Origin of the sequence: Bacillus sp. B19-2, assembly GCF_022832475.1 — a bacterium.
In the GTDB taxonomy this organism is placed as follows: domain Bacteria; phylum Bacillota; class Bacilli; order Bacillales; family Bacillaceae; genus Bacillus; species Bacillus paralicheniformis.
In genome coordinates, this window is sequence record NZ_JALHKQ010000003.1 from 1 (window position 1) to 115,343 (window position 115,343).

The 115,343-nt window shown below is 46.4% G+C and carries 107 protein-coding genes, 2 pseudogenes and 1 other annotated feature; of the genes and pseudogenes, 85 read left to right on the forward strand and 24 right to left on the reverse strand.

Going from position 1 to position 115,343, the window contains the following annotated elements:
• Positions 1-151 precede the first annotated feature (151 nt).
• Together opuD and MST20_RS12400 are read right to left on the reverse strand one after the other, a co-directional pair.
• The gene (gene opuD, locus MST20_RS12395; protein ID WP_165428709.1) at positions 152-1,687 is read right to left on the reverse strand and encodes a glycine betaine transporter OpuD; all 1,536 of its coding nucleotides are present in this window, start codon (positions 1,685-1,687) and stop codon (positions 152-154) included.
• A 230-nt stretch (positions 1,688-1,917) separates the two neighbouring features.
• A complete protein-coding gene (locus MST20_RS12400; RefSeq protein ID WP_165427828.1) occupies positions 1,918-3,192 on the reverse strand; it encodes a BaiN/RdsA family NAD(P)/FAD-dependent oxidoreductase in 1,275 nt (424 codons plus the stop codon).
• Positions 3,193-3,425: 233 nt separating this feature from the next.
• Between MST20_RS12400 and MST20_RS12405 the strand changes: the two genes are divergently transcribed.
• Complete coding sequence (locus MST20_RS12405; protein ID WP_243942588.1) at positions 3,426-5,054, forward strand: putative polysaccharide biosynthesis protein; 1,629 nt, start codon at positions 3,426-3,428, stop codon at positions 5,052-5,054.
• A gap of 40 nt (positions 5,055-5,094) precedes the next feature.
• Entirely contained in the window at positions 5,095-5,817 is a 723-nt protein-coding gene (locus MST20_RS12410) for a pseudouridine synthase (RefSeq protein ID WP_243942591.1), read from the forward strand.
• A 123-nt stretch (positions 5,818-5,940) separates the two neighbouring features.
• Here the strand turns inward: MST20_RS12410 and MST20_RS12415 are convergent, their stop codons facing one another.
• Positions 5,941-6,162: a DeoR family transcriptional regulator gene (locus tag MST20_RS12415; protein WP_003184500.1), complete on the reverse strand. Its 222-nt coding sequence runs from the start codon at positions 6,160-6,162 to the stop codon at positions 5,941-5,943.
• 271 nt (positions 6,163-6,433) lie between these two features.
• Between MST20_RS12415 and MST20_RS12420 the strand changes: the two genes are divergently transcribed.
• Together MST20_RS12420 and MST20_RS12425 are read left to right on the forward strand one after the other, a co-directional pair.
• Positions 6,434-7,141 (forward strand): ABC transporter ATP-binding protein, encoded by a 708-nt coding sequence (locus MST20_RS12420; protein ID WP_377905252.1) that lies wholly within the window; start codon positions 6,434-6,436, stop codon positions 7,139-7,141.
• Complete coding sequence (locus MST20_RS12425) at positions 7,138-8,298, forward strand: ABC transporter permease (RefSeq protein ID WP_243942592.1); 1,161 nt, start codon at positions 7,138-7,140, stop codon at positions 8,296-8,298. Before MST20_RS12420 ends, MST20_RS12425 begins: the two co-directional genes overlap by 4 nt.
• Positions 8,299-8,318: 20 nt before the next feature.
• Here MST20_RS12425 and MST20_RS12430 read toward each other — a convergent pair whose 3' ends face one another.
• Positions 8,319-9,626 carry an NCS2 family permease gene (locus tag MST20_RS12430; RefSeq protein WP_243942595.1) on the reverse strand — a complete coding sequence of 436 codons (1,308 nt, stop codon included), beginning with the start codon at positions 9,624-9,626 and terminating at the stop codon, positions 8,319-8,321.
• Between the two features lie 107 nt (positions 9,627-9,733).
• On the opposite strand from MST20_RS12430, the gene pepV reads away from it, so the two are divergent.
• The 3 genes from pepV (at position 9,734) to MST20_RS12445 (ending at position 12,920) form a co-directional block, all read left to right on the forward strand.
• Complete coding sequence (gene pepV / locus MST20_RS12435; protein WP_243942597.1) at positions 9,734-11,125, forward strand: dipeptidase PepV; 1,392 nt, start codon at positions 9,734-9,736, stop codon at positions 11,123-11,125.
• 16 nt (positions 11,126-11,141) lie between these two features.
• Complete coding sequence (locus MST20_RS12440; RefSeq protein WP_243942599.1) at positions 11,142-11,615, forward strand: DUF2691 family protein; 474 nt, start codon at positions 11,142-11,144, stop codon at positions 11,613-11,615.
• Positions 11,616-11,729: 114 nt separating this feature from the next.
• Positions 11,730-12,920 (forward strand): MFS transporter, encoded by a 1,191-nt coding sequence (locus tag MST20_RS12445; RefSeq protein WP_243942601.1) that lies wholly within the window; start codon positions 11,730-11,732, stop codon positions 12,918-12,920.
• 40 nt (positions 12,921-12,960) lie between these two features.
• Here the strand turns inward: MST20_RS12445 and cysK are convergent, their stop codons facing one another.
• A complete protein-coding gene (gene cysK / locus MST20_RS12450) occupies positions 12,961-13,893 on the reverse strand; it encodes a cysteine synthase A (RefSeq protein ID WP_243942603.1) in 933 nt (310 codons plus the stop codon).
• A 139-nt stretch (positions 13,894-14,032) separates the two neighbouring features.
• Between cysK and thpR the strand changes: the two genes are divergently transcribed.
• The 5 genes from thpR to MST20_RS12475 all read left to right on the forward strand — a co-directional run bounded on the left by thpR (position 14,033) and on the right by MST20_RS12475 (position 19,687).
• A complete protein-coding gene (gene thpR / locus MST20_RS12455; protein ID WP_243942605.1) occupies positions 14,033-14,638 on the forward strand; it encodes an RNA 2',3'-cyclic phosphodiesterase in 606 nt (201 codons plus the stop codon).
• The gene (locus tag MST20_RS12460) at positions 14,622-15,563 is read left to right on the forward strand and encodes a hypothetical protein (RefSeq protein WP_243942607.1); all 942 of its coding nucleotides are present in this window, start codon (positions 14,622-14,624) and stop codon (positions 15,561-15,563) included. The genes thpR and MST20_RS12460 overlap by 17 nt, the downstream gene beginning before the upstream one ends.
• A gap of 52 nt (positions 15,564-15,615) precedes the next feature.
• Entirely contained in the window at positions 15,616-16,536 is a 921-nt protein-coding gene (locus MST20_RS12465; RefSeq protein ID WP_243942609.1) for a YegS/Rv2252/BmrU family lipid kinase, read from the forward strand.
• A gap of 26 nt (positions 16,537-16,562) precedes the next feature.
• Positions 16,563-18,695, forward strand: coding sequence for a type I pullulanase (pulA, locus tag MST20_RS12470; RefSeq protein ID WP_243942611.1), 2,133 nt, complete (start codon positions 16,563-16,565; stop codon positions 18,693-18,695).
• 188 nt (positions 18,696-18,883) lie between these two features.
• A complete protein-coding gene (locus MST20_RS12475) occupies positions 18,884-19,687 on the forward strand; it encodes a phosphotransferase family protein (RefSeq protein ID WP_165427814.1) in 804 nt (267 codons plus the stop codon).
• On the opposite strand, the gene MST20_RS12480 is transcribed toward MST20_RS12475, so the two are convergent.
• Complete coding sequence (locus MST20_RS12480; protein WP_075751912.1) at positions 19,682-19,960, reverse strand: YtzH-like family protein; 279 nt, start codon at positions 19,958-19,960, stop codon at positions 19,682-19,684. The two genes, MST20_RS12475 and MST20_RS12480, sit on opposite strands and share 6 nt — an antisense overlap.
• 180 nt (positions 19,961-20,140) lie before the next feature.
• On the opposite strand from MST20_RS12480, the gene trmB reads away from it, so the two are divergent.
• The 3 genes from trmB (at position 20,141) to MST20_RS12495 (ending at position 23,490) form a co-directional block, all read left to right on the forward strand.
• Positions 20,141-20,782 (forward strand): tRNA (guanosine(46)-N7)-methyltransferase TrmB, encoded by a 642-nt coding sequence (gene trmB, locus MST20_RS12485; RefSeq protein ID WP_243942613.1) that lies wholly within the window; start codon positions 20,141-20,143, stop codon positions 20,780-20,782.
• Positions 20,783-20,873: 91 nt separating this feature from the next.
• Complete coding sequence (locus MST20_RS12490) at positions 20,874-21,719, forward strand: YtnP family quorum-quenching lactonase (protein ID WP_243942615.1); 846 nt, start codon at positions 20,874-20,876, stop codon at positions 21,717-21,719.
• A 73-nt stretch (positions 21,720-21,792) separates the two neighbouring features.
• The gene (locus MST20_RS12495) at positions 21,793-23,490 is read left to right on the forward strand and encodes an NAD-dependent malic enzyme (protein ID WP_243942617.1); all 1,698 of its coding nucleotides are present in this window, start codon (positions 21,793-21,795) and stop codon (positions 23,488-23,490) included.
• A 37-nt stretch (positions 23,491-23,527) separates the two neighbouring features.
• Here the strand turns inward: MST20_RS12495 and MST20_RS12500 are convergent, their stop codons facing one another.
• The gene (locus MST20_RS12500; protein ID WP_020452616.1) at positions 23,528-23,842 is read right to left on the reverse strand and encodes a PepSY domain-containing protein; all 315 of its coding nucleotides are present in this window, start codon (positions 23,840-23,842) and stop codon (positions 23,528-23,530) included.
• A gap of 136 nt (positions 23,843-23,978) precedes the next feature.
• On the opposite strand from MST20_RS12500, the gene MST20_RS12505 reads away from it, so the two are divergent.
• Positions 23,979-25,052 carry a M42 family metallopeptidase gene (locus MST20_RS12505; RefSeq protein ID WP_243942619.1) on the forward strand — a complete coding sequence of 358 codons (1,074 nt, stop codon included), beginning with the start codon at positions 23,979-23,981 and terminating at the stop codon, positions 25,050-25,052.
• 52 nt (positions 25,053-25,104) lie between these two features.
• Here the strand turns inward: MST20_RS12505 and MST20_RS12510 are convergent, their stop codons facing one another.
• On the reverse strand, positions 25,105-25,551 hold the full coding sequence (locus MST20_RS12510; protein WP_165427810.1) for a YtoQ family protein: 447 nt from the start codon (positions 25,549-25,551) through the stop codon (positions 25,105-25,107).
• A 290-nt stretch (positions 25,552-25,841) separates the two neighbouring features.
• Between MST20_RS12510 and MST20_RS12515 the strand changes: the two genes are divergently transcribed.
• The 13 genes from MST20_RS12515 to motS all read left to right on the forward strand — a co-directional run bounded on the left by MST20_RS12515 (position 25,842) and on the right by motS (position 38,616).
• Positions 25,842-26,162: a thioredoxin family protein gene (locus tag MST20_RS12515; RefSeq protein ID WP_003184462.1), complete on the forward strand. Its 321-nt coding sequence runs from the start codon at positions 25,842-25,844 to the stop codon at positions 26,160-26,162.
• Positions 26,163-26,181: 19 nt separating this feature from the next.
• Positions 26,182-26,991 (forward strand): DUF1444 domain-containing protein, encoded by an 810-nt coding sequence (locus MST20_RS12520; protein ID WP_243942621.1) that lies wholly within the window; start codon positions 26,182-26,184, stop codon positions 26,989-26,991.
• Between the two features lie 18 nt (positions 26,992-27,009).
• Positions 27,010-27,615 carry a YtpR family tRNA-binding protein gene (ytpR, locus tag MST20_RS12525; protein ID WP_243942623.1) on the forward strand — a complete coding sequence of 202 codons (606 nt, stop codon included), beginning with the start codon at positions 27,010-27,012 and terminating at the stop codon, positions 27,613-27,615.
• A gap of 184 nt (positions 27,616-27,799) precedes the next feature.
• Positions 27,800-30,709 (forward strand): DNA translocase FtsK, encoded by a 2,910-nt coding sequence (locus MST20_RS12530; RefSeq protein WP_243942625.1) that lies wholly within the window; start codon positions 27,800-27,802, stop codon positions 30,707-30,709.
• Between the two features lie 263 nt (positions 30,710-30,972).
• Positions 30,973-32,271, forward strand: coding sequence for a UDP-N-acetylmuramate--L-alanine ligase (gene murC, locus MST20_RS12535; RefSeq protein WP_075751919.1), 1,299 nt, complete (start codon positions 30,973-30,975; stop codon positions 32,269-32,271).
• Between the two features lie 167 nt (positions 32,272-32,438).
• Positions 32,439-32,861, forward strand: a complete 423-nt coding sequence (locus MST20_RS12540; protein WP_243942627.1) for a DUF948 domain-containing protein — start codon at positions 32,439-32,441, stop codon at positions 32,859-32,861.
• 3 nt (positions 32,862-32,864) lie between these two features.
• Positions 32,865-33,281: a YtxH domain-containing protein gene (locus MST20_RS12545; RefSeq protein WP_059231758.1), complete on the forward strand. Its 417-nt coding sequence runs from the start codon at positions 32,865-32,867 to the stop codon at positions 33,279-33,281.
• A gap of 20 nt (positions 33,282-33,301) precedes the next feature.
• Complete coding sequence (gene ytxJ / locus MST20_RS12550; protein ID WP_020452607.1) at positions 33,302-33,628, forward strand: bacillithiol system redox-active protein YtxJ; 327 nt, start codon at positions 33,302-33,304, stop codon at positions 33,626-33,628.
• Between the two features lie 149 nt (positions 33,629-33,777).
• Entirely contained in the window at positions 33,778-34,416 is a 639-nt protein-coding gene (locus MST20_RS12555; RefSeq protein ID WP_243942629.1) for a hypothetical protein, read from the forward strand.
• A gap of 210 nt (positions 34,417-34,626) precedes the next feature.
• Positions 34,627-35,703, forward strand: coding sequence for a bifunctional 3-deoxy-7-phosphoheptulonate synthase/chorismate mutase (locus MST20_RS12560; protein ID WP_003184447.1), 1,077 nt, complete (start codon positions 34,627-34,629; stop codon positions 35,701-35,703).
• 315 nt (positions 35,704-36,018) lie between these two features.
• Positions 36,019-37,020 (forward strand): catabolite control protein A, encoded by a 1,002-nt coding sequence (gene ccpA / locus MST20_RS12565; protein ID WP_243942630.1) that lies wholly within the window; start codon positions 36,019-36,021, stop codon positions 37,018-37,020.
• 95 nt (positions 37,021-37,115) lie between these two features.
• Positions 37,116-37,934: a flagellar motor protein MotP gene (motP, locus tag MST20_RS12570; protein WP_243942631.1), complete on the forward strand. Its 819-nt coding sequence runs from the start codon at positions 37,116-37,118 to the stop codon at positions 37,932-37,934.
• Positions 37,924-38,616, forward strand: a complete 693-nt coding sequence (motS, locus tag MST20_RS12575) for a flagellar motor protein MotS (RefSeq protein WP_243942632.1) — start codon at positions 37,924-37,926, stop codon at positions 38,614-38,616. Before motP ends, motS begins: the two co-directional genes overlap by 11 nt.
• A 64-nt stretch (positions 38,617-38,680) precedes the next feature.
• Here motS and MST20_RS12580 read toward each other — a convergent pair whose 3' ends face one another.
• From MST20_RS12580 to MST20_RS12590, 3 genes are read right to left on the reverse strand one after another with little or no spacing between them, the layout of a single operon-like run.
• Positions 38,681-39,841 (reverse strand): acetoin utilization protein AcuC, encoded by a 1,161-nt coding sequence (locus MST20_RS12580; protein WP_243942633.1) that lies wholly within the window; start codon positions 39,839-39,841, stop codon positions 38,681-38,683.
• The gene (locus MST20_RS12585; protein ID WP_075751926.1) at positions 39,838-40,482 is read right to left on the reverse strand and encodes an acetoin utilization AcuB family protein; all 645 of its coding nucleotides are present in this window, start codon (positions 40,480-40,482) and stop codon (positions 39,838-39,840) included. Before MST20_RS12585 ends, MST20_RS12580 begins: the two co-directional genes overlap by 4 nt.
• A 21-nt stretch (positions 40,483-40,503) precedes the next feature.
• The gene (locus tag MST20_RS12590; protein ID WP_243942634.1) at positions 40,504-41,136 is read right to left on the reverse strand and encodes a GNAT family N-acetyltransferase; all 633 of its coding nucleotides are present in this window, start codon (positions 41,134-41,136) and stop codon (positions 40,504-40,506) included.
• Positions 41,137-41,291: 155 nt separating this feature from the next.
• Here MST20_RS12590 and acsA point away from each other — a divergent pair, with 155 nt between their 5' ends.
• From acsA to MST20_RS12610, 5 genes and pseudogenes are all read left to right on the forward strand, one after another.
• Positions 41,292-43,010, forward strand: coding sequence for an acetate--CoA ligase (gene acsA / locus MST20_RS12595; RefSeq protein ID WP_243942637.1), 1,719 nt, complete (start codon positions 41,292-41,294; stop codon positions 43,008-43,010).
• Between the two features lie 53 nt (positions 43,011-43,063).
• Positions 43,064-43,304: a binding site (T-box leader), on the forward strand.
• Between the two features lie 48 nt (positions 43,305-43,352).
• Positions 43,353-44,618 carry a tyrosine--tRNA ligase gene (tyrS, locus tag MST20_RS12600; RefSeq protein ID WP_243943407.1) on the forward strand — a complete coding sequence of 422 codons (1,266 nt, stop codon included), beginning with the start codon at positions 43,353-43,355 and terminating at the stop codon, positions 44,616-44,618.
• Between the two features lie 131 nt (positions 44,619-44,749).
• Positions 44,750-44,896 (forward strand): hypothetical protein, encoded by a 147-nt coding sequence (locus MST20_RS12605; protein ID WP_003184427.1) that lies wholly within the window; start codon positions 44,750-44,752, stop codon positions 44,894-44,896.
• Between the two features lie 20 nt (positions 44,897-44,916).
• Positions 44,917-45,176, forward strand: a pseudogene (locus MST20_RS21275) (MBL fold metallo-hydrolase); the annotation flags it as partial.
• Positions 45,177-45,659: 483 nt separating this feature from the next.
• On the forward strand, positions 45,660-46,097 hold the full coding sequence (locus MST20_RS12610) for a DUF805 domain-containing protein (RefSeq protein WP_243942638.1): 438 nt from the start codon (positions 45,660-45,662) through the stop codon (positions 46,095-46,097).
• A 774-nt stretch (positions 46,098-46,871) separates the two neighbouring features.
• Here MST20_RS12610 and rpsD read toward each other — a convergent pair.
• The gene (gene rpsD, locus MST20_RS12615; protein WP_165427795.1) at positions 46,872-47,474 is read right to left on the reverse strand and encodes a 30S ribosomal protein S4; all 603 of its coding nucleotides are present in this window, start codon (positions 47,472-47,474) and stop codon (positions 46,872-46,874) included.
• A gap of 329 nt (positions 47,475-47,803) precedes the next feature.
• Between rpsD and MST20_RS12620 the strand changes: the two genes are divergently transcribed.
• Complete coding sequence (locus MST20_RS12620) at positions 47,804-49,504, forward strand: sensor domain-containing diguanylate cyclase (protein WP_243942640.1); 1,701 nt, start codon at positions 47,804-47,806, stop codon at positions 49,502-49,504.
• A gap of 215 nt (positions 49,505-49,719) precedes the next feature.
• On the opposite strand, the gene MST20_RS12625 is transcribed toward MST20_RS12620, so the two are convergent.
• Positions 49,720-50,214, reverse strand: a complete 495-nt coding sequence (locus MST20_RS12625) for a GAF domain-containing protein (protein ID WP_145651903.1) — start codon at positions 50,212-50,214, stop codon at positions 49,720-49,722.
• 129 nt (positions 50,215-50,343) lie between these two features.
• On the opposite strand from MST20_RS12625, the gene refZ reads away from it, so the two are divergent.
• Positions 50,344-50,982, forward strand: a complete 639-nt coding sequence (gene refZ, locus MST20_RS12630; RefSeq protein WP_243942642.1) for a forespore capture DNA-binding protein RefZ — start codon at positions 50,344-50,346, stop codon at positions 50,980-50,982.
• Here the strand turns inward: refZ and hisJ are convergent.
• Entirely contained in the window at positions 50,975-51,787 is an 813-nt protein-coding gene (gene hisJ, locus MST20_RS12635) for a histidinol-phosphatase HisJ (protein ID WP_243942644.1), read from the reverse strand. The two genes, refZ and hisJ, sit on opposite strands and share 8 nt — an antisense overlap.
• A 187-nt stretch (positions 51,788-51,974) precedes the next feature.
• Between hisJ and ezrA the strand changes: the two genes are divergently transcribed.
• Positions 51,975-53,669: a septation ring formation regulator EzrA gene (gene ezrA, locus MST20_RS12640; RefSeq protein ID WP_243942646.1), complete on the forward strand. Its 1,695-nt coding sequence runs from the start codon at positions 51,975-51,977 to the stop codon at positions 53,667-53,669.
• A gap of 109 nt (positions 53,670-53,778) precedes the next feature.
• On the opposite strand, the gene brnQ is transcribed toward ezrA, so the two are convergent.
• Positions 53,779-55,116 (reverse strand): branched-chain amino acid transport system II carrier protein, encoded by a 1,338-nt coding sequence (gene brnQ / locus MST20_RS12645; RefSeq protein ID WP_243942648.1) that lies wholly within the window; start codon positions 55,114-55,116, stop codon positions 53,779-53,781.
• A gap of 193 nt (positions 55,117-55,309) precedes the next feature.
• Here brnQ and MST20_RS12650 point away from each other — a divergent pair, with 193 nt between their 5' ends.
• The 5 genes from MST20_RS12650 to MST20_RS12670 all read left to right on the forward strand — a co-directional run bounded on the left by MST20_RS12650 (position 55,310) and on the right by MST20_RS12670 (position 60,178).
• Positions 55,310-56,455 carry a cysteine desulfurase family protein gene (locus MST20_RS12650; RefSeq protein WP_243942650.1) on the forward strand — a complete coding sequence of 382 codons (1,146 nt, stop codon included), beginning with the start codon at positions 55,310-55,312 and terminating at the stop codon, positions 56,453-56,455.
• Positions 56,456-56,462: 7 nt separating this feature from the next.
• The gene (gene thiI, locus MST20_RS12655; RefSeq protein ID WP_243942652.1) at positions 56,463-57,668 is read left to right on the forward strand and encodes a tRNA uracil 4-sulfurtransferase ThiI; all 1,206 of its coding nucleotides are present in this window, start codon (positions 56,463-56,465) and stop codon (positions 57,666-57,668) included.
• Between the two features lie 111 nt (positions 57,669-57,779).
• On the forward strand, positions 57,780-57,992 hold the full coding sequence (locus MST20_RS12660) for an alpha/beta-type small acid-soluble spore protein (protein WP_065643628.1): 213 nt from the start codon (positions 57,780-57,782) through the stop codon (positions 57,990-57,992).
• A gap of 133 nt (positions 57,993-58,125) precedes the next feature.
• Positions 58,126-59,721, forward strand: coding sequence for an acyl-CoA synthetase MbcS (mbcS, locus tag MST20_RS12665; protein WP_243943408.1), 1,596 nt, complete (start codon positions 58,126-58,128; stop codon positions 59,719-59,721).
• A 28-nt stretch (positions 59,722-59,749) separates the two neighbouring features.
• Positions 59,750-60,178: a MarR family winged helix-turn-helix transcriptional regulator gene (locus tag MST20_RS12670; protein ID WP_243942655.1), complete on the forward strand. Its 429-nt coding sequence runs from the start codon at positions 59,750-59,752 to the stop codon at positions 60,176-60,178.
• Positions 60,179-60,448: 270 nt separating this feature from the next.
• Here the strand turns inward: MST20_RS12670 and MST20_RS12675 are convergent, their stop codons facing one another.
• Positions 60,449-61,246: an NAD kinase gene (locus MST20_RS12675; protein WP_243942657.1), complete on the reverse strand. Its 798-nt coding sequence runs from the start codon at positions 61,244-61,246 to the stop codon at positions 60,449-60,451.
• 193 nt (positions 61,247-61,439) lie between these two features.
• On the opposite strand from MST20_RS12675, the gene sppA reads away from it, so the two are divergent.
• The 15 genes from sppA to MST20_RS12750 all read left to right on the forward strand — a co-directional run bounded on the left by sppA (position 61,440) and on the right by MST20_RS12750 (position 74,742).
• Positions 61,440-62,447, forward strand: a complete 1,008-nt coding sequence (gene sppA / locus MST20_RS12680) for a signal peptide peptidase SppA (RefSeq protein WP_243942659.1) — start codon at positions 61,440-61,442, stop codon at positions 62,445-62,447.
• 15 nt (positions 62,448-62,462) lie between these two features.
• Complete coding sequence (locus MST20_RS12685; RefSeq protein WP_243942661.1) at positions 62,463-62,981, forward strand: RDD family protein; 519 nt, start codon at positions 62,463-62,465, stop codon at positions 62,979-62,981.
• Between the two features lie 124 nt (positions 62,982-63,105).
• On the forward strand, positions 63,106-63,789 hold the full coding sequence (locus MST20_RS12690) for a DUF2953 domain-containing protein (RefSeq protein ID WP_243942663.1): 684 nt from the start codon (positions 63,106-63,108) through the stop codon (positions 63,787-63,789).
• A 12-nt stretch (positions 63,790-63,801) separates the two neighbouring features.
• Entirely contained in the window at positions 63,802-64,260 is a 459-nt protein-coding gene (gene ytfJ / locus MST20_RS12695; protein WP_243942665.1) for a GerW family sporulation protein, read from the forward strand.
• 137 nt (positions 64,261-64,397) lie between these two features.
• Complete coding sequence (tpx, locus tag MST20_RS12700; RefSeq protein WP_243942668.1) at positions 64,398-64,901, forward strand: thiol peroxidase; 504 nt, start codon at positions 64,398-64,400, stop codon at positions 64,899-64,901.
• A gap of 85 nt (positions 64,902-64,986) precedes the next feature.
• Positions 64,987-65,973: a class I SAM-dependent methyltransferase gene (locus MST20_RS12705; RefSeq protein WP_243942670.1), complete on the forward strand. Its 987-nt coding sequence runs from the start codon at positions 64,987-64,989 to the stop codon at positions 65,971-65,973.
• Between the two features lie 229 nt (positions 65,974-66,202).
• The gene (locus MST20_RS12710) at positions 66,203-67,390 is read left to right on the forward strand and encodes an acetate kinase (protein ID WP_243942672.1); all 1,188 of its coding nucleotides are present in this window, start codon (positions 66,203-66,205) and stop codon (positions 67,388-67,390) included.
• A 98-nt stretch (positions 67,391-67,488) separates the two neighbouring features.
• Positions 67,489-68,007, forward strand: a complete 519-nt coding sequence (locus MST20_RS12715; protein WP_243942674.1) for a MogA/MoaB family molybdenum cofactor biosynthesis protein — start codon at positions 67,489-67,491, stop codon at positions 68,005-68,007.
• 193 nt (positions 68,008-68,200) lie between these two features.
• The gene (locus MST20_RS12720; protein ID WP_243942676.1) at positions 68,201-69,412 is read left to right on the forward strand and encodes an argininosuccinate synthase; all 1,212 of its coding nucleotides are present in this window, start codon (positions 68,201-68,203) and stop codon (positions 69,410-69,412) included.
• Positions 69,409-70,788: an argininosuccinate lyase gene (gene argH, locus MST20_RS12725; protein ID WP_243942678.1), complete on the forward strand. Its 1,380-nt coding sequence runs from the start codon at positions 69,409-69,411 to the stop codon at positions 70,786-70,788. Before MST20_RS12720 ends, argH begins: the two co-directional genes overlap by 4 nt.
• Before the next feature lie 74 nt (positions 70,789-70,862).
• Positions 70,863-71,006 (forward strand): hypothetical protein, encoded by a 144-nt coding sequence (locus MST20_RS12730; RefSeq protein WP_020452574.1) that lies wholly within the window; start codon positions 70,863-70,865, stop codon positions 71,004-71,006.
• 165 nt (positions 71,007-71,171) lie between these two features.
• Positions 71,172-71,933: an SDR family oxidoreductase gene (locus MST20_RS12735; protein ID WP_075751953.1), complete on the forward strand. Its 762-nt coding sequence runs from the start codon at positions 71,172-71,174 to the stop codon at positions 71,931-71,933.
• Positions 71,934-71,965: 32 nt separating this feature from the next.
• On the forward strand, positions 71,966-72,652 hold the full coding sequence (locus MST20_RS12740) for a metal-dependent hydrolase (RefSeq protein ID WP_243942680.1): 687 nt from the start codon (positions 71,966-71,968) through the stop codon (positions 72,650-72,652).
• A 117-nt stretch (positions 72,653-72,769) separates the two neighbouring features.
• A complete protein-coding gene (locus MST20_RS12745) occupies positions 72,770-73,327 on the forward strand; it encodes a PadR family transcriptional regulator (RefSeq protein ID WP_243942682.1) in 558 nt (185 codons plus the stop codon).
• A 92-nt stretch (positions 73,328-73,419) separates the two neighbouring features.
• Positions 73,420-74,742, forward strand: coding sequence for a CBS domain-containing protein (locus MST20_RS12750; RefSeq protein WP_025807568.1), 1,323 nt, complete (start codon positions 73,420-73,422; stop codon positions 74,740-74,742).
• A gap of 28 nt (positions 74,743-74,770) precedes the next feature.
• On the opposite strand, the gene MST20_RS12755 is transcribed toward MST20_RS12750, so the two are convergent.
• Complete coding sequence (locus MST20_RS12755) at positions 74,771-75,073, reverse strand: YtpI family protein (RefSeq protein ID WP_075751956.1); 303 nt, start codon at positions 75,071-75,073, stop codon at positions 74,771-74,773.
• Between the two features lie 146 nt (positions 75,074-75,219).
• Between MST20_RS12755 and MST20_RS12760 the strand changes: the two genes are divergently transcribed.
• Positions 75,220-76,164, forward strand: coding sequence for a DHH family phosphoesterase (locus MST20_RS12760; RefSeq protein WP_243942684.1), 945 nt, complete (start codon positions 75,220-75,222; stop codon positions 76,162-76,164).
• A gap of 113 nt (positions 76,165-76,277) precedes the next feature.
• Here the strand turns inward: MST20_RS12760 and MST20_RS12765 are convergent, their stop codons facing one another.
• The 3 genes from MST20_RS12765 to ytrH all read right to left on the reverse strand — a co-directional run bounded on the left by MST20_RS12765 (position 76,278) and on the right by ytrH (position 77,411).
• Positions 76,278-76,457: a YtzJ family protein gene (locus tag MST20_RS12765; RefSeq protein ID WP_043928670.1), complete on the reverse strand. Its 180-nt coding sequence runs from the start codon at positions 76,455-76,457 to the stop codon at positions 76,278-76,280.
• Positions 76,458-76,569: 112 nt separating this feature from the next.
• Positions 76,570-77,073: a sporulation membrane protein YtrI gene (gene ytrI / locus MST20_RS12770; protein WP_026579084.1), complete on the reverse strand. Its 504-nt coding sequence runs from the start codon at positions 77,071-77,073 to the stop codon at positions 76,570-76,572.
• Positions 77,070-77,411, reverse strand: coding sequence for a sporulation membrane protein YtrH (gene ytrH, locus MST20_RS12775; RefSeq protein ID WP_065643635.1), 342 nt, complete (start codon positions 77,409-77,411; stop codon positions 77,070-77,072). Before ytrH ends, ytrI begins: the two co-directional genes overlap by 4 nt.
• Before the next feature lie 139 nt (positions 77,412-77,550).
• Here ytrH and dnaE point away from each other — a divergent pair, with 139 nt between their 5' ends.
• The 7 genes from dnaE to MST20_RS12810 all read left to right on the forward strand — a co-directional run bounded on the left by dnaE (position 77,551) and on the right by MST20_RS12810 (position 88,157).
• The gene (gene dnaE / locus MST20_RS12780) at positions 77,551-80,895 is read left to right on the forward strand and encodes a DNA polymerase III subunit alpha (RefSeq protein WP_243942686.1); all 3,345 of its coding nucleotides are present in this window, start codon (positions 77,551-77,553) and stop codon (positions 80,893-80,895) included.
• Positions 80,896-81,037: 142 nt separating this feature from the next.
• Positions 81,038-82,273, forward strand: a complete 1,236-nt coding sequence (gene ystJ, locus MST20_RS12785) for an NADP-dependent malic enzyme (RefSeq protein WP_065643636.1) — start codon at positions 81,038-81,040, stop codon at positions 82,271-82,273.
• Positions 82,274-82,635: 362 nt separating this feature from the next.
• Positions 82,636-83,511, forward strand: coding sequence for an acetyl-CoA carboxylase, carboxyltransferase subunit beta (gene accD / locus MST20_RS12790; RefSeq protein ID WP_243942688.1), 876 nt, complete (start codon positions 82,636-82,638; stop codon positions 83,509-83,511).
• A complete protein-coding gene (gene accA / locus MST20_RS12795; protein WP_145651931.1) occupies positions 83,496-84,473 on the forward strand; it encodes an acetyl-CoA carboxylase carboxyl transferase subunit alpha in 978 nt (325 codons plus the stop codon). The genes accD and accA overlap by 16 nt, the downstream gene beginning before the upstream one ends.
• A gap of 242 nt (positions 84,474-84,715) precedes the next feature.
• Entirely contained in the window at positions 84,716-85,675 is a 960-nt protein-coding gene (pfkA, locus tag MST20_RS12800; protein WP_020452561.1) for a 6-phosphofructokinase, read from the forward strand.
• Positions 85,676-85,699: 24 nt separating this feature from the next.
• Entirely contained in the window at positions 85,700-87,457 is a 1,758-nt protein-coding gene (pyk, locus tag MST20_RS12805; RefSeq protein WP_243942690.1) for a pyruvate kinase, read from the forward strand.
• A gap of 313 nt (positions 87,458-87,770) precedes the next feature.
• On the forward strand, positions 87,771-88,157 hold the full coding sequence (locus MST20_RS12810) for an FxsA family protein (protein ID WP_243942692.1): 387 nt from the start codon (positions 87,771-87,773) through the stop codon (positions 88,155-88,157).
• Between the two features lie 41 nt (positions 88,158-88,198).
• On the opposite strand, the gene ytvI is transcribed toward MST20_RS12810, so the two are convergent.
• Positions 88,199-89,314: a sporulation integral membrane protein YtvI gene (gene ytvI / locus MST20_RS12815; protein WP_243942694.1), complete on the reverse strand. Its 1,116-nt coding sequence runs from the start codon at positions 89,312-89,314 to the stop codon at positions 88,199-88,201.
• A 101-nt stretch (positions 89,315-89,415) separates the two neighbouring features.
• Between ytvI and MST20_RS12820 the strand changes: the two genes are divergently transcribed.
• Both MST20_RS12820 and MST20_RS12825 read left to right on the forward strand, forming a co-directional pair.
• Positions 89,416-89,880: a DUF441 domain-containing protein gene (locus tag MST20_RS12820; RefSeq protein ID WP_020452557.1), complete on the forward strand. Its 465-nt coding sequence runs from the start codon at positions 89,416-89,418 to the stop codon at positions 89,878-89,880.
• A gap of 261 nt (positions 89,881-90,141) precedes the next feature.
• A pseudogene (locus tag MST20_RS12825) lies at positions 90,142-90,268 on the forward strand (transporter); the annotation flags it as partial.
• Positions 90,269-90,528: 260 nt separating this feature from the next.
• On the opposite strand, the gene bglS reads toward MST20_RS12825, so the two are convergent.
• On the reverse strand, positions 90,529-91,260 hold the full coding sequence (gene bglS / locus MST20_RS12830) for a beta-glucanase (RefSeq protein WP_243942696.1): 732 nt from the start codon (positions 91,258-91,260) through the stop codon (positions 90,529-90,531).
• Positions 91,261-91,886: 626 nt separating this feature from the next.
• Here bglS and citZ point away from each other — a divergent pair.
• The 9 genes from citZ (at position 91,887) to coaE (ending at position 103,445) form a co-directional block, all read left to right on the forward strand.
• The gene (gene citZ, locus MST20_RS12835) at positions 91,887-93,005 is read left to right on the forward strand and encodes a citrate synthase (protein WP_243942698.1); all 1,119 of its coding nucleotides are present in this window, start codon (positions 91,887-91,889) and stop codon (positions 93,003-93,005) included.
• Between the two features lie 168 nt (positions 93,006-93,173).
• A complete protein-coding gene (gene icd, locus MST20_RS12840; RefSeq protein ID WP_075752493.1) occupies positions 93,174-94,445 on the forward strand; it encodes an NADP-dependent isocitrate dehydrogenase in 1,272 nt (423 codons plus the stop codon).
• Positions 94,446-94,496: 51 nt separating this feature from the next.
• Positions 94,497-95,435, forward strand: coding sequence for a malate dehydrogenase (gene mdh / locus MST20_RS12845; protein ID WP_020452553.1), 939 nt, complete (start codon positions 94,497-94,499; stop codon positions 95,433-95,435).
• A 329-nt stretch (positions 95,436-95,764) separates the two neighbouring features.
• On the forward strand, positions 95,765-96,487 hold the full coding sequence (locus tag MST20_RS12850) for a response regulator transcription factor (RefSeq protein ID WP_020452552.1): 723 nt from the start codon (positions 95,765-95,767) through the stop codon (positions 96,485-96,487).
• A complete protein-coding gene (gene pnpS / locus MST20_RS12855; protein WP_243942700.1) occupies positions 96,480-98,225 on the forward strand; it encodes a two-component system histidine kinase PnpS in 1,746 nt (581 codons plus the stop codon). The genes MST20_RS12850 and pnpS overlap by 8 nt, the downstream gene beginning before the upstream one ends.
• Before the next feature lie 255 nt (positions 98,226-98,480).
• A complete protein-coding gene (gene polA / locus MST20_RS12860) occupies positions 98,481-101,120 on the forward strand; it encodes a DNA polymerase I (protein ID WP_243942702.1) in 2,640 nt (879 codons plus the stop codon).
• Positions 101,121-101,138: 18 nt separating this feature from the next.
• A complete protein-coding gene (gene mutM / locus MST20_RS12865; protein WP_243942704.1) occupies positions 101,139-101,966 on the forward strand; it encodes a DNA-formamidopyrimidine glycosylase in 828 nt (275 codons plus the stop codon).
• A 181-nt stretch (positions 101,967-102,147) separates the two neighbouring features.
• A complete protein-coding gene (ytaF, locus tag MST20_RS12870; protein WP_256700615.1) occupies positions 102,148-102,822 on the forward strand; it encodes a sporulation membrane protein YtaF in 675 nt (224 codons plus the stop codon).
• 17 nt (positions 102,823-102,839) lie between these two features.
• Positions 102,840-103,445 (forward strand): dephospho-CoA kinase, encoded by a 606-nt coding sequence (gene coaE / locus MST20_RS12875; protein WP_243942706.1) that lies wholly within the window; start codon positions 102,840-102,842, stop codon positions 103,443-103,445.
• A gap of 25 nt (positions 103,446-103,470) precedes the next feature.
• Here the strand turns inward: coaE and MST20_RS12880 are convergent, their stop codons facing one another.
• Positions 103,471-104,955, reverse strand: coding sequence for a pectate lyase family protein (locus MST20_RS12880; protein WP_326134709.1), 1,485 nt, complete (start codon positions 104,953-104,955; stop codon positions 103,471-103,473).
• A 253-nt stretch (positions 104,956-105,208) separates the two neighbouring features.
• Between MST20_RS12880 and MST20_RS12885 the strand changes: the two genes are divergently transcribed.
• From MST20_RS12885 to thrS, 9 genes are all read left to right on the forward strand, one after another.
• Positions 105,209-106,231, forward strand: coding sequence for a glyceraldehyde-3-phosphate dehydrogenase (locus tag MST20_RS12885; RefSeq protein WP_243942707.1), 1,023 nt, complete (start codon positions 105,209-105,211; stop codon positions 106,229-106,231).
• Positions 106,232-106,466: 235 nt separating this feature from the next.
• On the forward strand, positions 106,467-106,853 hold the full coding sequence (gene speD, locus MST20_RS12890) for an adenosylmethionine decarboxylase (protein ID WP_003184296.1): 387 nt from the start codon (positions 106,467-106,469) through the stop codon (positions 106,851-106,853).
• A 184-nt stretch (positions 106,854-107,037) separates the two neighbouring features.
• Positions 107,038-107,430, forward strand: coding sequence for a cytosolic protein (locus MST20_RS12895; RefSeq protein WP_243942708.1), 393 nt, complete (start codon positions 107,038-107,040; stop codon positions 107,428-107,430).
• 16 nt (positions 107,431-107,446) lie between these two features.
• The gene (gene nrdR, locus MST20_RS12900) at positions 107,447-107,905 is read left to right on the forward strand and encodes a transcriptional regulator NrdR (RefSeq protein ID WP_020452543.1); all 459 of its coding nucleotides are present in this window, start codon (positions 107,447-107,449) and stop codon (positions 107,903-107,905) included.
• Between the two features lie 116 nt (positions 107,906-108,021).
• Positions 108,022-109,446, forward strand: coding sequence for a replicative helicase loading/DNA remodeling protein DnaB (dnaB, locus tag MST20_RS12905; RefSeq protein WP_243942709.1), 1,425 nt, complete (start codon positions 108,022-108,024; stop codon positions 109,444-109,446).
• Between the two features lie 15 nt (positions 109,447-109,461).
• Positions 109,462-110,394, forward strand: coding sequence for a primosomal protein DnaI (dnaI, locus tag MST20_RS12910; RefSeq protein ID WP_243942710.1), 933 nt, complete (start codon positions 109,462-109,464; stop codon positions 110,392-110,394).
• A 38-nt stretch (positions 110,395-110,432) separates the two neighbouring features.
• Positions 110,433-111,065 (forward strand): TVP38/TMEM64 family protein, encoded by a 633-nt coding sequence (locus MST20_RS12915; RefSeq protein ID WP_243942711.1) that lies wholly within the window; start codon positions 110,433-110,435, stop codon positions 111,063-111,065.
• Between the two features lie 77 nt (positions 111,066-111,142).
• Positions 111,143-111,985 (forward strand): putative sporulation protein YtxC, encoded by an 843-nt coding sequence (gene ytxC / locus MST20_RS12920; protein ID WP_243942712.1) that lies wholly within the window; start codon positions 111,143-111,145, stop codon positions 111,983-111,985.
• Between the two features lie 343 nt (positions 111,986-112,328).
• Positions 112,329-114,260 (forward strand): threonine--tRNA ligase, encoded by a 1,932-nt coding sequence (gene thrS / locus MST20_RS12925; protein WP_020452538.1) that lies wholly within the window; start codon positions 112,329-112,331, stop codon positions 114,258-114,260.
• A gap of 31 nt (positions 114,261-114,291) precedes the next feature.
• Here thrS and MST20_RS12930 read toward each other — a convergent pair whose 3' ends face one another.
• On the reverse strand, positions 114,292-115,104 hold the full coding sequence (locus tag MST20_RS12930; protein WP_243942713.1) for an HAD family hydrolase: 813 nt from the start codon (positions 115,102-115,104) through the stop codon (positions 114,292-114,294).
• Positions 115,105-115,343 lie beyond the last annotated feature (239 nt).

The following is a 115,343-nucleotide window of genomic DNA, read 5'->3' on the forward strand; positions in this document are numbered from 1 at the left end:
AAAAGCTGGCGAATTGGACCTGGAAAGGTCCTCATCGCCAGCTTTTTCGTCGAAAAAATAGAACAAAATGGACAAAAATAGGTCGGATCATAGAAATCCGACCTATTTTGTCAACGGTCTGACAGCTCTTCAAAGGAAGAGCTGTTTTCGTCTATGCTTTTTTCACCCTCGGGCTTCTTGGCTTCTGGAATTTCTCGGCCTGTTTAATTTCTTTTCGTTCTTGTGACAGAGATTTATATAACGATACAATCATGAGAATCACAACGACTGAGAACGGCAGTGCGGCCAGGATGGCAGTGTTTTGCAACGCCGATAGTCCGCCTGAATACAGAAGCGCAGCAGCCATTGCTGACTGGATGATGCCCCATGATATCTTGACCGAATTCGCAGGATTCAGTGAACCGTAAGTCGTTTGCATTCCGAGAACAAATGTTGCCGAGTCTGCAGAAGTGATAAAGAATACAGCAATGAGCAACAAGGCAACGATAGATGTAATCATCGCCAGCGGGTAGTGGTCAAACACGCCAAACAGCATCGTGTCTGTAGACAGTTTTGCAACGTTGAAGGTCCCTTTTTGCTGAAGATCCATCGCTGAAACCCCGAAAATTGAAAACCATAGAAACGCCAGCACAGTAGGCGCAAACAAGACGGCAATCAAAAATTCCCTGATTGTGCGCCCCCTTGATACGCGGGCGATGAAAATACCGACAAACGGCGACCAAGAGATCCACCAAGCCCAGTAGAAAATCGTCCATGAATTGATCCATTCACGGCTGTCCGGATCATTAGGCGCAAGGCGGAAGCTCATTTGCACCACGTTGGAAATATACGTTCCGATCGTGTCCGTAAACGAGTTCATAATTAATACTGTCGGTCCGACGAACAGCATAAAGATCATCAGGACGCCGGCCAGCACCATGTTCGTATTGCTCAAATACTTGATGCCTTTTCCGATTCCGCTCCATGAGGAAATTAAGAACAGAACGGTGATGATTGCAATGATCGCCAGCTGCACCTGGAAGCTGTTCGGCACTCCGAATAGATAATGGAGTCCGCCGTTGATCTGCGTGGCGCCGATTCCGAGACTGGTCGCTACACCGACGACGGTTGCAAATACAGCGATGCAGTCAATCCCTTTTCCAAGCGGTCCGTTGACTCTGTCGCCGAAGACCGGAAACAGCGTCGCGCTGATCAAGCCAGGCGCGTCTTTTCTGAATTGAAAGTACGCGATGCAAAGGGCAACGATCGCATAGATCGCCCAAGCATGCAATCCCCAGTGGAAAAATGTATACCTCAGAGAATCTCTAAAGGCCTGGGCTGTTTCTGTTTCACCTGATGGAGAGCTAATGGCATAATGGCTGATCGGTTCAGCCGCGCCATAAAATACGAGACCAATGCCCATACCTGCGCTAAAAAGCATGGCAAACCAAGATAATCGAGAGAATTCAGGTTTTTCTTCAGGTTTCCCTAATCTGATCTTTCCGATCGGACTGAAGATCAAAAAGATGCTGAATGCGACAAACAGAGAAACCACCAATAAGTAATACCATCCGAGTGTGTTCGTAACATAACCTTGAATCGAAGTCGTTAACGCCTGAAGGTTATCCGGAGCAACGATTCCCCATAATACAGCTGCTGCTGTGATAACAATCACAATCCAAAAAACGCTTGAAATATTTTTCAAAATCATCCTCACCCTCTAATCATTTTTCGTCCTTACTCCCATCATTATGTTTAGTATGAGTTGCACATATAAAATTCATTCTCTCTCAGGAAGTTTGACCTAGCTTCCCCTATTACCCCACAATCAGGTGAAACAAAACTCTTTAACCGTAACATACTTTTCAAAAAAGGCACAAGTCTCAGCACTGCGCTGAAACTCTGCCATTCCACGTTTGTCAAGGGTTCGGAGCGATTTTATTTTTTTCTTCGGCAAAGCGAAAATTCGCCTGCATTCATGCCTGCAAGTCTGCCTGTGACAAGCGCGGATGTGATATTATACCCACCCGTATAGCCGTGAATATCGAGGATTTCTCCGCAGAAATAAAGTCCTTCCATTTTTTTAGACGCCATTTTTTTAGGATCGATTTCTTTTACGGAAACCCCTCCTCCGGTCACAAAGGCTTTGTCAAGCGAAAGGGTGCCGTTCACGTTGACGGTAAACTCTTTACAGTCTTTGACGAAAGCTCTGAAACGGTCTTTGGAAAGGGATGAAAAGGTTTCAGAAGGGTCAATCTTGTTGCGCTCGAGAAGAAACAGCAGATACCTTTCCTGCATCCAAGGCTTCAGCATGTTTTTGAGTGATTTTTTCGGAGCGTCCTTTAATTCTTTATGCATGTTTTGAAAAAGCTGTTCTTCGTGAATGTCAGGGAACAAGTCGATTTTCAGTCTGACTTTTTCCTGCTTTTTCAACTCTTTGACGACAAATTGGCTGCATCTGAGGACAGCGGGCCCAGAAAGTCCAAAATGGGTAAAAATCATATCCATTTGGTGGGTGATGACCGGTTTTCCTTTTTTGTTCAATACGCTGAGGGCGACGTTTCTCAATGATAGGCCCTGCAATGTTTTCTGCTTGATAAAAGGCTCGTCAGACGTAACCGGAACTTCTGTCGGGAACAGTTCCGTAATCGTATGGCCGGCTTTTTCCGCCCATTCATAGCCGTCTCCGGTCGATCCCGTATGGGGGACGCTTTTCCCGCCGACAGCGATAACGACAGATCCCGCTCCAATTTCTTCGCCGCTGCCTGTCACGATCCCGCACGCTTTTTCTTCATTGTATAGGACAGTTTTCACTTTTTCGTTTGTCCGCACGCTTACATGAAGCTGTTCAAGCCTTGTTAAAAGTGCATCCACTACGCTCTGCGCCTTGTCGGAGACAGGAAACATTCTTCCGTGATCTTCCTCTTTCAGCTTGACGCCCAGGCGCTCAAAAAATTTGATGATGTCCTCGTTGTTAAATTCAGAAAAAGCGCTGTACAAAAAGCGTCCGTTTCCGGGAATATGCCGGATGATCTCATCAATCGGCAAGCGGTTCGTTACATTGCATCGTCCGCCTCCCGAAATGGCAAGCTTGCGGCCGAGTTTGTTTCCTTTGTCAATCAAAAGAACGTCCGCCCCCTGTTCACCTGCCGCGATGGCGGCCATCAGCCCGGAGGGGCCTCCGCCGATGACGATGACATCAAAATACTTCATACCAATATCCTCAACTTTCCTGTCTTGTAGAGCCTGCATGCTGTGCAGGCGGGGCGGATTGATCAGATAACATCCGCGCTCCATCTTCTTATTATAACGAAAGAACGGCAGAATGAAAAAACGTTAAAACATGGGGATGTTAAAATTTAGCCATGTTATTATTACCTGAGTAATGCGCCTGTATGTTAAAATAGAAAAGTTGAATCTATTGAAGAAAAATGGTGATTGGGAACATGTCAAGCAAACTGTTAAGAGGCACCTTTGTATTAACGCTTGGTACCTATATTTCAAGGATCCTCGGAATGATTTATTTGATTCCGTTCGGAGCCATGGTCGGTGCCACCGGCGGTGCCCTGTTCCAGTACGGTTATAATCAATATACGATTTTTTTAAGCATTGCGACCATGGGGTTTCCGGCGGCCGTGTCCAAGTTTGTTTCAAAGTATAACTCGATGGGCGATTATGAAACAACGAGAAGGATGCTGCGCGCCGGAATGTCGATGATGCTCGTCACAGGCATCATTGCTTTCTCCATTCTATATTTGTCCGCCCCGTTTTTTGCGGAGATGGCCCTCGGCGGAACAGAAAACAACGGGCTAACGATTGAACATGTCGTGTATGTCATTCGCATGGTCAGTCTCGCTTTACTTGTTGTGCCGATCTTGGCGCTGATCAGAGGCTTTTTCCAAGGTCACCAGATGATGGGGCCGACAGCCGTTTCACAGGTCGTTGAACAAATTGCCAGAATCGTCTTTCTATTAACGGCTACTTATTTGGTGATCAAAGTATTAGACGGCGGGCTTGTCGTCGCTGTCGGCTATGCGACTTTTGCGGCTTTGATCGGCGCGTTCGCGGGGCTGTTCACGCTTTATTTTTCCTGGCAGAAAAGAAAAGGAGCGCTTTTGGCGCTGAAGCCGAACCTTGTTCCTTCCGCCAATATTACGTACCGGCAGATGTTTAAAGAGCTGTTCAGCTATGCCGCTCCTTACGTCTTTGTCGGGCTGGCGATACCGCTTTACCAGTACATTGATACGAATACGTTTAATAAAGCGATGATTGCAGCCGGCTATCAAAACATCAGCCAGGATTTGATGGCGATCGTGACGCTGTACGTGCCAAAGCTTGTGATGATTCCGGTATCTCTCGCGACGGCATTCGGCCTGACATTGATCCCGGCGGTGACTGAAAACTATACCAACAAAGATTTCCCTGCTTTAAACAAACAGATTGATCAGGCGATGCAGATCATTCTCTTCATCGTTCTTCCTGCATCAGTCGGTATGGCTCTTTTATCGGGTCCGGTTTACACGTTCTTTTACGGCTCGGAAAGCCTGCTCCCTGAAATGGGACGAGATATTTTGTTCTGGTACGCGCCCGTGGCGCTGTTATTCTCGCTCTTCACTGTCAACGCTGCGATTTTGCAGGGGGTAAACAAGCAGAAATTTGCGGTTGTCAGCCTGATGATCGGGATTGTGATCAAAATCGCGCTTAACGTTCCGCTCATCAAGCTGTTTCAAGGAAGCGGATCGATTTTGGCAACGGCGCTCGGCTATTCAGCGTCACTCCTATACGGATTTATTATGATTAAACGCCATGCCGGCTATTCGTATCGCAAACTGTTTAAACGGTTTTTGCTGATGCTGATCCTGACGGCGGTCATGGGCATCATGTTGCTGCTTGTCCAGGCGCTTCTCAGTCTGTTTATTTCATATGAAGGCGGGCAGATCAAATCTGCTGTCGTCATTTTCATCACAACTGCGGTCGGCGGATCAGTTTACCTGTACTTGGCTTACCGTGTGAAACTGCTCGAAAAAATCTTCGGTCAGCGGTTGAATCGCTTTTTCAAAAGAAAGGCCTCCTAAAAAGGGCTTTTCTTTTTATGCAAAAAAAGGGAGTGTCTTCATGAGATTGGATAAACTGTTGTCAAACAGCGGCTACGGGTCGAGAAAAGAAGTCAAAAAAATGCTGAAAAACGGCGCGGTGCGCGTCAATGATCAACTGATCAAAGACGCAAAAGAGCATGTAGACCCGGAATCAGACGACATCACGGTTTACGGCGAACCCGTCGTTTATCAGGAATTTATTTACTTGATGATGAACAAGCCGCAAGGAGTGCTGTCAGCGACAGAAGACAGCCGCCAGGAAACGGTTGTCGATTTGCTCAATCCGGAGCTGCTGAGGTTTGAGCCGTTTCCGGTCGGAAGGCTTGACAAGGATACCGAGGGGCTGCTGCTTTTGACGAATGACGGACAGTTGACACACCAGCTTTTATCGCCGAAAAAACACGTGCCTAAAACGTATGAAGTACATGTCGTTAAGCCGATTGATCAGGCGTCTCTCGATCAGCTTGAAAAAGGGGTCGATATCGGTGAAGGATATGTCACAAAACCGGCTGAAGCGTCGCTTTTGGAAAGCGAAAACGGCGTGGAACGTCTGCTTTTGACAATAACGGAAGGGAAATTTCATCAGGTTAAAAGAATGCTGAAGGCGGTCGGCCATGACGTCATCTATTTAAAGCGGCTGAAAATGGGGGATGTCGATCTTGATGAAGAGCTTTTGCCGGGGGAATACAGAGAGCTCTCTGAACACGAGCTTGCCGCATTGCAAAACAAAAAGACACTCTGATTCGTCGAGTGCCTGTAGAGTTGGTTTATGGAGCATCGAACTTCATCTGGTTTGATGCTTTTTTATGTTTGATGGCTGTCCTATATGATATTCAGCGCTAAAGTTCAATTTTTCAGAATATTACTATGAGGAGATTTTCACTTTTTTTCTTGTAGTCTCCCATTTGCCTCTGCTCGGGCTGTGTACTAGATCGTTGTATGCCAACACATTCAGATCACGCTGGATTGTTCTCGGTGTAGTGCCAAATTCATCAACCAGTTCCTGGGTTGTAACGAGTCCTTTTTCTTGTATGAACATGTAGACTGATTTGATCCTGGTTAGCATTCGGTTTGTTGAAGGTTTCAAACAACCACTCCCTATCGTATGATCGAATGGACTTGACTACCACAACTTACGACTCCAAAATGCAGCATGGACGGTTAGCGACCATTTCTTGAAAATGATCAATAAATATTATACACGATCTCTTTGCCAAATATCCAGAAAAAAGCCGGAGCCAAATTTATGTAAAAATGAAAATCGTGAGCAGAACATGCAGTACGATCACGTTTTTTGCTAGAAAAAATATTAAACTTTTTCTAGCTTCATACGTAATAAAAGAGAGGTGGTAAAGATGATGAAATTAAAAGTGCATATCGAAAAATCCGGTTATGAAGAAAAGGAGTCGGCGATCGAAAATATATCGTTTGCTGTGGGGGAAGGCGAGCTCGTCGGATTAATCGGACCGAATGGAGCGGGGAAAAGCACGACAATTAAAACGATACTCGGTTTAACAAGGCATATGGCCGGGCAGATTGAATGGCCTGAAACGTCGAACTATGCATACATACCTGAACAGCCCAGTTTTTACGACGAATTGACTTTATGGGAGCATATCACGGCTTTAGGGACGTTTTTGCAGGAGGACGAGTCCTCGTTTTTGCCGAGGGCGAATCGGCTCATCGAGCGATTCTCGCTCGAGCATGCGCTTCACGATTATCCGGGAAGCTTTTCGAAAGGGATGCAGCAAAAGCTGATGTTGATCCATGCTTTTCTCATGCAGCCTGATCTATATATTATCGATGAACCGTTTATCGGGCTCGATCCGATCGCAAGCCGCCTCTTTTTGGATATGCTGAAAGAAGAGCAGAAGCGGGGAGCGGGTATTTTGCTTTGTACGCATGTGCTGGATACCGCCGAGAAGATCTGTGACCGTTTTTTGCTGATTTCAAATGGCCGTCTGATGCTGGAGGGTACGCTCGAAGAGCTGCGGGAGAAAACCGGCCTTTCGGATGGCTCGCTGCTTGACTGCTTTTACTTTGCTGTAAAAGGTGCGCCCGCATGAGCGGCCGGGCGCTGTTTATCAGCAGGCTGAAAGCGGACTGTCTTTATCAGCTCCGGATCATCAAACTGGTCATCGACTGGACGGTTGCGCTGTATATTGTGCTGCCTGCGGCTGGAATCGGCGTTTATCAATATATTAAATGGCTGAATGAAGGGGCGTTTGCTTACGGATGGCAGGCCGGATTGATTGTGCTGGCTCCTGCCGTTTTTACGCTGTTTGGGTCTGTGAGGACATTTTTAATGGAAGCCGATCAGCTTTATTTGTTGCAAAAAAAGACACTCGTGTTGGACATGAAAAGGTGCGGCTATTTATATTGTCTGATTGTCCAGTTTTGCAAATGGCTGTTTACGGCGGCCGTGTTTACTCCTCTGTTCGTCAGACAATTTGGGGTTGAACTGCCTGCTTGTCTCGCCGTATTCTTTTTTTATTTCTGTCTCAATTTCTTGATCACCGTCTTGAAGAGACGGAACATCGGATGGCAGTACAAGCTGAAACACCGGGTGCTGAACGCCGGACTGATCTTTTTCGTGTGGCTGTCGGCTTGTGCAGTTGTTTTGTTGTTTTCCTGGCCGGTTGTGCTCTTGATCGGCCTGGTGCTGCCTGCGGCGGCGGTGAAGACCGCAGGCGGCATTCTCGGAAACATGTATCTATTTTATGAAGAGGTTGAATTTGATAACAGAAGAAAGCTGAGACTAGCAAAATTTTTCCTGTCGCTGAACCTGGATGGAAGCGTGCCGAAGCCGGGGAAACGAGGAGCGAAAAAGCCGCGGCTGTTCTTTAAAAAATCTCGGAACATCTTTAAAGCCCGTACAGTGCAAAATGGCCTAATGGAAATCTTTTTTAAAGTGATGCTGCGCCATCCGGACTATAAAAGACAGCTTATGCAAATGATCGGCATTTTTACGGCGCTGATAATGGTTGGACCGGTCTGGATGAAAGCAGGCGCTCTCCTGGTTTTTGTCTTCGCTTATCGAAGTCTGTTGTCCGTCCATTTTGATAAGGTGATGGAACGCGTTTTTTTGCTGGGGGCAGACAAAGAAAGCGATGCTTTTTATGAGGCCAGGCGGAATGCCATTGACTGGCTTTTCTATCCGGGATTGATCTGGTGCTGCCTCGTCATCGCGCTCAGCCTGATGCTGAAAACCCCGTCTTTTTAAAAAAGACGGGGTTCAGTCGTTTAATGCCCTTCCAAAAAGAAGAGGTGTATGAAAAAGAGAACGGCAAACACGAGGACAAGCGGATGAATCTCGCGCCATTTGCCTTTCGCGGCTTTGACAATCGGATAAGAAATAAACCCGAGGGAAATGCCTGTCGCAATAGATGATGTCAGCGGCATTGTCAAAATGACGAGAAAGGCCGGGAATGCTTCGTCAAGCTCTTTCCAGCGAATGTTGGTGACAGCGCCGATCATCATGCTTCCTACAATGATCAATGCCGGCGACGTAATCGCTGAGATGCCGGAGACCGCGCTCACAAGCGGGCTGAAAAACAGCGCCGCTCCGAAAAGCACAGCGACTGTTAAAGACGTAAGCCCTGTTCTTCCGCCTGCGGCCACCCCTGCGGATGATTCGATATAAGCGGTCGTCGGGCTTGTCCCGAACATTGCGCCGATCGTCGTCGCTGTCGAATCGGCAAGAAGGGCTTTTCTTGCATTCGGCAGTTTGTTGTTTTTCATGAGCCCGGCTTGCTCGGCGACACCGATCATCGTTCCTGTCGTATCAAAAATCGTGACGAGCAGAAACGAGAAGACAACCGAATAAAGGCCGTAGTGGATGACATCGCCAAAAGCGGCGAAAGGGTTTGTGACGATCAGTTTTTCCGGCAGATGAGGCATTGACAGAATCCCTTTGGTAAACTCAAGCTGGCCGGTAAAAAAGGCGATCAGACCGGTTAAGATCATACCGAAAAATAGAGCGCCGTTCACATTCATGACCATCAAAACGACGGAGAAAGCCAAGCCGATTAGCGCCAGGATCACTCCGGGCGAGTGCAGATTGCCGAGCCCGACCAAATTGGATTCATTGGCGGTAATGATTCCGGCTCCTCTCAGACCGACAAAAGCGATAAACAATCCGATTCCGGCGGTAATCCCGTATTTTAGATTGGCCGGAATGGCTTCGATCAGTTGTTTTCTAAGAGGTGTTAGCGATAAGATAATAAAGAGGATACCGGCCGCGAAAACAGCGCTGAACGCTGTCTGATAAGAAATTTCGCCGTTGGACGAGCCGACGACTGACACTGCAAAATACGCGTTCAGTCCCATCCCGGGTGCGATCGCGATCGGAAAGTTGGCGGCAAGCGCCATCCATAGCGTTCCGACGACTGCGGCGATGATTGTGGCAGTGAACACTTGATCAAACGGGACGCCTGTGCCGGAAAGGATACTCGGGTTGACCACGACGATATAAACCATTGTAAAGAAGGTTGTAATACCGGCCAGGATTTCTTTTTTGACTGTGGTTTGGTTTTCTTTTATGTTAAACATCATTTCCTCCAATAACGAACATTATAGCAAAACAATATCTATATTATTCGTTATCGGGTGTTTTTGCAAGGGTTTTTGGCTAAACTGAAAAAAGAAGGGGCGAAATTATGAACTGGGAACAGGAAGTGTTAAAAAGACGGAATGAGATCGTAGAGGATATTCAAGGTTTTTTAAAAATCAACAGCGTCCTTGATGAAGAGACGGCGGGTCCGGGCCGGCCGTTTGGAAAAGGAATTCAAGAATGCCTGACAGCGCTTCTCAATAAAGGGGAAGAAAGCGGGTTTACGGTCAAAAATCTTGACGGGTATGCAGGCCATATCGAATGGGGGAAAGGCGAGGAGATCATCGGCGTGCTTTGCCATATTGATGTCGTTCCGCCCGGAGACGGCTGGACGAGCGATCCGTTTGCTGCAGAAATCAGAGACGGCCGCATCTATGCAAGGGGAGCGCTTGATGATAAAGGGCCGACAATGGCTGCGTATCATGCATTAAAAATTGTCAAAGACTCCGGCCTCCCATTATCAAAGCGAATCAGAATGATTATCGGCACCGATGAAGAAAGCGACTGGCGTTGTGTGGAGCATTATTTTAAACACGAAGAGATGCCTTCAGCGGGTTTTGCACCTGATGCTGATTTTCCGATTATCTATGCGGAAAAAGGCTTGATTGACGCGGCTTTAAAAATTGAAACTGATCAAGCGGAAACAGGTGCGGACTTAACATTGGAGACATTCCGGTCCGGCCGGCGTCTGAACATGGTGCCTGATGACGCCGAAGCCGTCCTGGCGGGGTCTGCCCCATCAGGTTTTGAAGAGTCATTTGTCCGGTTTGTAAAAGAAAAGCGCGCAGAAGGGCGTATTCTTCAAGAAGGCGGCAGACTGACATTAACCGTGTACGGCAAATCAGCTCACGCCATGGAGCCTAATAACGGTGTCAATGCCGGTCTCATTTTGGCCGAGTTTTTACATGCCCAATCCCTTGACAGAGCCGGCCTCCAGTTTGTTCAAACGGTTAGCGGGGCTTTTGCAGGAGATACGAGAGGGAAAAAGATCGGCATCGGCTGCCGCGATGACATCAGCGGAGAGCTGACGTTGAATGTCGGCCGGCTGCAGTATGAACAGGAAAAAGGCGGAGAAGCCCATATTAACATCCGCTATCCTGTGACTGAAGAGAGCGATCGGGTGAAATCCGGGCTTTCGCAAATAAAGGGCGCTCGGCTGGTGAGCTTTAAAGACAGCAAGCCCCATCATGTAGCAAAAGACCATGAGCTGATCAAAACGCTGCAGCGGGTCTATGAGGAGCAGACAGGGGAAACGGCACAATTAATTTCTATCGGCGGGGCGACATATGCACGGTCACTGGAAGCCGGCGTCGCATTTGGCCCGCTGTTTCCAGGCCGGCCCGACGTTGCCCATCAGAAAGACGAGTATATGGAAATTGATGATCTGCTGAAGGCTGTATCGATTTATGCACAGGCTATTTATGAATTGGCGAAGTAGTAAAGAGAGTGATGACATGAGTCATAAGCGAGGCGTAATATTTGAAATCCCGAACGGGTACGGGCGCTTTCTTCTCGATATGCTGAAGCCGGTTGATCCGGCCTGTTTCAATTGGCTGCTTGCCGATGGCGAATGCTATCTCGTGCAAAACGGTGAATTGTCAGATGAAAATCTTTTTCCTCAAGATCCGCAGGTGATGACAGGAGAAGCATTTAAAAAAAGGCTGGAAGACGCAAGATACTATCTCATCTTCGCCGATCTGAAGGCTTTTCCGAAGGATGGCCATCCCGAAGATGTCAGCACATATGAATCATATATGAAAAGCAGCTGCGAGCTGATTGTGCTTACAGCCGATTCGAGTTTTGTCACGATATACTGCAAAGATCAAAAAAAGCAGGAGCTTCTGTATCAAAACGCAAAGGACTGCGGTTTCACGCATATTGAATATATAACGGATCACAACGATGCCAGGACAGGGATGCATGTATAGCACAACAAAGACGGCCGCTCTATAGAGCGGCTTTTTTGCTGAAAAACATTGCTGTTTTCAAGGATAACGAATATAGTAAAGGTGCGTATAGGCGTCCGAGAGGAGAGAGGCTTTTTGAAGCAGGAAAAGGAATTGCTACATGTGAAGAAACGGTTTTATTCATTTTACTTTTTGTTCTTTTTCGGTTACGGGGCATTTTATCCGCTTCTTTCCGTGTATTTAAAAGATGCCGTTCATTTGTCAGGCGGGCAAATCGGCCTGATCTTGTCGATCAGCCCCGTTGTCATGATTTTCATCCAGCCTGTCTGGGGAATCATGAGCGATTTAACGAGAAAGCCTACCGTGCTTTTGACGATGGCTTTACTGTCGACGGCTTTATTTGCCTTCCTGTTCTCACTATTCAAATCATATGAATGGCTGCTTCTTGCGATGATTTTTCTTGCTGTATTTCAAAGCGCCATCGTCCCGCTGTCCGACAGCATCGCGGTCAGTTTTTCGGAAAAATCAAAAATCCCCTACGGATCGATTCGGCTGTGGGGCGCCCTCGGCTTTGCCGCCGCCGTTTTTGTGATGGGAAGGCTTGCTGAAATTTTTCATCTTTCCGTTATTTTTTATACGTTTACTTTGTTCCTGATCGCTTCAGCTTTATTCGCTCACAGGCTTCCGAAAGAAAATAAAGCGATGAAGGTCGATTTGAAGAGCGGGATCAGAGAGTTATTCAAAATCAAAAAGTATTTGATCTTTTTGCTTGCCGCCTTTTTGATGATGGGACCTACACTTGCCCATAACATTTATTTTGGCATCTATATCAATGAAATCGGGGGCACGCTTGCGGGAGTGGGGATCGCGTTTTTGGTCGCTGCCGGCAGTGAAGCGCCTTTTATGAAAGCCGCGAACCGCTTGATTCAGCGGTTTGGAATTGAAAGGGTGCTGCTGTTTGCGGTTTTCATTTCCTCGCTTCGCTGGGTTTTTTACTACATCATGCCGTCGCTGCCGTTCGTTTATGCGACATGTATCGTACAAGGCTTTTCGATCGGACTGTTTATTCCGGCCGCGCTGCAATACGTAAGAAAGCTGGCACCCGGTCATTTGGGCGCTACAGCGATCAGTATGTACACAGCTGTCGGTAATGGTTTTGGCAACTGGTTTTGTACATTTGCCGGCGGGTTGATTTATGAACGCTATTCAGCGCTGTCCGTCTATTTGTTCTTCGGCGTTTTATCCTCTCTATCTTTCCTGTTGTTCGTGATGATCAATGTCTTTTCAAAAAAGACGGCAGCCGTGCAGACATCGGTTTCTTCATAAAAAAAGCCTGATTTCAGAACAGAAATCAGGCTTTCCTCTCTTAATCAAATTGAAATAAATCGCTTGATAAATAGCGTTCCCCTGTATCGGCTGTCATGCAGACGACCACTTTGCCGGGATGGAGCCTCTTGGCCGTTTCAACTGCGGCGAAGCAAGCGGCTCCAGAAGAAGGGCCGACAAGGATTCCTTCTTCCCGCGCCAACCTGCGCGTCATCTCATAGGCTTCTTCGTCCTTGATCTTTAAGATTTCGTCATAGACGTTTTCGTTTAAAATATTTGGAATAAATCCCGGACTTGTCCCGACAAGCTTGTGCTTTCCCGGTTTGCCCCCGGATAAAACAGGCGACCCTGCTGGTTCTGCCACATGAACGGTTATGCCCGGAAATAACGCTTTCAGCTTTTCGCCTGTCCCGGTAATCGTTCCCCCTGTCCCTGCTGTTGCAACAAATGCGGCGAGCGGTTTGCCGATTTTTTCTATTGCCCGGGCAATTTCCAGAGCGGTTGATCTCCGATGAGCCTCCGGATTGGCTTCATTATCAAACTGCATCGGAATAAAGCTGCCCGGGATTTCCCGAGCGAGCTCCTGCGCTTTTTTGATGCTGCCCGGCATTCTTTCATCCCCCGGCGTCAGGACGACCTCAGCCCCGTACGCTTTCAGAAGATTGATCCGCTCCTTTGTCATCGTATCAGGCATGACAAGGATGGCTTTGTAGCCCCTTGCCGCCGCGTTCATCGCAAGGCCGATGCCGGTGTTTCCGCTCGTCGGTTCGATGATGGTTGAACCCGGTTTCAGCAGGCCTTTTTCTTCGGCATCCACAATCATTTGGTAGGCCGCGCGGTCTTTCACGCTTCCGCTCGGATTAAAAGATTCAAGCTTGACATAAACTTGGGCCGCGTTATCGGGCTGAACGCGGTTTAACTTGACAAGGGGCGTTTCCCCGATTAATTCTGCAATATTGTGAACGGCTTTCACGGCTGTGCACCCTTTCTAAAAAACATGATTCTGTCAATATCCTATCATAAGGCCTCGGAAAGTGGAAAATAGAGAGGTTATAAGTCCTTATATTTTTTGTTAAAATATAGAGAAGACGAATGAGGAGGAAGCCATACATATGTCAGTCAAACCGCATTATTTTATAGGAATTCCAATTCCGGCGGAGCTTAGTGAGCCGCTTTATCGAACAGTCAGCAGCCGTCCGGAATTTTCTTTTCATAGATGGGTGCATCCTTTGGACTACCACATCACCCTCGTGTTCCTCGGCTCTGCTGAAGAAGAGCAGCTGGCTATGCTTGCTGACAGCCTCAAGCTGATATCTGATGAGACGGCTCCGTTTCAGATTGCCTTGAAACGTTTCGGAACGTTCGGCAAGCCGTCGGAGCCGAGAATTCTTCATGCAGAACCGGAATACTCAGCCGCTCTCTTTCACGTGAGGGAACGGGTGAAGCATGCTGCAGATGCGGCGGGATTTGAAATTGAAAAACGGCCTTTTCATCCACATGTGACGGTCGCCAGAAAGTGGAATGGATCGGCCTCTTTTAACGGCCGCCTGGAGCCTCTTGTAGACGCGGTGTCTTTTACGGCCGGGCATTTCACCATCTTTCAAACTCATTTAGACAGGCTTCCCAAATATGAGCATCAAGCCGTTTTCCATTTCGGTGAACGGCCGGCTGCAGAAAAGCAAGATTCGGAGATGAACGCAGATGGCACAGATTATTAAAATACAGGATTGTATTTCAAGGTATGAACAGGATCCTTATCATTATATCAACCAGTTTATCCGCTTGAAAAAGCAGCGCTGGCAGTCAATTAAAGAGATGGCTGAGAAAAAGAAAGACAGCCTTCATTACGATAAAGGAGCCGCCGATGATGAAACGGTCGGAAAAAGAAAGAAGACATTTACATTAAAGAGAAAAAAAGAAGCATCCGATATTAATAAAGGAAAAGAAGCCGATGAATGGTTTAACGGACTGGACGGAGAAACGGATGAAAGCTTGATCGCAAGAATTCCTGCGGCAGGGGAGGAACTCGTGTCGTTTTTCAAAGAATACGTATACGAGTTTCAGCTGAAATGGGCAAGCTCGACAATCTCTGACATATCCAGGCTTTCCCGGGAAATAAAAAGCGATAAAATCCTGCACATTTTGGCAAAGCAGCTGCCGGATTCATATTTCATCATGTATCGGCCGGTGCTGCAGGTGAATCAGGCTGCGGTAGAGCTCAGCGTCTTGATTCTCACGCCTCTTGAGATCTGCTGTATATCATTTCTCGAAGGCGAGAAGGACAGCGCATTTATCGGTTCCAAAGATCGTTTTTGGAAAGAAAAAACGGTAAGGGGCAAGGAACGGTCACTATTAAATCCGGCTGTCGAACTTCTCAGGACAGGCACGGTTCTTTCCGGCTTGTTAAAGGGATCGGGGATTGAACTGCCTGTGCGCAAAGTCATTGTCAGCCGGACATCGTATATCGATTATCCGGAACCTCCTTACGGAATCGACATTTGCGACAAAAGACACTGGAAAGAGTGGCTGGAGAGGCAGCAAAAGAACTTCGCCCCGATTAAAAGCCAGCAGCTGAAAACGGCGAAAATTCTGTTGTCGCACGGCGTCTCCGACTCGATGCGGAGACAGGAATGGCTGAGCTGACCGCCAGAACGTTATCCCGGCTTTTTCATACTATAAAATGGAGAATGGAATCATGAGCGATTGGTATATCATCATAAATCCAAAGGCGGGAAATGCGACGGCCTTCAGAGTATGGAAATCATTGCAGAAAGACCTTCAAAAGGCAAATATATCGTACCGCTCATTTATGACCCAGCATCCCGGGCATGCTGAAGTGTTGGCAAGGCAAATATCAACGATACAGGATGACAGGCTGAAGCGTCTGCTGGTGATCGGCGGGGACGGAACTGTCCATGAAGTGCTCAACGGCTTAGTCAGCTTGCGGGACATTCAGCTGAGCGTCATCCCGTCGGGCTTAAATAATGATTTTAAACGCGGCTTTGCCGTGAAAAAATCGAATGTCATCAAGGAAATGAAGCGAAAAGGGCAATCGCTGACCCGGACCTATGCCCTCGGAAGCTTTCATACGAAAGACAGTGAAAACGAACTTTATTTTGCCAATCATCTCAGCCTAGGATTTGATGCCTGCGCCGTCAAAAAGATGACTGCTTTGCCGAAATGGACGGCTGCTCTCAGGCTGAATCATGTGATTCAGCCGCTGATTTTCTTTGTTACGGCGTTTACGTTTAAACCGTTTGTTCTTTCGTATGAGAACGGGGATGACAAGCGTACGTTTAAAAAAATCTGGTTTGCGTCGGTTTCAAATCACCCCTACTATGGCGGAGACATGAAGGTAGCACCGAACGCGAATCCGCGGGATGAGTTTTTAGACGTGATCATTATTGAAGACCGCTCCGTCCTGAAAAAAGCCGGCCTCTTGTTTGCGATGATATTCGGCAAACACATCGGCAAAAACGGTGTTACGGCGTTTAAGACGAAAGAAATTTATTTTCATACGAATGAGCGGGTGCTCTTTCAAGCGGATGGAGAGGTGATCGGCTGGGCGCCCGTTTTCATCAAAACAGGGACCGAATCTCTTCGGTTAAGAGCATAAATCTTTCGAATGAAGGAGAGACTGAGATGCCGGGTATCAGCCGCCCTTTTGAAGCTTATCTCGATGAAATGAGAACGATCACTGTTTTAGTTCCGAAGAGCCGCGCGTCAAGCTGCAGCCCCCCTTTTCTGCTTGAAGATGATCAAGGAGAGAGGATAGAGCTTTCGGTAAAAGCGACGGAGGAGCTTGGGGAGAAATTCAAGTATGTTCTCGAAAGCAGCCGCCTCGTTCCATTCGGAAGAGTTCATAAAGTATGGTGTGAAGAAAGCGTCTGGACAGACCTGCAAATCGGTTCTGTTACGCGAAGTGCGGCGTTTGACAAGGCTTTTTTTTATGACGGCCGTCTCGGCGCTTTTTATTCACACGAGCGTACTTTATTTAAGGTATGGGCGCCGACCGCGAGTACGGCAGCGATCGAGCTGGAGAGCCCTGATTCGCTTCAAACAAATACTTTTCAAATGATGCGCAGAGAAAAGGGTGTTTTTGAGGTAACGGTCGAAGGCGATCTGAACGGCTGGTCCTATTTATATAAGCTTTATGTAAACGGGATGCCGTTATTGACCGTCGATCCTTATGCGAAAGCTGTTACGGTAAACGGGGAAAAGGGCGTTGTAATAGATCCTGAGGAAGTCAAAGTGGAAAAATACCGTGCGCCAAGCCTTCACAGTCCGTGTGATGCGGTTATATATGAGGTTCACATCCGCGACTTTTCGATTCATGAAGACAGCGGTATGCGCCATAAAGGCAAATATCTTGCTTTTACAGAGGACGGAACTGAAACGTCCGGCGGCTTCTCAACGGGAATTGCCTATTTGAAAGAGCTCGGCGTCACCCACATCGAGGTTCTGCCCTTTCACGATTTTACCGGAGTTGATGAGCTGTCAACTGACCAATCTTATAATTGGGGCTATAACCCTATTCACTTTAATGCCCCGGAAGGAAGCTATTCGCTCGATCCGCAGAACCCCAAAAGCAGAATCACCGAGCTGAAAACGATGATTCAGACGCTGCACAAACACGGCTTCTCCGTGATCATGGATGCGGTATATAATCATGTGTACAAGAGGGAAACATCCCCCTTTGAAAAAACGGTTCCCGGGTATTTTTTCAGACATAATGAATACGGTTTTCCAGCCGACGGAACAGGCGTCGGAAATGACATTGCTTCTGAGCGGCTGATGGTGCGAAAATATATTCTCGATTCTGTCCGCTATTGGCTTGAAGAATATGATGTCGACGGAATTCGTTTTGATTTAATGGGCATTCTTGATATTGAAACCGTCCGCCAAATCAGTAAGCTTGCCGAGAATGTGAAGCCGGGCGCGCTCCTGTTCGGAGAAGGCTGGGATTTAAATACCCCGCTTGAAAGCGGGCAAAAAGCAACATTGCAAAATGCCGGAAAAGTTCCAGCGGTCGGCTTTTTTAATGATCGGTTCAGAAACGCAGTCAAAGGGAGTACATTTGAGCTTAGTGACCGCGGGTATGCTTTAGGGGACACGGGGAAAAAAGCTGAGCTTCAACATGGAATTGCCGGCTCACCGGGATTCTTGCCGCCGCCACAGTCAATCAATTATGTGGAGTGCCATGACAATCATACGTTTTGGGATAAGATGGCCTTCTGTTCGGAAGAAGATGCCTGCACAAAACGGCTCAGGCAAAGGCTCGCGCTGTCGATCGTCCTGCTTTCGCAAGGCGTTCCGTTTCTTCATGCCGGGCAGGAATTTTGCCGAACAAAGAATGGGGACAGCAACAGCTACAGGTCGGGAGATGGCATCAACAGGCTCGATTGGGAAAAGCGGGCGGGGCTTTGCGAGGATGTCGAATATGTGCGCCGGCTGATCCGGCTGCGGAGAAGCCATCCCGCCTTTCGTCTGCAAAAAGAGGAGGAAGTCAAGGAACATCTTTCTTTTATGAGCGGTACAGGAGAGGTGACGGCATACAAGCTCAAGAACATTGCAGCATTTGATTCCTGGAACGAAATCATAGTGGTGCATTGTCCGTCTGCAAAAAAGGAAACGCTCGAGCTGCCCGCTCAGAAACAGTACTTGCTGCACTGCGATCCTTTTACGTTTTTCAATGGGAAGGTTCAAGCGGAAAAAAGGCTTCGGCTGAACGGCATCGGAACCTACGTTCTATATGAACCAAAAGGGATTTTTTAGTTTTGCTTGACGAAGTTTGGCGTCTAGCGCTAAAATTTAAAAGACGGCTATTGTTTAGCACAAATGACTCTCAATAGCCGTCTTTTTATTTGAATATAAATAGACGACAATACAAGCGGTTTGCTGCCCGCTCTAGGGAGCAGATGCTTTTTAAAATCTTTTAATGAAATGATGGGTTGAAAATCGATATGAACTGGTTGGGACAATTACTAGGTAGCGAATGGGAGATTTCCCCCGCAGGAGGAGCTACAGGAGACGCATATTATGCAGAACATAATGGACAGCAGCTTTTTTTAAAGCGCAACAGCTCTCCTTTTTTGGCTGTCCTGTCCGCGGAAGGAATTGTTCCTAAGCTCGTTTGGACAAAACGAATGGAAAACGGGGATGTGATTACAGCACAGCACTGGCTCAAGGGAAGAGAACTGAAGCCGAAGGATATGAACAGCCAGGCGGTGGCTGAGATGCTTCGGAAAATTCACAGCTCCAAAGAGCTTTTAGACATGCTGAAGAGACTCGGCAAACAGCCTTTTCAGCCAAGCTCTGTAATCACTCAATTGAAGCAGTTTATCCAGGCCCGGCAATATCCGATACCGCAGCTTGACCAAGCCCTTTTGTATCTGGAGCACCATCTCGAAGATGTACAGTCCGGAGAAAAGGTCGTCTGTCACTGCGATGTGAATCATAACAATTGGCTTCTTACAGATCAGAACCAGCTTTATTTAATCGATTGGGATGGAGCGATGATTGCAGACCCCGCGATCGATCTGGGGCCGCTTCTTTATCATTACGTTGAAGAGCGGGAATGGGGAAGCTGGCTCGAACGCTACGGCTCTTCGTTAACGGACAATCTCAGGCTGAGAATGGCCTGGTACGTATTGGCGGAAAAAGCAATGACAACGCTCTGGCAAAAAGCGAAAGGCAATCAGGAAGGCTTTCACCAAGGGCTGGAACAGCTTCACGTATTAATGAAGCGTCTCGCCGGGACTTCATGAAAATGAGTCGATATCTTCCACCCATTGCGTGAGATGATCCTGGTGTTCCTGAATGTGGCTGTTGATCGAAGCGGACGATTTTCCCCTCTGGCTGTACAAATAAATGTCTTCGAGAACGCCTTTCAGGCCGGCGTCAAGATTCGTATTTGCCATTAAAGACTTGATAATCCGCTCCACCTGTTCGCACTCAGCGACGGTTCCGGTGCAGTCTGCCTGATGGTCTGAGAGAATGTCTTTTAATAGATGAATCTGATTTTGCTGATTTAAGCCCATAATATTGGCACTTCCCTTCATTCTCGGAGTATATGGATTAAAATGTTCAGAAAGCTGTAATTTATACGCGAAAGACCCGGAGGCCGATCTTCGGTCTTTTTTGCTTTGGAAGAGGCCTTGCGGGATTCGCGCATTTCATGGTATGTTGTAAGACGATATAACAGATAGAGGTGTAAGTACATGCGAATGCGTCACAAGCCTTGGGCGGATGACTATCTGGCTGAAAACTCTCATATTGTGATCAGCGAGCCGTCTCAATACAAAGGGAAATGGCATTCCGTTTTTGGAAATGACAACCCGATTCACATTGAAGTAGGAACCGGAAAAGGGCAATTTATTTCAGGAATGGCCCTGCAAAACCCGGATGTAAACTATATCGGAATCGAATTATTTAAAAGCGTCATCGTAACCGCTGTTGATAAAGTAAAGCAGACAGAGGCGCCGAATGTAAAGCTTTTGAACATCAATGCCAATATGCTTTCAGACGTTTTTGCAGACGGGGAGATCGACCGGGTCTATTTGAATTTTTCCGACCCGTGGCCGAAAAAGCGCCATGCAAAGCGCCGTCTGACCAATCAAGCGTTCTTGAAAAAATATGAGCAGGTGCTCGGAGGCAAGGGAGCGATTCATTTCAAAACCGATAACCGCGGATTATTTGAGTACTCCCTTACCAGTTTTTCCGAATACGGACTCGTTTTGACGTTCGTCAGCCTTGATCTGCATCAAAGCGATTTTGAAGGAAACGTGATGACCGAATACGAAGAAAAGTTCGCCGCTAAAGGCCAGCCGATCTACAGAGTCGAAGCTGAATGGCGAACATAAAAAACAGACTGCTTCCGGCGGTCTGTTTTTTTGCTTTCAAATGAAGCTTCGGGTTGCGTTTTTTGCTACGATAGGAGGAGGAGGGATGATCATGGAAACTTTAACAATCGGACGAATCAAGCTGACATGGCTGAACGGAGGCGTCACGCACATGGACGGAGGCGCCATGTTCGGCGTTGTGCCCAAGCCGCTTTGGTCAAAAAAGTATGGCGCCAATGAGAAAAATCAGATCGAACTGAGAACAGACCCTATACTAGTTCAGAAAGACGGCGCAAATCTGCTGATCGATTCCGGTATCGGGCACGGCAAACTGACGGATAAACAGAAACGAAATTACGGGGTCACCGAAGAATCGTCAATTGCTGACTCGTTAAAAGCACTCGGGCTCTCAACGGAAGATATCAACGCCGTTCTGATGACACATCTCCACTTTGACCATGCATGCGGATTGACGCGCTATGAGGGAGAAAGCCTTGTTTCCGTGTTTCCGAATGCAGCGATTTACACGTCTGCGATCGAATGGGAAGAGATGAGAAATCCGAATATCCGCTCCAAAAATACATATTGGAAAGAAAACTGGGAAGCGGTTCGGCATCAAGTGAGGACCTTCGATGAGAAGCTTGAAGTTTTGCCCGGAATCACGATGCATCATACAGGCGGTCACAGCGACGGCCATTCCGTGATCGTTCTTGAGAATGCCGGCGAAACGGCCCTTCATATGGCTGACATTATGCCGACGCATGCCCATCAAAATCCTCTCTGGGTGCTGGCGTACGACGATTATCCAATGACATCGATTGCGGCGAAGCAAGCATGGCAGGCGAAAGCCGCCGAGAAAAATGCCTGGTACATTTTTTACCATGACGCCATTTACAGGGCATTAAAATGGGATGAAAACGGCGAGATTGCAGAGTCAGTAAAAAGAGAAAGGCGCTAAGCTATTTTGGTGAATGGTTTGCTTTGATGTTATCCATCCTAAGGATAACTAACTTGTGAAAGGAAGACGACCGGTGAGCCACAATAAACTGAATGAACAAGTGATCGAGACGCAATTAAGAGGATTTGAAGTCCTTGCGACGCCCCTGCTGAACAAAGGGGTTGCCTTCCCTCCAGAGGAAAGGGAAGCTCTCGGCTTGACAGGATTGCTTCCTCCCAAGGTGCTGACGCTTGAAGAACAGGCAAAACGGGCGTATAAACAGTTCCAATCACAGCCTGATGACTTGAGCAAAAACGTCTATTTAACGGCGCTTCATGATCGAAATGAAGTGCTGTTCTACAGGCTTCTGAACGACCATATGACAGAAATGTTGCCGATTGTATATACCCCGACTGTCGGAACGGCAATCCAGCAATACAGTCATGAATACAGGAAGCCGCGGGGGCTGTTTTTGTCGGTTCATGACCCTGAAGGCATGAAAACGGCATTTGAAAATCTGGCCGCTAAAAAAAGACGGATCGATTTAATCGTGGCCACTGATGCTGAAGGAATTCTCGGAATCGGGGATTGGGGAGTCGGAGGCATCGCCATTTCGATCGGAAAACTCGCCGTTTATACTGCGGCTGCGGGCATCGATCCTAGCAGGGTCCTTCCCGTTATCATTGATGCGGGGACGAACCAGGAAAGGCTTCTCAATGATCCGCTTTATGTCGGGAATCAGCATTCAAGAATAAGAGGCGAGCGTTATGAATCGTTTATTGATCAATACGTTCAAATCGCAACCGAGACGTTTCCAGGCGTTTTGCTGCATTGGGAAGATTTCGGAACGCAAAACGCCCGTCAGATTTTGAAAAAATACAAAGACAAAATTTGCACCTTTAACGACGACATTCAAGGCACAGGAGCAGTAACCCTCGCAGCGGTGCTTGCGGCCGTCAAAATATCGAAAATGCCCTTGAAGGATCATAAAGTGGTCATATTCGGAGCGGGGACGGCCGGAATCGGCAACGCAGAGCAAATTCGCGCCGCTCTCGTTCAAGAGGGGGTGTCGGAAGAGGAATCATACCGCCGTTTTTGGTGTGTAGACCGGAACGGTTTGCTGACAGATGATATGAACGACTTGCAGGACATTCAAAAGCCGTATGCGCGGCCTGCCGACGAGGTCAAAGACTTCAGCCGGAACGGCCCGGGGGATACAATCGATCTGCTTGAGGTAGTAAAACAAGTGCAGCCTACCATTTTGATTGGAACCTCTACTGTATCGGGCGCATTTACAGAAGAAATCGTAAAAGAAATGGCGAAGCATGTGAAACGGCCGGCTATATTCCCGATGTCCAATCCGACACCGTTATCTGAAGCAAAACCTGAAGATTTGATCAAATGGACGGAAGGACGGGCGCTCGTCGCCACGGGAAGCCCGTTTGCACCTGTCGATTACAACGGTACCCGTTATGCGATCGGCCAGGCGAACAATGCCTTTGTATTCCCCGGTCTCGGTCTCGGAACGCTTGTATCAAAAGCAAGGCTGATGACGGACAACATGTTTTACGCCAGCGCAGCTGCGATCGCGGGCATGGTTGATACCGGCCGGCCCGGCGCCGCGCTCCTTCCGGAGGTTGAGGATTTGCGAACGGTTTCCGCAACAGTGGCAACGTCTGTCATCAAAGCAGCCATAAAAGACGGAGTTGCAGAAAATGAGCCGGACGATGTGATTCAAGCGGTGCAGGATGCGATGTGGCATCCGGTCTACCGGCCGATTCGCTCCATATAAAAAAATGCGGCCTGAAATGGCCGCATTTTTTTGGATGCTATGCTGCGGTATCAATCACATCTACGATCATGCCTGTTTTTGCATCAACCATGACTTCGTACTGTTCAAGCTCTCCGAAAGCGGAACGGGTAATGCCTGTTTTGTACACCATGACGGTTTCGCCGTTTACGGTATAGGCTTCCGGAACGGTATATATCCATGAACCGTCGATCGGGCCTCTCTGTTTAAAAGCGGACTTGACGATGCGCAGCGCTTTTTCAGAAGAAATGTAAGGCTGCATGACATATTGTTTGACAACAACGGCCGCGGCAATGCCGATGCCGGCCCCAAGAAGAAAATGGCGCAGTTTCATCTATTCAGCACCTCCAAAGCTTGTTTTTTTCATTATACAGAACATGTCCGTCCGTGTTAAGGATGGGCTCTCTTCTGGAAACACATCGCACACTTATGTAAAATGTAGAGAGATACATAAGAAAAGAGGGAAACAGATGAATCAGGAAACGAGAACGCTTTTTCAAACGCTGACGGAGCTCCCTGGCGCCCCGGGAAATGAACATCTAGTCCGTCGTTTCATGAAAAAAGAGCTTGAAAAATATGCTGATGAAATCATCCAGGACAGACTTGGAAGCGTGTTCGGCGTTAAACATGGACCTGAAGGCAGTCCGAAAATTATGGTGGCCGGCCATATGGATGAAGTGGGATTTATGGTTACATCAATCACAGACAACGGACTGCTCCGGTTTCAAACGCTGGGCGGCTGGTGGAGCCAGGTTTTATTGGCTCAGCGGGTGGAAATCCATACGGACAACGGACCGATTCCCGGCGTCATCGCGAGCACGCCTCCTCATCTTTTGACAGATGAGCAGAGGAGACGTCCGATGGATATCAAAAACATGATGATTGATATTGGTGCGGATGACAGGGAAGATGCCGAACGAATCGGTGTCAAACCAGGCCAGCAAATCGTGCCGATCTGTCCGTTTACCCCGATGGCAAATGAAAAGAAGATCATGGCGAAAGCATGGGATAACCGCTACGGCTGCGGCCTCAGCATTGAATTGCTGAAAGAACTGCAGGGAGAAGAACTTCCGAACACGCTTTACTCAGGTGCGACCGTCCAGGAAGAGCTCGGCACAAGAGGCGCGCAAACTGCGGCCAATATGATACAGCCTGACTTGTTTTTCGCGCTTGATGCAAGTCCGGCAAACGATGCGAGCGGCGACAAAAGTCAATTTGGCCAGCTTGGCAAAGGAGTGCTGTTAAGGATTTTCGACCGGACGATGGTGACGCACAGCGAAATGAGAAATTTTGTGCTGGATACGGCAGAGACTCATGACATCCCGTATCAATATTTTGTTTCCCCTGGAGGAACCGATGCCGGCCGTGTTCACATCTCAAATGAAGGTGTTCCTTCGGCCGTGATCGGTATTTGTTCAAGATATATCCATACATCTGCTTCCATTATCCACGTTGATGATTACCTTGCTGCCAAAGAATTGCTGCTCAAGCTTGTCAAAGCTTGCGACAGCTCTGCCGTACAGTCGATTTTGCGAAATGATTGAACAAAGAGACCCTGTGCCGTTTTACGCACAGGGTCTCTTTTTGATGATACAGCTACCGGCTTTCAAATACGTACGACAACGATTTAATCGCCTGATTGACAGTTTCTACGGTAATGTTCGCTTTGTTTGACAGTTCTTTTAACGGATGATGGAGTGACTCAGGACGGATGATGATCAGCGGCTTGCCTTTGGCAATCGCGTATGAAGCATCCATCGCCGTGTTCCATTGCTTGTATTTTTCCCCGAAAAGAGCGATGACCACATCCGCCTTGTTCATTAAAACAGAAGTTCGAAAATTGTTCAAATCCGAGGCTGCATCATCTTTCGCGATCGAATCAGCCTGCTTGCCCATAATTTCTTCACCGATGTTGTCGGAGCGGTCGTGATGTTCCATCGGTCCGACAAATGTGATCGGCAGCTTGAGCGATTTTGCTTTTTCCTTCACTTCTTCGCGCCAATTGCTATGTATTTCTCCGGCAAGATAAACGATAAATTCCATACATGCTCCTCCTGACTGTCATGGGATCATGGCGCAAGGCGCCTTAACGGATATTTTTACCCTATTACTTACCATGTTAAACGAGAATGGCTTGATAAAGCAAAAAAATTATGCTTATGATATGAAAGAGGATCGGATCGTTAAGATTTTCCCTTTTTAAAACGGGTAAGATACATAAAGAATCGTCCATCTTTTAAAAAAGCCGGCGGACAGCAAAAGGCTGGCGATAGAGCCGGTTGTCTGGTATGATCCGAATGGATGATAAGAACATATATTGGAGGCGTTGAGTGATGAAAACGATCGAGACGAATGAAGAACTGCAAAAAGTTGTGAAAGACGATTTATCCTTGCTGATGTTTTCGGCTGACTGGTGTCCGGACTGCCGTTTTGTAGAACCGTTCTTGCCTGAGCTTGAAGCGAACTATCCGGAATTCACATTCTATTATGTTGACCGCGACAAATTCATTGATACGTGTGCGGAGTGGGACATTTTCGGAATTCCGAGCTTCCTCGTATTTAAAGAAGGCAACGAAATCAGCCGCTTTGTCAGCAAAGACCGGAAAACGAAAGAGGAAATTGAGCAATTTTTGACAGATTCACTGAATAAGTAGCCGAAAGGAGAGTTCCCCTATGAAAATGACGTCAAGGAAACTTTCCGATATATTAAAAAAACGTTTGCAAAATGACAACTGGTCCTTTCATTTCGACAGGGAAAAAGACACCTTGAGAATCGAGGATCAAAACACTGGGAAAGGCATTACACTTGAACTCCCGGGGATCATCGCCAAATGGGAGCAGAAAAAAGATGATGCGATTGACGAAGTCGTCTATTATACTGAGGAAGCGCTCAATGCCATGAAAGGCCAGTCGCAGGAAATGGAAGGGCGGGAAAGTCTCATCTATCCCGTCATCCGCTCGACTTCCTTTCCCGAGAAGTCCAGCGCAGGCGTTCCCTTGGTTTTTGACGGCCACACGGCTGAAACACGAATTTACTACGCGCTCGACCTTGGCAACACATACCGGCTGATCGACGAAAAAATGCTTGAAAAAGAGGGCTGGACAAAGGAAAGGATTCGAGAAACGGCTTCCTTTAACCTTCGCTCGCTCCAAACCGTTGTCAAAGAAGACGCGGTCGCCGGCAATCACTTCTACTTTTTCAGAGCAAATGACGGCTATGACGCCAGCAGGGTGTTGAACGAATCGATTCTCGCAGAGTATGAGAAAAGCGCGGAAGGGACACTGGCGGTGTCAATCCCGCACCAGGATGTGCTGATTATTGCCGACATCCGCAACAATGCCGGATACGATATTCTCGGGCAAATGTCGATGAGCTTTTTTGCAAACGGCACAGTGCCGATCACTGCGCTTTCTTTCCTTTATGAGGATGGAAAGCTTGAACCGATCTTTATTCTGGCTAAAAACCGCCCTAAAAAGAAATGATAGAAAGGAATTTTTCTCATGAACGCATTTTATAATCCAGAAGGCGTAGGCGATACGCTGCTCATCTCATTGAACGATATTCCGCGCGAAGAGATCGCTTTTGAGCGCTGCGGAGACGTCGTGAAAATTTTTCATAAAGACACAAAGGAAACAGCAGGCTATAACATTTTTAATGTTTCCTCATATTTGAGCATTGAGGAAAACGGAGCTGTTGCACTTTCCGAATCCTTTGTCCAGGATGTGAATGAAATTCTGGTCCGCAACGGTTTGAAAGATGAGCTGACCGTGGATCTTTCTCCGAAGTTTGTGGTCGGATATGTCGAAGAAAAAGAAAAGCATCCGAATGCCGATAAATTGAGTGTCTGCAAAGTGAATGTAGGGAGCGAAACGCTGCAAATCGTCTGCGGAGCTCCTAATGTTGATGCCGGTCAAAAAGTCGTCGTAGCCAAAGTCGGAGCCGTGATGCCGAGCGGTATGATCATTAAAGATGCGGAACTTCGCGGAGTGGCGTCGAGCGGAATGATTTGTTCTGCCAAGGAGCTGAACCTCCCAGACGCGCCGAAGGAAAAAGGCATTCTTGTCCTTGATGACAGCCGGAAAGCAGGAGAAGCTTTTACATTTTAACGGCATAAAATGAACAAAACTTTCGAATAGATGTAAAAAAGAAGCCGCTGGGTAGATAAACTTGGCGGCTTTTTTATTCGGAGGGCGGACACATGAGAAGGACTTGTCCTTTTCTGGGTGGGGAAGCAGTGGTATACTTAAAACCGTCCCCGAAAAATTTAAGGGAGTTAGAGAGTGATGATTCATGAGCTGGTTTAATAAAATGTTCAGCCTGTTTTTAGGCGATGATGAAGATAATGAAAAACAAAAAAAGCACATAGAAGAGTTTGAGGCGGATTCATCTTTAGAGAAAGACGAAGAAATGCCGCAAATATCCGACGCAAAAGTCGTATATGAATATCCAAAAGGGAAATTCCGCTTCCCGGTTATACCTGATCAAAACTCGCGGCCGCGGGAAAAGGATGACAGCCGCGAACAAAGGACCCGCCGCCCGGCAAGCCGGCATTCAGCTTCCCAGCCGAAACCCGGCAATTCCTATCATCATGAAGAGAAAGCGGCGAAAAAACCCTTTAGACCGTCCGTTATCCCGTCACCGGTTTACGGCTTTCATGAGCAGAAAAGAGCCAAACCGGAAAATTATACATATCGTGCAAACAATCAAATGGAAGCGCGCGTTACGCTGTTTAACGAAGAAATTGAAAAAGAGCAGAAGGTTGCCGGAAATAAGCAGCCGGTTCGAGAAGAACCTTCCTTCCAAACTGAAAAGAACGGCCGTCCGCTGACTAAAAGCGAGAGCCGCAATCCGGCGTGGCAGGCCGAATTTGAAGATGTCCCGCATATGTCTGAGGAAACGGAAATCCGCCGTGAGCAAAAGACAGAAGGCGGCGAACTCGCTGAAGAAAAAGCGCTGCGGCATGAATCCGAACGAACGGAAACCCCTGTCTCAACACATACTCCGGAGGAAACGGAAATCCGCCGAGAGCGAATGACAGAAGGCGGCGAACTCGCTGAAGAAAAAGCGCTGCGGCATGAATCCGAACGAACGGAAACCCCTGTCTCAACACATATTCCGGAAGAAAAAACAGAAATCCGCCGTGAGCGAATGACAGAAGATTCCGGGCTCGTCAAAGAGAAAGCGTTGCGGTATGAAGCTGAAGAAGAGACAGCCACCGCATCATGGAACATAACGGAAGAAGAAACAATCCCCGCTCAACAAACACCGGAACAAATCGAAAAGCTTTTGGATCAGATTGAGGAAACCGAAGAAGAGAAGGAACCAGCAGAGGATGCAGAAGCCGTCATGGAAAAACAAGGGGAAACTAACGGCTCTGACGAAATGCGTCCTGACCCGGAAGCTTCAATTTCGGAAGAGCCGTACACTTATGGCCGCAGCTCTGAAATATCCACCCGAAGCGATGGTCCTTCCGATATCAAAAACCGGACAGATTCCAATGCGCCGGCTGACGTTATTGAAGAAAGCGGAAGCAGCCAGGCTGGCTGGAAACAAGAGCAGGCATCATTTTCACCGGAACCGGAAGAGACAGCGTCAAGCGCGGGTAAAACCGAAAGCAGCGAAAAGGACCGGGAGAGTACAAGGACAAATGAGGGGCGGCCTGTCGTTCCGCGGAAACGGGAAGCGGGAGCCGCTCCGGGATCGGAGAAAGGCTCTGTTCCGTTTAATGTTATGATGCTTGCATCAGATAAACAAAAAGAAAAAGCGCCTCAAGGGTATCAGTTCCCGAATATGTCTTTGCTTGATGTGCCGCCGGCGCAAAAGCAGGATGATCAGGCCTGGATACATGAGCAGCGCGAGCTGTTGGACGTCACCCTTGAGAACTTCAATGTCAAAGCAAATGTCGTTCATGTCACCCAGGGGCCTTCTGTGACAAGATTTGAGGTGCATCCTGAACCCGGAGTGAAAGTCAACAAAATTACAAACCTGTCAGATGATATTAAACTCAGCCTGTCAGCGAAAGATATTCGGATCGAAGCGCCGATTCCGGGAAAAAATACGATCGGAATTGAAGTGCCGAATTTGCATAGTAAAATGGTTTATTTGCGCGAAATGATCAGAAGTTCGGAATTCAGAACGAATCCGTCTCCTCTGACCGCAGCCCTCGGACTCGACATTTCCGGAAAGCCCGTCGTGGCAGATCTGAAAAAAATGCCCCACGGTTTGATTGCCGGGGCTACGGGATCAGGGAAAAGCGTATGCATCAACACGATCTTAGTCAGTCTGCTGTTCAAAGCGGCGCCGAGCGATGTAAAGCTTCTGCTTATCGATCCTAAGATGGTGGAGCTTGCTCCGTATAATAAAATTCCTCATCTCGTCAGTCCTGTCATCACAGATGCCAAAGCGGCAACTGCTGCATTAAAATGGGTTGTCGAAGAAATGGAGCGGCGCTATGAATTATTTGCCCATTCCGGTGTTCGGGAAATTGAACGATTTAATGAAAAAGTCCGGGAACAGAACATGGGTGAAAAACTTCCTTATCTTGTTGTCGTGATTGATGAACTTGCCGACTTAATGATGGTCGCTCCGAATGAAGTGGAAGAAAGCATCTGCCGAATCGCACAAAAAGCAAGAGCGTGCGGCATCCATCTTCTGATCGCGACGCAGCGGCCTTCAGTTGATGTCATTACCGGCTTAATTAAAGCCAATATACCAACAAGAATAGCGTTTTCTGTATCAAGTGCCGTCGATTCAAGAACGATTATCGATATGGCGGGAGCTGAAAAGCTGCTTGGAAAAGGAGATATGCTGTTCTTGGAGAACGGTTCAGGCAAACCGGTCCGCCTGCAGGGCAACTTTGTTTCCGACCGGGAGATTGACCGTGTCGTTTCACATGTCAGACGGCAGCAGGAGCCGAACTATTTATTTGAACAGGAACAATTGGTCAGACAAAATCCGGCCGGATTTGATCAGGATGAACTGTTTCTTGAAGCGTGCGAATTTGCCGTGGAGCAAAACAGCGCCAGCACTTCAAGCCTGCAGCGGCGCTTTCGCATCGGCTATAACAGAGCTGCCAGATTAATCGATATGATGGAAAGGGAAGGCATGATTTCTGAGGCGAAAGGAAGTAAGCCGAGAGAAGTCCTGATTACAAAGGCCGACCTGGAACAGTTAATAGAAAGTAGTTCACTTTTCGGCTAAACATGGTATGATAGCAGATGGGCGTGTTTTTTAGAGCGCCGCATATTAAAGCGCCGGCAGCGGCGTTTTAATCCGTTTTTAAGAGCACTTCCGTGAAAGGGTTCAAAAAAATCCTTTACGCAGGAGGTTTATTCACTCTTGAAAATGTCTGATACTGAATATAATAATGACTTTGAAGAAAACGATGCGGCCGGGTTTAGGTTGCAAATTGAAATAAGCGTCATATACTGGGAAGCAGATAGACGTTTGTTGGAGGTACAATTATGACTGTTTATCATTTTGTCGGAATAAAAGGGACAGGTATGAGTCCGCTTGCCCAAATTCTCCATGATAATGGATATAATGTCCAAGGATCGGATATCGAAAAGTACATTTTTACACAAACCGCTTTAGAGGAGAGAAATATCCCGATATATCCGTTTGATCCGGAAAATATCAAGCCGGGAATGACTGTTATTGCCGGAAATGCTTTTCCCGACACCCATCCTGAAATTGAAAAAGCGCAAGCCGAAGGCCTGCCAGTCGTGCGGTACCATAAATTTCTCGGCGACTATCTGAAGAAGTTTACGAGCATTGCCGTTACAGGGGCACACGGCAAAACGTCAACGACGGGCCTTTTGTCTCATGTCATCCAGAAAGCAAAACCGACATCTTATCTGATTGGAGACGGGACTGGAAAAGGCTGCGAAAACAGCGAGTACTTTGTGCTTGAAGCCTGTGAATACAGAAGGCATTTTCTGAGCTATCAGCCTGATTATGCGATCATGACAAATATTGATTTTGATCATCCCGATTATTTCGCGAATATCGATGATGTATTTGACGCATTTCAAACGATGGCATTACAGGTGAACAAGGGAATTATCGCATGCGGAGATGACGAGTATTTGATGAAAATCCATGCGAACGTTCCAGTCGTATACTACGGCTTTGCCGAGGAAAACGATTTTCAGGCGAGAAATGTCATCAAAAATACCGAGGGCACAACGTTCGATGTTTTCGTCAGGAACACATTCTATGATACCTTCTATATACCGGCATACGGCAGCCATAACGTTCTGAACGCTTTGGCCGTCATCGCACTCTGCCATTATGAAGAGGTCGATGTCGATATCATTAAAGAAGGATTGCAAACCTTTGGCGGCGTTAAACGCAGATTTAACGAAAAACATGCCGGCAGCCAAGTGCTGATTGACGATTATGCCCATCATCCGACTGAAATCACGGTGACGATTGAAGCAGCCAGACAGAAGTATCCGGAACGGGACGTTGTCGCAGTATTTCAACCGCATACATTTACGCGCACGCAGTCGTTCCTGAATGAATTTGCCGAAAGCCTCAAGAAAGCCGATTATGTATATCTTTGCGATATATTCGGATCTGCCCGGGAAAATGCAGGAAAGCTGACGATCGGCGATTTGCAGGAGAAAATCCCGCAGGCGAAGCTGATCGATGAAAATGACACATCGATTTTAAAGGAGCATGAACATGCAGTGTTAATTTTCATGGGCGCAGGTGACATTCAAAAGTATTTAAAAGCATATGAAAATGTATTAGCATAATGAGAAAAAGGCAGTGTGAGTCAATCCGCTGCTTTTTTGTACATATGGAGCCGGGAGTTTCTGTTAAAGGAATTCTCCCGTGCGTGTAGAAAAAGTAAATATAGAGGTTTACGATTTAAACAATTGGGTATACATCAATTGTAAGACCTTAGCTCGAGGAGGATAAGATGATTATTATTCTATATTTAAGTGCCGCACTCATTGCTGTCAGCTTTCTTATTCTGGTTATCTATTTATCAAAAACATTAAAATCGCTTCAAGTCACACTCAATCATGTTGCCTCAACGCTGGAAGGTGTTGAAGGACAAATGAAAGGCATCACCGCTGAAACAACGGAGCTCCTGAATAAGACGAACCGGCTCGCTGATGATATTCAGGAAAAATCTTTGAAGCTGAATACGGTCGTGGATGCCGTTCAGGAAGTCGGCACATCGGTCAGGCAGTTTAACAGCTCCATTCAGCAGGTTTCAGAGTCCGTCACATCAGCCGCAGAGCAAAACCGTGAAAAAATTTCTCAAGTTGTCAGCTGGAGCAATGCAGCTTTGGAAATTTGGAATAGATGGAAACAAAAGAAGCTGAAGGAGGAATAATTTATGAGTAAAGATGGAATGAATACTAAGGATTTTTTAATCGGCACGTTTGTAGGAGGAATCATCGGGGCAGCCGCAGCTTTATTTTTAGCGCCGAAGTCAGGGAAAGAGCTTCGCGATGACCTCGGAAATCAAGCTGTCGTTTTAAAAGATAAGACTGGAAAGCTCACAAGCGAAGCGAGGGAGAAAGGTTCTGAGTACGTCAGCATCGCCAAAGAGAAGACATCTTCGATTTCACAGCTTGTTGCCGACCAGTCTTCACAGATCATGGATAAAGTCAAAGACTTGCGAAACAAAGGTGCCGAAAAAGCTGATGAACTAAAGGAAGAGGCATCGTCTAAAATCGAAGAACAGGCTGAAGAAGCCAAAAATGAAATAGAGGATGAAGCAAGAGAAACAGCAGATACCGTCCAGAAATAATGGAGGAAAGGGAGATCACCGTGTCGAAACAGCTCATTCAAACAGAGGATGAATTTAAAAAGCTTGCAGAAAACAACGATACATTTATCTTTTTGAAACATAGTGTGACATGCCCGATCAGCAGGCGCGCGTTTGAAGAATTTGAATCATTCGCCAATCAGCATGAAGACATACCGGCTTATTATTTAAAAGTGCAGGAAAGCCGACCACTGTCAAACTATATCGCTGAGCAGTACGGAATTAAACACGAAAGTCCTCAAGCCTTCATTTTTACAAACGGGAACGTGAAATGGCACGCCTCCCACTCGCAAATTACAGCTCAAGCACTTGCGGAAAACAGCAGATAATCCGCAGGTGAAAACGGCCAAGACGTATAGCGTTTTGGCCGTTTTCTATGTTGTTATGATGCTTTTGCCTCATGGAAATGCCTTTTTAGGAAAATGTATCGTTTGACCAATGGTTGTACGTTATAATTAAAAAAACGGGAGGTGATGAGTTGAACACTGAATTAAAGGACATGCTTCAATCCGTTCTAAAAGAAGAATTGAGTCCGATCAATCAGCGTCTTGATGGAATCGACAAGCGCTTAGACAAAATCGACGCGCGCTTCGTTGAGATCGACAAACGCTTCGATGAAGTGGACGCACGCTTCGTTAAGATTGACAAACGCTTCGATGAAGTGGACGCACGCTTCGTTAAGATCGACAAGCGCTTCGATGAAGTGGACGCGCGTTTCGTTGAGATCGACAAGCGCTTCAATGAAGTGGACGCACGCTTCGTTAAGATCGACAAACGCTTCGATGAAGTGGACGTACGCTTCGTTGAGATCGACAAGCGCTTCGTTGAAGTAGATAAGCGCTTTAACGCAATCGACAAGCGCTTCAAAGAAATAGACGGGCGCTTAAACAAAGTAGAAAACCGTTTAAACGCAATGGACAAGCGGCTGAATCGGCTTGAAACAGATATAGATGAACTGAAAAGAGGACAGGAGATGCTCCCGAAAACGATCATCGAGAACATCGGACAGTTTACGGAGAACATTGTCGAACATGCCGATGATAAGGCGGCTGCCTTGAATGACAGGGTTTTTAGCGTCGAAACTGCAATACAGAGAATATACAGGTTATCAAGTTAAAGAATCAAACATGATTCTTTTTTTTTATTCTTCCGACAAACACCCGCACAGCAAGGGAGAAACTGCATATAATGCTTTATCGCTTAAAAGCGTTTTGGTAATAAAGAATTTTTTCGTGACATTTTAAGAAACATTGTTTATAATAAACCCTAATCAATTGAATCATTCTTATTCTCATAGAGGGTGAAGTTAAAAGAAAGGATGGATAACATGAGCAACACTGAACTTGATTTGCTGAGGCAGCAGGCGAATGAATTAAACTTGCAAATATTAAAACTGATTAATGAGCGAGGAAGAATCGTTCAGGAGATTGGAAAAGCGAAGGAAGCGCAAGGCATCAACCGCTACGATCCAGTCAGAGAAAGAGCGATGCTGAATGAAATTATTGAAAATAATGACGGACCGTTTGAAAACTCGACGATCCAGCATATTTTCAAAGAGATTTTCAAAGCCGGACTCGAACTTCAGGAAGACGATCACAGCAAAGCGCTGCTCGTTTCCCGCAAGAAAAAGCCTGAAAATACGATCGTTGATTTGAAAGGCGAAAAGATCGGCGACGGAGAACAAAGATTTATCGTCGGTCCGTGTGCGGTTGAAAGCTATGAGCAAGTAGCCGAAGTCGCAGCCGCAGCTAAAAAGCAAGGCTTGAAACTGCTTCGCGGCGGAGCCTTCAAACCCCGTACAAGCCCGTACGACTTCCAAGGCCTCGGTGTTGAAGGCCTGCAAATCTTAAAGCGTGTTGCTGATGAGTATGATCTGGCCGTCATCAGTGAGATCGTGAATCCGCAGCATATTGAAGAAGCCATTGATTACATTGATGTTATCCAAATCGGCGCCCGCAACATGCAAAACTTCGAGCTCTTAAAAGCGGCCGGTTCAGTGAAGAAGCCGGTTCTGCTGAAGCGCGGACTTGCCGCAACGCTGAAGGAATTCATCAATGCAGCGGAGTACATCATGTCACAGGGCAATGATCAAATCATCCTTTGCGAACGCGGAATCAGAACGTATGAGACAGCGACTAGAAATACGCTTGATATTTCAGCTGTGCCGATCCTGAAGCAGGAAACTCACCTTCCTGTATTCGTGGATGTCACTCATTCTACCGGACGCCGCGACTTGCTGCTTCCGACAGCAAAAGCAGCGCTTGCGATCGGAGCTGACGGCGTCATGGCCGAAGTCCATCCTGATCCTTCTGTCGCGCTTTCCGACTCTGCTCAGCAAATGGATATCCCGACATTTGAAAAATGGTTAAATGAACTGAAGCCGCTCGTTCAAGTAAAAGCATAAGATTCGTTTATGGACCGCTTTCGAGCGGTCCTTTTTTTAGTTGTCATCAAAAATTGTCGAAAAAATGTCTTATTTTTAATTAAAAAGCTGTTTATTCTTATTTAAATTAATTATAAAAATAAAGGGAACGTTTTCATATTAGGTAAAACCGTGTATAATTTCAGAGAGCCCCTTTTGTTTTGGCAGGTTATGAAAAATAATGTAAACTTGAGTTCTGTTTATTTTACATAAAGTTTTACATTTTGACATTTCTCTACATGAAAATGTTTATGCTATAGGAAAAGAAAAGTGTACCCAGTTGAAGGAGTGGTAAAAATGAGTAATGTGACAATATATGATGTAGCACGCGAAGCAAATGTAAGTATGGCAACCGTTTCCAGGGTTGTGAACGGGAATCCGAACGTCAAGCCGACGACGAGAAAGAAGGTGCTTGAAGCTATCGAGCGTCTTGGCTATCGTCCAAATGCCGTGGCAAGGGGCCTTGCAAGCAAAAAGACGACGACTGTCGGCGTGATCATTCCCGATATTTCCAGCATCTTTTATTCAGAGCTGGCGAGGGGAATCGAAGATATCGCAACGATGTACAAGTACAATATTATTTTGAGTAACTCCGACCAGAATATGGACAAAGAACTGCATCTTTTGAATACGATGCTAGGAAAGCAAGTTGACGGTATCGTTTTTATGAGCGGAAATGTCACTGAGGAGCATGTGGAGGAGTTTAAGCGGTCACCGGTTCCGATCGTGCTAGCGGCATCTGTTGAAGAAAAAGGGGAAACGCCGTCGGTTGCGATCGATTATGAACAGGCGATTTATGATGCGGCTACCATGCTGATTGAAAAAGGCCATAAGCGCCTTGCGTTTGTATCAGGACCGATGACTGAGCCGGTCAATCAAGCGAAAAAACTTCAAGGCTTTAAAAGAGCGCTTGAGGATAAGGGGCTGCAATTTAAAGAAGAGTATGTAGCAGAAGGCGATTATACGTACGATTCAGGAATGGAAGCGCTGGAGGCGCTCATGAAGCTTGATGAAAAACCGACGGCCGTCCTGTCAGCGACAGACGAAATGGCGCTCGGCGTTATTCACGCAGCACAGGATAAAGGACTGGCTATTCCGGATGACCTTGAAGTGGTCGGCTTTGACAATACAAGGCTTTCATTAATGGTTCGGCCGCAGCTGTCGACTGTCGTCCAGCCGACGTATGATATCGGTGCCGTAGCGATGAGACTTCTGACAAAGCTGATGAACAAAGAGGAAGTCGAAGAGCATATTGTCCAGCTGCCGCACCGCATTGAACTCAGACAATCAACAAAATGATCATGATTAAATAAACGAGAAAGAAAGCAAGTGTTCACAGCTTTTTTCGTGAATTGCTTGCTTTCTTTTCCTTGAGCTGGAGAGATTATGAAAAAATGAAACGATTTGATTATCTGACACCGGTTGGTTTGATTTTGGGTATTTTCATTTTAATAGTCGGCGTTGTCTCTGGAGCGGGGCTTTCCGGTTTTTATTCGTTTATCGATTTGACGTCTTTCTTTATCGTGACGGGCGGATTGTGTGCAGCTGTTTTCATCAGCTTTTCCCCGAAAGATTTAAAAAGAGCGCCAGCTGTGCTGAAGCAGGTCTTTATTTCGGAAGAAGACGATGTGCGCGACTTGGTCAAAACCTTTGTCAGCCTGTCTGAACAGGCGCGCAAACAAGGAATTTTATCATTGGACGCCAATGTCAATGAAATGAAAGACCCGTTTTTGAAAAAAGGTCTGCTTCTTGCCATCGACGGATGGGATGAGGAGACGATCCGCAATGTGATGAACTCGGAAATCGCCGCGATGGAAGAAAGGCACAGAAAGGGAAGAAGGGTCTTTGAAAAAGCGGGGGAATTTGCCCCTGCATGGGGAATGATCGGAACCCTTGTCGGGCTCGTCATGATGCTCAAAAACCTGAACAAGCCGGAAACCCTCGGTCCGAATATGGCAATCGCTCTTTTGACGACGCTTTACGGATCCCTATTAGCCAACATGCTGTTTATACCGATCGCCGCAAAGCTTGAAGAAAAGACGGAGAATGAAATCTTTAAGAAGCAGGTCATGATCGAAGGCATCATCGGCATCCAGTCGGGACGAAATCCGCGAAATCTGGAAAGTCAGCTTGTCGTTTTCAGTTCAAAAGAAGAATGGGCAAAAAAGCGGGCGGATCATGTAAAACAAAAGGACAGAGCTCATGAAGCTTAGACATGAACGAAGGAAGCGCGAGCAGGGTCGCAAATCGTCAAACTGGATTATCACGTTTTCGGATTTGATCACGCTCATCCTCGTGTTCTTTATTTTACTGTTTTCGATGTCGCAAATCGATTTAAACAAATTTAAAGCAGCAGTCGGTTCATTTCAAGACAGGGCCGACGGCAAATCCGCCGCAGAGCTGAAAAAAGAAAACGCGGACGATCAGAAGGCTGAAAAAACGGCTAAAAGCCAAGATGATTTATTAAAGAAAATCAACGACTATATTGAAAAAAATGAACTGTCAAGTTTGATTGCAGCCAAGCGTGACGAACGGGGCGTCATCCTCGTCCTTCAGGAAGCGGTTTTGTTTGATTCAGGAAAAGCGGATCTGAAAGACCAGGCTCACCCGCTTTTGCATAAAATCGCCGTCCTTCTCAAATCAGTGTCCAACCCGATCCGTGTGGAGGGGCATACAGACAGCCGCCCGATTTCAACTTACCGTTTTCCATCCAATTGGGAGCTTTCTGCGGCAAGGGCGAGCACTGTGATCGGCTACTTTACGTCGAAAGAGAAGCTCGATTCTTCACGATTTCTTGCCATCGGTTATGCCGATACAAAACCGGTCAAGGACAACCGCACAGAGAGCCATATGAAGAAAAACAGGCGCGTCGAAATTGTCATCGCAAAAAAATAAGTGAGAAGAAAGCAAGGTCTTGCATAAAAGCAAGGCCTTTTTCTGTGCGCCGGGATTTTTCGCATTAAGTGGCGCGCTTAGCAGAGCGAATCGGATAAAGAGCTTTGGCAACGGTTTGGGCGTTTTTTTCCGTTATTTCGGCTTTTCTTGGAATCGGAGGATACAAATCTCCCGGGTCGGACCAGTTGGCAGGAAGCCGGACAGATGCCTGTTTGCCCCACTTTTTCAGCCATTTTTCAGGCATCTTATCCTCAGGTTTCATCCCTTTCATTTCAAGCCAGATTCTTGCCCATGCCCTCGGTACGACGCGCCAAATGTCATACCCGCCTCCGCCGACAGCGATCCATCTTCCGTTGCAATAGGTGTGTGCAAGTTCGTGAGCGAGCTTTGGAATCTCTTCGTAAATCTTCATCGTCGTGCACAAATGTGTCAGCGGATCGTAGTAATGCGCGTCAGCTCCGTTTTGCGACAAAATAACGTCCGGTTTGAAAAACTCGGCTATTTCAGAAACAGCCGTCCGGTAGGAATCAAGAAAAGACTCATCTTCTGTGAAGGCATCGAGCGGGATATTAAAAGCATAGCCGTAGCCTTCGCCATGACCTCTTTCCTGAACCTGCCCCGTTCCCGGGAAAAGGTAGCGGCCGGTTTCATGAATCGAGACGGTGCACACGGAAGGATCATCATAAAACGTAAACTGCACCCCGTCGCCGTGGTGGGCGTCCGTATCAATATATAAAACCTTCGCATGATATTTTTTCTGCAAATATCGTATCACAACAGAACTGTCGTTATAGACGCAAAATCCTGAAGCTCTTCCTCTGAACCCGTGGTGAAGCCCGCCTCCGAGATTGAGGGCGTGTCTCGCTTTGCCCGTCATGACATAGTCTGCCGCTGTCAGTGTTCCGCCCACCAAAAGGGAGGCGGCTTCGTGCATCCCGGCAAAGACAGGGGTATCTTCTGTTCCAAGCCCGTAGTTTTCGCTTTCGGCTGCCGGAAGTTTTCCCGCCCCTGCAAGCTGGACGGCCCTGATATAATCGCCTGTGTGAACAAGGCCGAGCTCGGCTTCTGTCGCTATGCGCGGAGCAATCGTTTCTCCCGGTTCAAATGCGCCGACCGTATTCAAAAGATCGTATGTTACATAGACGCGCAGCTGATTAAACGGGTGATCTTGATGAAATTGATAAGTTTGATAAGAGGGAGAAAAAATAAATACGCTGTCCTTCATGGCAAATCCCTTTGAACAGCCGGCCAAAGAACCTGATACCCTTTGGACTTCACGTCTTTGATGATAGAGGCGGGATTCATCGTTTGAACGCGAAACACGAGTATTTTCGAATCATTTTCATCACCGGGATATACGAGCACGCTCAATATGGCAATTTGGCGCCTGCTGAAAATGGCGCTGATATCAGCGAGGCTTCGGGCGATATGATCGGTTTTGATTTCGATTTGGGAGCCTGGAAAATGGGCTCCTGTCAGCTGGACGAACGTATGCAGCAAATCGGATTTTGTCACAATGCCGACAAGCTTCCCGTTTTTTACGATCGGAAGGCAGCCGATTTCGTGTTCGAAAAAAACGGCTGATATTTCTTCGGCAAAATCAAGCGGGTGACCGGTGATCACTTCTTTTGACATAATCAGTTCCACCGGCTTTTTTAAATCTTCGTGAGATCTGTTTTGGGCAAAAATACTCGGACTTGCTGTTTTGACGTCCCTGTCCGTGACAATGCCTATGACCGTTCCCCGTTCATTGATGACGGGAAGGTGTTTAATGTGAAATGTACGCATGCGTTTGATCGCTTCTTCAATCGTATCCGTTCTGGAAAGTGTCACAACATCCCGTTTCATGATTTTTTCAACAATCATATTCAGGTCCCCTTTGCTCCCTTAATACATAAAACGATTGTGGAATCTGAGTCTGTCAAAACGCTCGATCGACTCCTGACTGACCTCTTTTCCGATGCGGGCCATTAAACAGTTGGCGGGATGGGAGCTGATTTCCGGATCGTCTGTCGCAAACCAGACAAGCCCTCCGGCATTCATCATTTTCTCCATCATCTTTCTGTATTCCCAAACATCTTTATTAGTCCCCTTTAGATCCCAATGCCAGTAATATTCAGTCGTGATGATGATATATTTTTCCATCTGCGGATCCATCATGCTCACCCCAAGCAGCGTCTTCCCGACAGAGTGACCCCTGAACGCCGGAATGACTTCGATGGCTCCAAGCTCAATTAAATTTTCCATGTTTCCTTCAGACCATCTTTCAAGCGGGTCTGGATAAACATATGTCACATAGCCGACAATGGTTTGCCGGAAACGGGCGATGATGATCCGTCCTTCGGGAAGCCCGGCGATTTCGATTAATGCTTCATGTTGTTTTTGAGATGGGCGAAAGGCTGTAAGCTCGTCGTGAAATTCATATTGTGCGAGTTTTTCGGGACTGATAGGGCCCTCTATCAGCACTGAGCCTTTCTCGGTCTGCAATTCTTTGGCATGATAAGTTTTGTGATGCTCCACGTATCCACCGCCTTACATCTTAGTTGAAGTCTTTTATACATAACATACCAAAATATTAAGCGTTTTCATAGGATGGAAGAGTGTTTTTTAAAAATTGAGAAAATAAAAAATCTATACTATAATATATTTTGATGAGCGAACAAAGGGGGATGGGCATGGAATTGAAAGCGTTGCCAGCAGAAACGGGAAACTACAACTTGAAAGACTATGATGAAGCATACCGATCATTTGACTGGAAGGATGCCGAAAAACATTTTTCATGGCACAAAACGGGAAAAATCAATGCAGCTTATGAAGCGATCGACCGCCACGCTGAGTCAAATTTGAAAAATAAAGTGGCATTTTACTACAAAGATCCGGTCCGCGAAGAAAAGTACACCTTCAGAGAGATGAAAAATGAAACGAATAAAGCCGGGAATGTCTTAAAGCAGCATGCCAATGTGGGAAAGGGAGACCGTGTGTTTGTTTTTATGCCGAGATCACCCGAGCTTTATTTTATTCTTCTCGGCGCTGTCAAATTGGGAGCGATCGTCGGGCCGTTGTTTGAAGCATTTATGGAAGGCGCTGTCAAAGACAGGCTTGCAAACAGCGGAGCGAAGGTCATCGTGACGACACCGGAATTGCTTGAACGGGTGCCGGCCGGCGAACTTCCGGATCTTGAATCAATCATTGTCGTTGGAGAAGGCGTAAAGGAAGAAGGATCTGTCATCGATTATTACGCGAAAGCGGCTGAAGCAGACACTGATCTTGAGATTGAATGGATGGATCAGGAAGACGGGATGCTGCTTCACTATACTTCGGGTTCGACCGGCGCGCCAAAAGGGGTTCTCCACGTCCACAAAGCAATGATTCAGCATTATCAAACAGCCAAATGGGTTCTTGATCTGCACGATGATGACATTTATTGGTGTACGGCTGATCCAGGCTGGGTTACCGGAACGGTTTACGGGATCTTCGGTCCGTGGCTGAATGGAGCAACGAATGTCGTCGTAGGCGGCAGGTTCAGTCCCGAAGCATGGTACGAAACGATTGAAAAAATGGAAGTGACGGTATGGTACAGCGCGCCAACGGCTTTTCGGATGCTGATGGGTGCTGGCGACGATCTCGTGAACAAATATAATCTGAGCTCATTACGGCATATTTTAAGCGTAGGGGAGCCGTTAAATCCTGAAGTCATCAGATGGGGGCATAAAGTCTTCGGCAACCGGATTCATGATACATGGTGGATGACCGAAACAGGAGCGCAGCTCATCTGCAATTACCCGTGCATGGAAATTAAACCGGGATCGATGGGCAAACCGATTCCAGGCGTAGAGGCTGCAATCGTCGATCACCAGGGAAATGAACTGCCTCCCTACAGAATGGGGAATCTCGCCATTAAAAAAGGCTGGCCGTCGATGATGCATTCGATCTGGAACAATCCTGAAAAATACAGCTCCTATTTTATGCCGGGGGATTGGTATGTATCAGGGGATTCCGCCTACATGGATGAAGACGGATACTTCTGGTTCCAGGGACGGATCGACGATGTCATCATGACATCGGGCGAGCGCGTCGGCCCGTTTGAAGTCGAAAGCAAGCTTGTTGAGCATCAAGCTGTCGCTGAAGCAGGCGTCATCGGCAAACCGGATCCCGTCCGCGGTGAAATTATTAAAGCGTTCATCGCTTTGAGGGACGGTTATGAACCTTCAGATTCGTTAAAAGAAGAAATCAGGCAGTACGTGAAACAAGGTTTGGCCGCGCACGCCGCGCCAAGGGAGATCGAATTCAAGGATAAACTGCCGAAAACAAGAAGCGGAAAGATCATGAGACGCGTCCTGAAAGCTTGGGAGCTGAACCTTCCGGCAGGCGATCTCTCATCGATGGAAGACTGATGTCTCATTGACAATGCAAAAATATTATGTTAAAAAAGATTTAGTCGAATATTCAAAAGGTGAAGACTGAGATCAGTAGAACGCATCCTTCCCTGTCTTAGAGAGCTGATGGCCGGTGAAAATCAGCACATATGGATGGTTTGAATTACACTCACGAACCGCTTTTGCGAAAAAAGCCTCCCGGGCTTTGTGTAGCAGAAGAACGGAAGCTTTTCCGTTATCAATGAGAGTGAAAAGAGCGCGGCCATGCGTTCTTTTAAGCAGGGTGGTACCGCGATTTTTATCGTCCCTTCGTTTTTGCGAAGGGGCGTTTTATTTTTGGAAAAAAGGAGCTAAATGATGATGACACACTTACTTGATGATTTGTCCTTCAGGGGACTGATTCAGCAGCAAACCGATGAAGCAGGCTTGAGAGAACTGCTGGATTCAGAGAAAATCAGCTTATACTCCGGATTTGATCCGACAGCTGACAGTCTGCATATCGGACACCTGCTGCCGATTTTAATGCTTCGCCGCTTCCAGCAGGCCGGACATCGTCCGATTGCGCTCGTAGGCGGAGCGACTGGCCTGATCGGCGACCCGAGCGGAAAGAAAGCGGAGCGGACACTGAACACTGAAGAAATCGTCCGCGAATGGTCACAGAAAATCAAAAACCAGCTTTCGCGTTTCCTTGATTTTGAAGCTGATGAGAATCCGGCGATCATGGCGAACAACTATGACTGGATCGGCAAAATGAACGTCATTGATTTCTTGCGCGATGTCGGCAAAAACTTCGGAATCAATTACATGCTTGCCAAAGATACGGTAAGCTCCAGAATCGAGACGGGCATATCTTATACTGAGTTCAGCTACATGATCCTGCAGTCTCTCGATTTCTTGAATTTGTACAGAAACCAGGAATGCAAGCTGCAGATCGGCGGAAGCGACCAGTGGGGCAATATCACGTCAGGCCTCGAGCTTATCCGCAAATCTGAAGAGAATGCAAAAGCTTTCGGATTGACGATTCCGCTTGTGACAAAAGCAGACGGCACAAAGTTCGGAAAAACGGAAGGCGGCGCGATCTGGCTTGATAAAGAGAAGACGTCGGCATATGAGTTTTATCAGTTCTGGATCAATACCGACGACAGGGATGTCGTGAAATACTTAAAATACTTCACTTTCTTGTCCAAAGAAGAAATCGAAGATCTCGCTGAAAAAACAGAGACAGCGCCTGAAAAACGCGAAGCGCAAAAACGCCTCGCCGAAGAAGTGACCGTACTTGTACACGGCCGTGAAGCGTTTGAGCAGGCCGTCAACATCTCAAAAGCACTCTTCAGCGGAGATATTAAACAACTGACTGCTGAAGAAGTGAAGGTCGGCTTTAAAGGGGTTCCTTCCATGGAACTCGAGAAAGCGGATGAACTGCCTCTTGTTGAGGTGCTCGTCCAATCAAAGCTGTCTCCATCCAAACGCCAGGCGCGCGAAGACATCACGAATGGTGCGGTATATGTTAACGGCGAACGCCGCACCGATGTTGCGGACGTCCTCACCGGCGATGACCGCATCGAAGGCCAATTCACCGTCATCCGTCGCGGTAAAAAGAAATACTTCCTGCTGACTTATAAGTAATCAGCGAACCCTTGCCATTTGGCAAGGGTTTTTTTGTGTCCGTATGTTTTATGTATGTTCATTCAGGAAATGTCAAAAATATAGATGTAATAGGTAAAGCGTTTCCATCGTTGAAGAGGGAGGAATGTAGCATGAACCTGTTCATTGCAGCCAAAGAAAAATTTATGGAAGATTACCACAAGCAGCTGGAAACGGAACGAAAACAAGAGGTGCAGCAGTCGGCTGACGGATACAATCAATTGAATCAGACGGAAAATGCAGCAAAGCGGCTGAAGTAGAGGGTCTTTAGGGGCTCTCTTGGTATGAAGGTGTTCGCGAAGAAATTTCCGCGCATCAGCCGGACATCATAGCCGTTAACGAAGGGTACAATCAATTCTTTGAAGCCGGGTCTCCCGTCATCATGAAGAAGATATTGCTGGATCGAGACGACCCAATCATATATGAAAGCTGTCAGCCATTTTGACTTTATCACGGGAAGAATTGAAGAGCTTCATACAGGAAAAAGGAATGTCCTCTCGTATCTTTGTGCCGGATGACGGAAAATCTTACACATTTTAATATATGACAGATTAAAGCCGTAAAAAAACAGACAGTGAATTTCTGTCTGTTTTTTGATTTTTCTTCTTCGAGAACAAAGATCAATGCCTCCGGCGGGATTCGAACCCGCACTCCTCTCGTAAGCATAGGCTGGGGGAGAACACGCTTCCCTACGGACTTTCACCGACAGGAATTCCACCTGTCTCAGCTCTTTGCTTTTCGGTGCTTCTGAAACCCTTGCCTTGCGACCCGTTCCTACAATGTTTTACGGCGCTCTTCCCTTCTAGAGCTACAGAGGCGAAATGGATGATTCATATTATACAGAAGCAATGGTGAAATGAGAACTGAAATTTTGAAAAGGAACAAGCTCAAATTCCAATTGGAAAAAATGTTTCTCTAAGATGACTTGGGAGCATCCTTCAAGTAAATGGTTGAAAATGATATTTTATGGTATAATTCTTATGTTTTTCGCAAATTTATAGATTTGACAATGGAGGAACTTGTATGAAGTGGTATTGGAAAGGCTTGAGGAATTATGCGAATTTTGAAGGGAGAGCAAGACGAAAGGAATATTGGTTGTTTCATTTATTTAACGGCATCATATGTTTTATTTTATTTATCTTAACAGTAATGATCGTAAGTTTATTTATTTCAGGAATCATGACAGCGGAAGGATATGACGGATATCAAGTAGGATATATCATCGGGTACGGCGGTGGATTCTTCGGGTACGTCCTGATCTTAATTTATCAGTTGGCTGTTTTGCTGCCCTCTTTGGCTGTCAATGTCCGCAGGCTGCATGATACCGGAAGAAGCGGCTGGTGGATTTTAATTGGCTTGTTGCCGATTATCGGTGCTGTCATTCTGCTGATTTTTTACTGTCAGGCTGGCGAAACAAAAGAAAATCAATATGGGCCAAATCCAAAAGTAAATGTATCGTAAATTGCACCCCAATTGTTAGACAATCATCTGGCGATTGGGGTTTTTTTAAAGTCTGAAGGAACGACTGTTAACTTGATTTTTAATGAGAGATGCCCGTATTTCCGAAGATTGTTTGGCGTATCAATTTCAGTGACGATTCAGCATGGTTTTGAGATACCGGAGACAGTCAAATGGGCGAAGCTAAAACAATAGCAGTCACTGAAGGTGCGGTATCGCGAGACGGATCTCGGCCCTCATTGAAGCCTTCCGGGAGTTTTTTATAAATAAATCGCACACCATCCCGCTAATACCCCCATAACAAAGCAGTCGTTGCTGTCCATTTTCTTACCGTGTTTAACAAAGACATTCAAAGCCCAATTCAGTTTAGTGCCATCTTTAGTCTTTGCGATCCATTTTTTGCTGATATTGTAGTACATGACTTTGAAAATGGTGAATGCAGCTGAACAGAACAAGTAGAACAAGACAAACTTACCAAAAAACATAAGCATTTGTTGGTCACTCCCCCGTTTTCATTTTTTAACCAACGATTTGATTTTACCGAAAATGTGTATAAGAGAAAAGGAGACGTTTGTCATATCTTACACGTGAGGAGGTACCTTGCAAGAAAAATCATCTATCAAAACCCGACGCTTATAAGCTGGATCCGTTTTATTCCCGGCTTATTAACAGCCCGCAATCTCCCCGAATCAACGGAGTACAACAAAAAACCCTGGAATTGCTGATATATCAACAATTCCAGGGTTTTTGCCAATGCTCTTTAAAGAGCATTTTCTATTAACGAGAGTAGAACTCAACGATCAATGCTTCGTTGATCTCAGCAGGAAGCTCAGAACGCTCTGGAAGGCGAGTTAGTGAACCTTCAAGCTTTTCAGCGTCAAAAGTCAGGTATTCAGGAACGAAGTTGTTCACTTCAACCGCTTCTTTAACGACAGAAAGGTTTTGAGATTTTTCACGAAGTGAAATCGTTTGGCCAGGTTTAACTTGGTAAGACGGAATGTCAACGCGGCTTCCGTCAACAAGAATGTGACCGTGGTTTACCAATTGGCGTGCTTGGCGGCGAGTGCGCGCTAGGCCAAGACGGTAAACGATGTTGTCAAGACGTGCTTCAAGAAGAATCATGAAGTTTTCACCGTGTTTACCAGCCATTTTCGCAGCTTTGTCAAAAAGGTTGCGGAATTGGCGTTCGTTCACACCGTACATATGGCGAAGCTTTTGCTTTTCTTGCAATTGCAAACCATATTCTGATAGTTTTTTACGCTGTCCCGGACCGTGAGGACCTGGTGCGTAAGGACGTTTTTCTAATTCTTTACCCGTACCGCTCAAAGAGATGCCTAAACGGCGGGATAATTTCCAGCTTGGACCTGTATAGCGAGCCATAATGTGACTCCTCCTTTGGTTTTATTTTTGTGAAAATAAAACCCATCTGTTCAATTCAGCCATGTCCATTTTGTTTTCATGTATCCTCGCTCCAGCAGCAAAGAGTTACACGATACACCTTAATAGATAAGGAACAAAATGAAACACAGAAGCAGAACAAAAAGGCTGCATTATTTCACACAAAGAAGATTATATAATGTCCGCTGTGCAAAGTCAACCATTCATGGACTGTCCCAAACAGCACGAATCGTTAATAAGTATAAAGTCCTGTTTTTATGATATAATCAGGAAAATAAAATACACAAAACGGATTTTTTAAGGTGATGACCATGAATAAACAAACTGAAGACCTATATCTGTCTTTTCATCAGAAGCTGTTCCAATTTCTTTTAAAAAAGCCGGCCGTCTCGTACGATGACTCTGTTGCCTGGCTAAAAGCGGCAGCAGAGTCATTTTTTTCGTTTATTTCTCTTACATTGCGTCCTTCTTCAAGACCGCAGGGAGCGAACGGCCAAAGCGGCCAGATCAGCCGAGTTAATGATTATTATATCATTATAACAATAGAAGAAAACAGCAAATATATAGAACTTTTGTGTCAAAAGAATCATAAAGTACCAGACCGTCTTGCTGAATCCATCCGCCTATTTTTAATGCATTGTCTGGAGCTTGATGCATTATTTCGTGATGAGCTCGAGAAAACAAAGATTTATGAAAAGACGGAGCTGTTGCATGAGCTGATGGATCAGGGACAGGTGCTCAAGACAATGCTCGAAAGTTTAAGGGATGTTTTTCCTTTTTTCACATATTGCATTTTCTTGTCATCCGATCAGGATCAGTACATTAACCTTCCAGCGATAGAGTTGGATGTGCAAAGCGAATCGACCGATTCTTTTGCCTTGGAGGCATACTTATCAGGACAGGTGAAGAGCAAAAATGAAGAGGAAGTATACATTCCGATTAAAGGCCGACAGGGAACGTATAGCGTTTTGAAAGCTTATGGACCAGGCGCTGCCGATATGGCAGCGGATATTTGCATTATTTCGAATGCGGCAGGGAAAGCATTTGAAAATTCGCGGCTTTACGAACAGTCGCAGAATATGATTTCAAATTTGGAGCTGATTAATGAAACATCGCATCAGCTGAACCGGACGAAACGCCTCCCGGATATGATGAAGAGCTTGTCCGAAAGGCTGATCAGTTCATTTGGCGCCGAAGAAGTGGGCTTTTTTTATAAAAATCACTTGGGCGAGGACACCCTGCTGCCGGGAAGCACAGTTTTTTTTCAGACGGATGCGGCCCTTCCATACATCCGCTATGTTAAAGAAAAGATTTCAGAGGAAAACGGGGTGTTTGTCGGAAACGGTTCTTCGTTTTTTGGAAATGAAGGTTATGCTTCATTAATGGGCGTTCCGATGCTTGAGAATAATGAAAACAAAGGATTTGTCATCGTGTTGAAAAAAAACGTCTGCTCCTTTTCATTTGAAATGTTTAAGCTGTTTCAGACGCTGATCAGGCATTCCACGCTCGCCGTGTCGAATTTGATGCTGCGCGACCGGCTGAAGTATCTTGTTCAAACAGACCGTTTGACAGAGCTTTACTCGAGAAGCTATTTCGATGAAAAAATCGGGTACAGTATGAAAGCGGATGAGAGCGGCGTGCTCGTATTGATTGATATTGATGATTTTAAACAGATTAACGATACGTACGGCCATCAGAAAGGCGATGATATTCTCATTCAAGTCGCCCGGGTGATCCAGCGAAACATCCGCGACGAGGACGTCGCAGCAAGATGGGGAGGAGAAGAGCTTGCGGTATACTTGCCGAAAGCAGGGCTGAACGCCGGTGAAATGCTTGCTGAGAGGCTGATTACGCTTGTGAGGGAATGCACTGATCCGAAGGTGACGATTTCGTGCGGGGTATCCCATTGGTCTCAGGATCATCCGAAATCTTTAACCTGCCTTTTTAAAGAGGCGGATGTCGCGCTGTACAATGCAAAGCGGAACGGGAAAAACAGGTTTATGACACATTAAAAAAGAGCCGGATTTACCGGCTCTTTCAGCGTGTCGACAAACCCTCGCATTCGTTGTCAGGCCTGCGCGTCGGTGCTCACGAATTCCAACATTCGCTCCGCTCCGATGCTCAGCCTTCCTAGACTGAAAGGGTTTTCAATCACGCTGAAGGGATGACAAAATCCCAAAACAAAAAGCCGTTTTGGGATTTTGTCAACAATCTGAAAGAGCCGGATTTACCGGCTCTTTTCGCTTAAACGCTCTCCAAGCTTCTCTGTGAACTTTTTCAAATAATACTCATCCGTTTCATCGAAGCGGTTTTTAATCGGGCTGTCGATATCGAGCACTCCGATGATGTTCCCGTCAACTTCAAGCGGAACTACGATTTCGGATTGGGATGCTGCATCACACGCAATGTGTCCGGGGAACGCGTTCACATCTTCAACGCGCTCAACCCGGCCGTTTGTATAAGCGGTGCCGCAGACGCCTTTCCCGAACGGGATTCTTACGCATGCAGGAAGTCCCTGGAACGGCCCGAGCACAAGCTCGCCGTCTTTGGCAAAATAAAAACCCGCCCAGTTGATGTCTTCCAATGATTGATACAGAAGAGCGGAGGCGTTTGCTGTATTGGCGATCATATCAGGCTCGCCTTCTGTCAGCGCATCGATCTGTTTGAGGAGAAGCTCGTATTTTTTTTCTTTGCTGCCTTCTGTTTTTTCGACATGAAACATGATAATTTCCCTCGCTTTTTCTTTGAAATGGCAAAAACACGCTTGCCGTGATGCTATTTGTCGAGCACTTTTTACAGGAACAATTCCGCTTCAAGTGGAATTGTTTTAAGTAAGAAGGGGTGAAACAAGATGGGATCAAACGTTATTTCAACCACGAAGGACAGGATCATCGAATCTGCCGTGGAGCTGTTCAACCAAAAAGGTTTTTCAGGAACATCAGTCCGCGAAATTGCCCGAGCAGCCAATGTCAATGTCGCCCACATCTCCTATTATTTTAATGGAAAAGGCGGTTTAATGGAGCATTTAGTATCCCGTTTTTATGAAGGTTATTTAAGAGTCCTTGAAAAGGGTTATGAACGCCTTCAGGATGCAGGTGCAACGGATTGCCTTCTTCAATTGGTTTTTGATATTCTATCGTATCAGCATGAGCACCGTCAATTAACTCGGTTTGTTTATCGCGAAGTCACGATCGATTCCACACTGAATCGTGAAGTGATGTCGACATATTTAACAAAAGAAAAGTACATTCTCCATCTGATCATTGAAAAGGGAAATGAGGACAACGAATTTTCCCGTTTTCCCCTATCCCATTTTATGATTCAGCTGAAGTCGCTTTTAATGATGCCTTATCTGCAGCCTCAATATATTTCAGAAGTGCTTTATGTACAGCCGCACGAGCCGTACTTTTATCAGGCGTATTACAAGGAAGTCAAAACATGGCTTCTCAGTCTGTTGTACAGAGAAGGTCGGCAAGCCGCCGTTATTTAGCAAAGCGGCTCTCAAAATGTTCGTAACCAAATCCGGCATCCTCTGCTTGGTGGGCGTCTGACCCAAAGACAAGCGGGATGTTTTTTTGTTCCGCTTCTTTTATCATCCATTCTTCCATATAGACGTCGCCTGCATAAGGCTTGCGGAGGCCGGACGTATTAAAGTCAAGTTCGAACCCGCGCTTTGCGGCTTCATCCAGACAGGAGGAGACCAATTTTCTGACGCTTTCTGACAACGTATACGGAAACAGCTTCACAAATTTTTTCGCAAGCGTGATGTGGCCGATTCGTTTTGGCTTAAATGCTCCCAGCGGTGATACAATGGAAGAATAAATTTCGTCATAATAGGCGAGATAGACCTGTTCTGTGCTGCCGTAGCAGCCGATCAGCTGCTGAAACGCTTTTTCATCGTAGTCAAGGCAGATGTACGTAGATCCGGCAGGCAAAAAATGAACGGAAAGAATGCTGTCGTCAAGATGCGTGCCGTATTGATCGAGAAAAGCTTTCGTTTCGTGTTCAAAGGCGCGGATATAATCGACTTCAAGACCGATCAAAACGTCGAGCTGTCCTTTGTATTCTTCCTTCAGATCGGTCAGCCGTTCAATATAGCGGTCCAGCTCGGAGATCGGCATGGCGCTGTCTTTCTCCGGAGTCGGATCCATGAATGAAGGCGGAAGCGGCGCATGCTCGGTGAAGGATACGGATCGGAAGCCTTTTTTGCATAATTCTTCTATATAATATCTGAATTCGTCTTTTGATCCGTGCGGACAAAAAGGAGAATGAACATGACCGTCTCGTTTCAGCATGATGTCACCCCGTAAAAAAATAGTCAGATGTTGTCACTTTGATGTAAAAAAATTAAAAATTCTGCTCAAAAAATGTTGGTTACATGGTATCATAAGAACAATGAAAACGATAGTTTAACTTCATTTTTACATAACAATTTCAAATATCATACCCTGACAGAACAGATAAACAGCAAGGGGGCTCATTATGGAGTTTGTCATTGGCTTACTGGCGTTATTTTTAATCTTATTCGCTACGGGCTACTTATTCAGAAAAAATATATATAAAGAGATCGACCGTTTAGAAGCTTGGAAAATTGAAATCATGAACCGATCGATCGTGGAAGAGATGTCAAAAATCAAGCATCTGAAAATGACGGGGCAGACTGAGGAATTCTTTGAAAGGTGGCGCCGGGAATGGGATGAAATCGTCACCTCGCATATGCCCAAAGTCGAAGAGCTTCTGTTTGAAGCCGAGGATTGCGCCGACAAATACCGTTTTCAAAAATCGAAACAGGTGCTCGCGCATATTGAGAATCTTTTATCAGCGGCTGAATCCAATATTGAAGACATCTTAAAGGAAATCGCCGATCTTGTCTCGAGCGAAGAGCAGAACCGCAAAGAAATCGAAGAGGTAAAAGAACGGTATACAAAAGTGCGGAAAAACCTTTTGGCATACAGCCACCTGTACGGAGACCTCTATGAGAAAATTGAAGCCGACCTCGATACCGTGTGGGAAGGCATTAAACAGTTTGAAGAGGAAACAGAAGGCGGAAATTATATAGAAGCCAGAAAGGTGCTGCTTGCCCAAGACCGTTTGCTTGAAGGGCTTCAATCATACATAGACGATGTGCCGAAACTGCTTGCAAGCTGCAAGCAGACCGTTCCGCAGGAACTCGCCAAATTGAAAGCCGGCTATCAGGAAATGATCGATAAAGGATACAAGCTCGATCATATTCAAGTGGAGAAGGAGCTCGAAAACCTTTTGAAAGAATTGAAGCGCGCTGAAGGTGCGCTTTTGGACGAACTTGATTTAGAAGAAGCCGCCGCAATCGTGCAGATGATTGATGAAACGATCCAGACGCTGTATAACCAGCTGGAGCATGAAGTCGAAGCAGGGCAGGAAATTTTGGGAAAAGTGCCTGAGCTTGCCGCTGCATTGGAAAAGCTTGAAGCCTCCAAAAAGGATACTGAAGCTGAAACCGAGCTCGTCAAGAAAGGCTACAGACTGACAACCGGAGAACTGGAGAAACAGCAGTCATACGAAAAGCGCCTTGAAATGATCGAAAAGCAGTTCGAACAAGTGAAAGAAAGGCTTGATCAGAAACATGTCGCCTACTCGCTGTTAAAAGAAGAGCTTGCGGATATCGAAAAGCAGATGGAAGCCGCTCAACGGGAGCATGACGAATACAGGGACATGCTGCAAATGCTGAGAAAAGAAGAGCTTCAGGCAAGAGAGCTTCTCAAGCAATTGAAGCAGACGATCAAGGATACGGCGCGGAGCCTGGAGAAAAGCAATGTTCCAGGCATTCCGGAGGCCATAACCGAAAAAATCCGGCAGTCGCAGACGACTGTGCAGAAGGTGACAGAACAGCTGAATGAGCTGCCGCTGAACATGGATGCGGTGAACGAACGCCTTCAAGAGGCGGAACAGCTTGTCACAGAAGTGAAAACAAAGACGGATGAACTGGTTGAAATGGTTTTGCTGATCGAACGCATCATCCAATATGGCAACCGATTCAGAAGCCAGGACCGGATTCTTTCTGAACAGCTGAAAGAAGCAGAGAACAGTTTTTACGCATATCAGTATGAAGAGGCTTACGACATTGCCGCCAGAGCGGTGGAAAAAGCGTCGCCGGGAGCAGTGGCCCGGCTTGTAGCGGACGCGAAGCAGCCTGAATAGAACAAAAACCCGGCACGTGAAGAGGCGTGTCGGGTTTTTTTGTCTAAAGCTGCAAAGAAAGATAAAAAAACCGGCCCTGTTTAAAAAACAGAGCCGGTTTTAGCAAAGATCAGCTGACTTTCTTTAATTTGTCTTTCGGCGAAGCGATAAAAAATGTCACAATGTAACCGATCACCGCGCCGATAACAGCCGGAATGACCCAGCCGACACCCATGCTGAACAGCGGGATGTTCGCTTTCAAGATATCGTTAACCGGCCCCAGCGGAATTTTCGCCGCGTTTAATCCGTCGATGATGCTTAAAATTCCAGTCGGGATAAGGGCGCCGATATAGACTTCGCGCCGTTCAGCAAACAGCTTGTCAATGAATGAGAGCAATACGACGACGATCGCAAGCGGATAAATCGCCGACAGAATCGGTACTGAAAACGAGATGATTTCTGTCAATCCGAAATTGGCAATCACAAGGCTGAAAAGCGTCACGATGATGACAACAGCTTTGTAAGAAAGCTTCGGAATCAGCTTTGAAAAATACTCTCCGCAAGAAGAAACGAGTCCGACGCTCGTCGTCAGGCAGGCGAACAAGATCGCGATACCGAGTACGGCATTTCCAAGCGAGCCGAACAAATACGCGGAAGCTTTGGACAATATTTCGCCGCCGTTGTTGAGCGAACCGACGGTTTCAACACTTGTCGCCCCTAAATAAGCGAGAGAAACATAAACGAGTCCGAGACCGACTGCAGCGACTATCCCCGCTTTGATGCATGAAGCGGCGATTGACTTTGGATTTGTAACGCCGCGGTCTTTAATCGCGGTAATAACGACAATTCCAAATACGATTGAAGCGATCGCATCCATCGTTTTATACCCTTCTAAAAATCCGACAAACAGAGGTGCGGATTGATAGGCCTCTGTCACAGATCCGATGCTGCCCATCGGGGTGATAAACGCTTTGATGACTAATATCGCGATTACAGTCAATAATATCGGTGTTAAAATTTTACCGATGCGGTCAACAAGCTTGCTTGGGTTTAAAGCCAGGAAATAAGTGATTCCGAAAAATATCAGGGTAAAGATAAACAGATAAAGACTTGATGACTGTTTCCCTAAAAACGGCTCCACCGCTATGACGTATGAAACATTTCCTGTCCTCGGAATAGCAAACAAAGGTCCGATCGTTAAATAAATGCTGACGATTAATATCGTGCCGAAGACCGGATGGGCTTTGTCAGCTAGGCCTTTTGCACTTCCTTTTAGAGCAACCGCGATGACGCCGAGCAGCGGAAGACCGACGCCTGTCAGCAAGAATCCGGTGATAGCCGGCCAAACATTCTCTCCGGCAGCTTGACCGAGCTGGGGAGGAAAAATCATATTTCCCGCTCCGAAAAAGAGGGCGAACAGCATAAGTCCAATCGCCGTCGTTTCCTTAGCGGATAGTGAAGTTTTCATTAAAAAGAACCTCCTGGTTTTTGTTTAAATTTTCTGTCAATTTATTTTCGTGATATAATATGACAAAAGTCCAAAGACTATTATATTTTAAAAATCAGAGAAGTCAAACATTTATTTTTAATTTTCAATTACAAGTTGATATGATAACATATACAGTCATGAAAAAGAACGTTCATTTTTAAAGGAGTAGATCATGATTTATCTTGATAATAGTTCAACAACAAAACCATATCCTGAATTATTACAAATTTATGAACAAGTAAATCAGCGCTTCTTCGGCAACCCGTCGTCGCTGCACCGCCACGGCATTGAAGCGGATCAATTGCTTTCAGAAGCGCGGAAACAGATCAAAACGGCGCTTTCGCTAAAAAGTCATGATATCGTGTTTACGTCAGGCGCTTCAGAAGCCAACAACATGGCGCTGAAAGGCGTTGCTTTGGCACATATGCAAAAAGGAAAACATATCATTGCTTCCTCCATTGAACACCCGTCTGTGACGGAATCTTTGGAGCAGCTGAAGACGGCTTTCGGCTTTGAGGTTACATATCTTCCTGTCGACGGCCGCGGATTTGTTTCGCTTGAAGATCTGAAACAAGCGCTCCGCAAAGACACGATTCTGGTGAGCATTATGCACGTCAACAATGAAACAGGCGTTATCCAGCCTGTTGAAGACATCGGCAAAATCGTAAAAGAAAACACAAGGGCATACTTTCACGTTGATCACGTTCAAGGCATTAACAAGGTTCCGCTGGACATCTCCGGGTCAGACATTGACCTTTGTACGATATCGGGCCACAAATTTCACGGCTTAAAAGGAACAGGAGCGCTCATTCTGAACGAACGGATTTCGCTTTTTCCTTTGATTTCCGGAGGAGAACAGCAGAACAACAGGCGTGCCGGAACTGAAAATACCGCCGGCGCTGTTACGCTTGCAAAAGCGATCAATATGTCAAAACAGGATTATAACCATTATATAGAAGAAATAAAGGCGGCAAAATCGGCTTTTATCAAGGAGCTAAAAGAGCTAAAAGGTGTTATATTAAATACGCCGGAAGAAAACAGCGCGCCGCATATCATTAATTTTTCCGTGCCGGGATTGAAGGCCGAGGTCCTTTTGCATATGCTAGAAGAGCGGGATATTTTCGTATCGACGACATCAGCATGCTCTTCAAAACAGCATAAGCCGAGCAAGGTGCTTTTAGCAATGGGAAAAGGTGAAGATGCAGCGGCAAGCAGCATCAGAATCAGCATGACGTACCGGGACAATCAGGAGCTTGTCGGCCCGTTTATGACGGCCTTAAAAGAAAGTTTACACAAACTAAAAGGAATTATGAGGTAGAGAGACAATGAATGAAGACTATATTTTAATCAGATTTGGCGAAATTTCAACAAAAGGAAAGAACAGAAAGCTTTTTGTCGATCGCCTGAAAAGAAATATCAAAATGGTCTTGCGCGATTTCCGCAACGTCCGTTATGAGTCAACACGTGACAGGATGACTCTCGTATTAAACGGAGAAGACGCGGAAGCCGTAATGGCCCGTCTGAAAAACGTTTTCGGCATCCAATCGTTCAGTCTTGCCGTGAAATGCCGGACAGACCTGGAAAGCATTAAAGAGACGGCGCTCGCGTCTGTTCAAGAACAATACAAGCCTGGAGATACCTTTAAAGTATCGACGAAAAGGGCTTATAAGCAGTTTGAATTAAATACAAATGAGATGAATGCCGAAATCGGCGGACACATTTTGCGCAACACAGATGATCTTACCGTTGATGTTCACTCCCCGGACATCCATTTGCGGATCGAAATTCGGGAAGATGCTACGTATTTGACATTCCGGGATGAAAAAGGTGCGGGCGGACTGCCGGTCGGAAGCGGAGGAAAAGCGATGCTTATGATTTCCGGCGGAATTGACAGCCCTGTTGCCGGATTCTATGCCATGAAGCGCGGGCTTGAGATCGAAGCCGTTCACTTTTTCAGCCCGCCATATACAAGCGAGCGGGCCAAGCAAAAAGTGATCGATCTCACTAAACGCCTTACGGCTTTCGGCGGAGACATCAAGCTTCATATCGTTCCGTTTACGAAAACCCAAGAGCTCATTCAAAAGCAGATTCCCGAAAACTATTCCATGACGGCGACCAGAAGGCTGATGCTGCAGATCGCCGACAAACTGCGCGAACGTCATAACGCGCTTGCCGTTTTTACAGGAGAAAGCCTCGGTCAGGTGGCAAGCCAGACGCTCGAAAGCATGTATGCCATCAACGCAGTCACGAGCACGCCGGTTTTGCGCCCTTTAATCGGCATGGATAAGACGGAAATCATCGAAAAAGCGAAGGAAATCGATACGTACGATATCAGCATACGTCCGTACGAAGACTGCTGCACGATCTTCACGCCTTCTGCGCCGAAAACGCGTCCGAAAAAAGAAAAAATCGAACACTTTGAAAGCTACACAGATTTCGAACCGCTCATCAGCGAAGCTGTGGAGAACACGGAAACGATTGTTTTGAGCAGCAAAGCGGAAACGAAAGGTCAATTTGCGGACTTTTTCTAAAGGAATATTCGATCAAACGCCTTTGTCTGTTTTTGCATACAATTACCAAACATTCTTTGTATGAAGTCATGTGTTTTTACACAATCTATACTCACAAGGAGGTGAGAACACATGGCTCAAAACAACAGACAAAGCAGTTCTAACCAACTATTGGTTCCTGGTGCTGCTCAAGCTATCGACCAAATGAAATTCGAAATCGCTTCTGAATTTGGCGTTAACCTTGGAGCAGAAACTACTTCTCGTGCAAACGGTTCAGTTGGAGGAGAAATCACTAAGCGTTTAGTTTCTTTCGCTCAACAGCAAATGGGTGGAACACATCAATAATGAAAATTAAAAAGCAATGGATAATGGGTGGGGTTTAATCCCCACTCTTTTTTATGTTCTGCAAAATAGGCATTTCGGAATACAATTGTATGAAAGGATTATGTATAATAAAAAGATGGCACAAGACAAGGAGATGAAAGGGTTGAGAAGAGAAGATTTGATTGCGCCGGAAAAGTATAATGCGGTTGATGAAATTGAAAAATTTAAATCTTCCCGTGATAAAACCGCTTTGATCTGGGAAGATGAATCAGGGCGTCAAGTGTCATGGACATATGAAAAATTGATTGAAAAGGCTTACAAAATCGGCAGCATATTGACACGTTCTGGACTGAAAAAAGGTGACAAGCTTATCGTGATGATGCCGCGGATCCCGGAGACGTATGCCGTCTACATGGCGATTTTAAAAGCCGGAATGGTGGTCATCCCATGTTCCGAAATGCTCCGGGCGAAAGACTTGGATTACAGGATCAAGCATGCCGGCGTCAAAGGAGCCGTCGTATTTTCAGCATTTCTTGATGCTTTTCTGGATGTTCAAGCAAAAGATGAGCTGTCGTTATTTGCCGTCGGGGAAAGCAGCGAAGGGTGGATCAACCTGCTTGAAGAAATGAATCAAGCCGTTGCAGCGGATTTTCAAGCGGCTGATACATCCCGCGATGACATCGCATTTTTATCTTACACATCAGGCACGACCGGTCAGCCAAAAGGAGTTGTACATACACACGGCTGGGCTTATGCTCACTTAAAAACGACAGCTTCCGCATGGCTTGATATTTCAGAAGGGGATCTCGTCTGGGCGACAGCGGGACCGGGCTGGCAAAAATGGGTATGGAGCCCGTTTTTAGCAGTGCTCGGCAGCGGTGCAACAGGTTTTATCTATCACGGGAAATTTACGCCGGAAACGTATTTGCGGCTGATTGAGCGCCATCAAATCAATGTGCTGTGCTGTACTCCGACAGAGTATCGGTTCATGGCGAAAGTCAATGATTTGTCCCGCTTTGACCTGTCTTCTCTGCACAGCGCTGTTTCGGCCGGGGAGCCGTTGAACAGGGAAGTCATTGATACATTTAAAAAGCATTTTCATATTGCTGTGCGGGACGGATACGGACAAACGGAGAGCACGCTGTTGGTGGGGATTTTAAAAGGAATGAAAATCAAGCCTGGCAGCATGGGAAAACCGACGCCTGGAAACCTGGTTGATATTATAGACGGGAATGGAAAGAGCTGTCCGCCGGGCGAAACGGGCGATATTGCCGTCCACTTAAGCACGCCGGCACTCTTTAAAGAATATTACAAAGATCAAGAACGAACGCTCCGCCAAAGAAGAGGGGATTACTTTATAACAGGGGATAAGGCGCGAAAGGATGAAGACGGCTATTTCTGGTTTGAAAGCCGTAATGACGATGTAATCATCAGCTCAGGATATACAATCGGCCCGTTTGAGGTTGAAGATGCGCTGATCAAGCATCCTGAGGTCAAAGAATGTGCTGTTGTGGCAAGCCCTGATGAAATCAGGGGATCGATCGTGAAAGCATACGTTGTCTTAAAGGACCGATCCCGCGGAAATGAACAACTGACAAAGGAATTGCAAAACCATGTAAAAGCCATGACGGCCCCTTATAAATACCCCCGGGAGATAGAATTCATCGATGAACTGCCGAAAACGCCTTCGGCGAAAATCAAGCGCTTTGAACTAAGACAGCGGGAAATCGCTCTTAAAACGAAAAGCTGAATAACCACACAAGAGGGGGGAATATCCGTTGGGGCATGACTCACTCCGAAACATCGAGAAAGAAATCGCGCTTTTAGTCCGTCTGACGACGGCCTACAGTCCGCGGTTTGGAAGTCTGGACCGCTCGGAATATCTGCTGTTAAGTGAACTTGATAAGCAAAGTCCTCTTGCCATCAACTCGCTGGCTGAAACCTTAATGCTGAATCTTTCGACAGCGAGCAGACAGATTGCAGCATTGGAACGGAAAAAGCTCATCAGGCGTTTTCCTGATCCCAACAACGGCCGGATCAGCCTTGTGGAAATGACTTCGGAGGGCATTGATACTCTGAAAAAAGTGCAAAAGGCCCGCTATCATGTATACACGGAGGTTCTTCAAGACTGGACAAAAGAAGAACTGAGCACGTTGGAAACTCATTTAATCAGACTGAATCAGGATTTTAAAAAGTGGAGCAAATAAGCGGCTAAAGGCTGTTGATCAGACGGTCATCAGCCTTTTTCTTTTGAATCAGTTGATTTATTGAAAGAAGGATGCATAACACAACTTGTAATATGAAATATACAAACCGAAAGGAGGAGCACTTTTGAGTCAATTCGTTGCGTCGATTCAAAATCCGTCCGCCAAAGTGCTGCCCGGCATGAATGCGGAAGTGAAAATTGCGTTATAAGCATTCGCAAAAAAGAGCAGGACGATCGGCCTGCTCTTTTTTAAATGAAAAGGTTTTCAAAATTATAGAAATGTCCGCCTTACTTTTTCCCAAAACGAATTGTCTTTTAATTTAATGGTTTTGATCATCTTGCCGGAGAGGCTGACTTCGACTTCTTTTACATGCATCGTACTGAAGGCTTCGTTATCAAGGCCGATGATCGGATAGTCGTTCCCGTCTTGAACGATTTTTAATGTCAGCTTTCGGTCCGCACTTAAAATAAACGGCGATCCGAGCGTTCTGTATGTGTTGTTGTTCAATGAAGCGAGCTCTGTCACCTGTATACATGGAAGCAGCGGGTCGACGACGGCCCCTTCAACCGATTTGTTATACGCGGTGCTTCCGGTCGGAGTGGACACGATCATTCCGTCCCCGCGGAATGTTTCAAAGTGAAGATCATCAATATAGACGTCCATCACAAATGTTTTAATAATGCTTGAACGGATGGATACCTCATTCAGACATTGAAATCTTGTCCCGTCAACGGTTACATCGATCAGCGGATATTTTCTGACCTCGATTTGTTCAGAGTTTGTCGCTTCAATCATTTTATCGGTATCATGTATATTAAAATCCGCATACAAATGAGCTTTCCCCTTTTTTGCCACGCCTACGTACAGGCAGTCATCCCTGAAATTCGTCTTTCGAACCGCCTGCAAAAATGTCCCGTCGCCGCCGATGCTTGCGATAATATTGGCTTCATTGTGATGGTGAACGACGCGAAATCCGTGTTCTTCGGCAAGCTGTTTCAGTTTTTTGCACTGCTCATCGGTTTCTTCGCTTTTTTTGTAAAAGAAATAAATGTTCCGGCGGTCTGTCACAATCATTCTCCCCTTTGTCTGTTAAGTTTAGATTTTTCTGCCATCTAACATGTATGTTAAAATGACCTGTGACCCTTAGTTTACCATGTCCAAAAACTTCTTGTATATGAAGCGGTATCATACTGAACTTTTTCTCTTCATATACGTACTAAGACATGCAGCTTTTTTTATTCAAAGGAGGAGAACAGACAAAATGAATGCGAAAAGATGGATCGCACTTGTCATCGCGCTGGGCGTTTTTGCGTTATCTGCGGTGGTGAGCCTTTTGCTAGCAGTATTTGACACGATGGGGAATGACGGAAAGATGCAGTTTGGCCTCAACGACACCCAGGAAGAAACGGTGCTTGAACAAGGAAACAGCTCAAGAAAAATCGCCGTGCTTGAAGTGAACGGAACGATTTCCGACAATGGCGGCGCTTCTGGCTTGTTCAGCTCTGAAGGCTATAACCACAGATCGTTTTTGCAAATGCTTGAAAAAGCAAAAGACGATTCTGCCGTAAAAGGTATTGTTCTGCGCGTCGATTCCCCTGGAGGCGGAGTATACGAGAGCGCCGAAATACATAAGAAGCTTGAAGAGATCAAAAAAGATACGAAAAAACCGATTTACGTATCAATGGGCTCGATGGCTGCTTCTGGAGGCTATTATATTTCAACGCCTGCCGACAAAATCTTTGCAGCGCCTGACACGCTGACGGGTTCACTTGGGGTCATCATGGAAAGCCTTAACTACAGCAAGCTTGCAGAGAAGCTTGGATTGAAAACAGAAACGATTAAAAGCGGTGAGTTTAAAGACATCATGTCACCGACGCGCGATATGACGAAAAAAGAAAGAGAAATCATGCAGTCAATGGTCGATGACGCGTACGAAGGATTTGTCGATGTTATAGCTGAAGGACGCGGCATGTCCGAAAATGACGTGAAAAAAATTGCCGACGGACGCGTTTATGACGGCCGCCAAGCGAAACAGAACCATCTCATTGATGAGCTCGGCTACTATGAGGATGCGGTCAAAGCGATGAAAAAAGATCATAAAAACCTTGCCGGAGCATCTGTTGTCAGCTATGAAGAATCGGCCGGCCTTGCGTCGCTGTTTTCGATGACTGCAAATAAGATGTTTAAAAGCGAAGCTGATTTCTTAAACATTAAAGAAGCAATTTCTCAATCCGGCGCACCGAGACTCATGTACTTATACGCCAAATAGGAGGGGACCGAAAAAATGGATGTGACTTATGATGGAAAGGATCATAATGAATTATCACCGGACGCCGGTGTTTCCAGGGAAGAATCGGCCCCGCATGCAGAGCATGCCTATGCCGGTTTTTGGATCAGGCTGTTTGCCTTTCTGCTCGACGGAATTGTTATCGGCAGCATTAACAAATTAGCGGTTTCACCTGTTTTCAGCCTGCTGAATTTCCCAAAAGAATCAGGGTTTTTCACTTTTTCGCTTTATTCTTTTGTGACGGCGGCAGTATTTTTTGCTTACTTTGTCCTGATGACGAAATATTTTGGACAGACGTTGGGCAAGATGGTATTCGGGCTGAAGGTCGTGTCGCTTGTCCCGGAAAAAGGGCTGACATGGGATGTGATCTTGTTTAGGGAGCTTATCGGCCGCTATATCAACAGTTTATATGTTACGTATCTCGTTGCTGCATTTTCGCCAAAGAAACAGGGGATTCACGATTTCTTTGCGGACACGGCGGTTATTCATGAAAACCTGTATCGAAAAAAAGACTGAGCGTATCAAACCCGGCTGCTAAAAGACAGCCGGGTTTTTTGCGGCCTGGAATCAGCGGAACTTCGGCTATGTTTATTTTATTAAATTTCTTCCTATAATGCTTAATATAAGAGGAAGTGAAATCATGATTTACATATGGATTGCGGGAATAGTCATTCTTTTGGCAGCGTTCATGATGATGAAAATCCGCGTAGCGATCGAATATCTTCATACAGACGATGACGACCGGCTCACCGTCAAAGTTCGAACAGGTTATGGCCTTCTGCGCTTCAAAAAGGAAATTCCGGTGATTAAAATCAATCAGCAGGATATGACCGTTGATGTGAAAGAACAGACGAATACGGCTCTAAAAAACGATAAAAAGAGGAGAAAAGTCGGCTATCGGGAAGTGCTCGATAATATGAAGCAAATCAAAAAATTGACGGAGCAGGTCATCAATCTGCAGCCGCTTATCCGCCGGTTTATGAAGCGGATTCACGTCACGAAGCTCGAATGGACCTCGGTTCTCGGCTTTCCTGACGCCGCTTTAACCGGAATCGTCACGGGAGGCGCCTGGTCTCTGAAAGCCGGCACGATCGCTCTCTTACATCAGCTTTTTTGCTTTGACAGCCAGCCGGGATACGAAGTGATTCCAGTCTTTAACAGCCGTTCCTCCAAAACGCATCTGACATGTATATTCCATTTTCACGTTGGCCATGCTATAACCGCAGCTTTTAGAATCGTGATGAACTGGAAAGGGAAAATGCGCGGCTTATTTAAGCTGCCAAAAAATCTGTCAGGTTCAACAAAGAATGATTCATCAGTATAGGAGGAATGGAATATGGCTGAACATCCAATTCAAGGTTTGATGAAAACCGCAATGGAAAATTTAAAGGAAATGATCGATGTCAATACCATTATCGGAGATCCTGTAGAAACACCTGACGGCAGCGTCATCCTAACCGTCTCCAGAGTGGGATTCGGTTTTGCGGCTGGCGGAAGCGAGTTCGGCGGAAATAAACCGGCCGAATCCAAAGCGAGCGATGGAGATCGCGAACGAAAAGAATCGAAGCTCCCGTTTGGCGGAGGAAGCGGGGGAGGCGTATCGATTACGCCGATTGCTTTTTTGATTGTCGGATCATCAGGCGTTAAAATACTGCATTTGGATGAAAATACGCACGTCATCGATAAGATTTTAGACTCAGCTCCGCAAACGATCGAACGGATTCAGCATATGTTTAAGAAAAACGATAAGCAGAAGCAAAATATGAACCGCCAAAACCAGGCGCCTCCATTTTAAAAGCTTCAGCTTTCCGGCCACAGAAGTTAACTGTTCCTGCAGCAGTTAACTTTTTTTGTCTCGGCCGGACTTAAGCTTTGCAGTTTGTCCTAAACTCTTTTATAGTAGAGTCATACATAAATGAAGGAGGAATGATGATGGCTTCAATTACATTTAAAGGAAACCCGGTGACATTGGTGGGTTCAGAAGTGAAAGTCGGAGACCTGGCGCCTGATTTCACGGTTTTGTCCAATTCGCTTGAGGAAGTCACGCTTCAAGACATTAAAGGCAAACCAGCCGTTATTTCGGTGATTCCGTCTATCGATACAGGGGTTTGTGACGCACAGACACGCCGCTTTAACGAAGAAGCCGCAGGCCTCGGTTCAGTGAAAGTGTATACGATCAGCGCTGACCTGCCGTTTGCACAGGCGCGCTGGTGCGGAGCAAACGGAATTGAAAATGTGGAAACATTGTCAGATCATAGGGAAATGTCTTTTGGGGAAGCATTCGGGGTTTACATTAAAGAATTGAGATTGCTTGCCCGCGCCGTATTTGTGTTAGATGAAAACGGAAAAGTCGTCTACACTGAATACGTCAGCGAAGCGACAAACCACCCGGACTACGACAAAGCCATCGAAGCTGCCAAATCACTCGTTAAGTAAATTCAACTCATAAAAGGGCTCCAGGTGATCATCTTGCCGGAGCTCTTTTCATGGCTTTGATTTTTTGATAAGGAGAGACATCATCATGCAAAACTATCCAGTCGAAACGATTTATGAATGGCTCGACAAAGGAGCGGAAGTCATCGCACGCGACCGGCAGATCCCTTACATAGAAGGATTGGCGGAAGCAGGAGAGGCATTCTTTACAAGTTCTGCGGACCGCGGGCTTTCCGAAAAAGCCGAACAAAACGTGAAGGATCTGCTCGCCCGTGCGCGCTTTTCAGAATGCAGCCATGAAGCGATCCGGAAAGCCTTCCAGCTTGCCATCCTGAAAGGCCAGAAAGATATTCCCCATCCGAACCGGCAGATGACGCCCGATACGATCGGTTTATTTATCGGATATCTTGTGAACAAATTTATGGGACCCAAAAAAGGATTGAAGCTGTTTGATCCGGCGGTCGGCACTGGAAACCTGCTGCTTGCCGTCTTGAACCAGCTGGCCGGGGAAGCGGGAAAAGCGTTCGGTTCAGAGATTGATGACGTCCTGATCAAGCTTGCCTATGTCCAGGCAAACCTGCAGGAAAAAGAAATCGAGCTTTTTAACCAGGACAGCCTGCAGCCGATTTTTATGGAGCCTGCCGATGCGGTCATTTGCGATCTTCCCGTCGGATATTATCCTGATGACGAAAGCGCGAGTGCTTTCGAATTAAAGGCAGATGAAGGCCATTCTTTTTCACACCATTTGTTTATTGAACAAAGCTTGACCTATACAAAACCGGGCGGATATTTATTTTTTATGATACCGAACCAATTGTTTGAAAGCAGCCAAAGCGAAAAACTGCGCACCTTTTTAAAGGACAACGCGCATATTAATGCAGTGCTTCAGCTTCCGCTGTCCATTTTCAAAGATGAAGCACACGCGAAGAGCATTTTGGTTTTACAAAAGCATGGCGAACAGGCGAAAGCGCCTAAACAAGTCCTGCTCGCGCAAGTTCCGTCATTCGCCAATCAGGATGCGATGCTGAAAATGACAGCCAAACTCGACAACTGGTTTCAGGCTGAAAAAAGATAAGCAGATCAGAGAAGTTATATTCTCTGATCTGTTTTTATATTCAGAAAATAATAATTTCTTTGTGAAAGCGTTAACATATTGGATCGTGACTTGAAATGCACTCTTTTGAGTGTTTAAATGAGTAAGGCAGATATTTTTTGAATTTACTAAGAACGATTTTATACATATTTTTTATGATCCGGGTTGAACCTAATGTCACCGGACTATAGGTAAAAAGGAGCGTCATTTTATGTCCAAAATTATTGCAATCAACGCTGGAAGCTCTTCATTAAAATTTCAACTGTTCGAAATGCCCAGCGAAAAAGTATTAACAAAAGGCCTTGTTGAGCGAATCGGGCTGGATAACGGCATCTTCACGATTTCCGTCAACGACGAAAAAAAGACCGAAACCACAGATATTCCGGATCATTCCGTAGCCGTAAAAATGCTGCTGGATAAACTGACAAAATTCGAAATTATTAAAGATTTAAATGAAATCGACGGAATCGGACACCGCGTCGTACACGGCGGCGAAAAGTTCAGCGACTCCGTTTTATTGACGGATGAAATGATCCATGAGATCGAGGAGATTTCAGAACTCGCACCGCTTCATAACCCGGCCAATATTGTCGGAATTAAAGCGTTTAAAGAAGTGCTTCCAAATGTTCCTGCCGTGGCCGTTTTTGATACGGCATTCCACCAAACAATGCCGGAACAATCTTATCTGTACAGTCTGCCATACGAATACTATGAGAAATTCGGCATCCGTAAATACGGTTTCCATGGCACATCTCATAAATATGTGACTGAACGCGCGGCAGAGCTGCTCGGCCGTCCGATTGAAGAACTTCGCCTGATTTCCTGCCACCTTGGAAACGGAGCGAGCATCGCAGCTGTTGAAGGCGGCAAATCAATCGATACATCAATGGGCTTCACACCGCTTGCGGGTGTGGCGATGGGTACGCGATCAGGAAACATCGATCCAGCGCTTATCCCGTTCATTATGGAAAAAACGGGTCAAACAGCTGATGAAGTCCTAAACACGCTCAATAAAAAGAGCGGTCTTTTAGGAATTTCCGGATTCTCAAGCGATTTGCGCGATATTGTCGAAGCGACTAAAGAAGGCAATGAGCGTGCGGAAACAGCCCTTGAAGTATTCGCAAGCAGAATTCATAAATACATCGGTTCTTATGCAGCGAGAATGAGCGGAGTAGACGCGATCATTTTCACTGCCGGCATCGGGGAAAACAGCGTTGAAGTCAGAGAGCGCGTTCTTCATGGTTTGGAATTCATGGGTGTCTATTGGGACCCTGCGTTGAATAACGTCCGCGGAAAAGAAGCGTTTATCAGCTATCCGCATTCACCTGTAAAAGTCATCGTCATCCCGACGAATGAAGAAGTGATGATTGCAAGAGACGTCGTCAGACTGGCTCACTAAAAGTAAAAAAACAGCCTTCTCTTTACAAGGAGGGCTGTTTTTTTATGCATCTTCCCCTTTATAATGAAAAAAGACTGTATAAAGGAGGCTGTCTAGCCATGAGTGTTGAGGAGCATAAAAAAGAAGCGCCGGACCGCGTCAACTGCAAAGTCATTACCGTCAGCGATACAAGAACGGAAGACACAGATAAAAGCGGCCGGCTTATGAAAGAGTTTTTAGCGGAAGCCGGTCATGAGATCGTTTCCTATGAGATTGTAAAGGATGAAAAGGAAATGATTCAAAAAGCTGTGCTGGAAGGCTGTCTTGATGACCGGATCGATGCCATCCTATTAAACGGAGGGACGGGCATTGCCTCTAGAGATGTAACAATCGAGTCGATCGTTCCTCTTTTTTCGAAAGAAATTCCGGGGTTTGGAGAGATATTCCGCATGCTGAGTTATACCGATGATATCGGAGCGGCTGCGATTCTTTCGAGAGCTGCAGCAGGTGTTATTCAAAACAAAGCCGTGTTTGCAACACCGGGTTCAAGCGGGGCGGTTAAGCTTGCAATGTCAAAGCTGATTGTGCCTGAACTTGCCCATGTCATCAGAGAACTGAGAAAAGATATGAAAAAGTAAAGCCGGAAAGCCCTTCGGCCGAACGCTGAATATGTACTGAACTTCATTCATAAAAAATGAATGAAGTTTTTTTTATAAAAAGGTTGAAAAAACCAGACTTCCTTGTTAAAGTGTATACATATTAAATGTATTTTTATTAAATAAAACTTATTTTTATACAAAAAGAGCACCGAGATGAGAGGAGTTTTTCAAAATGACGCAAAAGAAAAAAGTGGTTTTAGCATATTCAGGAGGACTTGATACTTCTGTCGCGATAAAGTGGCTGCAGGAACAGGGATATGATGTAGTGGCCTGCTGCCTTGACGTCGGGGAGGGAAAGGACCTTGCATTTGTTCAGCAAAAAGCGCTTCAAGTCGGGGCTTCTAACTCATATGTTATCGATGCAAAAGAAGAATTTGCGAAAGAGTTTGCGCTGACCGCCCTCCAGGCCCATACGCTTTATGAAGGAAAGTACCCGCTTGTATCAGCCTTGTCCAGACCGCTGATCGCCAAAAAGCTCGTCGAAGTGGCTGAGAAAGAAAACGCGCAAGCCGTGGCTCACGGCTGCACAGGCAAAGGAAATGACCAAGTGCGCTTCGAGGTGTCCATTAAATCGCTCAATCCGGATTTGGAGGTGCTGGCACCTGTACGTGAATGGAAATGGTCGCGCGACGAAGAGATCGCGTATGCAGAAAAGCACGGCATTCCGATTCCGATCAATCTTGACAGCCCGTATTCAATCGATCAAAACCTGTGGGGCAGAAGCAATGAATGCGGAGTCCTGGAAGATCCATGGGCGGCGCCTCCTGAAGGGGCTTATGATTTGACGAAGCCGCTTGAAAAAACACCGGATAGCCCCGATGTGATCGAAATCGCTTTTGAAGAAGGCGTTCCGGTTTCCATTGACGGCGCTCACTACCCGCTGTCAGACTTGATTTTAAAGCTGAATGAACTGGCGGGCGCGCATGGAGTGGGGCGCATCGACCATGTTGAAAACCGCCTTGTCGGCATCAAATCACGCGAAGTGTACGAATGCCCGGGCGCGATGACTTTGATTAAGGCACACAAAGAGCTTGAAGATTTGACATTGGTAAAAGAAGTGGCGCATTTCAAACCTCTGATCGAACAAAAAATGGCTGAAGTGATCTATAACGGCCTGTGGTTTTCTCCGCTTAAAGACGCGCTTTCCGGTTTCCTGAAAGAAACGCAGAAGCATGTCACAGGCGTCGTCCGCGTCAAGCTGTTCAAAGGCCATGCGATCGTTGAAGGGCGTAAATCCGAATACTCCCTTTATGATGAAAAACTGGCGACGTATACAAAAGACGATGCATTCGATCATCATGCTGCCGTCGGCTTTATCGAGCTGTGGGGACTGCCGACGAAAGTAAACAGCATCGTCCAAAAAAAGGAGCAGATTAAAGCATGAAAAAGCTGTGGGGAGGCCGGTTCCAAAAAACACCGGAAAAATGGGTCGATGAGTTCGGCGCATCGATCCACTTTGACAAAACGCTCGTGAAAGAAGATATCGCTGGGTCTCTCGCTCATGCTTCCATGCTTGAAAAATGCGGCATTTTAACCGAAGCAGAAGCGGTCAAAATAAAAGAAGGCCTGACATCACTTTTGCACAAAGCGGAAAACAACGAACTCGATTTTTCAGTCGATTACGAAGACATTCACCTCAACCTTGAAAAAATGCTCATTGACGAAATCGGGCCGCTCGGCGGAAAGCTTCATACAGCCAGAAGCCGAAACGACCAGGTGGCGACGGATATGCACTTGTATTTAAAAGGGCACACAGAGCATATTATCGAGCTGATTACGGCTTTTCAACACGTGCTTATCGAAAAAGCGGAAGAACATGTGGAGACGATACTTCCGGGATATACCCATTTGCAGCGGGCGCAGCCGATCTCGTTCGCGCATCATTTGCTCGCTTACTTCTGGATGCTTGAGCGCGATAAAGAACGCTATCATGATTCATTCAAGCGGATTAACAAGTCCCCCCTTGGATGCGGGGCGCTCGCCGGAACAACATTTCCGATCGACCGTGAATATTCAGCAGGTCTGCTCGGGTTTGACTCGATATATGAAAACAGCTTGGACGGCGTCAGCGACAGAGATTTCATCCTTGAATTTTTAAGCGCGAGCAGCATTTTGATGATGCATCTGTCAAGATTCTCCGAAGAAATCATTCTTTGGTGTTCACAGGAATTTAAATTCATTGAGCTTGACGACACTTATGCTACGGGGAGCAGCATGATGCCGCAAAAGAAAAACCCTGACATGGCGGAGCTTATCCGCGGGAAAACCGGACGCGTATACGGTGATCTGATCGGCCTCCTGACGATTATGAAAGGGCTCCCGTTAGCTTACAATAAAGATTTGCAGGAAGACAAAGAAGGTATGTTTGATACTGTCAAAACGGTCGAAGGAAGCCTTGAGATTTTTGCCGGCATGATTAAAACGATGACAGTGAACAAAAATATGATGAAAAAAGCAACGGAGCAGGATTTTTCAAATGCCACCGAACTTGCCGACTATCTGGCGAAAAAGGGCATGCCGTTCAGAGAGGCGCACGAAGTCGTCGGAAAGCTTGTCTACACTTGTATCGAAAAAGGCATTTATCTCAGCGGCCTGCCGTTTGAAGAATTCGAAAAGGCAAGCGGGCTGTTTGAAGAAGACGTCTACATCGTGCTCGACCCGCACCATGCCGTCGAAAAAAGGATGAGTGAAGGCGGGACTGGATTCAAAAAGGTGGAAGAAGCCATTCAAAAGGCGAAGCATTGTTTGAACAATTTTTAACACTTCCCGATTCGATTCATAACTGTGCGGCTTCATACGCAAAATAAATTTGTGAATCGAAAAGGGGTGTGGCAATGAAACAAGATCAGTCAAAACACGCATACATGTATGATGCCGACGGTGATAAAGAAACCGTTCAGCAAATCTCTGATGCCTATTTCAGCGGATTTGTCGCGCACGATGACGCACAGCCGTTAGCTGATGCAGATAAACAATAGAAAGCTGGAGCCCGTAACAGCGGGCTTCAGCTTTCTTCTGTCCAGCGGCGATTGCAAATTTCCCGATGCTCCACATGTGATATACTCTGGTTTTTGTAGTAAAGTATAGGTAGATACATGCAATCATTTGCGAATACCTAGAACCAATGTCTGGGAGGGAAAGATGTGCGCCATGCGTTAATTACTGCCGGTTCAAAAGGTTTGGGGCGTAAAGTGACGGAAGCCCTGCTTGAAAAAGGCTACTCAGTGACGGTGAATTACAGGCAGGACGAAGAAGCAGTCAGCCGCCTCAAAGAAAAATGGCGGTCATCCCTTGACCGTTTACAGTTTGTAAAGGGAGATGTCACCAGAAAAGAAGACCTGCTCCGAATGGTGAATGCCGCTCTTGAGCGATTTGGAAAAATTGATCTTCTGATCAATAATGCCGGCCCATACATATTTGAACGAAAAAAGCTTGCAGATTATACTGATGATGAATGGTATGACATGCTTGAAGGCAACTTAAGCTCTGTCTTCCATCTGTTTAAAGCGGTTGTTCCGGTGATGAGGCGCCAGCGGTTCGGCCGCATTATCACATACGGATTTCAGGGGGCCGACCATGCGCCGGGCTGGCTGCATCGTTCCGCTTTTGGAGCGGCGAAAGTGGGGCTGGCTTCTTTAACAAAAACGATCGCCATTGAAGAAGCGGGCTCCGGCATCACAGCCAACATGGTTTGTCCAGGCAACATCGTCGGGGATATGAAAGAGGCCTCGATTTCAGAAGCGAGGGCGTCACTTGATGAGGAAACGCCGATCGGCAGGTCGGGAACCGGTGAAGATATCGCAAGGATCATCACTTTTCTATGCGATGAACATTCCGACTACATTACGGGAACAGTCATTGAAGCGACAGGCGGCTTGAATGTGATTAACCGTCATTCTCTCTAGACGTGCGAAATTAAAAAACAGGGGTGGATATGATGAAAGTGACATATCATGGTCATTCAGTGGTAACAGTTGATACGGGAAATCATCAGTTGATCTTCGATCCGTTTATTACAGGAAATTCTTTAACCGATTTAAAGCCGGAAGAGGTCAAAGCGGATGTCATCTTGCTGACCCACGGTCATAACGATCATGTCGGCGATACCGTCGAAATCGCCAAACGAAACCATTCGCTCGTTGTAGCTCCGAATGAACTCGCTGTCTATCTGGGATGGAAAGGCCTGAATGTCCATCCGATGCATATCGGCGGCTCCCATCAGTTCGATTTTGGCCAAGTCAAGCTGACGCAGGCTTTTCACGGATCGGCTTATACGGAAGAAGACAGCCAAAAGATCGTCTATACCGGCATGCCGGCGGGGATCCTCTTGACTGTGGAAGGAAGGACGATTTTTCATGCAGGAGACACCGGGCTTTTCTCAGATATGAAGCTGATCGGTGAATTAAATCATATCGACCTCGCTTTCCTGCCGATCGGCGATAATTTTACGATGGGCCCGGAGGACGCCAAACTGGCCGCAGAATGGCTCAGGGCGAAACAGGTTGTCCCTGTTCACTACTCGACGTTCCCCGTCATCGAACAGGACCCGCATGCATTTGCGGACAGCCTTCCCGGCGGCGTCGGAAAAGTGCTTGAGGTCGGCGAGTCAATCGAATTTAAATAAACTTGTTTTTAGAGGACCCGAATCCGGGTCCTTTTTTCGGTTGAACCGGTTATGTGTCTATCAAAACATGTTAATGATGATATAATATAGGAATCGGATTGATCTTGGAGGGTGATTATGAGGGTATTGAAATATGCGATTTTGGGGCTCCTTGATCACGGGAGTTTGAGCGGCTACGATATGACAAGCCGCTTTAAAGCCGAATTGGGCCAATTTTGGAGCGCCAAGCACAGCCAGATTTATCCCGAGCTGAAAAAGCTGACGGATGAAGGATTTATCGAATATGAAACGGTGATCCAAGGCTCTAAGTTAGAAAAGAAAATGTATTCCATCACTGAAGCCGGGAAGCGCGAACTTCACGGGTGGCTTACGGAATTCAAGCCGGTCCCGGATACGGTAAAAGATGAATTTATGCTGAAAGCTTATTTTATCTCTTCGATGGAACGTGATGAAGCGAAAAGGCTTTTTGCCGATCAGCTTCAAAAGCGGGAGGAGAAAGCCGCTTTTTTAAAAAATAAGCTCGAAGAATTGAAGCGAGAAGCGGGTGAATCGCTAACGTTCCGCTCGCCTCATTTCGGCCATTACCTTGTATTGACCCGGGCGCTGGAACGGGAAAACGGCTATTGCTCATGGCTTGAAAAAGCGCTTCTTCTGATGGAGAATGATCGCTCTTAGACGGGCATGATGTTGCGAAGGCGGATTGCGGTTCAATTGCACAACGATTTATAATAAATATATCTAGCAGTCAGAGGATGAAGGTGAAACGATTGGCGACAAAACACGAACAGATTTTAAAATATATTGATTCTTTGTCCGTCGGCGAAAAAATTTCCGTCAGGCGGATTGCCAAGGAAATGAAAGTCAGTGAAGGAACTGCTTACAGAGCGATAAAAGAAGCCGAGAATAAAGGGTTTGTCAGCACGATCGAAAGGGTCGGAACGATCAGGATCGAGCAAAAGAAAAAAGAGAATATCGAAAAACTGACATACGCTGAAGTGGTCAATGTCATTGACGGCCATGTTCTTGGCGGAAAAGCAGGGCTTCATAAAACGCTCAACAAATTCGTCATTGGAGCGATGAAGCTTGATGCGATGATGAGGTATACCGGAGCGGGCAACCTGCTGATTGTCGGCAACCGAATCGACGCGCACCGCCAGGCATTGGAAGCGGGTGCTGCCGTGCTGGTGACCGGCGGTTTTGATACGGAGCCGGAGATTATTGAGCTTGCCGACAGGCTCGAGCTCCCGGTCATTTCTACAAGCTATGACACGTTTACCGTAGCCGCGATGATCAACAGGGCGATTTATGACCAGCTCATCAAAAAAGAAGTCGTGCTTGTTGAGGATATTTTAACTCCTTTGGAAAAAACCGTCTGCTTATCCCCTCATGAAAAGCTTGAAAGATGGTATGAGAAAAACTTTGAAACGGGGCACGGACGTTTTCCCATCGTGGACGAGCAGATGAAAATCCACGGCATTTTAACTTCAAAAGATGTAGCCGGATATGACCGCTCTGTATTGATTGAAAAAGTCATGACGAAAAACCCGATTACAGTGATCGGCAAAACGTCAGTCGCTTCAGCGGCGCAGATGATGGTCTGGGAAGGAATCGAAGTGCTTCCCGTCGTTGACGAGCGGCAAAAGCTGATCGGCATGATCAGCAGGCAGGACGTATTAAAGGCGCTTCAAATGATTCAGAAGCAGCCCCAGGTCGGCGAAAAACTCGATGACATTGTGACCGGCGGTTTCAAAGAATCGGACAATGACAAAAACAAGCCGGCTCCGGTCTATCAATACGAAGTTACGCCGCAAATGACAAATCACTTAGGGACGATTTCCTACGGCGTGTTTACGACGATTTTGACCGAAGCTGCAAACCGTTTTTTGCGGTCGCGCAAAAAAGGCGAACTCGTGATAGAGAGCATGACGATTTATTTTTTAAAGCCTGTGCAAATGGAGTCTGTCATTGAAATAAAACCGAACATTCTCGAAGCCGGGAGAAAGTTCGGAAAAATGGATATAGAAGTTTTTCACCAGGGTGCTCTCGTCGGCAAAGCGATGATGATGGTTCAGCTGATGGAAAGAAGCTAAGGGACGCGGCCAGTGTCCCTCTTTTCGCTTATGCGTTTTCCCGTTCATTTTCTTTCGCAAGCAAAGGGACATAGTGCTTATAGGCTCTGTAGCCGGCCCACATGCTTCCGAGCCCGGTCAGCATAAAAATAACGCCGATGACGACAGCCAGCGTGCCGCGGTTTAAAAGCAGCTGATTGGCGCCGAAGAACATGATAAACAGGCCCAGACTCATGCTTGACTTGGCCGAATAGTATTCCCGTTCAATCGCTTTTTTGGTGCGCACATACCTTACTTTGAAATACACATAAGCTATCGCTGAAACCACAATGAAAAAAACAAAAAACGGCATAATCGACATCCTCCATTGTAAGTTTTACAAACCCATTGTATACATAATCGGGTTCGCTTTCTACAATAAAAAGTCATAACTTTCACTTTCCACCAACAACAGATTATGATTTAATGGTTAAAAACAAAGTAAAGAAGGGGCGCGTCATGAAAAAAGAAATCATCAGAACCATATCATTATATGACACGATCATTATACATAGACATGTGAGACCGGATCCTGATGCCTACGGATCCCAATGCGGCCTTGCGGAAATCCTGAGGGCAACCTATCCTGAAAAAAATATTTTCGCGGTCGGAACGCCCGAGCCTTCCCTCGCTTTTTTGTACACCCCAGATGTGATTGAAGACCCGGTGTATGAAAATGCACTTGTCATCGTCTGTGACACGGCCAATCAAGCGAGAATTTCCGATTCGCGCTACAACCTGGGCGACAAGCTGATCAAAATCGACCATCATCCGAATGAAGACCAATACGGCGACCTTTTATGGGTGGATACGAATGCGAGCTCGACGAGTGAGATGATTTACGAACTGTATTTAGCGGGTAAAGAACAGGCGGGATGGACGCTTCCGACAAAGGGTGCCGAACTGATCTATGCCGGCATTGTGGGGGATACAGGGCGCTTCTTATTTCCGAACACGACAAAAAAGACATTGAAATATGCCGGAGAGCTGATTGAGTATCCTTTTAATTCTCAGGCGCTATTTAATCAATTGTATGAGACGAAATTAAATGTTGTGAGGCTGAACGGTTACATTTATCAGAATGTTTCTCTGTCCGAAAACGGCGTTGCGTCGGTTTTCATCACCCGTGACATTTTGCATCAATACAATATTACGCCGTCTGAAGCTTCACACCTTGTCAGCACGCTCGGCAATATTTCAGGGATCAAAGCATGGGTGTTTTTTGTGGAAGAAGCCGATCAGATCAGGGTAAGGCTTCGTTCAAAGGGGCCGATTGTCAATGAAGTCGCTAAAAAATACAACGGCGGAGGCCATCCGCTCGCAGCCGGCGCTTCCATCTATGACTGGAAAGACACCGATCTTGTTATCGCTGACTTGGAGCGCATATGCAAAGAAAACAAATAAGAGGGGGAGGCCCTCTTTTTTTGTGCAGTTCAACTGCAAGCGTTTGCATTATATGTTGCGAAAAAGTAAGCAGCAAAGTGTAAGCGGATCATTTTACGCACGACAGCTGCTGCTTATTCAGGTATAAACCATGATCCGATATCTGTTACATCCTCATAAACATGGATGTTTTGTGCTTTTAACTCTCGTTTGATAAGGGACGCGAGACTTTCGGTTTCCGCATAAGCCGAGTAGCCCAGCTTGATCCGGTTGACTTTATCTCTTGCCAGCTGATGGTAACTGTAAATGTACATTCTGCTTTCCTCCCTTTTTTAAAAAACTTACATATCGCTTACTGTCAGTTTAAATTAAAATATGGAAAAAAGCGACGAATGCATGTAAATCGTAAAAAAAAATCCATAATTTTTATTCGGAAAAAGAGATTTTGATTTCAACGGAAAGCCGCGTATAAATCGTCAGTTCGGTGACTTTCGCTTTGTACGTTTTATCGTTTATCGTATACTCTTTATTTTCAATCGTCCGCTTTAAAAGCTCCTTTGTCCGGTAGACGCTTTCGATATCCTTTGTGATGACATCCGAAATGTTATCCCGGATATGCTCTTCAAAGTTCATCATGTCGGGCTGTGACAGCTTGTATTGCTTGCCGTTGATCAGCTTGACGTCGACGCTTTGAATCAGCAGTTTTCTTTTATTGTCTTCATTCAGCTTATGAAGGTCCTCCCGGTAAATGGTGATCTGGTCATTTAAATCATTGATGCGCTCTTTCTGTTCCCTTATCAAGACGACCTGCTTCTCCTGAAAGGTGCCGTATGTAAACAGGAACACGACCCAGCTGATGATGGCTCCGCACATCATTCCCGCAAAAAAACGCTGCCAACCCGGTTTTTTATAATAAGGAGGGATTCTCATGAGGAAATATGCTCCTGTGTGAGCCAATTGATGATCAGATAACCGGTCTGTGCTCCTCCCATCGCTGAAAGAATCAGGAGAAGCTGCTTGACGATGTCTCTCGTATTGCCTTCGATAATGCCCCTTTCAAAGCTGTAAACCGCGTCAAACGTGCCGCCGATTGCGGCAACCAGCGCCCAGATTTTCAGACGGTTTGCGAGGCTTGTAATAATCGTTAAAGGCGGCTGCCCCGACAGATAGGCGCCGATCCCTCCGATTATGCAACCGCCGAGAAGCACGCCAAGCGCAATAAAATAACAGCTGATAAAGTTTGGGAAAAAGGGCTGTTCAGGATCCATTCCGATCACCTCACCTTATCACACTATATGGATAAAGAAAGACAAGTATGATTGTTGATCAAAGAAAGAACATTTGTTTCTCATTCGATCCCATCATATAATGAAAAGAGACGGCTCGAAAAAGGAAGGGGTGACAGAAATGCCTTTTGTTCACCTGCAAGTACACAGCGGTTACAGCTTATTAAACAGCGCCGCTTCCGTGGAGGACCTCACAGCCAAAGCCGAAGAGCTGGGCTACAGCGCGATGGCGCTGACGGATGACGAGGTCATGTACGGGGCGGTGGAATTTTATAAATCATGCAAAAAACGCGGCATCAAGCCGATTATCGGGCTTACGGCCTCAGTTTTAACGGATGAAAAAGAACAGCTTTCATATCCGCTCGTTCTTTTGGCGAAAACAAACAAAGGCTACCAAAACCTGCTGAAAATCAGCAGCGTGTTGCAGTCGAAATCAAAAACCGGCATCAAAGAAAAATGGCTCAAAAGTTATCATGAAGGGCTCATTGCGCTGACAACGGGCGGGACAAGCCATGTTGAAGCGCTGTTGAAAGAAGGGCTGATCGAAGAGGCGAAGAACGCCGCCCTTCGCTGTCTTTCGATCTTCGGTGAAGGCAGCTTTTATTTGTCGTATCAGCCGTACAAGGGCGACCCGCTTCTTTCTGAACGCATTCTGGAGCTCAGCGAACATACGGGAATTCCGATTGCCGCAACCGGCGATGTACGCTACATCGAAAAAGAGGATGCGGCAGCTTATACGTGTTTAACAGCGATTAAAGCGGGCGAGAAGCTGAACGAAGACTTGAAGGCCGAAGGAGATTTGCATCTTGAGTTAAAGCCGCCCGCAGAAATGCTTGACATTTACAGGGATCGTCCGGACGCGTTGGAGAATACAGTCAAAATCGCGGATCTGTGCCAGGTGGACCTGAGCCTTGGCCAGACGCGACTGCCGAAATATCCGGCGCCTTCCGGCAAGAATGCTGACGCTTATTTGGCCGAGCTTTGCTTTCTCGGGTTGGAAAAACGGTTCGATGCCGCTCCGGGGGAGTATGTCGAACGGCTTGAGTATGAGCTGAAAGTGATTCGCGACATGGCGTTCAGCGACTATTTTTTGATCGTCTGGGATTTCATGAAGTTCGCCCATGATAACGGCATTATCACAGGGCCGGGGCGCGGGTCGGCGGCCGGCTCTCTCGTCGCTTATACGCTGTTTATCACAGATGTCGATCCGATCAAGCACAAATTGCTGTTTGAACGGTTTTTAAATCCGGAGCGCATCAGCATGCCCGATATCGATATCGATTTTCCCGATACGAGAAGGGATGAAGTCATCCAATACGTGAAAAATAAATACGGGGCCCTGCACGTAGCGCAAATTATCACGTTTGGCACATTGGCCGCAAAAGCGGCGCTGCGGGACGTCGGCAGGGTGATGGGCATCAGTCCGAAAGAAGCCGACCAGCTGGCGAAACTGATTCCTTCCAAACCTGGAGTGACGCTGAAAGAAGCGAGAGCTCTTTCTGCTGAACTGGACAAGCGCCTGAACGGGTCAAAGAAGCTTCAGGACATATTTAAAACGGCTCAGAAAATCGAAGGGCTGCCGCGGCATACGTCCATTCATGCGGCGGGCGTCGTGTTGAGCGAGGAGCCGCTGACGAATATCATACCGATACAGGAAGGACATGACGGCGTATATTTAACGCAATATTCGATGGGCTATCTCGAAGATTTGGGACTATTGAAAATGGATTTTCTCGGCTTGCGCAATTTAACGCTCATTGAATCGATCAAAACGCTGATCGAAAAAAGCGAGCGGGTCACCATCGATTTTTCGGCGATTTCCTATAAAGATGAACAGACGTTTAAGCTGTTGTCTGAAGGAGATACGACAGGTATTTTTCAGCTCGAATCAGCCGGCATGAGAAACGTTTTAAAAAGGCTCAAGCCATCGAGCCTTGAAGACATTGTCGCCGTCAATGCCTTGTATCGCCCGGGCCCGATGGAAAACATCCCGCTGTATATCGAACGAAAGCACGGACGGGTTGCTGTGTCTTATCCGCACGAGGATTTGGCCGATATTTTGAAAGATACGTACGGCGTGATCGTATATCAGGAACAGATCATGATGATCGCATCGCGGATGGCGGGTTTCAGGCTTGGAGAAGCCGATCTTTTGCGAAGGGCGGTCGGCAAAAAAAACAAGGAAATTCTCGATACAGAGAGAAATCATTTTATTAGTGGATGCTTGAAAAAAGGGTATTCCGTACAAGCGGCTAATGAAGTATACGATCTGATCGTAAAATTCGCCAATTACGGTTTTAACCGGAGTCATGCGGTTGCATACAGCATGATCGGCTACCAGCTCGCTTATTTAAAAGCGCATTACCCCCTTTACTTTATGTGCGGCCTCTTGACGAGTGCGATCGGAAATGAGGAAAAGCTTGCTCAGTACATCTATGAAGCGAAAGGGAAAGGGCTGAATGTTTTAGGTCCTTCCATCAATAAGAGCGGCTATCCGTTCGTCGTGGAAAACGGGGCGCTGCGCTACAGTTTAAGGGCTGTTAAAGGCGTCGGGATTTCGGCTGTGAAAGAGATCTACAGGGCGAGAAAAGAAAAGCCGTTCGCAGATTTGTTTGACTTTTGTGTCAGGACTTCTGTGAAAAGCGTGAACCGGAAAACGATTGAAGCTTTAATTTTTGCCGGAGCAATGGATGAATTCGGTGAAAACCGGGCTACTTTGCTCGCTTCTGTCGATGTCGCGCTGGAGCATGCCGAATTGTTTGCAGGAGACAATGATCAGCTCGGCTTCTTTCTCGATGAAGGCTTGACGATTAAGCCGAAGTACGCCGAGACGGAAGAAATGCCGCTCGTCGACCTGCTGGCACACGAGAAGGACACGCTCGGCATTTACTTTTCTGACCATCCGCTGAGCGTTCACCGCAAGAAGCTGGACCGTGCAGGTGCGCTGCCGATTATTCAGCTGCTCGCCTCCAGCCGTAAAAAGGCGGCTTTGGGCGGACTTTTGACGAAGATGAAGACGATCCGTACAAAAACGGGACAGACGATGGCTTTTCTGGAGCTGAGCGATGAAAGCGGGGAAATGGAGGCGGTTGTTTTTCCTGAACAGTTCAGGCAGCTTTCCCCGATCCTGGAAGAAGGGGTATCGCTTTTTGCAGAAGGACGTCTTGAGACAAGGAATGAAAAGCGCCAGCTGATCATCGCCGGGGCATCGCTCGTCGAATCGCTTCATGCGAAAAAGCAGCCGTCCGTCTATATTAAAGTGGAGGAAAGCCAGCACACCCATGATATCTTCAAGAAGATCAGCAGCATCCTGCTTGAACACAAAGGGGAAACGCCGGTCTGCGTCTATTATGAAAAACGGAAGCAAACGATGCAGCTGCCGGAAAGCTACAATATCAAGGCTGACCACGCTGCCCTCTACAGGCTGAAAAGCGTTGTAGGTGAGAAAAATGTCGTGCTCAGATAACAGGTATTTTGAGCATTTTTGATCAAAAAAGCGGTCAATTGTGTTATCATTTTTAAGATTCTAGGGTTCGTCTTACAAGAATCTTAAGCAGAAAACGAAGCAAAGTTTTTGGCAAAATTCCCTTGAAGGAGTGTTTGTTAACATGTCATTGAAAGAAAAAGCGCTGCATATGCACAAAGTAAACCAGGGCAAATTGGAATCAAAATCAAAAGTGCAGGTTCGCAATGCGGACGATTTAAGCCTTGCATATTCTCCAGGTGTGGCTGAACCCTGCAAAGCGATTTACGATGATAACAGCAAAGTATACGATTATACAATGAAGGGAAACATGGTAGCAGTCGTCTCGGACGGAACGGCTGTGCTCGGCCTCGGCAATATCGGCCCTGAAGCCGCCCTTCCGGTTATGGAAGGAAAAGCGGTTCTTTTCAAAAGCTTTGCCGGTGTAGACGCTTTCCCAATCTGTTTAAATACATCTGATGTCGACAAAATTGTTGAGACGGTCAAGCTGCTTGAGCCGACATTCGGCGGCGTCAACCTTGAAGACATTGCAGCGCCGAACTGTTTTGTCATTGAAGAGCGCCTCAAAAAAGAAACGAAAATCCCGGTGTTTCATGATGACCAGCACGGTACTGCAATCGTAACGGTAGCCGGTCTCGTCAATGCGCTTAAGCTGTCCGGCAAATCGATGTCTTCCGTCAAAGTCGTGGCAAACGGCGCCGGGGCAGCGGGAATTGCCATCATTAAGCTTCTTTATCATTTCGGCGTGCGCGATATCATCATGTGCGACACGAAAGGCGCGATTTACGAAGGCCGTCCGAACGGCATGAACGCTGTTAAAGAAGAAGTCGCAAAATATACGAACAAAAACCGCATAGACGGCTCACTCAAAGATGTGATCAAGGACGCCGATGTCTTTATCGGAGTTTCCGTCGAAGGCGCTTTGACAAAAGAAATGGTTGAAAGCATGGCTGACAAACCGATCATCTTCGCCATGGCGAATCCAAATCCTGAAATCATGCCTGCTGAAGCGCATGAAGCCGGAGCAAGCGTCGTTGGAACGGGACGCTCTGACTTCCCTAACCAAGTGAACAACGTTCTCGCATTCCCCGGCATCTTCCGCGGGGCGCTTGACGTCCGCGCGACACATATTAACGAAGAGATGAAAATCGCCGCGGTTGAGGCGATCGCATCACTCGTTTCCGACGAAGAGCTGAGTCCCGAATATGTCATTCCGGCTCCGTTCGATCCAAGGGTCGCACCGGCCGTTGCCAAAGCGGTAGCGAAAGCCGCGATGGAAACAGGCGTTGCACGAATCGATGTCGATCCTGAAGAAGTCGCTGAAAAGACAAGAAAGCTTGCAGTAATTGAAGGAAAATAAAACTCCATTTTTGTGATCAGCGCGTGATTGCTCTGGCCTAAAGAGCCGTCACGCGCTGTTTCTCGAATATGATGTACAGTTTTTCCTCTTATTGGGGACACTTGTAAGGGAATATTCGGGCTGTAAAAATTTTTTTCAAATCGCTTTTCCGGACTTTTGTATCCGCTCTCAAGGCTGATATATCAATTTGTCAGTCTCTAACCGCATAAAGTGCGATTCGGCTGTTTGCCGGTCAAAAATGTCGAATTGAGGATGACACCGTTTGACAAAAAAAGTACAATAGTTTCGGTATAGTGATGTTCTAGTCTATAAACAGGACAGGCATACATGAAGAAAACCCTTCAGAAAAGGGAGGTAATCTTTTGTTAAAAGATATATTCAGCAAAAAGAAAAAAAAATACGCTTCCGTTCCCGCGGAATCAGCAAAGCAAGATGTACCGGAAGGGATCATGACAAAATGCCCGGACTGCAAAAAAATCATGCTCACAAAAGAGCTGGATAAAAACTTAAGGGTCTGCATGAACTGCGGTTACCATCTTCAAATGAACGCGAAGCAGCGTATAAAAAGCCTGCTGGACGATGGCTCCTTTGAAGAATTCAATCAGGATATGATGTCTGAAAACCCGCTGGAATTCCCAGGATACCTTGAGAAACTGCAAAAAGACCGGGAAAAAACGTCGCTGAATGAAGCGGTCGTCACCGGAAAAGGGACGATTGACGGATCTCCGGCAGTCGTTGCCGTGATGGATTCATCTTTCAGAATGGGAAGCATGGGGTCTGTCGTAGGCGAAAAAATTACGCTGGCGATCGAAAAGGCAAGAGAAAACAAAGTGCCGTTCATTATTTTTACCGCATCAGGCGGTGCGAGAATGCAGGAAGGCCTTCTCAGCTTGATGCAAATGGCTAAAACAAGCTCCGCATTAAAGCTGTTCAGTGAAGAGCAGGGCTTGATCATTTCGGTGATGACACATCCGACAACAGGCGGTGTATCCGCAAGCTTCGCATCCCTCGGCGATTACAACCTTGCCGAGCCGGGCGCGCTGATCGGCTTTGCCGGAAGAAGAATTATCGAACAAACCATCCGTGAAGAACTGCCTGAGGATTTTCAGACTGCAGAATTTCTGTTAAAGCACGGACAGCTTGATTCCGTCGTTCACAGAGCGGACATGAAAAAAACGCTCGGCAGCATTTTGAAAATGCACCAAACTGGAGGTGATCTCGAGTGGCTGGAGAATTAGAATTTGAAAAACCGGTGGTCGAACTGCGTGAAAAGATCGCCGAATTGAAAAGGTTCACACAGGATTCCGATATGGATTTAAGCTCGGAAATTACGAAGCTTGAAGCTCGTCTTGAAAGGCTTGAAGAAGACATTTATACAAATCTGAAAGCCTGGGACAGAGTCCAGATTGCAAGGCATCCGAACCGTCCGACTACGCTCGATTATATCGAACATCTCTTTACCGATTTTTTTGAATGCCACGGAGATCGTTATTTCGGTGATGATGAAGCGATTGTCGGCGGAATTGCCAAGTTCCGGGGCCTTCCTGTGACAGTGATCGGCCAACAGCGCGGCAAGGATACAAAAGAAAACATCCGCCGCAACTTCGGAATGCCGCACCCGGAAGGCTACCGCAAAGCGCTCAGGCTGATGAAGCAGGCCGATAAATTTAACAGGCCGATCATCTGCTTTATTGATACAAAAGGAGCATACCCTGGAAAAGCAGCTGAAGAGCGGGGGCAAAGCGAAGCCATTGCCAAGAACCTTTTTGAAATGGCGGGACTCTCTGTGCCGGTCATCTCGATCGTCATCGGGGAAGGCGGCAGCGGGGGAGCGCTTGCGCTCGGCGTCGCAAACCGCTTATTGATGCTGGAAAACTCAACTTATTCGGTGATCTCTCCCGAGGGAGCGGCTGCTATCCTCTGGAAGGATTCAGGACTCGCGAAAAAAGCGGCAGAAACAATGAAAATCACCGCTCCGGACCTTAAAGAATTGGATATTATAGATCATGTTATAAAAGAAGTAAGAGGCGGAGCACACCGCGATGTAGAGCAGCAGGCCGCCTACATCGATGAAGCGCTGAAAAGCGAGCTTAAATCCTTGCTGAAACTGGATAAGAACGAGCTGATTCAACAAAGATATAACAAGTATAAATCAATTGGAAAAATTTCGACTGAAAACCAATATGTTGGGATAAAATAAATAAACGTGAGGCCTTTGGCTCACGTTTATTTTTTATGGATAAAGGTGAAAAGTGAAAGGATTGTGTCTTTCACCCGCGATTTTTCAAAGAGTTTGCTTAAAATTTATTTAAAAACTTTTTGTTTAATTGTATAATGAGTAAGGTTTTATAGGGATTTTCGGAAAATTTTCATCCCTTTTTCATTGTTTTAGCGACAATGAACGTGTTAAGGTAAATTATATATGTTTTCGAGGTGAAAAAGATGAAACGTATCGGAGTATTGACGAGCGGCGGAGATTCCCCGGGAATGAACGCGGCGGTCCGCGCGGTTGTCAGGAAAGCGATCTACCATGACGTAGAAGTATACGGAATTTACAACGGGTATTCAGGTTTAATCAGCGGAAAAATAGAAAAGCTTGAAATCGGTTCTGTCGGAGATATCATTCACCGCGGAGGAACGAAGCTATATACAGCAAGGTGTCCTGAGTTTAAAACGGTAGAAGGACGGGAAAAAGGAATAGCGAATTTAAAAAAATATGGTATAGAAGGATTAGTCGTCATTGGCGGAGACGGTTCTTATATGGGAGCGAAAAAGCTGACAGAACACGGCTTTCCTTGTGTCGGAGTGCCGGGAACAATCGACAATGACATCCCTGGAACAGATTTGACGATCGGATTTGATACGGCGTTAAATACCGTTATCGATGCCATCGATAAAATCAGGGATACAGCTACTTCCCATGAACGTACATACGTGATTGAAGTAATGGGCCGCCATGCCGGGGATATTGCTTTATGGTCAGGTTTGGCAGGAGGCGCGGAATCCATTTTGATTCCTGAAGCTGACTACGATATGGAAGAAATTATTGCAAGGCTGAAAAGAGGGCATGAGCGCGGCAAAAAACACAGCATCATCATTGTGGCGGAAGGCGTCGGAAGCGGTGTTGAATTCGGCAAAAGAATTGAAGAAGCCACAAATCTCGAAACTAGAGTATCGGTGCTTGGACATATCCAGCGCGGCGGTTCTCCGACTGCAGCAGACCGTGTATTGGCAAGCCGTCTAGGGGCATTTGCGGTTGAACTGCTTCTTGAAGGAAAAGGCGGACGCTGTGTCGGAATTCAAAATAACCAGCTTGTGCATCATGATATCATTGAAATACTCGATCATAAACATACAATTGATCAAAGCATGTACCGCTTGTCTCAAGAACTGTCAATCTAGTGTAAAACCCGAGGAGGAAGCAATATGAGAAAGACTAAAATAGTTTGTACAATTGGACCGGCCAGCGAAACTGTTGAAAAGCTCACCCAGCTGATGGAAGCCGGAATGAACGTGGCGCGCTTGAACTTTTCCCATGGAGATTTCGAAGAGCACGGCGCAAGAATTAAAAACATTCGCGAAGCAGCCGGCAAGCTGGGAAAAGATATCGGTATCCTTCTTGATACGAAAGGTCCGGAAATCCGCACGAACACAATGGAAGGCGGTTCAATCGAACTGGAAGCGGGTTCTCAGCTGATCGTTTCAATGGAAGAAGTCATCGGTACACCTGAAAAAATCTCAGTTACATATGATGGGTTGATTCACGATGTATCAATTGGTTCAACGATTTTGCTTGACGATGGACTGATCGGACTTGAAGTTACAGATGTCAACAAGGACAAGCGTGAAATCGTCACGAAAGTAATGAACAGCGGAACGCTGAAAAACAAAAAAGGCGTGAATGTGCCGGGCGTCAGCGTCAATCTTCCGGGAATTACGGAAAAAGACGCTAACGACATTGTGTTCGGTATCGAGCAGGGTGTTGATTTTATCGCGGCATCTTTTGTGCGCCGTCCGTCGGATGTCCTTGAAATCCGCGAACTTCTTGAAGAGCACAATGCGGCAGATATTCAAATCATTCCAAAAATCGAAAACCAGGAAGGCGTTGACAACATCGATGCCATTCTTGAAGTATCAGACGGTCTGATGGTTGCACGCGGAGACCTCGGTGTTGAAATCCCTGCCGAAGAAGTGCCGCTCGTTCAAAAAGAACTGATCAAAAAATGCAATGCGCTTGGCAAGCCTGTTATCACGGCTACCCAAATGCTCGACAGCATGCAGCGCAATCCGCGTCCGACACGCGCGGAAGCGAGCGACGTTGCCAATGCGATCTTTGACGGAACTGACGCGATTATGCTTTCAGGTGAAACTGCTGCGGGAAATTACCCTGTTGAAGCCGTTCAGACGATGCACAATATCGCTTCCCGTTCAGAAGAAGCGCTCAACCATAAAAAGATCCTTTCTGCACGAAGCAAGCAAGTCAGCATGTCAATTACAGATGCGATCGGCCAGTCTGTGGCGCATACGGCAATCAACCTTGACGTGAATGCCATCGTCACACCGACAGAAAGCGGTCATACGGCGAGAATGATTTCCAAATATCGCCCGCAGGCGCCGATTGTCGCAGTTACGGTGAACGATGCGGTTTCAAGAAAGCTGTCTCTTGTCTTCGGTGTTTTCGCAACAAGCGGACAAAACCACAGCTCCACTGACGAGATGCTTGAAAAAGCAGTGCAAAAATCTCTCGACACAGGCATCGTACGCCACGGCGACTTGATCGTTATCACGGCCGGAGCTGTCGGTGAAGCCGGCACAACAAACTTGATGAAAGTGTATGTTGTCGGAGACGTGGTCGCAAAAGGCCAGGGAATCGGACGCAAATCCGCGTTTGGTGAAGTGGTCATCGCTCAAAATGCACAAGAAGCGGATAAAAAAATGAAAGATGGCGCCGTTTTGGTTACAAAAAGCACCGATCGTGACATGATGGCGTCCCTTGAAAAAGCGGCTGCGCTGATTACGGAAGAAGGCGGTTTAACCAGCCACGCTGCAGTCGTAGGCTTGAGCCTCGGCATCCCTGTCATCGTCGGAATGGAAAATGCGACATCCATTCTCCAAGAAGGAGAAGACATCACGGTCGACTCTGCCCGCGGAGCTGTTTACAAAGGACGTGCAAGCGTACTTTAATCGCTTATTGAAGAAGAAGGGAAGCTTTTCCCTTCTTTTAGATTGATGACAAAATCCTAAAACGTTTTTCAGTTTTAGGATTTTGTCATCCTTCAATTCAGCGTGATTGAAAACCCTTGCAGTCTAGGAAGGCCGAGCATCGGAGCGGAGCGAATGTTGGAATTCGTGAGCACCGACGCGCAGGCCTGACAACGAATGCGAGGGTTTGCCAACACGCTGGAAGAAGGGAAGCTTTTCCCTTCTTTTTTTGCAGGCGGCACAAGCAAAACAGGGCGGCCGTTCGCTTCCATATTAGAATTATGAGGTGAAGACAATGAAGTTTTTCTTATTATTTCTCGTCATTTTTCCAGCGAGTGAAATACGTCTGTTCCTCTTGTCCGCTAATTGGATCGGTGTCTTGCCGACCGTTTTGCTGATTATCTTGACGGGATTTCTCGGGGCCGCTCTCGCCAAAAAACAAGGAATCGAAGTTTACTACAAAGTTCAGCGCGATCTTCAGTACGGAAAAATGCCTGGGGATGCGATTTTGGACGGGCTTTGTATTTTCATAGGCGGCATGCTGCTTTTGCTGCCCGGCTTTTTATCGGACATCATCGGTTTACTGCTGCTGCTGCCGGCAACGCGAAGCCGTTTCAAACCGTTCATATCCCGCAAGCTGAAGAGGATGTCTGAAGGCAGGCGGATCAACATCATCAAATAACCCGATAAGCGGCGGCCCGCATGGACAAAGCAGGCTGCCGCTTATTTTTCATTTCCTGTAATAAACTGCCATATGTCTTTAAAAATACCTGTTGTAAAGAGAGCCTGAATGAGAACGAGAAGGGCGGGGCCCATGATCAATCCGAGAAAACCAAACAATTTGAAACCGGCAAACAGCGCGATCAATGTTCCCAAAGGATGAAGTCCGATTGACCGGCTCAAAATCTTCGGTTCGGCCAGCTGCCTGAAGACGAGCACGACGATGTACAGGATTCCGAGGCCGATCGCAAGCGGCAGCTGCTTGGACGCTGCTAAATAGACGATCCACGGCACAAATACAGACCCCGTTCCCAAATACGGCAGCAGGTCGACCAGCCCGATGAGAAAAGCGATGGCCACAGCATGATTAACCTTCAACACGGAAAGCCCGATCAACACGAGCACCATCGTCATCGCCACAAGGGTAAGCTGGGCCTTCACAAAGCCTGCCAGCGCTTTTTTCAATTCCGCATAAACAGCCGCTGCACCCGAGATCAGCCGATCAGGAAGAACAGACCTCGCCTTGTTTTGGATTTTATGCAAATCTTTGCTGATAAAAAAAGTGGCCAGGAGCGAAAAGATCAGCACGGCCGCCATATTCGGCAGAAAGGCGAAAAAGAGGGGCACCGTCTCAAGAATTTTTGAAAGAAACAAAGCGGTGCCTGAAGCGAGTTCATTGCCCAAATTTTGGACCTGTGTAATGATCGATTCCTGCTGGGCGGCTTCGAGCCCGTCAAAAAAAGCGGCCAGCTGATTATATAGCGGCATGATCTGATTCGTAAAAAACGATTCGATATAAAGAGCGGCTTTATTAAACTGGACGGGAAGAATTTTAGCCAAATGAGCCGTTCCAGAGACAATCTCGGCAACGACCAGTGTCAAAAAGCCGGCTCCGGCGGTCAAAAAGCCGCACAGCACGATGCCGACATTGATGCCTCTCGGGAGCCCGGTCCGCTTATCGAGCCATTCCACAAAAGGATTGATCATGATGGCGAGAATAAGCGCAATCACAAAAGGATAGGTTAACGGAAAAGAGTAGTAACCGACCGCTCCGCAAGCAGCGGTCAAAAACAGCACATACACTGCCCGAAGCGCAGCTGTGAGATAGGATTGATTCAATTCTGCATCCTCCTGATATTAGAAAGCATGTCCTTATTTCATTTTATTCTTGAGTCCTGTTATTATGAGAAAGGTCATAAAAAAATGGAGTTGAATACAGCATGTTTACTCAAGCTAATTTATTTTTGATCCTGCTTTTGGCCATCGCATTAATTGCGAAAAATCAGTCGTTGATCATCGCGGTATCCGTCCTGCTTTTGATCAAGCTGACCGGTCTCGATCAAAAGCTGTTTCCGGCCATCCAATCCAAAGGGATTAACTGGGGAGTTACCGTTATTACAATAGCGGTCCTTGTTCCGATTGCGACTGGAGAGATCGGCTTTAAACAGCTTGGCGAAGCGATGAAATCATATTACGCATGGATCGCACTCGGGGCGGGCATTCTCGTAGCATTGATCGCCAAAAACGGGATCACATTGCTCGCGGAAGACCCGCATATCACCACCGCTCTTGTATTTGGAACGATTTTAGCGGTCGCTTTATTCAAAGGCGTTGCCGTCGGCCCGCTCATCGGTGCCGGGATCGCCTATCTTGTCATGCAGGCCGTCCAGCATTTTACATCTTAGAGATGCGGGCAAGCTCCCCCTGTTTCAGGGGGTTTTTTAGTTTGAAAAAAACGTTCGCAACTAAAAATAAATAACGCAGTTAAAACTACTAAAAATCTGTAAATAGAAGTCAGCTGGTGCAAAAAAATAAAGCCCTCTATAAAAAGAGGGCACAATTTGTCAAAAATTTGTGTGGAGAAATATGACCGTTTATTTCGAATTTGTAGTTTTTTATTTGTGGAGTCTTCAGCAGGTAAGCTTGGATAAAAAGAAAAAATGACCTATCGTCTCTTTCGGGCTGAAACGCTTGCATCAGTGATCGCATCCTTTATGATGACGGCTGTCGAACTGCGAGTGCTGTTCAGTGCCGGAGAATCTTAAACAAGAGACGCCGGATATGATTGCGGCGTGAACGGCAGCAAGTGATTTTAGTGAGCGAAAGAGAAAAATTGATAGAAAACAGAAAGAAATTGATTTTAAAATTGAAGGATATGAAGATGTCATTTTCAAAAGAAAGAGAACTAAAGAATCGCATATAAGCAACCCCAGAAAGAGGGCTGACATCATCTCGATAAGATTCGTATAAAAGACTATTCATGCCAGCAACTTCACATTACAATCATAAGAGCCTGGTTATGTTGAGGCAGCAGGCTCTTATCTTTTTTGACATTATTTTTTTGTATAACGCACCCAGTCGTAATGAGCGTATAGAGGTGTTACACCATTGTAGGGATCGAGCCAGTCATCGACACCAATACCATTCCACAAGTTCATCATGATCTTTCCTGGCGTAGTCGGAATTTGGCTCGTCGCGGTATGTTTTAATTGCCCATCGACATACCATTTAATCGAGTTTGGCTGCCAATCGAACGCATACGTGTGATAGGCATTGGCTGCATCGAATCCGAGATTCACAAGCTTCTCATGGTTCCCTACACCATTTGTATAATAGTTAAATTGAACCTTTGTTGTGTCTTTTCCTAAAAATTCGATATCAATCTCATCCCAAGGCGTTCCATCCGTTGGACCTGTGTAGGTGAAGAACGATGAAACGATCCCTGCGTTTTTAGCTGGTTTCATTCTGACTTCATAAAGTCCATATCCATATGTTTGAACAGAGCGATTTTCCCCGCAGTCAAATTTGTTATAAGATGGACTTGTTAGCGCCAAACGCATTTCACCTAATGACGTCATTGATACGTTATTTGCACGCCAAGTGCAGTTGAACACATTTCCATTCGAATAACCATCTGCTTTTTGCCAAAAGCCGGAGTTATAGCCGTTAAAAGGGTCAAAAAACGATCCGCCTGTTTGAGCCGAGGCAGTAGAAGTGACTGCAAACAAACTCATAAACAATCCAGTGACAAGAAGCAACAGCACTCGTTTCATGCGATAAGGCATGCGGCATTCCCCTTTCTTTAAAAGCGTTTTCTTTACTGATCATACCTGATTCTTTAAAAAGGGAACATCAGTCAAAATATTGATAATAACTTTTCATTCATAAAAACTCCCCTCTGTCATTTTAAAACGGATGAAGGGGATTTTTTGTGAAGTAACGAGTAAAAGATTTTATCTCTTTTTCTTTTGTTTATAAATTTATTATAGGTGAAAATCATAAACCGATTAGTATGAAAGAACTGGAGGAATGCGTTTGTCCACTTTTAATAAAAATCCCTCCCCGAAACCTTCCCCAAATAGATACAGAAGAATACATGATTCTACAAAGCTGTCGATTGATAATAAATAACTACGAACCCTTGATTTATAAGGCTTTGAAAGCATTTTTGATCAAAAACCTACAAATTTATCAGATTATTGTTTATAATATAAATATGCTTAATCTTAATTAAGCATATCGGAGTATCGAACGGTATATAGAAACGCACGATTGTTTTATTTGAAAAACGATTTAATGTAAGCATTTTCTTTTTGGGCAGAAGAAGATGTATACATCATGCGTTGTTTTTGCTCCTAGGTTTTGGTTTAATTTTAAAAGGGGAAATTTTTTAAAAAAGGGAGAGATGAGTATGACAGCAACACGCGGCCTTGAAGGGGTAGTCGCCACTACATCATCAGTAAGTTCAATTATTGATGATACTCTTACATATGTAGGGTATAACATCGATGATTTGACAGAAAAAGCAAGCTTTGAAGAAGTTGTTTATCTGCTTTGGCATTTAAAGCTGCCGAACAAAGAGGAGCTCGCCGAGCTTAAAAAACAGCTTTCTGAAAATGCCGGTATCCCCAAAGAAGTGATTGACCATTTCAAATCCTACTCGAATGGAAAAGTCCACCCGATGGCAGCTCTTCGGACAGCCGTTTCTTTACTCGGACTGTTTGACGAAGAAGCAGATCAAATGGATGCGGAAGCAAACTACAGAAAAGCGGTGCGTCTCCAAGCGAAGATGCCTGCGCTTGTCGCTGCTTTTTCAAGAATCCGCAAAGGGCTCGAGCCGATTGAGCCGAATCCGGAACTCGGTTTTGCCGCCAACTTTCTCTACATGCTGAATGGAAAAGAACCTTCACCTGTTGAAGTGGAAGCGTTTGACAAAGCTTTGATTCTGCATGCGGATCATGAGCTGAACGCATCTACGTTCACAGCCAGAGTATGCGTCGCGACGCTTTCAGACGTCTACTCAGGAATCACGGCCGCAATCGGGGCCTTGAAAGGTCCGCTTCACGGCGGAGCAAACGAAGCAGTTATGAAAATGCTTTCAGAGATTGGCGAGGTTGAAAACGTAGATTCATATATTCACGCCAAGCTTGAAAAAAAAGAAAAGATCATGGGGTTCGGCCACCGCGTATACCGCCAGGGCGATCCCCGCGCAAAACATTTGAAGGAAATGAGCAGACGTTTGACGAATTTAACGGGTGAAAGCAAATGGTATGAGATTTCAGAGCGGACTGAGGAAATCGTCACGTCTCAGAAAAAGCTGCCGCCAAACGTAGACTTTTATTCTGCGTCGGTTTATCATAGCTTAGGAATCGACCATGATCTGTTCACGCCGATTTTTGCGATCAGCAGGGTATCAGGCTGGCTCGCTCACATTCTTGAACAGTATCAAAATAACCGACTGATTCGTCCGCGGGCTGATTACACCGGTCCTGACATGCAGACGTTCATTCCGATTGAAGACAGAAGCTGACCGTTTAAAAAGGGGGCTGTTCGAGCTTCGTTCGGCCGGCCTCTTAACGGCTTTTCTAAGGAAACAACGATTTAATGAATCTATGAAAAAACATGTTTGTCCCCCGCCAAACGGGGGAAACAAATGTTTTTCTATATTGAAGAATTACATATTATGGGAGGTTTTATTGTGGCACAAGGCGAAAAAATTACAGTCTCCGGCGGAGTATTAAACGTTCCAAACAACCCGGTCATCCCGTTTATTGAAGGGGACGGAACAGGTCCTGATATTTGGAGAGCGGCTTCCAGGGTTCTTGAAGCGGCTGTGGAGAAAGCGTATAACGGCGAAAAGGAAATCACTTGGAAAGAAGTCTACGCCGGGGAAAAAGCGTACAACAAAACTGGCGAATGGCTTCCTGAAGAAACGCTTGATACGATCCGCGAATACCTGATCGCGATTAAAGGTCCTTTAACAACTCCTGTAGGCGGCGGAATCCGCTCATTAAACGTAGCGCTCAGACAAGAGCTTGACTTGTTTACATGCCTGCGTCCTGTCCGCTATTTCACAGGCGTTCCTTCACCGGTTAAGCGCCCTGAAGATACGGATATGGTCATCTTCCGCGAAAATACTGAAGATATCTACGCCGGCATCGAGTACGCGAAAGGCTCTGAAGAAGTTGAGAAGCTGATTTCATTCCTGAAAAATGAGCTTGGCGTTAACAAAATCCGTTTCCCTGAAACATCAGGCATCGGTATCAAGCCGGTTTCTGAAGAGGGAACATCAAGGCTTGTCAGAGCTGCGATCGAGTATGCGATCGAGCACGGCCGCAAGTCTGTAACGCTCGTCCACAAAGGAAACATCATGAAGTTCACGGAAGGCGCCTTCAAAAACTGGGGCTACGAAGTGGCTGAAAAAGAATTCGGCGATAAAGTATTCACATGGGCCGAATACGACCGCATCGCTGAAAAAGACGGCAAAGACGCTGCAAACAAAGCGCAAAGCGAAGCTGAAGCGGCCGGCAAAATCATCATCAAAGACAGCATCGCTGACATCTTCCTTCAGCAGATTCTGACCCGCCCTGCCGAGTTTGACGTTGTGGCGACAATGAACCTGAACGGAGACTACATTTCAGATGCGCTTGCTGCCCAAGTCGGCGGAATCGGCATCGCACCTGGAGCAAACATCAACTATGAGACAGGACACGCCATCTTTGAAGCGACACATGGTACAGCTCCAAAATATGCCGGCCTTGACAAAGTAAACCCGTCTTCAGTCATCCTATCCGGTGTGCTGCTTCTTGAGCATTTGGGCTGGAATGAAGCTGCCGACCTTGTGATTAAATCAATGGAGAAAACAATCGCATCCAAAGTCGTCACATACGATTTCGCTCGTTTGATGGATGGCGCGACTGAAGTCAAATGCTCTGAATTCGGTGATGAGCTTATCAAAAATATGTCTTAAACGGCTGCTGTTTTGGGGTAAAACAAACAACAATTAAAAGGGGTAGAAAACATGGGAAAGAAGCGAAATAAAGTATCTGTCATCGGAGCGGGTTTTACAGGTGCAACAACTGCGTTTTTAACGGCTCAAAAAGAATTGGCTGACGTCGTGCTAGTCGACATTCCGCAGCTTGAAAACCCTACAAAAGGGAAAGCGCTCGATATGCTGGAAGCGAGCCCTGTCCAAGGATTTGACGCGAATATTACAGGAACGGCAAACTATGAAGATACGGCCGGCTCAGATATCGTCGTCATCACGGCGGGAATCGCAAGAAAGCCGGGAATGAGCCGGGACGACCTCGTGGCTACAAATGAAAAGATCATGAGGAGCGTAACGAAGGAAGTTGTTAAATACTCACCTGATTGCATCATCGTCGTTCTGACAAACCCTGTGGATGCGATGACATACGCCGTCTATAAAGAATCGGGCTTCCCGAAAGAGCGGGTCATCGGCCAGTCGGGAGTTTTAGATACGGCAAGATTCAGAACGTTTGTCGCTCAGGAGCTCAACCTTTCCGTCAAAGACATTACAGGTTTTGTACTGGGCGGACACGGGGACGATATGGTTCCTCTCGTTCGCTACTCTTATGCAGGCGGCATTCCGCTTGAAACGCTTCTTCCGAAAGACCGGATCGATGCGATTGTTGAAAGAACGAGAAAAGGCGGGGGAGAAATTGTCAATCTGTTAGGAAACGGAAGCGCGTACTATGCGCCGGCTGCTTCCCTGACAGAAATGGTTGAAGCGATCTTAAAAGACCAGCGCCGCGTGCTGCCGACTATTGCCTACCTTGAAGGCGAATACGGCTATGAAGGCATTTACCTTGGCGTTCCGACGATTATCGGCGGAAACGGTCTTGAACAGATCATTGAACTTGAACTGACTGAAACAGAAAGAAGTCAGCTTGATCGATCCGTTGAATCAGTCAAAAACGTCATGAAAGTATTATCATAATGAAAACAACAGGGAGGCTTTATACAAGCCTTCCTGTTTTTGAATGCGAACTTTTTTTACATAAAACCATATGAAAATCAAGACATAAACACGGGCTGTCAGCATATACCTAATCATAATCATCTGCCCGGACATTTTCATTCTTTTTTCTGGAAGCATTCCATCGCTTAAAACAGCGGTTTATGGCCGAAAAAGAGAGATTTTATGCAAAACACTGAAAAATCAAATTGTCGAACGGATAGGCTTTCGTTAAAATAGGAGTGAAAACGTTTATTTAACAAAAGATAGAGAAAGAGATGTCGGGGAAATCTGAAGCCTGGAGGCATGTCATGAGCAAAAAGATATTAGTTGTAGATGATGAGGAATCGATTGTTACACTTCTAAAATATAACCTTGAACGGTCGGGCTATCATGTGGTGACGGCCATGGACGGAGAGGCCGGCTTATTAAAGGCGATTGAAGAGAAGCCGGATCTGATCGTGCTCGATCTGATGCTTCCTAAAATGGACGGCATTGAAGTATGCAAGGAACTCAGACAGAAGAAGCTGATGTATCCGATTTTGATGCTGACCGCGAAGGATGATGAATTTGATAAAGTGCTCGGTCTCGAACTGGGTGCCGATGACTATATGACGAAGCCGTTCAGTCCGAGAGAGGTGACGGCAAGGGTCAAAGCGATTTTAAGAAGAACACAGACGCTGTCCGTTCATCCGGAGGAGACGGAAGAACCGGATGCAGGCGAGCTGATCATAGGCGAACTGAAAATACTGCCTGAACATTATGAGGTTTACTTTCAAAACGAACGCCTCGAACTAACGCCGAAGGAATTCGAACTCCTTTTATATTTGGGAAGGCATAAAGGGAGGGTGCTGACGAGAGATCTTCTCCTCAACGCTGTCTGGAACTACGACTTCGCGGGCGATACGCGCATCGTCGATGTCCATATCAGCCACCTTCGCGATAAGATCGAAAAAAATACGAAAAAACCGGAATACATTAAAACAATCAGAGGTCTTGGCTACAAAATGGAGGAGCCGAAGCTGAATGATTAAATTCCGGACCCGGCTTTTAGCTGCCCTGCTGACGCTTTTGATTCTCGTATTTGCTTCACTCGGTTTTCTGCTCGTTCACTTGTTTCACTCCTCATACGATGCCAAACTGAGCAGCCATATTGAAAAAGAAGCCGCTTTGGTCGCTTCATTGGCAAATCGTGAAAACATGAAGTCTTCGGAGCAAGGAGCCATTTTAGAGAAGGCAAGCCGTGAACTGGACAGTCATGTATCGCTGGTTGATACAAAAGGTCAGGTTCTTTTTCATTTTGGGGGCCGCGCAGAAGATCAATCCGTTATCAAAGAAGCGCTTGAGTCGGATTTAAACGGTGAAGGAGGAGGCTTCAGAATCAACCCGGATGACGAGTCCGTTTACCGTTACGTGCAGCCGCTGAAAGAAGACGGGAATGTGAATGGATATATTCTGATCAGCACTCCTGTCGATCCATTGCAAGATATCAATCAAAAGATCTGGATTCTCCTCGGCGTGAGCCTTGGAACGGCCTTTTTAATCATCGCCGGGCTTGGGGCGAGAATAACCTCTCAATATACGAATCCGATTGAGTCTGCGACACAAGTGGCGATTGAACTTGCCAAAGGAAACTATAAAGCAAGGACTTTCAACGAAGATGAAACGATGCTGAGCCAGTCCATCAATATGCTGGCGCAGAATCTGCAGGACATGACAAGAGCCCAGGAAATGCAGCGCGACCGTCTGCAAACCGTCATCGAAAATATCGACTCCGGGCTGATCTTAATCGATGGAAAGGGTTATATTCACCTTGTGAACCGGGCTTATCAAAAGCAATTTCACGTAGAAGCCGATCAGCTTCTTTACCATTTCTATCACGAAGTGCTCGAGCACGAAGAAATCATTAATCTCATTGAAGAAATTTTCATGACGGAAACAAAGGTCCGCAAAATGTTTAAACTGCCGATCAAAATTGAAAGAAGGTATTTTGAAGTCGACGGGGTTCCGATTATCGGCATCAATGATGAGTGGAAAGGCATCGTTCTCGTGTTCCATGATATGACGGAAAGAAAGCAGCTTGAAGAAATGAGGAAGGACTTTGTCGCCAATGTCTCCCACGAGCTGAAAACGCCGATTACGTCAATCAAAGGGTTCACCGAGACGCTTTTGGACGGAGCGATGAACGAAAGGGAGACGCTGCTGCAGTTTCTATCGATCATCTTAAAAGAGAGCAGCCGTCTGCAAACGTTGATCCAGGACCTGTTGGATCTGTCGAAAATCGAACAGCAAAACTTCACCTTGAATATTCAAAATTGCAATATTGGTGAAATCCTCGCTGAAATTGAGATGCTTTTGAAGAATAAAGCGGAGGAAAAAGGAATCACCTTGACCCTGGAAAAGCCGGAGAAGCCGGCCGTTGCTTCCGGGGATCCGCACAGACTAAAGCAGATCTTTTTAAATTTGGTGAACAATGCCCTCACATATACGCCTGAAGATGGAAACGTAACGATTTCGGCTGATGTACTGGAAAATGCAGTGCAAATCAAAGTGAGGGATACGGGCATCGGGATCAAGCGGTCCGAAATCCCGAGGATATTCGAACGCTTCTACCGGATCGATAAAGACAGGAGCAGAAATTCAGGAGGAACCGGTCTCGGCCTTGCGATCGTCAAGCATTTAGTCGAAGCCCACGACGGTGAAATCGACGTCGAAAGCGAGCGGGGAAAAGGCACCGAATTCACGGTCCGCTTAAAACGCGCATCCGAGTAGCTTCATTTAGCAAACTTTACAAAGGCTTAACAACTTTTATATATATGGTTAAAACTTGGCTGATAGGATCATTAGTGAACCCCTTCATCCAAGGAGCCATATGGACGGACGCGATCAACAGCGCGTCCCTTTTTTTATTTTTCTGCGAAATCACTCTCATTTTCCTTTCAAAATGAACTTTGCTAAAATAAAATAAGCAAATATGATCACGAAGTTGAATGGAAGCTGACGAATCGGCTCCTTAGGAGGATAAAGATGACTGAAAGAAAAAAATTAGTATTGGTCGACGGAAACAGCCTGGCTTACCGCGCGTTTTTCGCTCTGCCTCTTCTCAGCAATGAAAAAGGGATACATACAAACGCTGTGTACGGTTTTACCACGATCTTAATGAAGATGCTTGAAGAAGAAAAACCGACCCACATGCTCGTTGCTTTTGATGCGGGGAAAACGACATTCAGACATAAAACGTTTAAAGAATATAAAGGCGGCAGACAAAAAACGCCGCCCGAGCTGTCCGAGCAGCTGCCGTTTATCCGCGAGCTCCTCGACGCCTATCAAATCTCAAGGTATGAGCTTGAAAACTACGAGGCCGATGATATTATCGGCACCCTTGCCAAGTCAGCGGAAAAAGACGGGTTTGAAGTGAAGATTTTTTCCGGCGACAAAGACCTGACACAGCTGGCTACAGAAGGAACGACGGTCGCCATCACGAAAAAGGGCATTACAGATGTTGAATACTATACGCCGGAACATGTCCGGGAAAAGTACGGACTTACACCTGAACAGATCATTGACATGAAAGGGCTGATGGGAGACTCATCAGACAATATTCCAGGCGTGCCGGGCGTCGGCGAAAAGACGGCGATCAAGCTTTTGAAACAGTTCCATACAGTAGAGGAGCTGCTGTCGTCAATAGACGAAGTCAGCGGAAAAAAACTGAAAGAAAAGCTTGAAGAATTTAAAGAACAGGCATTGATGAGCAAAGAGCTTGCGACAATTACGACAGAAGCGCCGCTTGAAGTCACCCTCGATTCCCTCGGTTACGAAGGTTTTGACAGGGAAGCGGTCGTCAAGATTTTTAAAGATCTCGGCTTTAACTCTTTGCTCGAAAGGATTGGCGAAGAGCCGGGAGAAAAAGAAGAAGAACAGTTTGAAGAGATCAACGTCATGATCAAAACAGACATCACCGATGACTTGTTTGCGTCACCGGCTTCACTCGTTGTCGAACAGCTCGGTGACAATTATCATGAGGCGCCGATCCTCGGTTTTTCGATCGTCAACGAACATGGCGCTTTCTTCATTCCGGAAGAGACGGCCGTTCAGTCGGACCGTTTTAAAGAGTGGGCCGAAGACGAGTCGAAAAAGAAATGGGTGTTTGATGCAAAACGCGCGGCGGTCGCTTTGCGCTGGCGGGGCATCGAACTGAAAGGCGCAGAATTTGACGTTCTCCTTGCGGCCTATATCATCAATCCGGGACACTCCTACGACGATGTTGCAAGCGTTGCGAAAGAACACCAATTACACATCGTCGCGGCAGATGAAGCGGTCTACGGAAAAGGCGCGAAACAGGCGGTGCCGGATGAGAAGGAGCTTGCCGACCATTTAGCCAGAAAAGCGAAGGCGATATCGCTGCTGCGCGAAAAGCTCCTTGATGAATTGGAGAAAAACGAGCAGCTCGATCTGTTTGAAGCGCTCGAAATGCCCCTCGCCCACATTCTCGGTGAGATGGAATCGATCGGTGTCCAAGTCGATGTCGACAGACTGAAAAAAATGGGGGAAGAACTGTCCGCCAAATTAGCGGAATACGAGAAGAAAATCCACGAGTCAGCAGGTGAAACGTTCAACATCAATTCACCAAAACAGCTCGGTGTGATTTTGTTTGAAAAACTCGGGCTGCCTGCCGTCAAAAAAACAAAAACGGGCTATTCGACTTCAGCCGATGTGCTGGAAAAACTGCGCGACAAACACGTCATTATCGAGGATATTCTGCACTACAGACAGATTGGCAAGCTCCAGTCCACATACGTCGAAGGGCTTTTAAAAGTGATCAAAAAAGACAGCCATAAAGTGCATACCCGCTTTAATCAAGCTTTAACACAGACGGGAAGGCTCAGCTCAACAGATCCTAATCTGCAAAATATACCGATCCGTCTTGAGGAAGGCCGCAAAATCCGCCAGGCGTTTGTCCCTTCGCAAAAAGGCTGGCTCATGTTCGCTGCGGATTACTCCCAAATCGAATTGAGGGTTCTCGCCCACATATCAAAGGATAAAAATTTGATTGAAGCGTTCACGAACGATATGGACGTTCACACGAAAACGGCGATGGATGTTTTTCATGTATCAGAAGAAGAAGTCACTCCTGCGATGAGAAGGCAGGCGAAAGCCGTCAATTTCGGAATCGTCTACGGAATCAGCGACTACGGCTTGTCGCAAAACCTGGGCATTACAAGAAAGGAAGCGGCAGCGTTTATTGAGCGCTATTTCCACAGCTTCCAGGGAGTCAAAGAATATATGGAAGAGACCGTTCAAGAAGCGAAACAGAAGGGCTATGTGACGACTCTTTTAAGCCGGAGGCGGTATATCCCGGAATTGACGAGCCGGAATTTCAACCTGCGCAGCTTTGCCGAACGGACAGCGATGAACACGCCGATCCAGGGAAGCGCCGCAGATATCATTAAGAAAGCGATGATCGACATGGCGGACAAGCTGAAAGAAAAAAATCTTAAGGCAAAACTGCTGCTACAGGTTCATGACGAATTGATTTTTGAAGCGCCTGAAGATGAAATCAAAGTGCTTGAAAAACTTGTTCCGGAAGTAATGGAACATGCATTGGAGCTCGATGTTCCACTGAAAGTGGACTGCGCTTCAGGGCCTTCATGGTACGATGCAAAATAGAGAAAAGGAAGTGATGATGTGCCGGAATTACCAGAGGTCGAAACGGTCCGGCGCACTCTTGCCGGGCTTGTAAGAGGGAAAACGATCGATGCGGTTAATGTCAGATGGACAAAAATCATAAAACGGCCGGAGGAGCCTGAGGAATTCGCAAGGCTCCTGGCCGGTCAGACGATTCAGTCGATCGGAAGAAGGGGAAAATTCCTGTTGTTTCATCTTGATGACTGTGTCATGGTTTCCCATTTGAGAATGGAAGGAAAGTACGGGCTTCATCAAAACGATGAACCCCTTGATAAACATGTGCACGTCATTTTCAGGTTCACGGACGGAAGCGAACTGCGCTACCGGGATGTCAGAAAGTTCGGCACGATGCATTTGTTTAAGCCGGGGGAGGAACTGACGGAGCTGCCTCTCAGGCAGCTCGGTCCCGAGCCTTTCAGCGGAGAATTTACAGCCGGTTATTTAAGAGAGCGCCTGAAGAAAACAAACCGCTCGGTGAAAACCGCACTGCTCGATCAGCGGACAGTGGTCGGACTGGGCAATATTTATGTCGACGAGGCTTTGTTCAGAGCCGGTATCCATCCCGAGACAACAGCGAACAAGCTCACCAAAAAACAGACGGTTCTTCTTCATGAAGAGATCGTTCAAACATTAAAGGAAGCCGTTGAAGCAGGGGGAAGCACAGTCAGATCTTACATCAATTCACAAGGAGAAATCGGCATGTTCCAGCTCAAACTTTTCGTTTACGGCCGGAAAGATGAACCTTGTAAAAAGTGCGGATCTCCAATTGAAAAATCAGTCGTTGGCGGAAGGGGCACGCATTTTTGCATAAAGTGCCAGAAAAAATGACAATCGCATAAAAGGGACACAACAGCAAGCCGTATCATGGTTCAAGCTGTCGATGCATAGGCTCCATATAGCTGTTAAAAGCAAGCTTTAAGGTGTGATGTTTCTTTTTCGGGTGAACAACACACGGATGGTTTTCTTCTTTCATATATATAAGAAGCCTAGAAAGCTGCCTTTAGGCTGCATGACTTACACCGCTCGCATCAACAGAAAGGAAGAGCCTGATATGATGTTTGCATCTTTCTTGCTGCTGGCATTTGCCGTCAGCTTGGACAGTTTTTCAGTCGGATTTACTTACGGATTGCGAAAGTTGAAAATCCCATTTAAAGCGATTTTGATTATTGCTTTTTGCTCTGGTGCCGTGATGTATATGGCCATGATGATCGGAACCCTTTTGGCGAAATTCCTGCCCGTTGTCGTAACAGAAAGGCTCGGAGCCGTCATATTAATGGGGATCGGCGCATGGGTGCTGTATCAGTTTTTCAGGCCGGAGAAAGAACAGGATCTCGTCTTCTCTGAAAAAACGCTCATCAACCTTGAATTGAAATCGCTCGGAATCGTGATACACATATTAAGAAAACCGACAAGCGCCGACATTGATAAATCAGGAATCATTACCGGTATAGAAGCTTTCCTTCTCGGTTTCGCCCTCTCTATTGACGCGTTCGGAGCAGGGATCGGCGCGGCTGCGCTCGGCTTTTCCCCTGTACCGATGAGCATTACGGTAGGCATCATGAGCTCATTGTTCGTATTTTGCGGAATACAGGCGGGACGATTTTTATCGAAATGGAACTGGATGGATAAACTGACCTTTCTTCCCGGTATATTGCTGATTATGATCGGCATCTGGAAACTGTAAGAAGGAGGTGCAGGCCTTTGACATTGGTCATCGGGTTGACCGGAGGGATTGCCAGCGGCAAAAGCACTGTCGCGCAAATGTTCCAGCAGTGCGGCATCACGGTCGTCGATGCGGACGTGATCGCGAAAGAGGCTGTTGAACAAGGGATGCCCGCTTATCAGAAAATCGCTGAGACATTTGGTCAAGGCGTGCTGCTTGAAACAGGCGATATCGACCGGAGAAAACTTGGAGAAATTGTTTTTGCTAACGAAGAAAAGAGGATGCAGTTAAATGCGATCGTCCATCCGGAAGTGAGAAAAATGATGATCAAACAGCGCGACGAAGCCATCCGGGCCGGTGAACAGTTTGTTGTTCTCGATATTCCGCTTTTATATGAAAGCGGGCTTGAACATTTGACAGATAAAGTGATCGTCGTCTGGGTGCCGATGGAGCTTCAGCTTGAGCGGCTGATGAAAAGAAACCGGCTCACTGAAGACGAGGCGCTGAACAGAATTCACGCCCAGCATTCTCTTGAAGAAAAAAAGAAAAAGGCAGACGCGGTGATCGATAACAGCGGCAGCCTGAAAGATACAGAAGCGCAGCTTCATCAGCTGCTTGATACATGGTCAAATATTGAAAAGTGAGCGCGAAATTGCGCTCACTTTTTTATTAGTCGTTTTTAAACTGGCTGTAATTCGCATAATACAGCGTGGTGCGTTGTGCTCCTGCATACCGTTCGGCAAAAGCTTTGGCATTGCCTGCCTTCATCGTCCGATAGCTGTAGTTGGATGAAGGTTTCCAGCTTGTTTCAGGCGATTTCTGTCCCTTTATCGCCGGATATGACCCGACATCTTTAAACGACCCGTCTCCGTAATCATCAAGTATGCCTTTCTCGCTGCCCGTGCCGAAGTAATTGGCTTCAGAATAAATTTTGGCCAATGTCGTTATCGTGAAGCCAAGATGGTAATTGTTGATATAATTGTTTTTCACATGAAAATGGCCGTAACGCATCAAGCCGGGCGCCCTGACATAGAGATTCTCAAAGCGGTTGTGGCTGATCGTCATCCGCGGATATCCATTATATATACTGTGGTATTGCTTGTCATCTTGAGGCCAGCCGAGAATCAAGCCGTACCTGTGGTCTGTGAATGTGCTGTGAGACAGTGTGACGTAATCGGCTTTAGCGCCGATGTATAAGAGCTTGTCGAGATCGTGACCGTTTGCTGAATAGCTGTGGCCCTGGAATGTGACATGGTCAATCCAGTAATTTCTCGAATCGGTAATGTAAACAGGGATGTCGTTGTTTTCATTTATGGATGCATCATGTGCAATGATCAGGTTTTTGAAAATAACGTTGCCTGAGTCCGCTTTTGTTTTAAAGTAAATGTTGTTCAGCTTATGTTTTTCATACGAGCCGATAATTGTTTTATTGGCGCCCACCGTCAATACCGTTTTGGCTGAAGCGCCGATATTGCTGGAGACGACAATGGTGCGGGTCGTTGAACCTTCAATATTGGCTTTCAGTTCGCCCAGATTGTTGACATAGACGACTTTTCCAAGCAGGCCGCCGGTTGTGCCTGTTTTCTGCTTGCCGTTCGTTTCCTTTGCATAGCCCGCGAAACCTTCGAGCCCGTCGCTTGGAAGTTTCCACTTTTGGACGGAGCTGCCTGTATATTTGGCAAGCTTCACCCCGCTGCCGTCCAGTGTCAGTGCAAGGCTGTTGTTTTGTGCACTGACGATTTTATACGTGATAAAGTCTCCATTTCCGTCTTTGTCAGCCCCAATAATATTCCACAACTCTTCCTTCCGTGAATTGTCATAGTAGACTACAGCGGGATTATTGTCTGACAATGCGTAATGGGCAGGGATGATAATTTTGCCGTTATCCATATTTCTGATTTTGAACTGTTTGCCGTCAGACGTATCCAGCCTCCATCTTTCTGCTTTTTCCCCGCTTGTCTGTTTTGTTGTCAGCGGTGCATTATCCTGATTCCCGGCGGGCGTGATGTTTATGCCTGATAAGCTTTCCAGCCTGATCATCTGTTTCGGATAATCTTCGTTTGCCGCGGAAGCTGCCGCTGTTCCTATAAAAAAATAAATGCCGGCCGCAGCCAAAAAAGAAATGATAAAATATACGTTTTTGGTTAGTTTCATGGTTGTCCTTCCTTGAAGACACTGCCTTCTGTCGTGTGAAAATTTAGCGCCGTTGGAAATTGTAGCACTAAAGATGGATTTGAAATATATGCTTTAATGCCGTTTTTTTCTAGTCCTTTGTTCACTGTTTCGCAAAAAATGCGTAAATTTGCTGTAAAAGAAACAAATGGTATGGCTAATTAAAAATAATGTGTTATACTTATTTTGAATAAATCATGATGTGGAATGACATAAAATAAGGGGTGCATATTTGATGAAAGTGAAAGTTGCGATAAACGGATTCGGCCGGATCGGCAGAATGGTGTTTAGAAAAGCGATGCTTGATGAACAGATTGACATTGCGGTGATCAATGCGAGCTACCCTCCGGAAACGCTCGCTCATTTAATAAAGTATGACACAAATCACGGCCGATATGAGCTTGATGTAAACGCTGGAGACGATTGCCTGTTCGTTAACGGTAAAAAGGTCATGCTGACCAATCAGAGGGACCCTAAGCTTCTTCCGTGGGCGCAATACGGGATCGACATCGTCGTGGAAGCGACGGGGAAATTCAACTCAAAAGAAAAAGCGGATGCTCATATTGAAGCCGGCGCGAAAAAAGTTATTTTGACAGCGCCGGGGAAAAATGAAGACATCACAATCGTGATGGGCGTCAACGAACGCGAATTTGATGCGGAGCATCATACGATTATTTCAAACGCTTCCTGTACGACGAATTGTCTCGCTCCTGTCGCAAAAGTGCTTGATGATGCATTTGGCATTGAAAACGGTCTGGTGACCACCGTTCACGCATTTACAAATGATCAAAAAAATATTGATAATCCGCACAAAGACTTGAGAAGGGCGCGCGCCTGCGGGTCTTCGATCATTCCGACAACGACAGGCGCCGCGAAAGCGCTGTCACTTGTCATGCCTCATTTAAAAGGAAGAATGCACGGCCTGGCCCTGCGCGTTCCCGTCTCAAATGTGTCACTCGTTGACCTTGTGGCTGATTTAAAAAGCGATGTGACGGCAGAGGATATTAATGAGGCGTTCCGAATGGCGGCGGCAGGCTCCATGTCCGGCATCCTTGATGTATGCGATGAACCGCTTGTCTCATCCGATTTTAATACGAATCCATACTCGGCCGTGATTGACAGCCTTTCAACAATGGTGCTTGAAAACAGAAAGGTGAAAGTGCTCGCATGGTATGACAACGAATGGGGATATTCATGCAGGGTTGTCGATTTGATCAGATACGTGGCTTCAAGAATGAAACACCCTTCGGCTGTATAAAATAAGAGCATGGACGGATAAAAAATCAATACCCCTTAACCATCAAATGATAAAACCGCCTTGCAAAAAATATTCAAACAAAGTATACTATTTTTCGTGAACTTCTAGTTCGTGAGCGCTTCGGCATTACTTAAAGGGTTAGGACCTCTCCGGACTAACTTTCCCCCGTGGTAAATGACCGGTTCAGTTGCTTGGAAATTCACTTTTTTAATTCTTGTTAAGGGGGGTCCATGCTATGGAAACAATGGGGCGTCACGTTATCTCCGAACTTTGGGGATGCGATTTTGATAAGCTGAATGACATGGATTTTATTGAAAAAACGTTTGTAAATGCGGCACTGAAGTCAGGTGCTGAGGTACGTGAGGTAGCCTTTCATAAGTTTGCACCTCAAGGTGTAAGCGGGGTCGTGATTATTTCTGAATCTCACTTGACCATTCACAGTTTTCCTGAACACGGATATGCCAGCATTGATGTTTATACTTGCGGAGATTTAGATCCGAACGTAGCTGCCGATTATATCGCAGAAGAATTAAGAGCGGAAACAAGAGAGAACATTGAAATACCGAGAGGCATGGGACCTGTTCAGGTGAAACAGGCCAAAGCCAAAGCACAGGCACTTTAATGCCGATAGAGGAGCTGGATAAAAAAGCGGACACCGCTTTTAAAATCCGCTCCTTTTTCTTTCCTCTCGCGACAATCCCCGAAACATATTCTCCCCGGCATTCTCTGCCCTAATTTGTTTTCCCTTGGAAATCAACCATTTTTTTAATAAAATATAGAGAAGAAAGACAAAGGGGACAGGGGATATGAGTCTTTTTCAAAACATTCACCGGTTTTTTTCTACACACGCCGAAACGTCTGACCGTCATCCTTCGGACGAGCTGAAGAGCCGTTATTATAAAGCGGCGTCAAAAGAAGCGCTCAATGCTGTAAAGGAAGTGCTGGAAGGGCTTGACGGCTGCAAGGTGACATCGGTGTCGAAAGAAAGAGGAGAAATCAGCGCCGAGGTGAAAAAAACGAGAAAAGCTTTTGTGGTGGCGACAGTCGTTTCGATTCGCCCTTTTGATACAGCGGTGGATTTTAATGTGTCAACGGAAACGTTTTTGCCGACCGATTTTGGCTACAGCCGCGGGCTTGTCTCGACGCTATACAGCGAACTGGACGGAAAGCTGCAGAAATCTGTACATTCAAACAATTGAATAGGGAGCTGAAAAAATGAAATGTCCAGCATGTCAGCATAACGGGACGAGGGTTTTGGACTCCCGTCCCGTTGACGAAGGCAGATCGATTCGCAGAAGACGCGAATGCGAATCATGCAACTATCGATTTACTACATTTGAAAAAGTGGAAGAAATTCCGCTCATCGTCGTAAAAAAAGAAGGAATCCGGGAAGAATTCAGCCGCGAGAAGATGCTCCGCGGTTTGATCAAAGCGTGCGAAAAACGCCCTGTCGCCTTAAAGCAGCTAGAGGATATTTGCTTTGAAATTGAAAAAGAGCTTAGAAATCAAGGCGTTGCTGAAGTGAAAAGCGACATGATCGGAGAAATGGTGATGGACCGGCTTGCGAAAATCGACGAAGTCGCATATGTCCGGTTTGCTTCAGTATACCGCCAATTTAAAGATATTAACGTATTTATCGACGAGCTGAAAGATTTAATAAAGAAAGAACGGTAAAGAGCTGTAAATTAATCCAGCTCTTTTCTCATGATAAAACCACGGTCGTGTGACATGAAGGCCTGAAAAAGGTGTAAAATGAGGACAAGAAACAAAGTGGAAGGTTGACAAAAAATATGAGTAATTATTGGAAAAATTTGCTTCCTGTCGATCCGTACGTTGTCAAAAGCTGCGGATTGCTGCAGGACTTGGACCGGCAAATTGTCACGCTATTGTATCAGCCTCTGATCGGTTCTTTTTCCTTCAGCTTGTTTCTCACGCTGTGGGGAGAGCTGGAGCAAAACAGAGTCTGGGGGAAAAGCTCGACTCACAGACAGCTGATGGCGGCGATGCAGACCAACCTGAAGACGATTCACTCAGAAAAGGAAAAGCTTGAGGGAATCGGACTGTTGAAAACTTTTATAAAAGAAACGGAAGACGAACGTTTGTTTATATATGAATTGATTCCGCCGCTCAGACCGGATGAGTTCTTTCAGGACGGCATGCTGAATGTCTTCTTGTACAACCGCGTCGGAAAAGCGAGGTTTCAGCAGCTGAAAGAATACTTTTCCCACCCGTCTGTTCCCGAAGAAGCACGGGATATCACCCGTTCTTTCAACGACGTTTTTGCATCTGTCCAGCCGAGCGAATGGAAGATGTCTGACGATATGATCGAAGCGATGGAGCTTCGCGAAGATCGTGAATGGATGAAAGAAGGGAATGGCAAACCGGCGGCAGTCACAGACGACGCCTTTGACTTTCAACTGTTTCTCGCCGGTCTATCCGACACGCTGATCCCGAGAAAAGCGCTGACAGACCAAGTGAAGGAAACGATTAAAAAGCTCGCCTTTCTTTACGGGATCGAACCGCTTCAGATGCAAAACGTCGTCATGTCAGCCGTTGACGAGCACGATACGATCACGACAGAAGCGCTCAGAAAAGCGGCGAGCGACTGGTATCAAATCGAGCGCAGCGGCCCGCTTCCGGAACTCGTCGACAAAGTGCAGCCGATGAATCTCCGCGAACAGCCGAATCACCAGTCGTCAACGAACGCCAAGGAAGACAATTTGATCGCTTTGCTTGAGCAGGTATCGCCAAAAAAGCTGCTGCAGGATATCGGCGGCGGAGCGGAACCATCCAAAGCCGATCTGAAAATTATAGAAGAAATTATGCTTGACCAAAAATTAGAGCCCGGCGTCATCAATGTTCTGATTTATTATGTCATGCTGAAAACCGATATGAAGCTTTCGAAAAATTACACCCAAAAAATCGCTTCTCACTGGGCCAGAAAAAACGTTCGCACGGTTAGAGAGGCCATGAAGCTTGCGAAAGAAGAAAACCGCCAATACCTTGAATGGGCGGAAGGGAAGAAAAACCCTTCCCGGAACAAGAAAGTCATCAGGGAAGAAAAGCTGCCTGACTGGCTTCGGGAAAGTGACGAAGCCGACAGCAAACCGCCGGAAACAGAGCCGGCCGGTTCCGCAGCCAGAGAAGGCTTTGACCAGCAGAAACAGAAGCTGCTCGAAGAAATAAAAAAACTGAAAAACCATTCCGCTCTTTAATGTGAGGTGAAGATGATGGAGCCGATTAAACGCGCTTTGCAAGGCGTGACGACGAGACCCGATTTTCAAAAACGCCTTGAAGATATGAAAGAAAAAGTGCTCTCTGACAAGGATGTTCAGGAGTTTTTAAACAGCCGTCAGGCAGAAGTGGATCAAGGAATGATCGACAGAAGCCTAAACAAGCTTTATGAATTTACACAGCAAAGCAAAGCATGCCAAGACTGCCCGAGTCTGAAAGAATGCAAAAACCTGATTCAAGGTTATCATCCAAAGCTTGTGATGAACGGAAAGACGATCGATGTTCAATATGACAGGTGTCCGGAAAAAAAGGCAGCGGACGAGAGGGAAAGACAGCGGTCGCTGATTAAAAGCATCTATATTCAACAGGATCTCTTGAATGCTACGTTTGCCGATATTGACGGAGATGACCCGAGCAGATTAAAGGTCCTTCAGCTTGTGACGGGCTTCTTGCATGACTATAGCGAAACGGGAAAGGGAAAAGGCATCTACGTCTACGGGAAGTTCGGGGTCGGAAAAACCTTTATGCTGGCCGCCATCGCCAACGAGCTTGCGGCAAAGGACCATCCATCCATTCTCGTCTATGTCCCTGAATTTGTCAGGGAACTGAAAAATGCGATACACGATCAGTCGCTTGAGGAAAAGCTTGAGATGGTCAAGTCTACACCGATTCTGATGCTCGATGATATCGGTGCGGAGTCCATGTCAAGCTGGGTGAGGGATGAGGTACTCGGCGCCATCCTTCAGCACAGAATGTCTCATCAGCTGCCGACGTTTTTCTCTTCAAACTTTGACCCCAATGAACTGAAACACCATTTCACCTATTCGCAAAGGGGCGAAAAAGAAGAGGTGAAAGCGGCAAGGCTGATGGAGAGGGTGCTGTATTTAGCGACGCCTGTCCGGCTGGACGGGAAAAACCGGCGTCAGTAATCACATGACCCCGAGCTTCAATCACGGAGATGAAGAAGATGCGAAAAAGAACCTTGGCCAAATGGACGGTTATCGCTGTAATCGCGGCGGCCGGACTATGGGTGAATGCGAAATACCTGAATCTGAGCCCCGCTCATATAAGAGAAGGCGTCTTATCCTTCGGGATTTTCGCCCCGCTGATCTATATCGGATTATTGATGATCCGGCCGTTTTTGCTGCTTCCTGCTTCCGTTTTCGCCGTCAGCGGCGGCCTCGCATTCGGTCCGCTGTTTGGCTCTTTGTATTCTTTTATCGGGGCGGCAGGCGGTGCATTTTTGTCATTCGCTGTTGCATACAGGCTCGGCGGAAACTTTCAGCACATGCCGCTGAAGCTTGACAGCCTGCGGACGCTTTTGCGGAAAAACGGCTTTTTCTGCATTCTGCTCTTGAGGCTCGCGCCGATTCATTTTGACGCGGTCAGCTATGCGGCAGGCGTTTCCAAAGTGAAGCCCCTGTCGTTTGTCCTGGCGACGGCTGCGGGCATCATTCCGGGCACCGTTATTTTAAACGTGCTCGGGTCAAGCCTCTTGACCGGAGACATCATAGCGATTGCAGCTACAGCGGCAATTTACTTGATATTCATTACAGTGCCTCTTTTGTTCAGAAAAAAAGTGCAGGCGCTCCTCGATTAAGGGCTCATCCTTTTTTTACGTCTATTTTATTTGTCACCCCCATATACATGTATCAGATGTTGTTAGGGGGGACAAACATGCTTGAAATTACATTTGAAGATGATTATGATACAGCCGCGTTTTTGCATCTCCTTCGCAATGCGGATGCGAACCGGCATATCAAGATTTACGAAGCGCCAGGGAAGATTGGAATTGAAAAGACCCATTCCTCTGTCAGTATTCAGGCCTATATTGAGCCGGTTCTGACGAGATTTTTTACAGAATGCAAAGAAGACGAATACATGCTTTCGGTTATTGAAGGCGATTATTACTTTTTGGACCGGGATGAACAGCAGCAGATTCTTCAACTGGCCCACAGCATTATGGAGGGCGAACTTGAAGGGCTTCCTCTCAACAAGGACGACACCCCTCGCGAACATTACATTATTCAGGAGCTCCAAACGATCTGTCTTGAGGAAAACGTCTTTTCCATTCGGTCCTTTATGACATTTCGCCTCGGGAGGTATTATGAACGCCTCAGGTCTTATGTGGAGGCGGCGATCGACGAGTATAAAATGGAGCAGGAATATCAGACATTCATTCAATCACTGAGAGACTACGTCATGTCGAAAGAGCCGATGCTTGACCATGTCCACATTGTGCACGACGGTTATTTTGTATTGTGGGAATTAAAGTATATTTCTGAACGGGAACAAAAAAAATACATAGACAGGCGGTTCGTAAGAGAACACCCGATGTATATTGATTCCCATCTCCTGGCTCCACTCGTATCGATTGCGCCGGAAAAAATAGACCTCTATACAGAAGACCGGGAACACGCCATGGTTCAGACCATACAAAATATTTTTCAGGAGCGCGTACGGATTCTTTCGCTTGACGCCTTTCATCCGCGGGAAAACATTTTGGAAGAGCATTCTTGATTTTGTGTGAAAAACGATTTATAATACGATGTAAACTTAAAGATATCATGTATCGATAAGGACATGAAAAGATGAACACCGGTTTGACAGAGAAGGAGACCACGGCTGAAAGTCTCTTAAGCCAAGGAGCATTTTTTTACCGCCTTTGAACATCAGTTGTGAACGGCAATGTGTCTAGTAATGACTGACGGGACTTCCCGTTACAGAACCGAAAGCCGAGAGCGCGACGGATTTTTTGCGTTTTCGGGAAAAAGGGTGGAACCACGAATTCCGTTTATTAATCCTCGTCCCTTTCATAGGGGGACGGGGATTTTTTATTTTGTAAAAAAAAGGAGTGACTAGGATGTCAGATATGGTAAAAATCAAATTTCCTGACGGAGCGGTTAAGGAGTTTGCAAAAACGACGACAACAGAAGATATCGCGGCATCAATCAGTCCCGGCTTAAAGAAAAAATCAATAGCGGGGAAATTAAACGGCAAAGAAATCGATCTGCGCGCACCGATCCTTGAGGACGGCGCCATCGAAATCATTACAGAAGGCAGCGAAGAAGCGCTGGAAATCATGCGCCACAGTACTGCACACTTAATGGCCCAGGCGATCAAGCGGCTGTATAAAAACGTGAAGCTCGGCGTGGGTCCGGTCATCGAAAACGGCTTCTACTATGATGTGGATATGGAAGAAGCGCTGACTCCGGAAGACCTTCCGAAGATTGAAAAGGAAATGAAAAAAATCGTCGGCGAAAATCTGCCGATCGTAAGAAAAGAAGTCAGCCGTGAGGAAGCCAGAGCCCGGTTTGCCGAAATCGGCGATGATTTGAAATTGGAACTGCTTGATGCGATTCCGGAAGGCGAAACGGTATCGATCTATGAGCAGGGCGAATTCTTCGATCTGTGCCGCGGTGTTCACGTTCCTTCGACAGGGAAAATTAAGGAGTTCAAGCTGCTGAGCCTTGCGGGGGCATACTGGCGCGGAGACAGCAACAACAAGATGCTCCAGCGCATTTACGGTACGGCTTTCTTCAAAAAAGCGGAGCTTGATGAGCATCTTCGCCTTCTTGAGGAAGCAAAAGAACGCGACCACAGAAAGCTCGGCAAAGAACTGAAGCTGTTTGCGATTTCGCAAAAGGTAGGGCAAGGGCTGCCGCTTTGGCTGCCAAAGGGTGCGACCATCAGACGCGTCATCGAGCGCTATATCGTTGACAAAGAGCTTGCGCTCGGCTATGAACACGTGTATACACCTGTCCTCGGCAGCAAAGAACTTTACGAAACGTCAGGGCATTGGGATCATTATCAAGACACAATGTTCCCTCCGATTGAAATGGACAATGAAACATTGACGCTTCGTCCGATGAACTGTCCGCACCATATGATGATTTATAAAAACGACATTCACAGCTACCGTGAACTGCCGATCCGGATCGCAGAGCTCGGAACGATGCACCGCTACGAAATGTCAGGCGCTCTCTCAGGTTTGCAGCGTGTTCGCGGGATGACTTTGAATGACGCACACATTTTCGTCCGTCCGGATCAAATTAAAGAAGAATTTATCCGCACTGTCCGCCTGATTCAGGAAGTGTATGAAGACTTTGGCCTTGAACAGTACTCATTCCGCCTGTCTTACCGCGACCCTGAAGATACAGAGAAATATTACGACGACGATGAAATGTGGAACAGAGCGCAATCGATGCTGAAGGAAGCGATGGACGAGATCGGCCACGATTATTACGAAGCCGAAGGGGAAGCGGCGTTCTACGGACCGAAGCTTGACGTTCAGGTCAAAACAGCAATCGGCAAAGAGGAAACACTGTCAACTGTACAGCTGGACTTCCTTCTTCCTGAAAAATTTGATCTGACATATGTCGGAGAAGACGGAAAACCTCATCGTCCGGTCGTCATTCACAGAGGTGTCGTTTCCACAATGGAACGTTTTGTCGCTTTCTTAATTGAGGAGCATAAAGGCGCATTGCCGACATGGCTTGCCCCTGTTCAGTTCCAGGTCATCCCTGTATCGCCGTCCGTGCATCTTGACTACGCCAAAAAAGTCCAGGAGCGCCTGCAGCGTGAAGGGCTTCGCGTTGAAGTCGATATCCGCGACGAGAAAATCGGCTATAAAATCCGTGAAGCGCAGATGCAAAAAATCCCGTACATGCTTGTCGTCGGCGACCAGGAAGTTGAAAACGAAGCCGTCAACGTCCGCAAATACGGAGAGCAAAAATCAGAAACGGTTGCGTTTGCAGACTTCATTAAAAAAGCTGTTGCAGAAGCAAAGAAATAAACGAGAAAAAAGCATGATTCCCGCTCGGGAGTCATGCTTTTTTGCTTAGCTTGTCCGCTGTTTTTCCGCGGAGGATATCGAACAGTTCGCTCAAATGGCTGATTTCGTGATCAGGTGTAAGGTCAGTTTCATTCTTTTTGCCTTTGCGGTTGACCCAGACGGTTTGAATGCCTGCTCTGGAAGCCCCGAGAATGTCGGTGTTCAAGTTGTCTCCGACCATCACGGCATCATCCTTTGTCATACCGAGGAGACTGAGGCAGTGTTCAAATATGCTTGGATCAGGCTTTCCTTTTCCGAATTCACCGGAAATGACGATTTCATTAAAATAAGGAGCAAGTTCCGGTACACCTGCCAATTTTTCTTTCTGCAGGCTCGGATCGCCGTTTGTCAGCAAAAGAAGCTCTACTTTTCCTTTCAGTTCATCTAAAACGGCAAATGTTTCTTCATAGACGAAAGGGCTCTTTCGGCGCACTGCGGCGAAATATTCGCCGAGTTCTTCCCCGAAGGCGGGATCGTCGATGTCAAACGCCTTCAATCCGTTTGTCCATGCGCTTTTTCTGTATTCAGGAACAATTTTGTTCAGTTTTTGAAACCCTTCGCTGATCGGCTCGCTGAAGTTTGACCACAGGCCTTCAAATGGGTTGATGCCGATCATGACGGTGTATGGATATGTTTCATAAGACGTGTAAAGCTTTCGCGCTGCTTCGCGGACGGCTGCTTCAAATTCTTCCGCATGGATTCCGTATTTTTCTTCAGCTTTAAGACACGTTTTTGAAAATGCTGTGCTGACGCTTTTTTCATCCCAGAGCAATGTATCGTCTAAATCAAAAAATACGGCTTTCATGATCTTCTCCTCTGCCATTAATTTATAGAATTCTCTCATTTATTTTACAATAGATCAAAGGGATGTGAAAGAAATGAATTTAAGAATGTGATGTCATGCAGTGTCAAAGTGTGAAAGCTTCTCCAATATGATAGAATGAAACGGGTTTCTATTGTTTGGAAATGCAGGGGATTTTTAAGATGCATCTTATGGTCATGATAACGGGCTCATATGCAGACGGAAGAAGCGGATACAATGTA

Excerpts from the sequence above, each read along its gene's own strand:
- MST20_RS12400 (WP_165427828.1), bottom strand. The coding sequence starts at position 3,192 with ATGAAGTATTTTGATGTCATCGTCATCGGCGGAGGCCCCTCCGGGCTG.
- MST20_RS12405 (WP_243942588.1), top strand. The coding sequence starts at position 3,426 with ATGTCAAGCAAACTGTTAAGAGGCACCTTTGTATTAACGCTTGGTACC.
- MST20_RS12410 (WP_243942591.1), top strand. The coding sequence starts at position 5,095 with ATGAGATTGGATAAACTGTTGTCAAACAGCGGCTACGGGTCGAGAAAA.
- MST20_RS12420 (WP_377905252.1), top strand. The coding sequence starts at position 6,434 with ATGAAATTAAAAGTGCATATCGAAAAATCCGGTTATGAAGAAAAGGAG.
- MST20_RS12425 (WP_243942592.1), top strand. The coding sequence starts at position 7,138 with ATGAGCGGCCGGGCGCTGTTTATCAGCAGGCTGAAAGCGGACTGTCTT.
- MST20_RS12430 (WP_243942595.1), bottom strand. The coding sequence starts at position 9,626 with ATGTTTAACATAAAAGAAAACCAAACCACAGTCAAAAAAGAAATCCTG.
- pepV (WP_243942597.1), top strand. The coding sequence starts at position 9,734 with ATGAACTGGGAACAGGAAGTGTTAAAAAGACGGAATGAGATCGTAGAG.
- MST20_RS12440 (WP_243942599.1), top strand. The coding sequence starts at position 11,142 with ATGAGTCATAAGCGAGGCGTAATATTTGAAATCCCGAACGGGTACGGG.
- thpR (WP_243942605.1), top strand. The coding sequence starts at position 14,033 with ATGTCAGTCAAACCGCATTATTTTATAGGAATTCCAATTCCGGCGGAG.
- MST20_RS12460 (WP_243942607.1), top strand. The coding sequence starts at position 14,622 with ATGGCACAGATTATTAAAATACAGGATTGTATTTCAAGGTATGAACAG.
- MST20_RS12465 (WP_243942609.1), top strand. The coding sequence starts at position 15,616 with ATGAGCGATTGGTATATCATCATAAATCCAAAGGCGGGAAATGCGACG.
- pulA (WP_243942611.1), top strand. The coding sequence starts at position 16,563 with ATGCCGGGTATCAGCCGCCCTTTTGAAGCTTATCTCGATGAAATGAGA.
- MST20_RS12475 (WP_165427814.1), top strand. The coding sequence starts at position 18,884 with ATGAACTGGTTGGGACAATTACTAGGTAGCGAATGGGAGATTTCCCCC.
- MST20_RS12480 (WP_075751912.1), bottom strand. The coding sequence starts at position 19,960 with ATGGGCTTAAATCAGCAAAATCAGATTCATCTATTAAAAGACATTCTC.
- trmB (WP_243942613.1), top strand. The coding sequence starts at position 20,141 with ATGCGAATGCGTCACAAGCCTTGGGCGGATGACTATCTGGCTGAAAAC.
- MST20_RS12490 (WP_243942615.1), top strand. The coding sequence starts at position 20,874 with ATGGAAACTTTAACAATCGGACGAATCAAGCTGACATGGCTGAACGGA.
- MST20_RS12500 (WP_020452616.1), bottom strand. The coding sequence starts at position 23,842 with ATGAAACTGCGCCATTTTCTTCTTGGGGCCGGCATCGGCATTGCCGCG.
- MST20_RS12505 (WP_243942619.1), top strand. The coding sequence starts at position 23,979 with ATGAATCAGGAAACGAGAACGCTTTTTCAAACGCTGACGGAGCTCCCT.
- MST20_RS12510 (WP_165427810.1), bottom strand. The coding sequence starts at position 25,551 with ATGGAATTTATCGTTTATCTTGCCGGAGAAATACATAGCAATTGGCGC.
- MST20_RS12515 (WP_003184462.1), top strand. The coding sequence starts at position 25,842 with ATGAAAACGATCGAGACGAATGAAGAACTGCAAAAAGTTGTGAAAGAC.
- MST20_RS12520 (WP_243942621.1), top strand. The coding sequence starts at position 26,182 with ATGAAAATGACGTCAAGGAAACTTTCCGATATATTAAAAAAACGTTTG.
- ytpR (WP_243942623.1), top strand. The coding sequence starts at position 27,010 with ATGAACGCATTTTATAATCCAGAAGGCGTAGGCGATACGCTGCTCATC.
- MST20_RS12530 (WP_243942625.1), top strand. The coding sequence starts at position 27,800 with ATGAGCTGGTTTAATAAAATGTTCAGCCTGTTTTTAGGCGATGATGAA.
- murC (WP_075751919.1), top strand. The coding sequence starts at position 30,973 with ATGACTGTTTATCATTTTGTCGGAATAAAAGGGACAGGTATGAGTCCG.
- MST20_RS12540 (WP_243942627.1), top strand. The coding sequence starts at position 32,439 with ATGATTATTATTCTATATTTAAGTGCCGCACTCATTGCTGTCAGCTTT.
- MST20_RS12545 (WP_059231758.1), top strand. The coding sequence starts at position 32,865 with ATGAGTAAAGATGGAATGAATACTAAGGATTTTTTAATCGGCACGTTT.
- MST20_RS12560 (WP_003184447.1), top strand. The coding sequence starts at position 34,627 with ATGAGCAACACTGAACTTGATTTGCTGAGGCAGCAGGCGAATGAATTA.
- ccpA (WP_243942630.1), top strand. The coding sequence starts at position 36,019 with ATGAGTAATGTGACAATATATGATGTAGCACGCGAAGCAAATGTAAGT.
- motP (WP_243942631.1), top strand. The coding sequence starts at position 37,116 with ATGAAACGATTTGATTATCTGACACCGGTTGGTTTGATTTTGGGTATT.
- motS (WP_243942632.1), top strand. The coding sequence starts at position 37,924 with ATGAAGCTTAGACATGAACGAAGGAAGCGCGAGCAGGGTCGCAAATCG.
- MST20_RS12580 (WP_243942633.1), bottom strand. The coding sequence starts at position 39,841 with ATGAAGGACAGCGTATTTATTTTTTCTCCCTCTTATCAAACTTATCAA.
- MST20_RS12585 (WP_075751926.1), bottom strand. The coding sequence starts at position 40,482 with ATGATTGTTGAAAAAATCATGAAACGGGATGTTGTGACACTTTCCAGA.
- acsA (WP_243942637.1), top strand. The coding sequence starts at position 41,292 with ATGGAATTGAAAGCGTTGCCAGCAGAAACGGGAAACTACAACTTGAAA.
- tyrS (WP_243943407.1), top strand. The coding sequence starts at position 43,353 with ATGACACACTTACTTGATGATTTGTCCTTCAGGGGACTGATTCAGCAG.
- MST20_RS12605 (WP_003184427.1), top strand. The coding sequence starts at position 44,750 with ATGAACCTGTTCATTGCAGCCAAAGAAAAATTTATGGAAGATTACCAC.
- MST20_RS12610 (WP_243942638.1), top strand. The coding sequence starts at position 45,660 with ATGAAGTGGTATTGGAAAGGCTTGAGGAATTATGCGAATTTTGAAGGG.
- rpsD (WP_165427795.1), bottom strand. The coding sequence starts at position 47,474 with ATGGCTCGCTATACAGGTCCAAGCTGGAAATTATCCCGCCGTTTAGGC.
- MST20_RS12620 (WP_243942640.1), top strand. The coding sequence starts at position 47,804 with ATGAATAAACAAACTGAAGACCTATATCTGTCTTTTCATCAGAAGCTG.
- MST20_RS12625 (WP_145651903.1), bottom strand. The coding sequence starts at position 50,214 with ATGTTTCATGTCGAAAAAACAGAAGGCAGCAAAGAAAAAAAATACGAG.
- refZ (WP_243942642.1), top strand. The coding sequence starts at position 50,344 with ATGGGATCAAACGTTATTTCAACCACGAAGGACAGGATCATCGAATCT.
- hisJ (WP_243942644.1), bottom strand. The coding sequence starts at position 51,787 with ATGCTGAAACGAGACGGTCATGTTCATTCTCCTTTTTGTCCGCACGGA.
- ezrA (WP_243942646.1), top strand. The coding sequence starts at position 51,975 with ATGGAGTTTGTCATTGGCTTACTGGCGTTATTTTTAATCTTATTCGCT.
- brnQ (WP_243942648.1), bottom strand. The coding sequence starts at position 55,116 with ATGAAAACTTCACTATCCGCTAAGGAAACGACGGCGATTGGACTTATG.
- MST20_RS12650 (WP_243942650.1), top strand. The coding sequence starts at position 55,310 with ATGATTTATCTTGATAATAGTTCAACAACAAAACCATATCCTGAATTA.
- thiI (WP_243942652.1), top strand. The coding sequence starts at position 56,463 with ATGAATGAAGACTATATTTTAATCAGATTTGGCGAAATTTCAACAAAA.
- MST20_RS12660 (WP_065643628.1), top strand. The coding sequence starts at position 57,780 with ATGGCTCAAAACAACAGACAAAGCAGTTCTAACCAACTATTGGTTCCT.
- mbcS (WP_243943408.1), top strand. The coding sequence starts at position 58,126 with ATGAAAGGGTTGAGAAGAGAAGATTTGATTGCGCCGGAAAAGTATAAT.
- sppA (WP_243942659.1), top strand. The coding sequence starts at position 61,440 with ATGAATGCGAAAAGATGGATCGCACTTGTCATCGCGCTGGGCGTTTTT.
- MST20_RS12685 (WP_243942661.1), top strand. The coding sequence starts at position 62,463 with ATGGATGTGACTTATGATGGAAAGGATCATAATGAATTATCACCGGAC.
- MST20_RS12690 (WP_243942663.1), top strand. The coding sequence starts at position 63,106 with ATGATTTACATATGGATTGCGGGAATAGTCATTCTTTTGGCAGCGTTC.
- ytfJ (WP_243942665.1), top strand. The coding sequence starts at position 63,802 with ATGGCTGAACATCCAATTCAAGGTTTGATGAAAACCGCAATGGAAAAT.
- tpx (WP_243942668.1), top strand. The coding sequence starts at position 64,398 with ATGGCTTCAATTACATTTAAAGGAAACCCGGTGACATTGGTGGGTTCA.
- MST20_RS12705 (WP_243942670.1), top strand. The coding sequence starts at position 64,987 with ATGCAAAACTATCCAGTCGAAACGATTTATGAATGGCTCGACAAAGGA.
- MST20_RS12710 (WP_243942672.1), top strand. The coding sequence starts at position 66,203 with ATGTCCAAAATTATTGCAATCAACGCTGGAAGCTCTTCATTAAAATTT.
- MST20_RS12715 (WP_243942674.1), top strand. The coding sequence starts at position 67,489 with ATGAGTGTTGAGGAGCATAAAAAAGAAGCGCCGGACCGCGTCAACTGC.
- MST20_RS12720 (WP_243942676.1), top strand. The coding sequence starts at position 68,201 with ATGACGCAAAAGAAAAAAGTGGTTTTAGCATATTCAGGAGGACTTGAT.
- argH (WP_243942678.1), top strand. The coding sequence starts at position 69,409 with ATGAAAAAGCTGTGGGGAGGCCGGTTCCAAAAAACACCGGAAAAATGG.
- MST20_RS12730 (WP_020452574.1), top strand. The coding sequence starts at position 70,863 with ATGAAACAAGATCAGTCAAAACACGCATACATGTATGATGCCGACGGT.
- MST20_RS12740 (WP_243942680.1), top strand. The coding sequence starts at position 71,966 with ATGAAAGTGACATATCATGGTCATTCAGTGGTAACAGTTGATACGGGA.
- MST20_RS12745 (WP_243942682.1), top strand. The coding sequence starts at position 72,770 with ATGAGGGTATTGAAATATGCGATTTTGGGGCTCCTTGATCACGGGAGT.
- MST20_RS12755 (WP_075751956.1), bottom strand. The coding sequence starts at position 75,073 with ATGCCGTTTTTTGTTTTTTTCATTGTGGTTTCAGCGATAGCTTATGTG.
- MST20_RS12760 (WP_243942684.1), top strand. The coding sequence starts at position 75,220 with ATGAAAAAAGAAATCATCAGAACCATATCATTATATGACACGATCATT.
- MST20_RS12765 (WP_043928670.1), bottom strand. The coding sequence starts at position 76,457 with ATGTACATTTACAGTTACCATCAGCTGGCAAGAGATAAAGTCAACCGG.
- ytrI (WP_026579084.1), bottom strand. The coding sequence starts at position 77,073 with ATGAGAATCCCTCCTTATTATAAAAAACCGGGTTGGCAGCGTTTTTTT.
- ytrH (WP_065643635.1), bottom strand. The coding sequence starts at position 77,411 with ATGGATCCTGAACAGCCCTTTTTCCCAAACTTTATCAGCTGTTATTTT.
- dnaE (WP_243942686.1), top strand. The coding sequence starts at position 77,551 with ATGCCTTTTGTTCACCTGCAAGTACACAGCGGTTACAGCTTATTAAAC.
- ystJ (WP_065643636.1), top strand. The coding sequence starts at position 81,038 with ATGTCATTGAAAGAAAAAGCGCTGCATATGCACAAAGTAAACCAGGGC.
- pfkA (WP_020452561.1), top strand. The coding sequence starts at position 84,716 with ATGAAACGTATCGGAGTATTGACGAGCGGCGGAGATTCCCCGGGAATG.
- pyk (WP_243942690.1), top strand. The coding sequence starts at position 85,700 with ATGAGAAAGACTAAAATAGTTTGTACAATTGGACCGGCCAGCGAAACT.
- MST20_RS12810 (WP_243942692.1), top strand. The coding sequence starts at position 87,771 with ATGAAGTTTTTCTTATTATTTCTCGTCATTTTTCCAGCGAGTGAAATA.
- MST20_RS12820 (WP_020452557.1), top strand. The coding sequence starts at position 89,416 with ATGTTTACTCAAGCTAATTTATTTTTGATCCTGCTTTTGGCCATCGCA.
- bglS (WP_243942696.1), bottom strand. The coding sequence starts at position 91,260 with ATGCCTTATCGCATGAAACGAGTGCTGTTGCTTCTTGTCACTGGATTG.
- citZ (WP_243942698.1), top strand. The coding sequence starts at position 91,887 with ATGACAGCAACACGCGGCCTTGAAGGGGTAGTCGCCACTACATCATCA.
- mdh (WP_020452553.1), top strand. The coding sequence starts at position 94,497 with ATGGGAAAGAAGCGAAATAAAGTATCTGTCATCGGAGCGGGTTTTACA.
- MST20_RS12850 (WP_020452552.1), top strand. The coding sequence starts at position 95,765 with ATGAGCAAAAAGATATTAGTTGTAGATGATGAGGAATCGATTGTTACA.
- pnpS (WP_243942700.1), top strand. The coding sequence starts at position 96,480 with ATGATTAAATTCCGGACCCGGCTTTTAGCTGCCCTGCTGACGCTTTTG.
- polA (WP_243942702.1), top strand. The coding sequence starts at position 98,481 with ATGACTGAAAGAAAAAAATTAGTATTGGTCGACGGAAACAGCCTGGCT.
- ytaF (WP_256700615.1), top strand. The coding sequence starts at position 102,148 with ATGACTTACACCGCTCGCATCAACAGAAAGGAAGAGCCTGATATGATG.
- MST20_RS12880 (WP_326134709.1), bottom strand. The coding sequence starts at position 104,955 with ATGAAACTAACCAAAAACGTATATTTTATCATTTCTTTTTTGGCTGCG.
- MST20_RS12885 (WP_243942707.1), top strand. The coding sequence starts at position 105,209 with ATGAAAGTGAAAGTTGCGATAAACGGATTCGGCCGGATCGGCAGAATG.
- speD (WP_003184296.1), top strand. The coding sequence starts at position 106,467 with ATGGAAACAATGGGGCGTCACGTTATCTCCGAACTTTGGGGATGCGAT.
- MST20_RS12895 (WP_243942708.1), top strand. The coding sequence starts at position 107,038 with ATGAGTCTTTTTCAAAACATTCACCGGTTTTTTTCTACACACGCCGAA.
- nrdR (WP_020452543.1), top strand. The coding sequence starts at position 107,447 with ATGAAATGTCCAGCATGTCAGCATAACGGGACGAGGGTTTTGGACTCC.
- dnaB (WP_243942709.1), top strand. The coding sequence starts at position 108,022 with ATGAGTAATTATTGGAAAAATTTGCTTCCTGTCGATCCGTACGTTGTC.
- dnaI (WP_243942710.1), top strand. The coding sequence starts at position 109,462 with ATGGAGCCGATTAAACGCGCTTTGCAAGGCGTGACGACGAGACCCGAT.
- MST20_RS12915 (WP_243942711.1), top strand. The coding sequence starts at position 110,433 with ATGCGAAAAAGAACCTTGGCCAAATGGACGGTTATCGCTGTAATCGCG.
- ytxC (WP_243942712.1), top strand. The coding sequence starts at position 111,143 with ATGCTTGAAATTACATTTGAAGATGATTATGATACAGCCGCGTTTTTG.
- thrS (WP_020452538.1), top strand. The coding sequence starts at position 112,329 with ATGTCAGATATGGTAAAAATCAAATTTCCTGACGGAGCGGTTAAGGAG.
- MST20_RS12930 (WP_243942713.1), bottom strand. The coding sequence starts at position 115,104 with ATGAAAGCCGTATTTTTTGATTTAGACGATACATTGCTCTGGGATGAA.